The organism is Sessilibacter sp. MAH3, from assembly GCF_054658275.1.
The window spans coordinates 1-88,425 of the sequence record NZ_BAAGIE010000020.1; the positions used below are offsets into that span (position 1 = coordinate 1).

Genomic DNA, 88,425 nt, shown 5'->3' on the forward strand with positions numbered 1-88,425 from the left:
GTGAAGAAATTGGAAATCACATTTTCAATTTCTGCCCTCTGATTAAATCAAGGATGAGTTAATCAGAGGTTCCTTTATGTTAGTTGGTGATAAAGCCTTGATGGTAAACGCTCTGATCAATTCACATAGGACTTAATCAGAGCTTTCTGTGTTTAAACCAAGCAGATATGATCTTAACGAATGGTGTTTAAACAATTTTTCCCATATGTTTTTCAACAATTTGCAGTAATGGCTTGAATACGCGAGGGCCGCCACAAACAACGTGTCCGGTATTTAGGTGCGTTGCGCCACCTTTAAAATCACTGACAAGACCACCTGCTTCCTGCACTAACAAACATCCGGCGGCGATATCCCACTCTTTAAGATTCATCTCCCAAAAGCCATCGAAGCGACCCGCTGCTACATAAGCAAGATCAAGGGCTGCGGATCCAGCACGACGAATACCCGCTGTTTGACCAGCAATTTCTTCCAATGCTTTTAAATAGGGGCCAATATTTTCCAGCGCAAAGCCACTGAAGGGAATGCCTGTACCGATCAAAGCGCCTTCCATGCCACGTCTTTCGCTAACACGGATACGGCGGTCATTTAGCGTTGCACCTTTACCTCGACTTGCGGTGAATTCTTCGCGTTTTACGGGATCGAGAACCAAGCCATGTTGGACTTGCCCTTTATATTTGCACGCAATTGAAATCGCAAAGTGAGGAATTCCATGAATGAAGTTGGTCGTGCCGTCTAATGGATCAATAACCCATTCGTAATCTGGATTTTCACCTTTCAAATAACCGCTTTCTTCACCGACAAATGAATGATCAGGGTAGGCCTTTTTCAGGTGGTAGATAATTTCTTTTTCGCTCGCCCGGTCAACTTCGGTGACAAAGTCGTTGCGACTTTTTTCTTCAATATCGATAACGTCAACGCGTTCTAAGTAGCGTTCAATTTTTTCAGCGGCTTTTCGGGCAGCTCTCAACGCGATATTGAGCATTGGTTCCATAGGTGTTTCCCACTAGTTCAATTGGAATTGGACTTGAATTGTTGCAAAAGGGCGCGATTGTAACAGCCACTCTATGACTAAACTAGCACGGCTGTTAAAGTATCGCGCCTTAATTGGTGATTCGAACGCAAATTAATCAAATTAATATTTGCTAATATCATCAGTACACACTGTAGAAGGTAAATTTAAGAAGTTAACTATGAGTACCGTCAAGCCCAACAACGATCCAGATTGTTTCAACCGAGTTCGCATTGTTCTAGTCAATACTACGCATCCCGGCAACATTGGTGCCGCAGCTAGAGCTATGAAAAATATGGGGTTAAGCCAATTATATTTGGTTGAACCCAAAGAATTTCCTTCAGAAACAGCAGTATGGCGCGCTGCTGGTGCCGCCGAGCTACTCGATTCTGCGATTGTAGTAAATACTTTAGATGAAGCTATATCAGAATGTAGATTAGTTGTTGGCACCAGTGCACGTGAAAGACGTATTCCTTGGCCGCTGTTAACACCACGGGAATTTGGTGATAGAGCGTATTTCGAGAGCCAGCAACACGATGTGGCCGTTGTTTTTGGCCGAGAAGACAGGGGCTTAACCAATGAAGAGCTTCACAAGTGTAACTATCATGTCCACATTCCCGCTAATCCAGAATACAGCGCACTTAACATAGCGACCGCGGTTCAAGTGCTGTGTTATGAGTATCGAATGTCTGTTCTTGCCGCCGAACAGGGTGGGCCGGTACATTTTGACGATTGGGACCAACCACCAGCGGACAATAAAATGCTGGAGGCTTATTATCATCACCTACAAGAGACGCTAGAACGCCTTAGTTTTCTTGAGCCGGGCAACCCACGCCAAACCATGACTCGATTAAGACGCTTGTACAATCGCACTCGATTGGATGTGATGGAGCTGAATATTCTGCGCGGTGTCTTAACAGCCATGCAGAATTATATTTTTCACACTGAGAAGAAATTAGAAAATCTGGACAACTCGTCTGAAAAATAAGCAGATTTGTGTATAAAAGCGCGTAAAATTAGCAAAGTGTGTCAGAACAACAACTTATCAAACTTTCTGAGTTGTTATCTTGAGGTAACACTGGTATCTTACGCGCCTCTTCTGTGCATCCGTAGCTCAGCTGGATAGAGTAGGTGGCTTCGAACCACTTGGTCGGGGGTTCGAATCCCTCCGGATGCGCCAATAAAATCAATGACTTACGCTATTTTTCCAAAAACCTTAAATATTAACTCGTGAGTTTCGCGTGACTTCAACGGGCACGTATTTTGCGAAAACTATCCAGATCTCATTCTCTCGCGGCCTACAGCCAATCGCATTTTTTGGTCTGCCTCATAGATGTCGATTTGTCTCATAGCATTTCAAAAATTACCCATTTGCATTGATTTGCACACATATCAAAAACTACCATTTTTCGAAACTTCTATTGATTCGCAGAGCCGCCTATCATTACCTTAAAATAGGTTCTCGGGAAATCCTGCTATTATTTGCGCCAACGGAATAAAATTAAACATCTAGAAAAATGTAATTAAAAAATAAATACATATGAATCCAGAAAAATAATAAACAGCTGATTCTAAAATGTAGTTATTTATATGCTTGTGAATACAGTTTCTTGATTAAGTATTCGATAAATAACCTTTAAACATTTATCAATAATTCCTGAGTGATAAATACATCGGTATTTTTAAGTGTTTAGGGTTATCAACCCAGAAAAATAATACTCAGGTGAGTCTATAAATTACGATGTGTAATGTTCAGATTATTAACGCATGGGCCATTAATTTATTAAATTAATGCAGCGTTTTCTCTATTCTAGTGTGTCGGTCAAAATAAAACGACAACGCCGATAACGTCATTAAGTGATCAATACCATCGACCTGCTCAGACATTAAGAGCAATGTTGCGCCAATATCCCCATCGCTGTTGTATTCGCTTTTTTCGGCTTCTTGAATAATTTCTTGCATGAGTGGCTCAAATAAATCGCCAAGAGCGTCGTGGATTTTATTCTCTATCATTTTCAAGTTATCTGACATTTGCAGAGTTAAATCACGGTATTCTTTCATGGTCATTGTTCCTGGTATAAATTCTAGGCCGCTTGCTGTGGAAATGTTGGCCATATATAAACTCCAAATATTGTCTATTAAAAAAGTAACGCTTAGCACCTGTAAAGGTTGACTTTTATAGCGATAAATTGAGATTTAAATCGCAAAACTTGCATTCAATTTATTCGGTAAACATTAGCTTTTGCTAAGCAACTTGCTTTCAATACTTTAGTGCGAGAAGTCTCTGAAAAGTCCTGTAAAACTTTATTTTACAATTGGTATTCGTGCCCTAGCGGTGGAAAACAACCAAAACAAGTTGCTTATTAGAAAGGTTTACATTAGATGAAATAGCGAATCTCATTGAGCTAAAGATCAGTGAGTTATCAGTAAATAATTCAACAAGAATAAAAAATTAAATATTGAATTAAATAAACTATTTAAGGAAAAATATTTTAATAAGTTTTTAAAAATTTTTGGATTTAATTTTTTTAAATAGGTGATTTTTAGGTGTCGAAATTTAATCGTAAGAATTCGTCTTATATCGATATTTTACGAGATGATTACACTTGTATTAAATTTTACGGGTAATAAATTTTGAACGAAATCTAGCGCTGTTTCATGAATAAAATGAAATATACAAACATACTGTCAGTTTTATACGCAGTGGTCAAAATTTGATCCAAAACAAGATCTTTTCTTTTATAGCAAAAAAGAGTATCTTAGCCAGCCGGGAGTTCCTGCCGCATATATAAATAAAATAATTTTTCCAGGACTTTAGATGCACTTTTTTCTGTTTGCCGTTTAAAAACAGTTCCAACCTGGATTTGCAAAGATGTTACATTATTTTTTGATGGGCCTAGCAGTGCTTGCATTATTGAGCATTGTGTTTGAAGAAGTTATTCACGTTAATAAAGCCAAGACCACCTTATTCTTTGGTTGTATTTCGTGGGTTCTTTTATTTTTCTTTGCCGAGAGCGACCAGCAAAGAGAAAGCACCACTCATTTTTTAAATGAGAACCTGTTAGAAATTGCTACTTTGTGGCTGTTTTTAATGTCTACCATGACCTTCGTTGCTTATTTAAATGCTAAAGGTCTTATTCAAACTTTTGTTCAAAAGTTATTTCCCCATACTTTATCAAAGCGCTTACTGCTCATTCTCGTTGCATTGTTCGCACTTGTGCTTTCTGCCATTTGTGACAACGTTACAGCAACATTAGTGAGTATTGGCCTTGTCCAATCTTTCAATTTAGAGAAACCGGATAAATTGAAAATGGCTGCGCTAATTGTGTTTGCCGTAAACTCCGGCGGCGTTGCGTTAATTACTGGCGATGTAACCACTCTAATGATTTTCTTGGGTGGCCACGTTCATATGGGCGAGCTGTTAATCCTGTTAATTCCTTCAGCTGTGAGTGTTACTGCACTTGCATTGATGTTTAGTGCTGGAATGAAAGGTCAGGTTACAACTGAAATCGTTGAAAGAAAATTCAACGGAGTTGACTTAACAATCGCTGGAACGTTTTTCTCTACCATCCTGTGTACAATGCTTTTCAACGTGTTGTTCTCGGTTCCCCCAGTTCTTACATTTATGACGGGTCTGTCTATTATGTTCTTGGTTGGTCGTATGGCTCAGACCGATGACGAACAAACTCAAATTTTGGAATACATTCGAAAAATTGAGTACGACACCTTGTTGTTCTTTTTGGGAATCTTGTTGTTGGTGGGTATGCTGCAAGAGATTCATGTTCTGGCAAAAGTAGCGGAGTGGTATTCTGAAATTGCTCCAATCTACTCAAACTACATTGCTGGTGCTGTTTCCGCATTGCTTGACAACGTTCCGTTGACAGCTGCGTTATTGAAAGCTAACCCAGAATTAAGTACTACCGATTGGCTCGGCCTAACTTATTCTGTTGGTGTGGGTGGTTCTTTGTTGATTATTGGTTCTGCTGCGGGAATTATTACAATGAGCAAAGTTGAAGGGATGACCTTCGGTGCTTATTTGAAGTTTTTCCCAGCGCTGCTAATTTGTTACACCATCGGCTATTCACTATCTATTTATCTTCCATCGCTGTTTTTCTCTTAAGCAGTTAAAGTGATCTAAATTCCCTGTCCATGCATTCGGTAATTTTGAATGCATGGACTGTTTTATATTAGAACCATTTAAATATTTTAAATAGAATAATTTGGATCGCAACCAATACGCCTAGAATCATGGTGAAATTAAAAAACGCAGCCTGATTTTCTACACCTGGCATTCCACCAATATTAATTCCGAATAATCCGGTTAAAAATCCCAGCGGTAAAAATATTGCGGTAATAACCGAGAGAACATAAAGATTACGGTTGAGTTTTTCTGATAGAGCACTGGCCAATTCGTCCATGATGACCTGGGAACGTTCTCGTACTGAATCAAGATTTTCGATAGTACGTATCATTCCGTCTTGAATCTCTTGCAAACGCCGATTAATTTTACCGCCAGTCCAATCCATTTCGATCAGTCGCAATTGTGTTAAAGCTTCTCTCTGAGGTGCGACGTAGCGTCGTAGTAATACTGCGCTGATACGAACTTCAGAAATATTATGACGTAGGGATCGACCGGGATCTTCGAGAACCAATGATTCCAGTTCATCAAGGCGTTCATCGAGTTGATTGACACTTGTTTCAATAAACCGAATTAATAATTGGCTAATTTGTGTAACCACTTCACCGATATTTTTAGGCCCGGTTTTTGTGTCTAGACTTTCTGATACGGTCATTAATGCTTTGGATTTTCGATACCTCAAACTGATAATTCTGCTATTGGTAATCCATAGGCGAACGCCAATCATATCTTCCGGCTCTGCACCTTCGTTATGATTAATGCCACGTAAAATAATTAGAACTCCGTTTTCAAGTTTTAATACGCGTGGGCGGGCGTCAACGTCGAATAAGGCGCTTAAGGTATGTTCGTCCATGTCTGGAAATGCATTTTGCATTTCCTCGCGAGCTGTAGGTTGATTTGCGTCGAAATGCATCCATAGCGGTTTGGCACTTTTAGGAATCTCGCTTAAGCTCTTAAAGGCCGTGCAACCGCCAGCTTCATCGAGTTCTTTGGCAAAAATTAACGAGCTTGTCGAAATATCTGTATTCATAATTAGTAATCTTTTTTCCAAATAATTTCAGCACTGTCGATACCACTGGTGCCACCGGTAGAGCTTTGTAAATTAATTCTTGGGCTAAGTTCTATTTCGATAGTACCTTTCCAAGGTTGGGAAGGATTTGGCGTGCGCTCTAATTCTAGATAGACCTTATCGTTAATATATTTACCTATACCAACGTTTAATCCGTCTTCTCCGTCTGCGGTAGTTTCTGTGTCAACGGTTAGCGTATCTACGCCGAGAAGCTCGCGCGTAGTAGCGAGGGTATTAAACACGGCACCTTCACCTCCGCCACTGAGTGTTTGTACCGCAGAGGCAAGTTGCAAGGCTTTGATGGGCGTAATATCGGTTACTGATTCGCCGAAAATGATGAACGACAATATTTCGTCTTCAGGAAGACTTGGTATAGAGCTGAGTTTTAATTTGTAGTCACCGTTTTGGCCGCTCATGTCTGCCTGAATACGGAGATCATTTTTGTTATAAACCCCAGTAATAGCGATGGCCACCGCATTATTGACGAATCCAACGTTGCCTTGCTCCAATTGAAACGTTTTACCAAATACTTCGAATTGGCCGCGTACAGTTTTAAAATCGCCGTTATATTGAGGCTCGTCAACAGTGCCTGATAGCTTAATTTCGCCAGACAGCTCGGCTTCTACGCCACGGCCGCGTAAATAGGCTTGCCGATCCGCGGTTATAATTAAATCGAGATGAACTATTGGTGATTTATTTTCTAAATATTGTTGTGTTGAGTTTTCTTGCGTTTCATAAACTTCTTCAACCTCAATTTGAGCAACGCTGGTATTGGTGGTGTTTTTTAGAACCGCCTGAAGTGGCGAAACATTCAGTTTTCCTGCCGCAGTAAGTTCTTTAAATGACCCTTTAACTGAGATATTGCCAGTCGTCTCACTTTCAACTTCGGGTCGACGAATTATACTGGCAGCATTGGCAATTAATGTTATATCAATTTCGCCAGAGTCTTTTCCGTTTGTTAAGGGTAAAACAATACCACCGGTAATATCGTATTGACCTTTACCACCATCGTTTGCTGTACAGACGTCGAACTCAAACTGATAGTTTGTTGAATTAATTAGGCATTCAATTTTATCAATAACGGTTCCTGTTAATACGTTTTGATATCTACCGTTGGTTAACTCAATTGATCCCACAATTTTGGGTGCCGTTAATTCACCGCTAATATCTGTATTGGCTTTAAGCCTGCCATGAATACGATGAATGTCTGGGTCGATAAAAAACGATAGTGTTTGCAAGCCTATTTCGGCGTTTACGCTCGCATCAATCGGAATAGCGTTGCTGAGAGAGTTATTTAACGCTAAATCAATGTAGCGATAAAAGGGCGCTTTAATATTGATAAATCCAGGTGGATTATTATCTCTTTTAATGGTGGAGTTTATGATAATGTTTTCATCGTTGTTATGAAAATCAACTCCCAAACTTAGACCCACTTTTTGAGAATCTCCAGTTCGTGAATAGCCGTCAAACGTTGTTTTGTACAGTAGGTTTCCTATAACAACGGGTCTTTTAATGCTTCCATTCGCGTCGATTTTTGCTTGGAAGTTACCGGGTTTTATTGGAATAGCAAGAGCTTGCAGCAGTTGAGTAGGTAGTTGATCTGCTTCTACAGAAACCTGAAACTCTTCGCCTTGATATTGGCCATGTGCATTTAATACTTGTTGTTGATACGCAAATACCGTCAATTCATTTAATAGGTATTTTTGGGTATCTGAACTGCCTATTAAATTTGCTTTAAAGGGAATATCTTGAAATTGACCTTGTGTCTTAATATTGGCTTCTACGGTTGGATTTTTGAGATTGCCTGAAGCATTAAAGGTACCATTGAAAATAGCACTCAGACTTTCTGGTAACTCAATTCCCGCGGCACTTGCGAGATAAAGCGGTAATTCATTGATGCTACCTGTTAAGTTGCCTTCTAATGTATCGATATCGATAAAACCTTCAACATGACTTTTGCCTTCGGGCAAAATGACATCTAAAGACCGAATAGATACCTTGTTCTGTTGTTTGCTACCGCTTATGTGTGTGGTAAACGAGTTTACTTGGTATTTTCCTTGACCTTCTAAAACAATATTACCGTTAGGGTTCAGATAATTACCTAGCAAGCTACCCTGGGCATGGTTGATTTTATAATAGAGATCTTTAGGTAATTGGTCGTAAAATTTTGCGACTAAATATGTGTCGATGTTGTCGCCAATAAAATTAATATCCAAGTCTTTATCTTCAATATTTATGTTTCCATTGACTGCTAATTTACTGTTATTAGAGGTAACCTGAGCATCGTCTAACGATACTGCTTTCAGACTGCCAACACCTTGCAAACTTACTGCAACCGGTATTTGGTTGTAGTTAGAATTTGCGGCAAGTGTGCCTTTGAATTTAGGTTCTTTAAATGTGCCTGAAATATTAGACTCAGTATTGATGCTGCCACCTTGAATTTGAGGAACCCATGGTGACACTAATCGTATTGGGAATTCGTTTACATCAACGTCTAAATTGATAATTGGGTAGGTAATTGCGCCGCTAAAATGATGTTCGGTTCCACTTAAATTTAACGTAGAAGATTTTATATTCAACTGCCAGGTATGTTCAGGTGTACTTGCGGAGTTATTGCTGACAGGCACCTGCGGAACAAAATCAAGATTTGCCACCAGCGACAATTGCTCTTGAGCAATGGGTAATTTAAGTTGTGCAATATCAAAAGTGTAGGTTTTATCGTGCTTTTTCACACCTATATCTACGGTAACATCTATTTTTTGACTGCCAGGTACTTTTAATAACTTAGACGTTATGCCTCCCGCGGGTTCGGTTAAATTTCCTATTATTCGATGTTCATTTATAGATACCGAATCGGTTTTAACAGAAAGGCCCGGAAATTGTTCAAGCAACGGCTGTGCGTTTAATACAACTGCGAGAGTTTTATGACTATCGAATTCTACATTGGTCGAAAATTTATAATGGATTCGGTTTTCGATATCCAGCTCTGCACGGGTTGTTTCCGGTAATAGATTACGAATATCCAGAGCCTGAATGGTCAAGTCATCTAAAGAAACCATTGTTATGTATTGCTCAATATTAAAAGAGCTTTCTTTCGCGATTGAATCTGTATTGTTGGTCGTAGTTTGAGAAAGTTGGTGATCGTAAAATATGCGATCAGACGTAAGAGTTTTTATGTGCAGATGTTTGTTAAATATTTCGTCGAGCGACCAATGAAAAACAAAGTTATCAATCTCAATCCATATCTTTTCGTGCTTTTTTATGGAGAGTTTTTTAAACGTTAAAATATCCAAACTGGTAAAGGTTGGATCACTTAATTCAACAATGAGTTGTTGATTTTTAAACGTACTTGAACTGTTCAACCAATCAAGACCGGAGGTTAATGTCCATTCTCTACCGGCTTGTGTGAAAACCAGTGTGTACAACAAGCTACTTAAAAATAGTAGCAACGCGATTATGCCTATAAAAATATACAACAGGCTTTTTGCGATGCTTTTAGGAGTTACTGCTGAAAGCTTCATTAAAATGCTTGACCTAAACTGATATAAATTTGAAAGCTGTCATCAATTTCTTCTCGTCTGTCTAGAGGAAAGGCAACATCAAAACGAATGGGGGCAAAGCTGGTATAAAATCTTAACCCAACGCCCGTACCAAACCGTAAATCTTCTCCTAGGCGCGGTAATTCACCGTTGTAGGCGTTACCTCCATCTAGAAAAACGACGCCGCCCCAAGTATCACCCCAGTGCAATCGGGTTTCGAATGAGACTTCTGTGTAGGACAGTCCGCCTTCAGGATCATTGCCATCCAATGGACCTAATGTTTGGTAAGGATAGCCGCGCACAGAACCACCGCCGCCGACGTAAAATCGTTCTGTGGCAGGTACTTCGTCGCGAGTTGTGCCCGAAATAGAGCCAACGGCACCTCGAACAGCGAATGTGGGTTTCCAAAAGGTGTTATCGAACGTTTTATAATAGCTACCTGCGGCGGTAGTTTTTAAAAATCGAATATTGGTGTCGGTGATATTCAAGAAAGGTTGAAGACCGACACCAGCGACCCAGCCGGTTCTTGGATCAAGAGCTGCATTTCGTTTGTCGTATTCGGCATTAAAGGGCAACGAAACTAATGCGAAGTCATCTCGATCACCGTCACTTTCGGTGACTTGAGAAAGGTCGGTTTGTATACCCAGCGAAGCGCGCAGTGGATCGCTGATTTGGCGGCTCAGTTCAACACCAAAGCTGGCTGTATCAGAGTCAAAAGCATCGGTCTGTTCAGATTCGATCTCGGCAAACAATGTCAACGACTGCTCATCAAAACGATAATGTGGGATAGTGTAATTGGATGTTAATGCTTGCCGGTTTTGAGCTATGTAGGCATTTAGGTCTAAGTTTTCGGCTCGACCGAAGAGATTTCTGTGTTCCCATCCGGTAGATACACCAAAGCCTTCATCGGTTCGAAATCCGAAACCGGCGGATATCGTACGGTGATTTCGCTCGGTAACATCAATGGTAATAGGAACGCCGTCATCGGTAATCTCTCCCGTTGAAATCACCGCACTTGCTAAAAGATTACTCTGTAGCAACACCAGTCGAAACTCATCCAGTTGAGCACGGTTATAGCATTCGCCGCTGGTAAAATTCATTCGATCACGAAGGTAAGCTTCGTCGATACTTCTCAGTCCTGAAAAGGTAACCGGGCCAAAGGTGGTTGCTGGGCTGGGTGATGTGCTGTAAGTAAGCGTGGCATTGCCAGTCTCAGGAAAAATCTTGGCTTTGTACACAACCTTTACTTGATACAAACAACTGTTGCTTTTTACCCAGGTGGTTAGATTGTCTTGAATAATCAGCACTTTTTCGGCAACAAGAGGATCGCCTGTTTTTAATAACACATAATTATCGGGTATGGGTGGCACCCCTTCGGGTAATTCAATGTCGATCTTGTTGATCACATAGAGTTTGCCGGGTTGTATAACGTGGCTTATTTTTCCATCTATTTGTTGTGAAGATATTTTGGCGGAGTAATAGCCTTTAGAACGTAGAAACTCGTTAAGTAGTGTTCTTTCGTAATTGGCTATTTTATTTTGATTACTGTATAGCTTTAAAATCTCATTGTCTTTATGTTGCCTGCTAAGCTCTTCTTGCAACATTTTTTTTAAGAGCGTTGCGTCTTTTTCACCGCCAACGGTTTCAATTTTAATTTCACTGCGACTTGAATTATCGTCAAATAAAGCCAGCGCGCTGACTTGATACGCTGGGATAAAAGATGCAACTAATCCTAGGCAGGTGTAACCAATCGCGTATACCAAACCCTGTGTGTTTGATCGTAACTTTCTAAATAGCGGTTTATTATTAGAATAGGCCAAACTAATATGCATTCCAATTGTAGGGTTTATTCCATATGCGCAGATTTAGCGCAGCCAATATAAACATTATTGTAACGTGACCGCCTTAATAAGTAGATATAAGAAGCTCTGATTAACCTAGAGTTTCCGGTAACACAAGTATGTATCGCCAATTTCAAGAACGGTAAGTCATTGAAATTGGGAAGAAACTGGAAATCATGTTTTCAATTTCTATCCTTCGATTGAATCATGGATGCGTTAATCAGAGGTTTCTCTTGTTAATCAATACGAGTTTTCTAATGTACGGTAATTTTAACGAATCATCTTACGGTGCTAATAACATCGTCAATACGCTGAACAGACAATGAATAATTCCTCAGCAGAGACATTAGAAGTCTGAGATGCTCTCATCTGAAATTTAACCAATGAACGAAAATTAAAACCGGTGTATGTATTTTGTTCAATTCGTTGCCGGGCTTCATTTGTCTTAAAGTATGGAGAATTTGATACTCTTTATAATCATTAATTCCATGAATAATTGTCGTTCACGCGATTACCGAATCATAGAACCCGCAAATTCCTAAACGCTGAAAAAATAATAAAAATAATAGTGGTTGGGCAACATTCGGCGTTAAGTCGCTTATTTACCATGCAGAGTGTTGTTGAGTATGAAACGAAGCTAGAAGATTTTACTGAGAAGATCGGTGATAGAGGATTGTGTTGCTTAATATAACAACTTTTAATTAAGGGCTCGGTGATTTAATTAGAGGTCAGAAATTGGCAATACCATTTTCAACTTCTTTACAAGTTCAATCACTGATCATTTTTGAAGTTGGCGATATGCCCCTTTACCGCTGGAGATTCTAAGTAAATCTGAATTTTAGGTAAAAAAAACCGCACAAAATTGTGCGGTTTAAGATGCTGCTATTTAGGCTTTATCGTCTACTTTTTTCATGGTTTCCATGAACTCTCGTCCCCACGCTTGTATGTCATAGCGATCAACCACCCAAAAAGCTTCACGTATTCTTGAGGCGGCTTCGTCTTTGTCCATATTAAGCGCTTGAAAACAAGTTGCTGCCAGATCGTGCTTGTCGTGTGGATTGGTGAGTAGGGCACCTCGTAATTCCGCAGCCGCACCAGCAAATTCTGATAGCACTAGTACGCCTCGACCATCGGTTAGTCCCTGTGCGGCTATGAACTCTTTTGCGACCAAATTAAGTCCGTCACGCAAAGGTGTAATCCACATAACATCGGCCATGCTGTAATAAGCGACCAAATCATTAAACGGAAATGTTTGAAAGAAAAATTGCACGGGTGTCCAGCCAACTTTAGCAAAGCGGCCGTTAATTCTTCCCACCACTTGTTCAATCTGCGTCTGTAGGTCTTGGTAAATAGTCATCTCTTTTGCTGCTGGAACACAGATGGTTAAAAGAGTCACTTGACCTTTCAGTTCGGGATGTTGGGTCAGTAGCAGTTCAAAAGCTTCCAGTTTTTGCAAAATTCCTTTGGTGTAATCTAGCCTTTCAACCGATAAAATTAATCGGCTTTTACCTAAGGCATTTTCCAATGCTTTGGTTTTGTCTAAGAATTTGGGGTTATCCAAAGCTCTGTGGATACGTTTTAAGTCGAGTCCGACAGGCATTGCGCCCAAATGAATATCTCGACCATTAACCTCAATGAGCGTTGTCATTTCGTCAACACCCACAGCACAGCCGTAGGTTAAAAAACGAGGGGCACAGCTGTTGCGTTCTTTAACGGTCAACGGCGTTACACCTTGGGCGACATCTAAAAAGTTTTCTGACTGACGAGGAATGTGAAAACCAACAAAATCACATTGTAATAAACTGCCAACGATATCTCGTCGCCAAGGCAACACATTAAATACATCTGCCGACGGAAAATACGTATGATGGAAAAAAGCGATTTTTAAATCTGGTCGCAGTTCTCGTAAAAAAGCGGGAACCATCCAAAGATTGTAATCGTGAATCCAAACCAAGGCCCCATTGGCGGCTTCTTTGGCAGTTTGTTCGGCAAATTTTTTGTTTACCTTTAAAAATACTTTCCAGTGATCTTCCCGAAAAGTGGCTTGTTCCCAAAATGTGTGTAAAGTTGGCCAAAAAGCTTCTTTCGAAAATTGCTTATAGAAAATATCCACTTCGTTTTTACTGAGCGTGACCCTAGATGCAGTTAGGTTAGGGTAGAGCTCATCATCGACGGTGGTCTTTGCTTGATAATTCTCAACTTCATCTGCAAGCGTCGTCCAGGCAATCCACGAGCCTTTTTTGCCGTCACTAAAGAAACTTAACAACGTAGGAATAATACCGTTAGGTGATTTAGGGTTTCGCTGTTTAACCGCTCCGTCATCAATAAATTCTTCAAACGGCAAACGGTGATAAACAATAACTAACTCTGCTTCACCTAAAAAAGCAGATTGTTGATTTGATGAAATGGCTTTTTTTGCGTTCAAAAATCCAAAATGATCAATAGCTTCGATAATGCCTCCGCATCCAGATGCGGTTGCATGATAGACATTATCGTAGCCATCGGTCTGTTGGAGAAGTTCTTTTTCTGATTTACCCACACACACGCCCATAAATCCATGCTCATACATAGATAAATCGTTTAATGTGTCACCGGCTACTAAAATATCGTCTTTTGGTATTTCTAGGTGTTCAGCTAGGGCTGTTAGTGTTGCACCCTTGTTAACGTTTTTCGGTAAAAAATCCAAGTAACGACCGGCGGAGTAGAGTAGATCGCAATCAAAACTCTTAGCAATTTTCTCGAAATCTTCGTGCAACGCCGATGCTTCACAAAAATAAGAACAGCGACGTTCTTGAGGTACGTCTTGACGGACAGCATGAGGGAAATCACTCATAGCCTGTTCAATTTTCCACTCTCCAGGCCAGCGTGAATTTATATCGGATTGAATTGGTTGTATGGGTTGCAGTGTTTCACCGTTAACTACGGTCGCACCAACATCGCAAATAATATAGTCGGGCTGAGGTATGGTTGGATCGGATAACAAGGGTAAAACCGATTCAAGCCCACGACCGGTAACAAATGCCAAATCGATATCAGGGTGAAGAGAAATAAGTTGGTACAACTGGTGTCGTTTTTCTGAGTCTCCTGCTAAAAATGTACCGTCTAAATCAGTGGCAAGTAACATTTAAGCCTCCTACAGCTATTTGAGTATTTCTGTACTTCAGAAATATGAATACAAAATAGTATTCGATTTACGCAATAAAAATTTTTCTTTGGCTACTGCAGAATTTAAACAATCGCAGTATTTAAAAAGATCCTATCTTTTAAGTTAATAATGCTCTTAGTGATCTGAGATATGTTTTTGGTTGTTCCGTGTGTCGAGCTCATCGGATTCAAAATCAGTATTTAGCTCGGAATTATTTGGTTCTCTCAGTTCAGTTTGATCAATGTCTAGATTTTCATCGGTTTCAGTTGGGTTGTGACTTATATCATTGCCGCCCCATACCGAGGTTGAGTCTTCGATAATTTCTCCGTCTTCGTTTTGTTCTGGCGGCAACATCTCAAATGCCATGGGCGATGTACGAAGCATCGGAACAAAGTCAGCGTTATGATCTTCTGGATTTTCTTGTTTTGAGCGCGCGATAAACCAATAACTTGAAAGGGCCAATATCGCCAAGGCAACAGACCAAAATATCGGCAGGCTATTTACCCCGAAAATTTCCATAAGTTGGCCAGCTAAAGCAGGGCCCATCATTGAACCAATACCGTTGATTAACAGCAGTTGACTGCTGCCTCCAAGCATATCTTTTGCATCAAGGTGATCGACCAGATGCGCTACCGCAACAGGGTAAATTGCAAAAGCAAGGCCGCCGTAGACAGCAATTACCACAAACATTGCATAGGGCAAACTGGATATCACAGACAACAACAAAGCTACGACGGCAGCCGCAGCGCTGATGATAAAAATAACTTTTCGTCGATCTTGGCCGTCTGAGAATTTACCCAAAGGGAATTGGAAAACAGCACCACCAACAATGGCGCAAGTAACAAAAGTTGCAACAGAAGAACTTTGGAATCCTATTTTAGAAGCATATGCAGCAGCTAGACCCCAAAATGCTCCCATAGCTAACCCGGAAAAAGCAGAGCTCAACACAGCAACTGGAGCCGCTTTAAATACCTGCGATAATTTTATGCGTGAAATATCGGTAACTTCGGGTTGTTTCATTCGAGTCCACGTTATCGGTGTCAAACTCAAACAAATTAAAATACTTGAAATTGCAAACAGCAAAAAAGTAATGGATGGATCGATACGCAGCAACTGCTGGGCGACTGCAAGAGCGCCAAGGTTTACGGTCATATAAATGGCAAACACTTTGCCGCGTTGTTCACTGGGTGTTTGTCCGTTTAACCAACTTTCAATCACTGTATACAAAATAACGAGAGAAATACCGGTAAATACGCGTAATACCATCCATGCGATTGGGTTTACGAATATCTCATGAGCTAACACTGTTGCTGCGGCAATGGCAGCACAAAATGCAAAAGCTCTGATGTGGCCCATACGGCTGATGATTGGTAGGGCTAAGTAGGTACCAACAAAGAACCCCGCAAAATAGCTCGACATGATCAAACCTAGGGTTGTAGAGCTATAACCTTCAATGCTGCTTCTTAACGCTAGAATTGTATTTAATAAGCCTGTGCCAAGTAGTAATAACGCAACTCCGGCGAGAAGTGCGCCAATTGGAATAATTAGTGGAACCATAACAATGTGATTTTTGACAATTTGAGTGGTAAGACAATCAATTCAAAACATGAGTTGACTACGAGTTTTTCTATAGAATAGCTTGAAAAACGCTCTTTCATACTTGAGCACTCTTCAATCTACAACGAACAACTGTTTAGCTCTGCTCGTATACTGGACTGATTATACTTAACCTATAAATGCTTACTACGATTGTTATGAAACAATTACATAAAAAAATTCGTATGCATGTAATGACTAAAGCGATTAACGTGCCAATAAAAATTGTATTTTAATTTTATCTATTAAATGACGAAAAATAGAGTACGAAGTTCTAATTGTGGCGCAAATAGCACTTTAATTTTGTGTTGCAGAGGTTGGGGATGAAAATAAACCCGTCAATATTTGAGATGTTTTTATAGAATTAACCTTCGAGTTGTAAATTTTACAAAAATCATTCTAATTTGAATAAACTGTAATTTCGTCAAAGTAGGTATTCGATGTTTGTGCTTTTCTCAATACTTAATTCCACTTTCAATTGGTGTTGAATGTAAGTGACGTATTGAATTTTTTTAGATGGAGATTTTAAATATTATCATGCAATGCATTTAAAATTTAATATGTCTTATTTATGCTTGTAGCCTATTGTTCGTCATATACAGTAGGCTTATTGATGTTAATTCTCAAATGAACGATATTGCGTACAATTAGCGCTCATTTGGGTGTAAATTTAATCATTTGTCAGTTTTTATGTTTTCTTAGGTTTAGGTTTTCTTAGGTTTAGGTTTTCTTAGGTTTTCTTAGGTTTAGATTGGAGAGCACGTTGAGCGAGATAGAAAAAGTACTGGGTATTTATACCTTATCGAAAAAAAGTCCGACTTTGGCCAATCTAAAACAAGCGCTGCCAGAACCCAGTATCCACGGTTATCAAGTCTGGTCATCAAGTTTTTTAATTATGGATTACCTTAATCAAGATCCGTTAAACAAAGGGTCGAAAGTACTTGATATTGGCTGTGGTTGGGGCATGTTAAGCATATTTTGTGCAAAAACATTTAAAGCAAAAGTTACCTCAGTAGACGCAGACGAGTGGGTTTTCCCTTATTTACGAGTTCATGCTGCAATGAATTCGGTAAAAATAACTACCAAAACTTGTCGATATGAAGATATTGATTCAACTTTATTAAAAAAACAAAATTTCATGGCCGGCGGAGATATCTGCTTTTGGGACGACTTAGTAAATCCTTTGTTTACGGTGATTAGTAATGCCGTTGAAAATGGAGTTGAACGCATAATTATCGCAGATCCGGGAAGATCGCCCTTTATGAAGCTCTCAAAAAAATGTAAGAAAGCATTTGGCGGTAAGTTAATCTCTTGGTCGATTACTTCGCCTAAAAAATACAATGGCTATTTGCTAGAGATAGACAATAGGAAACTCTGATTAACCTAGAGTTTCCCGCGACACAAGGAAGTGTCGCCAATTTCAAGAACTGTAAGTGATTGAAATTGTGAAGAAATTGGAAATCACATTTTCAATTTCTGTCCTCTGATTAAATCATGGATGAGTTAATCAGAGGATCCAATAGAAAGAACAAATAAGTCGATGTAATTTAGTTTTATACTTAGACTTTAAAACAATTACGGAAATGCACTTTTACCGTGAGTTTCGGTAGGCGGGAATGCATCATCGGCCTCTAGAGTTGTAGATTATTGAGTTGTGAATTATTTAAATGGTGCAGAAACTGAAAATCCTATTTTCAATTTTTGCCCTTTATTTAAATCCTGTTAAATCAAGAATGAGTTAATCAAAGGTATTTATCCAGAGAGATACTTATCGTCTAGTCAAGGGTGGAGATAGATACTCATGGTTTGACCCGCTATTTCTGTAACTCAATAAGCTCAAAAAAACCAGAGTCGTTCTCGACAGTATTAAAACCACTGACTATGGTGATTTATCGGAGAATCCGTGTTAACCACTTGTTTTTTAGCAACCATTTTCTAGCAAATAGATCAAACTTACACATGTAAAGTATCACATTCATTTTTTTGTACATTCGAGACGAATTTATTCAGTTAGAGTGATCATTAAACGAGTTTAGTACGTAAATCCGTTTGTTAGATAACACCCTTTTATTTTTTTGATTATTTTTATTTCCGTCAATTTTAAAGTAATGCTTTTTCAAAAAGTATATACCTTAACCATTAAATTATTTTTAAACGTGTACTTTTACTGCAATTATTTTCGTGCCAAGAAATTAATTGTACCATTTTTTATTATAAACACTAAGTTGTGCAGTGGATAACTCTGAAGCAATTATAGAAAACTCTGATTAACCCGGAGTTTTCATCGGCACAACGCTGTGTCATCAATATCGAGAACGGTAAGTGATTGAAATTGTGAAGAAATTGGAAATCGCATTGTCAATTTCTATCTTATGATTAAATCAGAGATGAGTTAATCATAGGTTCTTATAGATTCTCATTCATTATTGTGGTTAGGTGTCTTAGCATCGTCGAATTAGAGGTATTTATTCAGAGCCAATCGTTTGACGACGATAAAATCAATTTTTTCTTTAATAAGCAAAATTTAGTCTAGACTGACGTTAACGACCTTAAGGAAGGTTTTATTTTCATGACCCATGAAATACTGATCATTGGTGGCGACGGTGATCTAGCTTTACGTAAGCTTTATCCGGCGTTATTTGCTTTAGAAGTAGCTGATCAGCTGATTGATGTGGGGAAGATTACTGGCGTGTCTCGGGCGCTGGCCAGTAGAGAAGATCTTCTGGAACGTATGTTGCCTTGGCTTAAGTCACAAGCAACGTTTTCTGAAACAGCTTGGCTGCGTTTTCAGGACCGGATCACCTGTTTACAAGGTGATGCTACTAATCCCAGCACGTTAGAAATATTCAAACAGAATTGTGATGAAACCAGTTCAGTCATTGTATATTTTGCCATTCCACCGAAAATCTTTGGTGCAGTCTGTAGATCTTTAAAAGAAGCAGGACTTGCTAAACCAAGTACACGGCTGGTAGTAGAAAAACCACTAGGTTCAAGTTTGGAGACGTTCCTTGGCGTAAACGCAGAGATGCGTAATGGATTTTCAGAAGATCAGATTTATCGCATAGATCACTATTTAGGTAAGGAGCCAGTACAGAATTTATTGGCATTGCGTTTTGCGAATATCATGTTTGGCGCGGTTTGGAGTAATAACTTCATTGATCATATTCAGATAACCGTTGCCGAACGCGTTGGATTGGAAGGAAGAAAAGACTTTTATAATGATATCGGTGCACTTCGCGACATGGTGCAAAATCATCTTCTACAGGTTGTTTGTTTGGTAGCGATGGAGCCACCAGCAAGTCGTGATCCGTTTATGATTCGCGCCGAAAAACTCAAAGTTTTGAAGTGTTTGCGGCCAATTACTGCCGATAATGTGAAAAAATCTACCGTACGCGGCCAGTATACAGAAGGCTCGGTCAAGGGTGAGGTTGTTCCTTCGTATAATGAGGAACTCAATTCAGCCGATAAATCGGACACTGAGACATTTGTGGCGCTGCGCGCCGAAATAGATAACTGGCGATGGGCGGGAGTACCGTTTTATTTGCGCACTGGCAAGCGTATGCAAACCCATAAGTCCGAAATTTTGATTCAGTTTAAACCACCAAAGCATGTAATTTTTGGAGCAATGCACGAAATGAGTCCAAATCAGTTGCGTATACAGTTGCAGCCTGACGAGGGTATTACGTTGCATTTTTTACGTAAACAACCAGGGCTTGAAGAGTTAACACTTGAAGAAGTGGAATTGAATCTAACAGTCCCTGAAGCAAGAAAAAAATACAGTTACGACGCTTATGCTCGATTAATGGTCGAAGTATTAAAGGGTGATCAAACCTTATTTGTAAGCGCAGAAGAAGTTGAAGCCTCTTGGCAATGGATTGATCAAATCATTGAACAATGGCAAAAAGCGGGCATGAAAGTTCAGTCATATGCAGCCGGCACGGCAGGCCCGGTCGATGCTGCTGTGATGATGGCCCATGACGACCGTCACTGGAGCACTTTAGAATCATGACTTTTGAATTTAACGAGTTTAACAGCCGCCACGAATTAGAAATAAATCTTACCGAAAAGGTCGTAGCGTCACTTACAGCTGCCATTGAAAGCAAAGGTGTAGCGACTTTGATTCTATCCGGTGGGAACACGCCACAGGCATTTTTACACAATCTATCCGAACAGGATTTAGATTGGTCCAGTGTGTATGTCACCTTGGCCGATGAGCGTTGTGTGATGGAGTCTCATCCCGACAGTAACGCTGGCATGGTCAAACGAACTCTAATGCAAAATCTCGCAAAAGAGGTAAATTTTGTACCCTTATACATTCAGGGCGAATCGCAACTCAATTGTCATCAACGCTTTATTAATCATCGAGTTTTATGTGAAACCTATGACGTCGTTATTTTAGGTCTTGGTGAAGATGGACATACAGCATCGATATTTCCGAAAGCCATTGAACGCGATCAAGCGCTTAACATTGATACCATGTTTAATGTACTTTTAACCAATCCAGTTACCGTTAAACCATTACGATTGACCCAAACCAGAAAACGTTTGTTAAACACTAAAAATCTACTGTTGCATTTTGTCGGTGAAACCAAGAAAAATATCTTTGATTTAGCAGCTCGAGAACTTAACCCTAATTTACCTATCAGTTATTTTATTCATCAAAAAATAACGCCTTTATCAGTTTATTATTCACAGTCGTAATAGGAAACTCTGGTTAACCTAGAGTTTCTCGCGACACAAGGATGTGTCGCCAATTTCAAGAACGGTAAATGATTGAAATTGTGAAGAAATTGGAAATCGCATTTTCAATTTCTGTCCTCTGATTAAATCATGGATGAGTTAATCAGAGGTTCCAATAGTTTTTTATTAGCAGTTGAATTAATTATTGATAAAAAATAGCGTAAGCCTAGCAGTCAGTCGCTCTGCAAATTTACGTATTGAATGGTGTGGTCAAAATACTAAATGAATTACGAGACTATTCAGCGAGTAACGTAATTCATTATTCAGAGAAGTCATCGATCTCGACAAGAATATCTTTGGCGAACGCAAAATGCATTGTAGAACACGCCGCCAAGAAAAACTGTAGTTCTGAGATTTAACCTATAATGCCGCGTCGAGTTCTGACTGTGGACAGTTTAAATTTGCTCTCAGTATTTTTCTGAATTATTTCCCAATATCAGTTTTGACCCAACAGGAGCAGTTTACCTACAAAAAACGTTGTTTGTGTGATCGATTATTGGATAGGAATTTCTGCCACCTGACTAATACATGGATGCGTTAATCAAAGGTTCCGATAATGTCAAAGATGGAATAGATATTTACGACGAGTTAAAAACTACTGAATTATCAAATGCCGCATGTGCCTTTAAAAGGCCACGACAAGTGTCTTTAAAAGGCGGTAAATAAATTGAGTTTATTTATTGCTATCGAATTCAAATGCCCAATATTTTTGCATTTCTAAGAACATAAACGAGGCCGACCAAGTAATTAATACCAATCCACAAAGTGCTTCGATGCCCGATAAAAATCGAATAGGACCAAAGGGTTCGATATCGCCCGTTCCTAAAGAAGTGAAATTGGTCAATGAATAGTATGCGCAATCGAGTAACGAACCATCAAAATTACCACGCAACTCGCCAATACCATCGTATTGCAATAGTCCATAATAAAACACAGCAAAAACCCAAACTTCTATGGTATGCGCTGTCATATTACCAAGTACACCTAGAACTATTTTTAAGCGAGGTCGAACGGCGAGTAGGGGTAATTTTTTAAATAAAAATCGTAAAATTTCGTAATGAATAATAACCGTAAGAGAAACAACAATACTATTGATCAGTAAAATTAACACGATTTAACGATATTTCTTCTAAATTAGTTTAAATGCCCATTTTTCCCAAAATATCCATAACTTCACGAATAAGTCGCGCTGCATCAGGATGATCGGTTTCTAGCTCGGCAGTCTTTTGATTCCAATGTTCAAGTAATCCTTCGTCGAGGTCCGTACTAAGAACGGGTTCGTTCATTTTTGTTAAAACTTCGTCGATGAGGTTTAAATGCTGATCAGTTTGAGCGTGTACTAATGCTTTTTTTTCCGCTTCTAAGGCTGCTTTCAACTCAATTAAACTATCGTTATTGTTGCTCATAAGTAAAACTCCGGTCTATCACTTATTTTAGCGGTAGATTATCAGAAATTACCACACCGTGCTTGGCTTTGGTTAAATGATTCTAAACCAAGCGACTCCGATTTTATGGTCACATTCACAGGTCTTGATAGAATTCAAAGCTTAGATAGAGAGATTCTTAAGAATAAAACTGAATTAGATGTGCGAGGATTGTTTGTCGGTTTTGAGGTTACGAATTATTGAAGTGCATTAACGAAAAAGGCCGCAGTTACGCGGCCTTGAAGAATACATTGGATTATTTCTGCAACAGGTTCTCAGAAGCATCTTGCCAAAGCTTTTCGGAATTTTGCGTATTGTGGTCAAGTTTATCCGGATTAAATGGCTCTGGATGATAACGCAGGTATTCAGATATTACATTTCCCCAAGATTGCTCAATGGTTCTGCGAATACGAATACTGCGGCGGCTACTTTGGAATAGCTTGGCTTGGATATCGGGAGTAGGGTAGATGGTAGGATCGTTTTTGATCTCGTCATCTACATACTGAAGTGAATTAGTAACGGCATTTGCATACCAAATGTAATTGGTATTTTTTGCAGCAATTTCGGGACGAAGCAAAAAGTCGATAAACTTAAGCGCGGCGTCTTCGTTACGAGTTAATTCGGGAATGGCCAGCATGTCTACCCAAAAAACTGTGCCTTCTTTTGGAATAACATATTTGATTTTGACACCGTTATCAGATTCTTCGGCATTAGCCATGGCTTGGAAAATATCACCACTCCAACCAATAGCAACGCAAATCTTACCGTTAGAAAGATTGTCCAGAAAATCTGCGGAATCGAATACGTTCACGTACTGAGACAATTGTTTGAAAAAGTCACCAGCAACATTTAGGTAGTCTGAAGTTTCTTCAGAATTGGGGTCTTTTTTCAGGTAATTTAAACCAATTGAAAGCATTTCTGTGGGTTCATCTAAGAACGATACACCGCAAGCACTCAATTTTTTTAGATTTTCGGGTTTAAAGATTAGGTCCCAGGAGTTTACCGGCGCATTAGGTCCAAGAATTTTACGGACCTGCTCTACGTTGTAGCCGAAACCGGTTGTGCCCCACATATAAGGTACGCCATGGGCGTTTTCGGTATCGAGTTTTGCAATATTTTTTAAAAACGTTGGATCAAGCTCGCTGTAATTTTTTAATTTACTTTTGTCGATCTGTCTAAATAATCCGCGCCGAAGTTGCTTGGCCATAAAATCAAGGGAAGGTACCACGACATCGTAATTGCCGCCGCCAAGGTTGATTTTTTCTTCAACTTCAAGATTACTGTCATAAGTATCATAGATGACATCGATACCAGTTTCTTCTTCAAACTGACTGACAACGCCTTCGCCGATGTAATCACTCCAGTTGTAGACTCTCAGAGTGTTGGAATCATCTTGAGCGATTGTGTTTAAACTTATCGAGGCTAAAAAAGTAGCGGTTAAAAAACCTAGCTTCCTCATGTCGTTAAATCTCCTTGCGCGCAATTTAAACCCTTTTATGCCTACTAGAGTAATATTTGCTCAAGTTAGCGGGAATATATGGATTTTTACGGTTTAATGTTTGACGGACTTCAAATAAATTCGCGAAAACGCGATACTCTAGCGTATATTTTTTAGGGTGCAATGATTCTTTAAAATGTTTTTGATTTTTTGATTGAATAATCAAAAAAATATAAATTTTTCAGAGTTAAATTCCACGATCAACGAAGAGATCCTTTACTCACACGACCGGAGCCTATTTGTACGTTATTTTTGTCTAGTGTGAATAATAATCTGGAACGTTTTCGATATCACGCAGAGATTAATCGATCAAAGAACTGGCTAATAAGCACTTTATGCAGTAGTTTTACGTATATATGCTAAGACTGACAGTATAGCTACTTTTAAATAACCACAAACAGCAACAATTACTTATTGTTATTTTGGTATTTTGCCCTAAACATCTAGAAAACCGCCAACGCTATAGCGTTTGGTTATGAACTGCTGGGAAACATTACCGCTCAAGTGTTCGTTTAATGTTCGACGAGAAAACAGCAGAAACACGTAAATGGAAAGAGAATTTTGCCCAGAAAAAAAACTGTAGATAAAAACAACAATTCTAATAGCACATCAATACCCGCGGTCGACCCTCACGCTACCCGCGAGGCCGAACGCTACGAAAATCCCGTCCCCAGTCGCGAATACCTACTTGAAGTAATAACTAATCATCAGGGCCCCATTACCCACGAGCAGATGTGTGAGGTTTTGGCGATTACCGATGAAGATTTAGTCGAAGGCGTTCGCCGGCGTTTAATTGCTATGAGCCGCGATGGACAAATAATCAGTAATCGACGCGGCGCGTTTGGCGCACTCAGTAAAATGGACTTGATTCGCGGACGCGTTCAAGGGCACAAAGATGGTTACGGTTTTGTTATCGACAATGAAGGCGGTGAAGACGTCTATTTAGCCAATCGCCAAATGCGCGCAGTATTTGATGGCGATGAAGTAGTAGTTCGTGCCGACCGACGCGATAGACGTGGCCGTAAAGAAGGTACCATTGTTGAAGTTATAACCCACAACACGACGCAAATTGTCGGTCGCGTTTTTAGCGAGTCTGGAATCCATTTTGTACGCCCAGACAATCCTCGACTGACCCACGACGTTATGGTAACCAAAGAAATGCTCTGCGGTGCTAAGCGCGGTGAGTATGTTGTCGTAAAAATTCTACAACAGCCCAGTAAAGACAGTTTGCCCACTGGTGAAATCACTGAAGTGCTAGGCGCCCATATGGCACCGGGCATGGAAATCGACGTAGCAATAAGAAGTCACGGTATTCCGAGCATCTGGCCTTCAGATGTATCTGCCGAAGCCGAATTGTTACCCGATGAGGTCGATGATCTTGATAAGCGTAAACGCGTTGATTTGAGGCATTTGCCTTTTATTACTATTGATGGCGAAGACGCTCGTGATTTCGATGATGCGGTGTACGCGGAGAAAAAACGCTCGGGCGGATGGCGATTGTTTGTTGCCATTGCCGATGTGTCTCACTATGTAAAACCTAACAGTGCCTTAGATCGAGAAGCCATCAACCGTGGTAATTCCGTTTACTTTCCCGATTTTGTAGTGCCGATGCTTCCCGAGGCATTATCAAACGGTTTGTGTTCGCTCAATCCTCACGTCGATCGCTTGTGTTTGGTTTGCGAAATGACGGTAAGTGCACAAGGCAAGGTCAGTGGTTTCCAATTCTACGAGAGCGTTATTCATTCTCACGAGCGCTTAACCTATACCAAGGTTGGGCAGATGATTGACCAGAAGAGTGATATCAATAGCGGTATCCGTAAACAGTATCATCACGTCGTTGGGGTAACCGACGAGCTTTATCAGCTCTATCTAAGTCTTCGTACAGAAAGAGATCAACGCGGCGCGATTAATTTTGAAACCGTTGAAACTCGAATCTTGTTTGATCAAAACCGAAAAATTGAAAAGATTGTTCCTGTTCAACGCAACGACGCACACAAACTCATTGAGGAGTGTATGCTCTGCGCGAATGTTTGTGCAGCAAAACTGCTTGAAAAAGTCGAGTTAGAATCATTATTTCGCGTTCATGAAGGGCCTTCTGACGAAAAGCTGGAAAATCTTCGAGAGTTTCTTGCCAGCAACGGTATTTCCATGCGTGGCCGAGGTAAGCCTAAACCTTCGGACTATCAAACCATTTTGGATTTGATCAGTGATCGACCCGATGCGCATCTAATTCAAACAGTAATGCTAAGAAGCATGTCGCAGGCGAAATACCAGCCCGATAATCAGGGCCACTTCGGTTTATCGTATGGTTCTTATACACATTTCACGTCTCCCATTCGTCGCTATCCAGACTTATTGGTGCACCGTGCGATTCGGTTCTTGTTGCGTAATAGTGCCGATGCAGCGGCATACGTCGAGTTAGCACCGAAAAATTTAAAGTCCATCAAAGGCGCCGCAAAACTCAAACGTGAGCAAATCTATCCTTATGACATGGCTGCTATGCTGCAATTGGGCGAACAATGCTCTCTTACAGAACGTCGTGCCGATGATGCAACGCGAGAAGTGGTAAGTTGGCTGAAGTGCGAGTATCTGCAAGATCGTGTCGGCCAGGAGTTCGAAGGTATTGTTAGTGCCGTAACCAATTTTGGCTTATTTGTTGAGCTTAAAGATCTGTACGTAGAAGGTTTGATTCATGTAACGGCGTTACCTGGCGACTATTATCACTACGAACCCGCACATCACCGTTTAATTGGCGAAAGAACGCGCAAAGTTTTTCGTTTGGGTGACGAGCTAGCGGTTAAAGTTGTTGCCGTTAACTTAGATGAGCGCAAGGTAGATTTCGAATTAGTGCGAGAAAAATCTACCGGTAAGAAGAGCACTAAAATCAGCCCCAAAGCGAAACTACTCGCTGGCATGAACTCGCAAGGGCGCCAGAGTAAATCTGGTGGAAAAAAGCCGGCAGCTGCGGCTAATGGTGCCCGAAAACGTACAGCCAGCCAGACGCCAACGAGCGATTCAAGAGCGCTGAAAAAGAACCTAATGGCCCAGGCGCGTCAAGAACAAAAGCAAGCTGCTGAGATCTCAAAAGACTCATCTTCAGAAAGTCGCACAAAGCCTAAGCGGGCAACCCTGCAATTGAGCAATTTTGTAGACACAGCTCCCGACGGTCGGAAATCTAAGTCGTCAAAACGGCCAGCCGTGGCCGCAAAGGCAGGCCAACCCAAAAAGTCCTCGGGTAAGAAAAAAACGTCAAATGCTAAAAGCACGGTTAAAACAGGTAGAAAACCAAAGTCGTGAATCCTTAAGTGGCTCAATATTGAGGTCGTCTACTCACTTTGGGAGCCACTTATTCCTGCAATTAACGGTCAATTTGCGGACTTGGATTAACAGATTCTAATCTGCCTACGTGGCCTTGTTTTAATACCGAATTGTTTCAGATACGAATTCAATTAACAGCTTGAGCAAAAAGTCTTTAAAATGCGCGCTTTACTGCATTGAGAAGAGAATTTGCTTTGTCTAATTTAGAATCCGTTTTTGGATTGCACGCTGTTCATTCGTTGCTCAAATCCGCTCCACATAGGGTGGTAGAACTTCGTGTTCTTAAAGATCGTAATGATCGTCGTATTCAGCAAATTTTAAGTCTTGCTGAGCAAAATGCCATTCCTGTTCAAACGCTTAAACGCGCTACTTTAGATCAGCAAATTGATGGTAATCATCAAGGCGTTGTTGCACTCGCCAAACCCGGTGAAACCTACGACGAATCACGTCTAGGCACCTTATTAACGGCTGTTGGTAGCAGAGCATTGTTCTTAGTGCTCGATGGCGTAACGGATCCTCATAATTTGGGCGCGTGTTTACGAAGTGCCGAAGCCGCGGGTGCTCATGCTGTAATTGCGCCTAAAGATAATTCTGCTTCACTAAACACCATTGCCCGAAAAGTCTCCAGCGGCGCTGCGGATACCATTCCGTACATCACGGTAACTAACCTAGCTCGTACTTTAAAATCTTTACAAGAACAGGGCGTTTGGGTGATTGGGGCGGCAGGCGAAGCAGAGACGGAATTATATTCCATGGATCTCTCAGGCTCCGTTGCCTTGGTAATGGGCGCAGAGGGCAAAGGGCTGCGTCGTCTAACGCGCGAGACCTGTGATTATTTAGCAAAACTGCCCATGGCCGGTGAAGTGTCTAGTTTGAATGTTTCAGTTGCCGCAGGAATTTTTCTGTTTGAGGCTGTGCGCCAACGTCGATAAGACTAAATTTTTTTATCTTGCGGTATTAGTCAATAATTCGTCTATTGATAACGCTAACCTTTAGAAAATATGCACGGTAGTCGAAGTAGCTTGTGATTTTGAATCAGCATATCAACATGAATAGCAACACATTAACGTTAAAATCGTATATCTGGGTAAACCCTTTTAGAAATTTAATCGTCTAGAGATAAAACCCAAAGTCATAAAACAAAATTGTTTTTTCGAATGTGCTTATATCACCAAAAATAAATACATTTGTCCTAAAACGATCACTGAAATTTGATTTTGGATTTTAGATGGGAGCGAGAGTTAGTTATTTGCACCGATAGCATAGGTTCAATCTAATAAACGCTCGTGATTAAGAGGAATCGTTTATGTTGATTTCTACGTTTAGATCTCGATAACGTCGATTTTTATTATCAAGTTATCAATACAAAACGATTTCGTCGATGGGGTACACAAGACCTTACTTGTACTCATAACTTACTCACTTAATTATCAAGCCTTACGACAAGGCTAAATGGAATCACCGTTCGTAGTATAACGTTTTGAACATTGGAGTTATAAACGCAGTGACTACAAAAATGGTTAGTTACTGCGTCTGTCTATAAATTGGGAATATTATGAAATCTTCGGGATTAAAAAAATTTTTTAAGATCGCAGTACCTGTTTTGATTATTGTGGGTGGTTGGGGTTTATCCAAAATAATCGTTGCTGTGGCAAGCCCAAATGAAGAATCTACGGTTATTGATTCAATACCCACCGTTAAAGTGGAAAACGCCGTCGGCGAAGACTATCAGATGGTACTTACCGCTCATGGCGAAGTTGAGCCCATAGAAATCACACAGCTTTCAGCCAAGGTTTCGGGTGAAGTAACTAGCTGGCACGAGAACTTCATTGAAGGTGGACTGATTCAACGTGGAGAGCTGCTTTTTACCATCGAAAAAGATCTGTATGAAGCCGCTGTTCTGCAAGCTGAGGCCGCTTTAATTTCCGCCGAGGCTGCTTTAATAGAAGAAGAAGCTATGGCCGATGTTGCTCGTGATGAAGCCAAGCGTAATCCAAATAAAAAATATACCGACCTGTTTCTGAGAAAACCGCAAATTTTAAGCGCAAAAGCCGCGGTTAAATCGGCAGAAGCGCAACTCAAAGCTGCCAAGCGCGACCTTGCCAATGCTGAAGTGTACGCACCCTTTGATGCATTGGTTGTTGCCCGTGATATCGGCGTTGGCCAGTTCTTGATTGCAGGCTCTTCGGTTGCAACAATTTACAACATTGAAAGCGCAAAAATTGTGGCACCAATCCCAGGATTCGACAGTGTCTTTTTACCAGAAAGCTTAAATGGCACACCTGTTTCGGTCTTTGATCAAGGATTAAAGGGTGTTGAACGTAACGGTTTTATCAAACACGATTTAGGCGTTGTCGACCAAGACACACGTATGTCGAGTTTGGTCATTGAAGTGAAAGATCCTTACAGTATTGATTCTGGTCTTCCGGTTTTAAAATTTGGCAGCTATGTTTCTGTGCGGTTTGCCGGTAAAACGCTGCCACATGTTTATAAGTTACCGCAAGATTTGGTCAACAATAAAACGGTATGGGTGGTAAACAGTGATCTTCAACTAGAGCCAAGAACCGTTCAAGTAATTCGTGAAGAAGATAAATATTTTATTATTAATTCTGGCCTTACCGATGATGATCGAATTGTCACTACACCACCGGAGTACCCACAAAAAGGAATGCCGGTAAAAATTCAGGATTCAACACCAGAAAGCCCAGAAACCGACTCGCAAACCAATCTGAGTTCCCTCTAAGTTAATCACGGGATTTTACAGACATGACTGATATTCAAGACAGTAATTACTTAAGTGATGTCGAAAGCGCCGCAGCCTTTGAGGACTCAAAAAAAGGTGTAATCGGTTATTTCGCTCACAACCCCGTCGCTGCAAATTTGCTAATGGTGACGGTCATTATTCTTGGCTTATTTAGCTATTTCACTCTGCAACGGCAGATGTTTCCTAACATCGAAACCAACAGAATCGAAATTCGGGCTACCTATCCGGGCGCTTCTCCGCGTGAAATCGAAGAAAGTATTCTGGTTAAAATAGAAGAATCTTTAAAAGACGTAACCGAAATTGAACGCAGTATTTCTAGAGCGTTTCGAAGCAGCGGTTCAGTTTCTTTAGAAATTGATAGCGAAGAAAGTCTGACAGACGTTCTAGACAAGGTAAAACTGCGAGTCGACGGAATTGCTACATTTCCTGCGGCAATGGAACCTTTAGTTGTTTACCAACGCGAATTCCAACAGCCTGTACTTGATTTATCGTTGGTGGGTGATTTACCTGTTTTCGAATTAAAACCTATTGCGCAAGAAATTCAAGACGAACTGCTGCAATTATCAAACGTAGCTTTAGTGGAATTAAACGCGCCAGAGTATGAAATTGGTATCGAAGTTCCGCCTGAAACTTTACGTAAATAATTGCAGATGTTGCGCAGGCTATTCGCGAATATTCCACCAATATTTCTGCCGGTGAATTACGAACCGGTTCGGGAATTATTTCGGTGCGGGTTGAAAATCAAGCCTACCACGGTGAAGACTTTTTGGATATTCCCGTAAAACTGGGTGCCAACGGTGCCAAAGTATTATTGGGCGATATCGCTGTTATTAAAGACGGATTTGAAGAAGGTGAAAATTACTTCAAATATTCCGGTCTTAACGCGGTACATATGAATGTAAATGCAACGAAAACACAAAGTGTTGAACACGTTGCCGACAGCGTTTACAAATACATTGAAAAGAAAAATGCCGAATTACCCGAAGGTATCGAGCTAAAAGTTTTGGTTGATGTAACCTATTATCTGGATGCCCGTTTAAACATGATGCTTGAGAATTTAGCACTGGGTGCTGTTCTCGTGATGATTATGTTGACCATCTTTTTGCGATTTAAACTCGCATTGTGGGTAATGGTAGGCTTGCCAATTTGTTTCCTTGGCGCATTACTGTTAATGCCATTGCTGGGCGTAACCATCAATATTGTGTCTTTGTTTGCCTTTATTATGGTGTTGGGTATTGTCGTTGACGATGCCATTGTAATTGGCGAAAGCGTATATACCGAAATTGAAAAAAATGGCGGCGGTGTAGTTAGTGTTGTAAGAGGTTCACGTAAGGTGGCAACACCTGCAACATTTGGTGTATTAACCACCATGGCTGTATTCGCGCCATTTACCTTGTCATCCGGCCCCGAAAGCGCGTTTTTCTTCGGTATTGCCGTGGTTTCAATGTTGTGTTTGTTCTTCAGCTTGGTCGAATCAAAACTGATTTTACCTGCACACTTGGCACACACTCATTTTACACCGCCTAATCCTAATGGTTGGCGAGCAAAATTTAATAATCGATTCAACCATTTTGTAAACGTTAAATATAGAAAAGTTGTTGAGTGGTGTACTCGTAATCGTTGGCCGGTTTTCGCAAGCCTGATTGCGTTTTTTATCATGAGTTTAGCGCTTGTTACTTCAAACCTCGTGCGTGTTATTCCCACACCTCAGGTGCCTCATGATTTTCCAAGTATTGTCGTAGAAATGAATGAAAACTCTTCCGACGAAGCTATCGTGGAAGCGCTACAAACCATCGAAAAAGTGGTTTGGAACGTAAACCAAGAAGTTATTGAGGAATATGGTCGTCCTGTTGTTCGAGATGTTTTAGCGTTCAATATCTCTCGTGACGAAGGTCGTTTGTTGATTCCTTTGGTTGACGAAGAAGTTCGAGATTTAAACGCATTTGATCTTTCTCGCAAATGGCGTGAACAAATGCCGGTTATTGCAGGTATGCGTTCGGTAAAAATTCTCGATGATGTTAACGATCAAGACGATGGCAACAACGAAATTGCTTATTTGTTCTACGGAGCGGATATCAATGAATTAAACGCTGCTGGTCGTGAATTTATGAGCATGCTAAGTCAACAAACCGGCGTGTTTGACCTAAGCTCAACTATCGATCCAGCATCAAAAGAAGTTCAACTAAGATTACTCCCGGTTGCTTACGATCTAGGTTTAGACCTAGCGGACATCGCGAATCAAGTCGGTGTGAGTTTTTACGGTGGTGAAGCGCAACGAGTTATCCGTAATGGCGACGAAATTCGCGTAATGGTGCGTTATCCAGAGCTCACCCGTGAAGCGTTTTCTTCATTAAAATACACGGTAATTAAAACGCCCGCTGGCCGAGAGGTAATGTTAGGTGATGTTGTCGAACTGATTGAAGTTCAGGGTATCAGCTACATTCGTCGTGAAGGTGGTTATAGAAGTGTATATATTGGCGCCTCTATCGACGAACAAGTAATTGAACCGAGCGAAGTGGGTAAAAATATTCGCGAAAACATTTTGCCCGAGCTATTTAAGAAGTTTCCCAATGTTAAATCTAAACTCAGCGGTGATTTAGAAGAGCAACAAGCGCAGCAAATTGAGCAAGTGGCGTTCTTTTTCACAGGGTTGTTGTTGGTATACATTCTTTTAGCGATTCCGTTAAAGAGCTACTCTCAGCCACTCATTATTATGTCGGTAATTCCGTTCAGTATTATCGGTGCACTATGGGGCCATTTCTTTATCGGCTTAGATTTAAGTACCATGTCAACCTTCGGTTTAATTGCCGCCGCTGGTGTTGTCGTTAACGATAGTTTGGTAATGACGGATTATGTCAATCAGTTAAGAAAAGAAGGCGTTAGTATTGCAGATGCTGTTATTGAAGCTGGTTGCGCGCGTTTCCGAGCGATTACGTTAACTTCGATTACAACGTTTGCTGGTGTAATGCCGATTATGTTTGAAACAAGTTTACAAGCAAGATTTGTTATTCCCATGGCCGTTGCTTTAGGCTCATCGGTTTTATTTGCGACTGTACTAACCTTGTTGATTGTTCCTTGTTTGTACTTAATCTTGGAAGATATCAAAGCTCTGTTTGGCAAAATATTCGGAGCAATATCTCGTTTGGTTCGAAAAGTACCGGTGAACAATACCAGCGATACACCTACAGAAAAGACCGCATAATCGGTCTTTTCTTAGACTAACTGCCTTTCAAGATAGTACCATTCCCTAGCTAGGAAACTTTACGATATTGGTAAGGTTTCCGAGCTCCTCCTCTTGTTTAATACAGCCTTTTATTCTGCGCAAACTGTATTTTTTATATCCCTAGCGATTTAATTAAGCAATCACCGAGTAGTGGAAACCCTGATTTTTCAGGATCTTGGGAAAACGTCACCTACTTAAAGAAGATATGTCATTAAAGTTGTAGGGTAGGTCATTAACGTTGCGAATGAATTGGAATTGTATAAACAATTTCTGCTCTCTGATTAAACTACTAATTCAATCAGAGACTTCTATATATTGAATAGCGATATCAGAAAAATTTAAGCGTCAATCTCACTTCTTATTGAGCTGCTTTAAATCTTGATTTACCTGTAAAAGTGCTTTCATCGTGTTAGATTGAAATTCTCGCTGATACAAAATCCAAACAACTATGGCTACAGAAATAACAAAAAATATCGGATGAATAAACCAAGATAACGCCGCCATCGAAAAATAATACGCACGTAAACCAAAATTATAGCTGTGTGACGCTTGGTCTATTATTTTAGCACCATGGCGAACCAAAACTTCGTATTCCGACTGATCAGCATCTTTAGAAAATAACGGTGAGGCGCCAATCATTACGCCACTAAAACCAAATTGTCTGAGTGACCAAGTGAACGTAAAAAAGGCATAAATAAAAATAAATGCTAGTAGAAGTAATTTAAATTGAACAAGTTCTGTAGAGTTATCTGCGGAGATATGCATACTCGATAACATATCACTAACCTGATCCGCAGAAGTAAGTGCCGTAACAATACCCGCCAGAACTAAAATGCTGGTACTGGCCATGAAAGCAACATTTTTTTCCAGATTTGATACGATAGATGCATCGGCTATGCGTTGCTCACGTTTAAGCATGGCTTCCATCCAACTCAATCTTAAACTGTGCATGGTTGAAGCAATACAGTGAGACTTTTTGGCCATGTGTCGAGCAAATCTCGCGTAGCCAATCCAACAGGTGAAAAACCAAATCAGACAGCCAAGATTTATCCAGTCGATGTTTTGTAAATTAACGGTGTAATTAGCGATAGTCATTTAATGTGAACAAGTTGTTTGTTGAGTTATAAATAGGCTGACTTTTCTTTATACCAGTCAGCACACAAAAAATTGAAAAAGTTGTCGTTAATTTTTAACAGTTTCAATTGCTTATGGTTATTGAAATTATCGTTATGTCTTTGTTTCGTAAAAATCTCAAGATTAATGAATGTTTCGAATATTTTATAACGAAATCAACTTTTATACCTAATCAACAAAACACCATTATTGCTCAAACACTTACTGTTTCAGTATGAATAATGATTCTCTAACATTGAATACTGACTAAACATCAGAATCGGATTTCTTATGTTTTTCGGCTTCATCACGTGAATCGAGCATGTCAGCGACTTGAGCCGGGTAGGGTTTTGCCCATAAAGGTGGGCGATGATAACGCCCAACGACCGAAGAGAGCGCAATGAATCCGATGATAGACCACAACACCTTTTCGAATTCGAGCACAAAACATCCAAAAAGCACCACTATGATATCCAAAACAAATGTGGTTTTACCCGGATGCCATTTAAAACGTTTTTCTAAAAACAACACCATAATATTGAATCCTCCTAGGGATGACCCGTGGCGAAATAAAATAATAATTCCAAAACCGACCAATAGGCCGCCAATTATTGCCGTCATAAAATCTTGTTCGGTATTGATGTGGAAATACAACCTCAAGATTTCACTGATGCCGCTTAACAATGTAACACTAATGATCGTTCTTAATGTAAACGCCAGCCCCATCTGCAAGAGTGCAAGAATGTAAAAAGGTATATTAATTAAAAAGAAAATTTGACCGAAAGATAACTCGGTAATATTAATTAATATAAGACCAAGCCCCGCGGTACCACTGATCATCAGCTGTGCGGAAGCTAATATGTGAATGCCTAAAGCAACTAAGAAGCAACCTTCAAGAATTGAAAGCCATCGATGAGATTCTTTTAAATAACGCTCTTTACGCGCAGGTGTCATTTTAATTCCTTGGTGCTTGTAGCACTGGTATTTTTGCATGCATCAACAGAACGGATAATTCTGAAGCGCTTATGATGAAGATCAAATCTTCGTCTAATCTATAGCCAATCCTGCCTTAGTTGGGTAGTCGCAGGCGTTGGATTTGACTGAGACGTACTTTTGGTACACCTCTTCATACATATTTGAGGAATCTAAATGCGAAAAATATATAACACTTTTCGAAACCAGAATTAGAATTAAAAGTGGCTATAGCTAAATACGCTAACTTATTAAACCTGTAAGTTTTTCGGCCGATAGACCATTAACTAGCTAAAGCTTCGCTTTACACGCATGTTAAGTAAGTAAGATTTGGATTGATCAATACAGTGAAAAATTTGTTATTGGCGATTATCAATAATAAAAGAGATGTACCGTCAACAATTCGAAGTCTTTAGAAGTATATGAAACTCTAATTAACCTAGAGTTTCTCGCGATACAACGATGTGTCGCCTGTTTCAAGAACGGTAAGCGATTGAAATTGTAAAGAAATTGGGAATTGCCTTTTCATTCTCTGTTCTCTGATTAAATCACGGATGAGTTAATCGGAGGTTTCTATACAACAGTGTGATTGTAAGCCTTTGATTGATAAAGAAAATTGTAAGTAACATTGAATTATTCAACGTGACAAGTAGATGAGCGAGAGAGAATAATGATAAGAAATTTATCTATTCAAAATAGAATGATACTGCAATCGGCGCTGGTAGCGCTTGGCCTTGTGGTATTAATGTTTGATGGGCTTTCTACTTTGAAAGAAACTCTCTACCACAGCCGCACAGCAAGTACAGAAAACGTGGTATCTACAGCGCACAGTATTTTAGAGCGCTATTACAAACTGGAACAACAAGGCACCTTATCTCGCCAGCAAGCACAAGAACAAGCGAAAGAGGCCGTAGGTGCATTGCGCTACCAAGATGGTAATTATTTTTGGATTCAAGACATGAATCTAAAGATGGTTATGCATCCCATTAAATCCGAGCTTATTGGCCAGAATTTATCCGAAATAAAAGATTCGGCTGGTAAAAATCTGTTCGTTGAAATGGATCGTGTGGTGAAAGAGCAAGGAGCTGGATCGGTGTCTTACATGTGGCCCGCCATTGGTTCTCAAGAAATTGTAGGTAAAATCGGTTATGTCATCGGATTTCAGCCATGGCAATGGATTGTAGGTTCTGGAGTTTACACCACCGATATCGAAACTGCATTTTGGAACGAGGCGCCAACCCAAATTGTAATCAGTGCGATAATAATTGTCATAGTTTTATCCTTTTCAATTTATATCAGTCGCTCCATTTCTCTACCTTTGCAATTAACCTCAAGAGCTCTTAAAGATATTGCCGAAGGCGACGGTGATCTAACAAGAAGATTAGATGTAAATGGTAATGACGAACTTGCCGAAATGGCTAAGAACTTCAATGCCATCGTAATAAAAATTGATAATACGCTCGCTGAAGTTGCCCATGCCACAGCCATGGTTGAGACCTCCTCGAAGGAGCTCGACTACAATATGCAAAACAGTAAAGAGGTGTTAGATAAACAACAGAAACAATCAGAGACCGCCGTGCAGGCTATAATGGAATTGGTGCAAACCGTCTCTGAAATTGCTCGAAATGCAGAAGGTGCAGCATCTTCTGCGCAGGAAGCCAATCGCGAAGCCGAGATGGGTCAAGGCGTTGTCGAGCAAGCAAAAGCATCGGTAAATAATCTCGCGGAAGAAGTTCAGCAAGCCGCGATGGTTATTAAAAACGTCAATACCGACAGCCAAGCTATCTCATCCGTATTGGAGGTCATTCGCGGAATTGCCGAACAGACCAACTTACTTGCGTTAAACGCAGCGATTGAAGCCGCTCGTGCGGGTGAGCAGGGCAGAGGATTTGCGGTTGTTGCCGATGAAGTTAGAACTTTAGCGGCAAGAACTCAAAGCTCAACTGAAGAAATTCGATCTATGATTGAATCCTTGCAAAATGGCAGTGAAAAAGCCGTAATCACCATGGACAACGGAGAAAAAACCACGGCCATTACAGTAGAAAAAGCTGCCGCTGCTGGGCAATCGTTATCATCCATAGTTGCGTCGATTAATTCTATTTCAGATTTAAATTTACAAATTGCCAGTGCCGCCGAAGAGCAATCAGCAGCGGTACAAGAAATTGATCAAAGTATTAGCTTGATGGCTAACTACTCTAATCAATCACATTTTGGTATAGAAAAAACCGCCGATACCACCCGTGAGTTGGCAGAGTTAAGCAGTCGCTTACGACAACTCGTAGGGCAATTTAAATTAAGTCGTTGATAGAAATAACCTCTTTCTGTGCCGGTGACAGCGTCACGATATAGCGTTTATCCGAAGGTAAAACTGTAGGTGTAAACGGATAACAGGTGATTAAAGATATTTCATTTTTCGAATCGGAAATTGGAATTCGGCCATCAACCGGTACAGAAACCTCGGTGTTACTAACCGTATACTCAGTCCAAGATCCCTGATCATTTTGTATTCGAACGATATCACCAATTATTAAATGTTCTAAAAATTTAAAATGCGTGTCTTTATGCCCTGCGATAATTCTACTGTGATTAGGTAATGGGATAGAGTGATTAACGCTTACATGGCTAGATACCACAGGTAGATTTTCACCAAATACCTCTTGGTTGGTTACTCGTCCTGGACCAAAGGCCAACGACTGTCCATGCATTCCTTCTAAAATAAGATAATCAATATTCAATTTCGGAACTGTCATTCGAGCGACGGGCCAAGTATCGGCCCAGGACCAAGGTTTAAAAAAATATTCCTTTCGATTTATTGCTGTATTTTCCAGAGTACGACTCCAGGCATTATTCAGTAATAATTGTGCGGTGTAAGCCTTAATCTGTATCCAACCCGCAGAGACAAACATAAAAATACTCGCAAAAAATACCAATAGAGAAAGACCTCTAATTATTCTGTTTCTCGATGACAACATGGTTAACATGAGAGAACCTCTGAATTTTTGCGATTAAAGTTTCGTAATAGTAAGCTTGTGATACTTAAAATAAGGCCGAGCAATATAAACAAATTAGTTCTAGTATCCGTTTGAGGTACCTGTGTCAATTTAAGACCAGCAGGTGTATCGAGTGGTACCGCAGATGTGTACAAAGGGGCTGCGACCGGGCGAGAAATTTCGGTCTCAATAGCAAGCAGACTGGTATAGGCGGTTACCAAATTATGTTTAAGACCTAACTCAATAACCTCAGGCTTTATGGTTGCCTCGGGTTTCCCGACAATTATTTGATCCATTAAGTCTTCAACTTTTTCTTTTGCCCAAAGTTTATCGATACCCGTACGCTTTGGCTTATTTCGGTTAAAGTCCAATATAATTTGTGATTGCCATAGAGTTCCATCTGAAAAATATCCGTGTACGTCTACATTCTCGGCACTTAAAACTCCTTGTTTAGTACTTTTAATTGCCACAACTAAAGGCTCATCTTTGTATAAATCGGTAATTTTTTGTGGCCAAACTTCAACATGATCTGGCCAGTTTATCTGAATGTTTTGTAAAGCCGCGCTTTCTAATTTTTTAAAAAGCTTCTGCATTTGCGTGTTAACCTGTGTAATATCTCCAATGTGAACGTAACTACCTCGACCAAATTTAGCGGATTTTTTCATAAAATAACCATTTGGAGCAGAACCAATGGCTACCGTAAATAAACGTGCTTGATCTAAGCGTTCGTAAATTAACTTTAATAACTCCTGCTCATTGGTTACCGCGCCATCGGTAATAAACACAATTTGCCGTAAATACTTTTCCTCACTGGTTGCGTTAAGAGCAACTTCTAAAGCCGGTCTCATTTCAGTACCGCCATTCGCATCTAAGGTAGAAACAAATTGAATCGATTGTTGAATGTTGCGCGAATCCGCAAATACAGGATGTGAATACAAGGCACGAGTGACAGAATTGAATTCAATTATATTAAATTTATCCGTAGGTTTAAGACGAGATAGTGCGAGATTGAGCGCATTTTTAGCTTGATTAATCGATGCTCCACCCATTGAGCCAGACGTATCAATTATAAAGCTTACCGATCTGGGAATTGTTTCGACTATTTCTGAAGGTGGAACTAGCATCAATAAACCAAAATTGAGGTCCGGCCGGTAAAAGTGTTGGAATTAGCCACTTCGAGTATAACTAACTGAATAATAAAGATTTAATCAACCAGCAACTCAAATGACATTGGTTTAACCTGCTTGGTCAAATCCAGCTCAAAGCTTCCCAATCTGCCCAAGTGCTCGGTATGGTACGGCGAGAATGCGGCCATGAGGTCGCGGGTGATATTGTGGCCCTCCGACTTCAACTGGTTAAACACTTCCGTCATCGCGTTCACGTTGTATAGGATTGTGAAGTTCGCCAGCAAATGATTGTATTTCACGATTTTGCTTTGCTCATGCTTTAGGTTAGCGGGAATTTTTCCGGCATTCGCAAAAAACAACCAACGTGCAAACTCGTTGAACTCCTCACTCTTACAGGTCGCTGCCTGGATCGTTTTGCGTAGATCAACATCGGTGATGTATTCCAAAAGGAACATAGTTCTGACCACTCGCCCGAGTTCGCGGAACGCAAAATACAGCTTGTTTTTCCGGTTCTTGGTGCCGAACCGGCGCAGGATTGTCGAGGCGGTAATTTTTCCTGCTTTAACGGACATAGCTGTTCGCATCATATCCGCATAGTGCTTTTCAATAAGGTCCCACTTGATAGGCTCTTTGAACAAGGACTGAATATGCTTAAGCACCATAGCGCGGTCAGGCTTGTAGAAGCTGAGATCTTTGATATTTCGGATACGCGGCATGAGCTTGATGCCCAGTAGGTACGCCAGGCCAAATACCGGTGTTGATTGCGCCTGCGTATCCCCGTGAACGGTGTCTGGATTAAAATCTGATTCGTCGTTGAGCAGACCGTCCAGGATATAAATCGCCTCGTAGACACCACAGGGGATAAACCGGCTGAACAACGCAATGTAGGTATCTGAGACGTGGTAATAGGCAATGCCGCCATAGCTGCCGTAACGAATATGGTATTCCGATAGTAAATTATCTTCGTAGAGATCCCAGAGCTTGCCATCAGCGGACACACTGTTGCCCGAACCCCAACACTCAATGAGCCGGTATTTCTTGTACTCGCTGTTGATCTTAGCAATCGCTTTATCGAGACGGGCTTCCGTAGTGCGCTTTAAGTTAAGCCATGCAACTTGCTTGCGCGACACACCCTGCACGGATCGCACGGTTTCGGTAGGGCCAATATTGGTGCCGTAACAAAACACCGTCAGAACAAAACGTAACACCGGGTCGCTGATACGTGACTCGAAACCCGACAACGGGCCAAAATGTTTGTTCAAGTTCAACCATTTTTCGACATTAATGATTACATCGAGCAGGTTGATCTTGTCCAAGCGATCGCGCAAGAGCGCTCCAATTTCTTCGACCTCTGGCGAAGGTTGATCCGGTTTTGGTTTACCGATAATCAGGTTCCCGTTTTCTATACGGACCAGTTCATCCTCTGGAAATTGGCTATCAGCTTTCTGGCAGCTCGCCTCCATGGACTCCTTCAGTGTTCTTGCAAATTCAGTATCACCGGCGATAAGTCCTACCTCCTCGCAATAGGTAGGCAGCTGCGCCTCGTATTCTTCCCAGGTGATCATTTGCTCCCGGTAATCATCGAAGGTTTCACTGTAGGGAATGAACAAGTCACCGGTACTCAGTTCTTCGGCGATCCGTTCAAACACACACAGCTCAAAACAGGTTTTATTGACCTCGGTGACTTGCGCTGATTTAGTCGATTTTCCTGTGACCAGTTTCCACCAGCTTTCGCGAATCCAGCGAATGTTGATGACATTTTTGGAGGATGGATCGTTTGGATCACTTTGAATGGACAGGAACTCGGCGCGCCGTTGTTTGTATTTCAAAATAAATTGAAATGCATTCAGCAGATCCTTGTCTTCCGTGGACGAAGCCAGATTGAGTATTTCAATCGTGCGAAACAACGTTGATCGCTGCTTTTTGTAGAGTTGAACCATGAACGGCAAGTAGTTGTTACCCGCGAACGCCATGTAGTGTTCACACATTTGCAGCAACTGATCGCTGTTCTTTCCCAGGACAGGATCAAAAGCTGACACCGATTCGGGTTTATCCAAATAAACCTTGACCGTTCCAGTCAGCACAGAAATCAAATGATCAGTTTGCTTTTGATGGTCTGCAAGGTATTTCTCCAACAGTTTCTGCGCCGAGCGATCCATTTTTAACAGCAGTTTGATAAAAATATCGGCGGCATTATCCAGGGTTCGTGCGTATTGGTGCCGGATTAAAACGATGACCAGAGCGAGTCGCTTGTTCAGCTTTAGCTTCATCAATTCGGCGTAATCCAGGGCCTTGGCCTCGTCGATAAACTGCTGGTGTTTCACCGGTGGCAACCCCAAATCCGCAGGCAGTAGTGTTTGCAGGGAGGTCAGCCATTCCAGGTAGTGGATGTACACATGGATATTGCGAGGAGTTGGGCGTTTCGGTTCATTTTTCAGCGTGCTCCAGCCAAAACCATTCGGCCCGGTGCTGGAACGGAGAATATCCGTGATGCACTGGCGACTTTCAGCCGTCAAAAATTCACACAGTTGACCGTAATACCGGGTGTTGACTTCCGCTCTGGCTGTTTGGCAGATTCGCTCAAGCACGCTGAACGCTGGCAACTCGTATCGCTCCTTGACCAAGTATTCCAACGTGACATTGATGATATCCGGCAGGGCTTCTTTAGTTGTTGCCGCCTCTTGCGCCCAACTCTTTGTTAATCCGGAGGTCTTGGCTGCATCGTAGGGTTTTATATCGAGACAACGTCGAATCAGTTTTACATGACGATCCTTTGCCCCTGACACGTAATAGGTTTGAAGATCCTTGAATGATGCTCTTGAACGACACTGGCTTTTGATGTGTGCGATGATGACGTTTGGAATTTCACCCAATGTGACAAATCTGCCTAATCGTTGGGTCGTCTTTAACTGGATTAGTAATCCCAGAAAGGAAGTGCTCGCCCGTTTGCAATGTTTCACAGCAAACTGCTGCTCTTCCGGTGTCGGTGTGTAGACATCCCCTAACTCGACATGCGTGATATCTGACTTGATCCGCGGATAGGCTGTCTGGTAAATGGCCGCCATCGATCCGCTACTTTGTTAATGGCAGTTTCAGTTGGGACAGTTTTCGCAGGTGGGCTAGTTGCAGGTTTCTGGTCGCCATTTGGTTTTCTCTTAATTTAGTCACACGTCACTCAGCGCCGGATCAATAACGTCCGTGTCCTTGATTGGTTGCGCCGAAGCGAATGGTATGCCCCCTAAGAGAAAGCATACCAATAGCGTTTTTAGGATGTTGTCTTCGTGTGAGTGGCTTGGAGCCGATGAGCAACCTCATCCCAATTAATATTATTGAAAAAAGCATCAATATATTTACCGGCAGCCGCGCCAAAGTCCATGTGATAAGAATGTTCATACATATCCATGACCAACAACGGAACTGTGCCTACCGGGAAATGTGCGTGATCACCCATCCAATAATTTTCCAGCTTATTGAAATGCGTGTTATACCCCAGAACAACCCACCCGGAACCACCGCCCAAGCCTTGAGCGATTTTGCGGAATTCGGTTTCCCAGCGATCAAAAGTACCAAATTGTTTGGCGAAAGCTGAGCGTAATTCACCATCGGCTTTGCCATTACCGCCCAGGTTATCAAAATATAATTCGTGCAAAATGACCGAGCCTGTGCGAATCAAATGCTCCCGCTTGAGATCATTGTAGAGAAACGCTGGCGTGTCGGGGTTTGCGAGTGCCTGACTCAACTGATCATTCACCGCATTCAATGTTTTTACCGAACCGCTGTAATTGTTAGTCCAATGCGACTCGATCAAATTGGCAGAAAGGCCTTTTAATTTTGCGGCATTGAAGGATAAAGGTTTTGGTTTTATTTCGGTGATCATCCAATTTGCTCCTTTAGGTGCTGCCTGAGACGACGATTCAGCTGCGCTAACATTTGATGCCGATGCAATAAGCAACCCTGCGGCAGCGGTCGCACTGGTAGCCAGGAAATCACGTTTGTTTTGGTTAAAATCATTCATTGGTTTTCCTCCGTTAAGTGTAAGCAATGAGTTCGAGCAGATCGAAAGATGACTTAATTAATCCCCATTAACGACACCGCAAGCCCAACAAGCGCCGACATGCCAATCACCTTCATCACATTCATTTTGTAACGAAATAATGCGATACCCGCTGCAACAGCAATTACCGCTGATATCCATTCAAACCGCCCATCAAAGCCTTCTGGCCACAAAATGTGGTAACAGAAAAACAGGGCGAGATTCAAGATCACACCTACCACCGCCGCCGTGATGGCCGTGAGTGGCGCAGTGAATTTCAAATCATTGTGCGTCGTTTCAATAAAGGGGGCACCCGCAAAAATAAAAATAAACGAGGGCAAGAAGGTAAACCAGGTGACAATGGTGGCGGCTACTGCGCCCGCGAGAAATACCATGTCGGTGCCAAATACGGCTTGTACATATCCCCCAATAAAACCGACAAAGGCCACCACCATAATCAGCGGCCCTGGTGTGGTTTCACCGAGCGCGAGGCCATCGATCATTTGCGTGGGCGTGAGCCAACCATAGTGGCCGACCGCACCCTGATAAACATAGGGCAATACCGCATAGGCACCACCGAAAGTGAGTAGTGCCGCTTTGGTAAAGAACCAGGCCATTTGTGTCAGTGTGTGATCCCAACCGAAATAACTCCAAAGTGCAAACAGCGGAACAGCCCAGAGTAATGCACCGGAGATCAAGATCATGCTGAAACGCGACCAGCGGAACATGGCGTGCGCGGGCGTGGGTGTGTGATCATCGAATAACGCGGTGCCGAAGGATTTATCAGCCTTGCCATGGCCACCGCCGCTGTTGAAGTAGTCAGGTAGAAACCGCCCACCCAAATAACCAATCAGTGCCGCTGCAATCACGATGTAAGGGAATGGGATATTGAGTGCAAAAATGGCCACAAACGCGGCGGCAGCAATCGCCCACATCACATTATTTTTCAACGCGCGTGAACCAATGCGATGGGCGGCATGCACGACGATGGCAGTCACCGCCGGTTTGATACCGTAGAACAAACCGGCTACCCAACTTACGTCGCCGTAAGCGATATATACCCACGAGAGTCCAATCAAAATGAAGAGTGATGGCAACAAAAACAGCACACCCGCCACTATACCGCCCCAGGTACGATGCATTAACCAGCCAATGTAAGTGGCAAGTTGTTGCGCCTCCGGACCAGGCAACACCATGCAGTAATTGAGCGCATGCAAAAACCGTTTTTCGCTGATCCAGCGCCGGCGCTCCACCAGCTCCTGGTGCATGATGGCTATTTGGCCTGCCGGGCCACCAAAGCTGACAAACCCGAGCTTTAACCAGAAACGGAAGGCTTCCCAAAAACTGACCGGCGCAGGCGCTTCAACCGGCTGGTGAGCTATTAATTCGGTGGTGTTACTCATGGTGTGTTTCCTTATCTGTAAAAGCAGCCAGTAAGGCATCGAAGACACCATTAGCCGTGGCGATGAGTTGATCGTCGTCATGAATACTGTTGCGCAATCCCCACAGGATTTGCTCCAGCCCACTGGCTTCACTGGGCTGGATACCCCCTACGTCCAGAAAATGCACCAAGGCCCCCAAGCGCGTTAAGCCGGGGTGATCGAGCCTAAAACTGTCAAGCAGAACCTCAAAAGTGACCTTGCCATTCAGGTGAGTGAAACTGGCTCCGTCAAAATCAAAGCCCAGCGCATCGGCGGGACAATCCTTCGGTGCTTGCAACCACACAAAGCGAGCCTCCGGATCGATAAAACGGCGGATTAGCCAGGCACAGGCAAGGCGATCCACCCAGGGACGTTGACGGGTTGCCCATAACCGCCCGCGATAGAGGCTGATATCCAACCGTGGGATTTCACCGGTGTGCTCATGGGGTTCGTTGGGCGATAACTGGCGATTGAGCTGAAGTTCAAGCTGTTGCAGCGCCTGCTGGGTTTGTGCCTGCGCTTCACCGGGGAAAAAATCCGTTGCGGCGATAGCGGTGAAGTTTTTGCGCAGTTTACGCAGCTGTCTGGTTGCTTCTTGCAGGGAACTACTGGCCAATTCTTTTATTGGGGGCAGCTCGTGTAAAAGATGGGCGTAATCATCCTGACGATCAAACAGGCCGCTGAATTGGCCAGCATCTTCGGTATCGACCAGGAGCACATAAGCTGAGCCTTCACTTGCCTCTACTTCTTGCAGCAAGCCATCGAACAATTGCTGATGTTCTGGTTGATGGGGAAGCAGATAAACGCCGTCACGCAATACTGCTGCACCGGAGGACTTGAGGGTTCGCCATACCCGCATACGCACTGTCGCGTTTTGGGTGGGCAGGGATAAGATCAGTAATACCCATTTCATATATTGTAGATCTAGTTACACAAAGGTAGGAAAATCTACAATATTTTATCGATGGTGTAAAGCGGCCAGAATGATCCATGATCGTGGCGGTAACATTACCAGCTTTGGTATTTGGGTTTGGCCCGATACATTGATTCTGCCCCGAATGTTGACCGAATCATTCAGCATCCATCAGGGTTGCCATCTTCTCCATTAAGATAATTGACGCATTATTGCTGAGCTGCTGGCCTTCCTCGATATACTCCCAGACGGTGGCATCGCTCTTCCAGCCGCCTTGTTTCTTGATCAACTCAAAATCCACTCGCTCACGCGCTGCCGATGTGGATAACCCTCTACGGAAACTGTGGCTACTGAGTTCAGGCACAAAATCAAACTCACAGGCTTGCCCCAGCGTTTTGAGCAAAGCATTGACCGCACCTGGAGCCAGCGCTTTTTCCTGAATGTGATCCCAGCGGTTGGTGGGACGAAACACCGGACCGTTGGTGATGCCCGCTGCATCTAACCAAGTTTTCACGGCGGTAGCCGGACAACAAGCGGCCTTTCCGTAAGGTAAAGCTCGCATTAAACCCATGCCTTGCTGGTCGGTCTTGGAGCGCGGCAACCGGATGAGTAGCCCCTCCGGCTCCCAAACCAGATCATTGACCTGAAGAGCAACCAGCTCACTGCGACGCAAGGCGCCGAAGAACCCGGTGAGTACCAAGGCAATATCCCGGTATTTCTTTTTGTTGTCCGGTAAGTGCCGCAAGTAATTTACTAGTTGGGCGATGTGCTCCAAGCGCAACGCCTTGGCCTTGCGCTTGGGCTGTCCATGGGTGCGGCGAATGCCCTCCATGGTTTTACATACCAGCGGATCACGAACCGGGTCAGTCAACCCTTGGTAGTGGTGCCATTGGCTAACGGCCGTGAGGTGAAGGGCGAGAGTCCGGCTATTCAGCACATCGGCCTTGGCCACCAGGTAACGCACCAGGGTATCCCGATCCGTGGGCAACCGCCCGCCCCATTTTTCGAACTGCCGAATCGCTGAACGGTAGGCTGTTCGCGTGTTATTGGAGGTCGCCGCTTGCAGATAGTGGCGCAGTGAGTCGGATTCTGCCAGCGACGGCAAAACTGATTGCTCACTACGCAATGGCGAATCCGATGTGAGTTTGGGTGTGTAGTTATCCATGGTTATCCCTTTTCTGTGGGTCGCTGGAAGGCACCAATGTACTGGTGTTACAAACATCAATTTTTCATTTCTCACTCATAACCAACGATAACATTCATTATCGAAGGTTACTATTTAATTTTTATTGGCTGCATAAAAGTCAATATATTATGTTATATTACGTGCTATGTAATACGTTACTAAATAATCACCGAGGGAAACTGTCATGGCTCGCGCCGGAATCACTTACTACGATGTCTCGAAAGCCGCAGAGGCTATCAAAATCCAGAACCAGGAGCCTACCGTAGATCGTGTCCGCGAGCATTTGGGAACCGGCAGCAAAAGCACCATTGCACCACTACTCAAGCGCTGGCGGTCAGATAATGGGGAGGTGGTCGATGTGAGCGGGTTGCCGAATGATCTCGTCGAGGTAGTAAAAGCCTTACATGAACGGGTTCAGCAGATGGCCGACCAGCGCATCGCGCAATCCCGCGACGAATTCAAGGCATCGAATGATCAACTCCGGAAAGAATTGACTGAGGCCCGTAACAGCATCGCGCAGCTTACCGACCGCCAACAGGATCTGAACGCCCAGCTATTGCAAATTACCGAAGCAAAAGCCCTGCAAAGCAAGTCCCTGGAAGATGTACGCATTAAGCTAGCAACGGCAGAGGCTCAACGCGACGAAGCCCTTTCACGAACTGCTGAATTAAAGGAAAGCGTTGCAGAACTCAAGCAGGAAAATAAGGATATTCGTGATCACTTTGAACACTACCAGCAACGCACCGCCGAAGATCGGCAGCAGGAACGCGAGCAATTCCACGTGGTTAACCAGGGCCTGAAAGACCAGATTCAAGACCTGCAACACCGGCTCATCCAAGCCGAGTCAAGCGCGTCCGAACTGATAGACACTAATGCGCACTTACAACGACAAACGCATGAGCTCGAACAGGCCAATGCGATGAACAAAAGCACCTTGGATAGACAAGTGGTCGATATCGAGAACTTGGAGAATCGACTTAACGACGCCTCGGCAAAAAGCCGGGAGCAGCAACATAAAAGTGAACAACTGGCGGATAATATTGCCGCACTTACCAGCCAGAAAGCAGATGCCGATAAGCAAGTGGCCGTACTATCCCAAGCATTGGAGGCCACTAAAACGGATCTGATAGTCTCTCAGAATAGAGTGGAAGCTCTGTCCGATGAGAACAGGTTGATTCTTCAGGAAAAAGCGGTGATTCAGGGACAGTTTAAGCAGCTTCAGGATTCGCTATCTCGGTAAGGATTTTATCCAGCCCTTGTCAGAAAAGCTAAATGAATCAATGTCTTATTTGCAAAGTGGCTAATTCCAACGCTTTTACCGGCCGGACCTCAAATTCTCGTTGTTTACAATATCGGTCACGAATGCCGCCTGTGGTGTATCGGTGATTTGCGGTTTCCACGTTAATACAAGATCTCGATTCATAGGAATCCATTCATCTTTTGCAGTGATTTTATAAATTGACTGCATACGCTCTATTTCGATTTCATGAAAAAGTGCTTCGATATCTGACAAATTTAAACCGGCTTCAATTTCAATACTAAACTTCATGGGATTTTCTAATTGAGTAGAAAATCTTGGGGTTGGAATAAAATCATGATTTTCGAAACTAAATACTTGCGGTAGATTCGCTCCTGCGCCTTTTTCTAAGTTTACCTTTGTATCAACCTCTAAATTAGTAGGCGTACCATTTTGCCGAGGACTGTAGCGAGGCGTCATGGTAGTAGGTAGTCGATATTCAAACTCGCCATTTCTAAAGGGTATAATTTGATAAAAAGTAATCTCAACATCAATGGTTTCATCGGGCGGAATATTACTTACAGCCTGCACAAATAGATTGGGTTTTTGTTGCTCCAATAAGGCCGCTTTTTTACCTTCTTTTTTGGCAACTTCATATTTGTGTCGTGCTTCAATTTTTTCATGTATCTCGGCGACGATTTTTCGATCGTTTGTGAATATGGCTAAATCTGTCACGGCTGAATCTTCTGGCAAGGGGAATACATACAATCCTTCTTGCCAGTTACTCGATTCGTTTTTAAACGTTTGTCGAACGGTTGTTGTGCCCACTAAACCGGTAATTCTGGTATTGACTTCGGTTTTTAGATGCACAGAAGTTTGAAATCCATTGCTGTCGTTTTTGAACAACAACTGAGGTGACTCTTGATATTGCTCTGGTATTGCCGCCCGAGCAACTTTCGCAAAAAATATCGACGTCAGTGTAATAAAAATAATTAGCAAAAATAATTTTAAGAATAAGTCACGCTTTCGTTTTCTCGGCTTGTGATCGAGCAGCATATGTTTCGGAAACTTTTTGGGCTTGTAACCAAGAGGAGGGTAGTCGTTCAAAGCCATATTAATAGCTATTAATTTTGATGATATCAGTGTTGCGCTTTTATGTTTTTGCAAGCAACGGTAGATAAACCAACAAATAAGACGAACAACGTTCAATAACAGAAAACTAATCATAAATACTCCCTCAATTTTTAGGTTGTATTTAAGCGATCTATTCTCTTAATGAAGGGCTGCAAAAATGACTTTATAGTGATCAAATATGGCAAATTGTGGCAATAACTTGTTAGCGCTTTTCAATTAAGAGCGAGTGGTTCTATTGCATCGAACTCACAATAAAATTGCACTCGAATAACCGTGACTTTGAGAAAGCTCTGTGGTTAGCAAAATACGCTATCCGTGATAGACTGCGCGGCGATAAAACCATCAAAATAATAGCTTTTATCAGTGTTTATTGGCTAATTAGCACATAGGGAGCATTTCATGGCACGTCATATCGCCATTGTTGAAGATGAAATCGCCATCGCCGAAAACTACCGCGATGCTTTAACACGTCAAGGTTATAAGGTTTCCCTTTATCATGATCGTCCCAGTGCACTGAACGCCTTTAATAGCCGCCTGCCTGATTTGGCGATAATCGATGTCGGCTTGGGTGATGAAATAGAAGGCGGTTTTGACCTTTGCCGTAGCTTAAGAACTATGGCACCAACCTTACCAATCATGTTTTTAAGCGCGCGCGACAGCGACTTTGATATAGTTTCAGGTTTACGCCTAGGAGCTGACGATTATTTAACCAAAGACATTTCCCAACCTCACATGCTGGCTAGAATCGTCGCTTTATTTCGCCGTCTTGACGCCATGAAAGAGTCTTCGGCTAATAGCTCTAACGCCATAATTCAACGCGGAAATCTTTCTATCGATATGGATAGATTAATTGCACGCTGGCAAGATCATCTGATTGATTTGACAATTACTGAATTATGGATAGTTCATAGTTTGGCAAAAAATCCGGGTCACGTTAAAAATCGACAACAATTGATGGATGCAGCAAACGTCGTGTTGGATGACAATACCATTACTTCCCACATCAAACGTATTCGCAAAAAATTTCAAAAATATGATCCAGAATTTTCTTCCATACAAACAGCTTATGGTATGGGTTATCGGTGGGAAGAGAAGTAATCTGCTTAAATAATGAAACTTAGAAAACAACTATTTTTAATTAGCTTATTTTTATTAATACTACCGCTGGCGGGTTTTTTGTACGTTCGAGAAATGGAAGCCATTATCAAGCTTTCTCAGCAACAATCCATACTGTCTACAGCTCAAGCTATTACGGATCGAGTTCACAATGATTTGGGATTGCAAGAGTTTATTAAAACTACCAATAATACCAACACCAATTTATTTGCCGGTGAACAAACCTATTTAGGTGGCAAAAACATATATTTTCATGATATTCAATCGGACTTAAATTTAGACGGCTATGAAGACGATTGGCAGGCTCTAAACGTCGATTATCACAATTTCATCAATGTAGAAACTCAGCAAAAAATTGGTGTTAAGTCAGTCAAATCTCAAAATTTTTATTATATTTTCGCTACCGTAAATACCACGCAGTTTAGTTATCACAATCCACAATTCAGCTTTCCTGCGTCGGGTGATTATTTTCGTTTAATATTAGGCTCTGAAGAAACGAACATCAGCTACGTATTAAGAACCAGCGCACCGGGTCAATTACAGGTCGTGTATGAACGCGACGGAAAAATTTTTCAAGAATTTAGAATCAAAGGTTTTTTACGAGAATATCAAAGTGATATTCAAGTTGAGTTGCAAATTCCTCAACAATTAATGGGTGATAACTTCGGTATAGCGTTTGTTCCGAAAACTGGCACCCCATTGGGGAATTTCATGCCTATATCTGACGCATCAAATCCAAAAAAACTTGAGATTCCAAAAATTCAGACACAAATAGTGTCTATGAACGCCTTTTTAAACGGTTTTACCCATGAAAATACTCGTGTGCTATTAACAAACCAACAAGGTTGGATTTTGGGAGATATAAATCGGTTAGACATCAGTGATGAGTCTTTAAATCAACAAACGCCACCATTTTTTTGGTTATTGCGTCTTGCATTGAATACTCGATCATATCCCGCCTATTATTCACGATACACTCAAGGATTTATAGATACTCCCGAGACTCAAGCGGCAATATTAAACGGTAACATGCTCGGAAATTGGTATCGGTACGACGCCAGCAATCAGCTTATTCGCATGGCTGTGCCACTGGCGGATGAGACACAACAGATATTTGGTGCCGTAGTCCTAGAACAGACCACAGCGTCTTGGTGGTTTCTCACCGCAAATGCCGTCTCAAGTTTATTTATTTATACATCTCTAGCCACGTTAATTTCCGGTTTTGCGTTATTAGTGTATGCCAGCTGGTTAAGCTACCGTATTCGCAAACTTAAACGCTACGTCGATCAATCTATCGATAGCGAAGGTTCGGTCCACACGTTAATACCTGTATCAAAAGCTAAAGATGAAATTGGTGAATTATACCGAAGTTACGCAGAAATCATTGGTAGAGTAGGTGAGTACACCCATTATTTAAAAACCTTATCCAGCAAGTTATCCCACGAATTGCGTACGCCAATTGCGGTGGTGAAAACCTCGTTAGATAATCTCGAGCTCACCGCGTTAGATAATGATCAAAGAAAATATCTTGAACGCTCGCAACAAGGTGTCGCACGATTATCTAATATACTGTCTTCTATGGCATCGGCCAAGCGACTTGAAGAGACCATAACACGAACAGAACTTGAGAGCTTTTCTATCACAGATTTATTAAAAGATGTGAGTAATGCCTATCAATCCCTGGCCGAAACAAAAAGCCTTAGATTTTCAAGAAATATTGACCACGCACTTTTAGATAGTGCTGTGTTTGTAAATGGAGCGCCAGATTTAATTGTACAAGCATTAGATAAGCTTATTGATAACGCTTTGGATTTTTGTGTAGCAGAAGGCGAAATCACGTTGAGCGCGATATACTTGCACCAACGTATAAAGATTGTAATTGCTAACGATGGGCCATTACTTCCAGAATCCATGAAAGAACAATTGTTCGACTCCTTGGTGTCACTACGCTCCAATAAGCAAACACAAACGGCTAAAAACAACGAAGAAACTCAGGTCCATTTAGGTTTGGGACTTTTTATTGTTAAATTAGTCGTAGACTTTCATAACGGTAGAGTCTACGCCACTAATAAATCGAATAATCGAGGTGTCGAGTTTGCAATTGAACTGCCTTGTAAAGGACGCTGATTTAATAAAACGATAGTTGCATATTATTCGAAAGCTTTGTAACTGGCTCGGTTTTAACTTAATCCGAAGAGCCAATCGGAGGCGCTCCTGTAGTTTCTCTTGTGGTACCTCTTGTGGTCTCTCGTGTAGTTTTTTTCTGTAGCTTCTACCATAATTTCTACCATCTCTCTGTCTTTTAATTATTGCTTAAAACTCCCAGTTAATTAATTTCATCCTAAATAATTTCCGTTTTTTTGTACCCTTTTTCTATCTGCTCTTGTCATAATCGTTGGAATTCTAAAAATCTTAAATGCAGCAATAAATTGTTTCCGTTAAAGCAATATTTTACTGATGTTTCTGCCAGTAGATACCAATAAAAAATGCATAAATTATTCACTGGTTTCGACGTCATTAATCATTAACGTCATTAGCCCATTATTTTTTTCATAAATCATCATTTCGTAATTTAGTTCTATATACTTTTAGCTTGTTTGAATATTCATATAACCACATCTTTATTAATTCGTTATTTATATATCAATACAGGTAGATGTATGAACAAGTTCGCTATTGCGTTACCCATTTTAATGGCCAGCCTATCAAGCCAGGCCAGTATGATTATTACTGGTGTCTTTGACGGACCTTTAGTTGGCGGTTTACCTAAAGGCGTTGAAATTTATGTCAATGAAGATATTCCCGATTTATCGATTTACGGCTTAGGTGCTGCCAATAACGGTGGCGGTACCGATGGACAAGAATTCACATTTAATTCCGGCTTTGTAAGTGCTGGAACTTATATTTATGTCACGTCCGATATTATTGGTTTTAATGATTATTTTGGATTTACGCCCAACATAATTTTTCAATCAAGTGTTGGAAACATTAACGGTGACGATGCAATTGAATTATTTCAAAACGGATCTGTGATTGATGTTTACGGCGATCCCTTAGTCGATGGTACTGGTCAACTATGGGACTATATGGATGGCTGGGCCTATAGAATTAGTGGTTCTAGCATTAATAATGGACAATTTAATTTAAACCAATGGACACTCAGCGGCGCCAATGCCTGGGATGGTGAACTCAGCAACCTAACCGCTGCCAGTCCAATGCCCGTTGGTACCTTCAGTGCTGATGGTGGTTTTACGCCACCACCAGTTGTTGATATTGGCGCATGTTTTGATCCTGCGACGTTTATAAGCAGTGTGCAAGGCGAGGGCACTACCGTAACAACAACCGACGAAGTCATTATTGAAGGTATTGTTACCGGAATTAGAGATAACGGTTACTTCCTGCAAGAAGAACCATCCGATAGCGATTTAAACAGCTTAACATCGGAAGCAATATTTATTGCCACAACTATTTTTGATGGAATATCGGTTGGTACCGTGGTGCGAGTGTCTGGAGCGCCGGGCGAATTTTTTGGTAATAGCCAAATCACACCTAATCAATATCTTACCTGCGGCGGCAGCACCGAAGTTATTTCGTCGGTGAATGTTCCGTTGCCTTTCGAAGGTATTATCAATCTCGAATCGCTAGAAGGCATGATTGTATCGGTTAACAACGCTACCATTTACAGCCTAGATAACTTTACGCGTTTTGGTGAAATATTTTTAAGCGATGCCATTAAACGCACACCAAGTGACGTGGCGATTCCCCTGAGTGCCGAATACCAACAAGCAGTAGCAAATACCACCGCAAATATCATTTATGTTGAAGACAACAACGGTCTTACATTTCCAGACACCATCAGTTATTACTCAACCCCAACATTCGATGGCTTGAATTACGATAACGCTCCGCGATTAGGCGACTCTGTGAATGCAACCGGACCATTAATGTTTGCCTTTGGCCAATATAGAATCAACCCTACTAAAGAAACATTCCAGATCAACTCTACGCGAACACCATCGCCTAACATCATTAATGGTGATGTATCTATCGCGAGCTTCAACGTACTTAATTACTTTAACGGTGAAGTTGTACGTGGAAATAGAATTACTTTTGATTATCCAGAAAATCGCGGTGCTGCAAATGCCGAGGAATTTGCACTCCAACAAGCTCGCATCGTAGAAGCTCTAGCAACTATTAATGCCGATGTAGTCGGTTTAATTGAAATCGAAAATGATGGTTTTGGTAATAACAGCGCTATTAAACATTTAGTCGATGAATTAAATAATCGTTTAGGCTCCAACGTATACGATTTCGCTAGTTCCAACGATACCAGTATTACCGGTACAGATGCGATCAGTAACGCCGTTATTTATAAACCCAGTATTGTTACACCCGTTGGCGATTTGGTTGGAATACAACTACCCACCCAACAAAACGGTGCATCAACGGTACGTCAGCGCAACAGTTTGGTTCAGGTTTTTGAGCACACTGCAACTAACGAGCAATTTGCAGTTGTTGTAAATCACTTTAAATCTAAAGGTTCTACTTGTTTTGAAGACAACAACACGCCAACTGAATTAGATACAATTCAAGGCAGTTGTGGCGCATTCAGAGTTTCAACAGCAGTTGCCCTAGGTAATGCATTAAATACCTTAGCCTTGCCAGCCAGACAAATTATTCTGGGCGACCTAAACACATATACTCATGAAGACGCCTTAGCAATATTAACGAGCTATGATCCACAAACACGTGGCTACACCATTCAAACCGCTGTGAATACCGAGTTGAACAACGGTAATTCAGTACCTGTAACAGATACCTTCGGATTTATATCCGTTGCAGAGACTTTTGATCCAAACAGTTTTTCGTTCTATTTCTCGGGAACGGATCAGGCCGGCTCATTAGATCACATATTAGCTTCGCCAAGTGCGTTTAATGATATTGTCGATCTAACTCATTGGACAATTAACAGCGTCGAACTGTTTGAATTAACCTACGATCGAGCCTTGGCGTTCTACAACCCAAATCTTGGTGATCTTATCGACTTTACCGCGGTAGGGCCTTATCGCAGCTCTGACCACGATCCAGTAATTGTTACCCTACAACTGCAACCATAACAATTACCAAAAGTAATACGGATTAATTCAGCGTTTATGGCGACACAAGGACGTGTTGCGAATTATAAAAAACTGCTTGCAATAAATGCTTTGGAGACATCACCGGTGTCTTCATCGAGTTCTATCTACCGGATAAATCGCTGAGATTTATTCGGTAGCCTTCCTTTTTACATCACTGATCCATTTTGGCTCACCTAAAACTCGCTCATCTAAGCATTTTAAAAACCACAAAAAAATAGTGTATTTATAAATACGGCTTTTTTCGGTAAAAATAGCCCTTAAAATCACTCAAACCCGAAAAAAATCAAAAAATTTATTTAGACTTTAGTCTATTTTTCCTGCACCAAAAATTTGCAGCGAGAGTTTACAATTGATTTACATCCAGTTTTAATCGATAAAGAATTAATTAGGTCGATATACTATTGTTATCAACACTGGTAATAATTGTAGGAAATAGCACACTTTATATTTCTTTATGGAATAATAAATTAATCTTAAAACATGAATAAGTAATTTATTAGAACATTAGTCAACTTTCTAAGTAGGCTTTTAATTACTCCCTAAAATAGTGCGCGAAAAAAGCGTTAACAGAGTAATTTTTTATTCATTGAAACAATATAAAAAATCATTTTGGAATGGATAAACCAAATATCGGCAATATTAACAAAAAATAAATTTCAATTTATAATCTCATCCGTTCCAACTAGCACGACCAACTAACAATTAAAAATTCGGGCGAAAAATATTTAAAGCGGTAGAACTCCAATTAATTGACCGCATGATTAAATATTTTTAAATCGGTTAATTAAAGATACCCAAAAGGATTTGGTTGGAGGATACATGAAACATCTTTGGATACTTTCCTTGATATTTTTGTGCTCGTGTAAGCCGAGCGAAACATTTAACTATAACGATAACGTTGTTTTTTCTTCTATAAATCAATCTGAAAGTAAAAATTACCAATCTCGATCGAAAGAAGTTCAAAGCCTTTGGATTGAGAAAAATGGAATCACAACCAAACGTATTGCATATTTGCCCAACTTTAACGCAAGCAATGAAGAAGATTGGAAAGCGTTAATTCATTACGGCAAAGAAAAATCGAAAGCAGCTGTTGAAAACGAAAACGCAGAAATAGTTTATTTTGTGTTATCTGAAAACATCAGTGAGCCTGCCGATTTTTCGGAATTCGAGCACAGTCTTAATAAAAAAATATTCGCACAATTTAATGGCTGGTGTGTGCAAAACGGCCTTAATTTTCAGGTGCACAATTACCACGGATTTGAAAAAAGCTTTTTTAACAATTACAGACAATCGTTTAGTTCAATTTCAGAAGAATTCCCAAGCGTACTATTATTCTAATCGTCAGATATTTATTTCTTATCTAATAAAACCAATCTCCAAGCTTATTTAAGGGCTTGGAGAGCAGGTGAGATCTACCTATTACTAAATCCGCCAGATTCCCATCCAAGCTGCCCACCATAAATTTTGGAATGCTCGGTAATATCTATTTTTAACCATCTAACTTGCTGATTCTTTTGGTTAATTTACATCTAGTTTGCTACCAATAAAGACAAAGTGATCAGTCATTAATCGGAAAATAAAGAAATACAAAATTTTCAAAATTTTTGCTTGACTCCGCAAACTCTATCCCTAAAATACGCACCTCGTTGCATGACTTGAGCCTTGTTTACTTACGTTATGTCTGGTTTGCAGACTCTAAAAAGTCGCTAAGCATCAGAAAAGACTAGGAATTTTCTCTTGCTTGGTTTAGAATTCGCAACCTCTGGCGCGATAGCAAAGCGGTTATGCCACGGATTGCAAATCCGTTGAGGCCGGTTCGACTCCGGCTCGCGCCTCCACAAAGCTCTGTGAGCTTTGGTTGAGCTACCACTCAACTAAAAAAACACTTCCCTTAGCCCGGGTGGTGGAATAGGTAGACACAGGAGACTTAAAATCTCCCGGCCTCACGGCCGTGCCGGTTCAAGTCCGGCCCCGGGCACCACATTGACCTTCGTTATTGTTCGTAGTTGTTCGCAAACCCTTATCACTTCTAGCTTTGACCCTAAATTAGTGTTCGTTATTGTCCGCTGAGATTCGTTGCTATCCGCAGCAAAGTGGTGCTACATTTGGTGCTACCTCGGTTCAATTTAGAAATGTAGCACCATGGCGCTCACAGACACCCAAGTTCGTAAGGCTTCAGCGGCTGATAAAGATCAGTGGCTATCCGACTCTAACGGCCTCCGCTTACTCGTTAAAACCAACGGTAGTAAGTATTGGCGTCTAAAATATCGATTCCTCGGCAAACAAAAAACACTCGCTATTGGTGTTTATCCTGATATTAGTTTAAAAGATGCTCGACAATTAACGTTAAAAGCTCGTGAGCAAATAAATAACGGTATTGATCCAAGCGATCTGCGTAAGTCCGATAAATTAAATACTGTGGAAAAATCCAGTAATTTATTTTCTAAAATTGCCAAAGATTGGTGGAATCATCAAAAGGGAACTTGGAAACCAGACCACGCAAACCGCGTATTTTTAAGGTTAGAACAAAACGTCTTTCCTTTAATTGGTAACAAACCAATTACCGAAATTAAACCACAAGAAATTATTCAAATTACACGTGCTGTAGAAAGCCGTGGTGCTCCTGACGTTGCTAGTAGAACTTTGCAAGATGTTCGTCGAGTATTTCGTTATGCAGTGCAAAATAATTTAATTGAAATTAATCCCGCCGCTGATTTAACCGGTATTTTAAAAGCTCGTAAAACTGAGCACAGAGCCTCTTTACCTAGAGAAGAATTACCCGAATTTTTAAAGGCATTAGCTAATTATAAAACTAAGGGTAGATCACTCACGCAGCTTTCTATTGAATTATTAATTTTAACGTTTGTGCGTCCGGGTGAACTACGTGGTGCTCGTTGGGAAGAGTTTGATCTTGAAGAACGTATTTGGCGAATACCTGCCGAACGCATGAAAATGGGCACAGAACATCTTGTTCCATTGGCAACTCAAACCATAACAATTCTCGAAAAAATACGCGAAATATCAGGTGGTTACCCGTTGTTGTTTCCGTCAGAAAGAAACCGCGAAGTGCCCATGTCTGATAACACAATGAGACGCGCAATTTTTAAATTGGGGTACGACGGTAATCACGAAGGTAAAACAAAAGCTAATCCGCATGGCTTTAGAGCCACTGCTTCATCAATATTAAATGAAACCGGTTTTAATCCAGATGCTATCGAAAGACAGCTATCACACATGGAAAGAAACGGAGTAAGAGCCGCTTATATTCACCATGCGCGATTTTTAGAAGAACGAATAAATTTAATGCAATGGTGGGCAAATTATTTGGACAGTTTAAAAAAGCCAGGTGTGGTTGTTCCTATTTTCTCACATCGTGGTTAACGAGTTTTCAAGCCTAGGGTAGCTCCTGAAAGGGCGGGTACCCACTCGCCTTGGCTTGAATCTAATTATGGGTTCCGTAGGGGTACGGATATGTCAGATTCTGACTTTGGTTTTTATAGAAACAGATTTAAATTTAATCTTACAGAGAAAGAGTTAAACGAACTTCCCTTAATTCCGAAAGGATACCCATTAAAAATCCGTGAAGCTTTGGAAGAATTATTTAACATTATTGATTTTAAGAGCGAAGCCGAAAAAGGGTATTGGGCAAAAGATGAATTAAAAGTAATTAAATTATTAACACAAACACCGACCTTGAAAAGCTTTTATGCACATCTGAATGAATTTGATCTAGAGTCATGGGAGATTCAACGAATATTGCTAGAGGTGTTTTTGGAAACCTTTCAAGAAGTGGAGGACGAAAGAGAGAAAGAAGAAGATCTTATTCTTGCTGAAGATAATTATCATCAATCTATTGCTGAAGCTGCTTATAGATTGTTTGGTCTTCTTCAACATAATGAAAATAACCCAGAAGATTCTAAACTATCTAAATTTTTAGGGTTTTCTTTTCTACAAACAGAATTAATGGGATTAATCAGTTCTTGTACTTCTGCCAAGTGGCCTGAGTTATATTGGCACCACTTATTATCAGATTCAGATCAATATATTAATGGACTAGACCGCTATAAAAATAAAGTCCTTGATATGGCATTGAGTGATGATTTGATAACTCCAGAAACTAACAAAACTCCAACTTGGGCTGATGTTGATATACGTAGGTTCGAAGAAATGCCAGAACTATATAAGGTAATTTCTGAATTCGAACCCGACAAACCAGAAGATTTAGAGCCTCTAAATCACTTGAGTATGCACAGTTACCATTATGATAACGTAAAATTTCCTCCACCAACCAAGGCGAATACTTCTCCTTACACTTCAAAAATAAATGGTTATCAATTTATCGAAATAGCTTTAAAAAAGCTTGATGATCTCTCTCATACGGTCGGACGATTTGCTGATCCAATTAAAAAAGAAAATGGGAAAGGTTTTGTTATCGATGGTAAATGCAGGCTCTTTCTACGTAACTCTGATTGGGTCGCTATAGGGAATTTATTATTTGGAATTGAACTACAAAGAAAGTCTGTAGAGGCGGTCTTGAGGCGACACAAAAAATACAATAACAATAATGCTTAAGATAATAGGAACTTGACCCTTTGATGGTCGTTTACTCAAGTTCCTATCATCTCGATCAACCTTTCCAAATAATTAACCAACTATCTACGTAACGTTTCGATACATTTCAAAGAGGTTGGTTATGCCCGATATTACCCGAATTAATATTCTCCGCCGTGCCGATGCACTAAAGCGTTTTGGTGCTAAAAGCACTTGGTTTCACGACCGTGTTAAAGCTGGTTTACTTCCTCCTCCTGTTTCGTTGGGTGCTCGCGCTAAGGGTTGGCCAGAGCATGAGTTAGATCAGGTACTTGCCTTTATGGTGGCGGGTAAGTCTGAAGATGATATTCGTGTTTTGGTTAATCACTTGGTCGAGAAGCGTCAACAACTCACCAAAGGGGCAGCCTAATGAATAACGATTTATTTGGTATGTCTCCAGCGCAAGTATCTGCACCAACCGTGTTTAAATCTGCCGCTGAATTTAAATTACACATGCCTAATTCGGTGCTCGAAAGTGATTCATTTAAAGACGCTTTTAATCACATGGAAGCTTTCAATAAGGCTCGTACTTTTGTTGTTGCCTTTGTTTGGAGTGATCACGCATGGATCGTCTGTTACGACGATACCACCAACGAAGATATTCAAATTCCGCCTGGCCGTGTTAATTCCTTCTACCACGCAGCTCATGTTGGTAACACTTTTGTTCATGTTGAAGGGCGACCAAGACGCACTTACTCGTGCTCAAATACAGGGATTTAAGCGACACCGCAGCGCGGCAAAAACTCAATGCAGTTACGCACCCCTTACTTTTTTCGTTGCTTACTTTGCTTAGATTGCTTTTTATCACTTAACTTGTTGATATTTATAGATAAAAGTCTAAGCAAAGTAGCTTGCTTACACAAAATCGCCATTGCTTTTAAGCAATTGCAGACCACAAAAATCACCGTAATCGATGCGTTTTTAAGCGCGCTCCAGCATTTTGGCGCAGTCGTTCTTGGTTTTTATGGGGATTGGGGCGACAGGTAAACACTATGTATAATTCAGTTTTAAACCAGCTTCGTTCGGCTGGCTTGCTAGTCGATTCTTTCGAATCAGATACACGTTCTATTGTTCGCGTTAAGGTAGAAGGCGATACCGGACAAAAGCGATCCGGTTGGTATCGTGTCTTCTCAGTAATCAGTAAATCGGGTAATACCTATTACGTGGGTTCTTATGGTAACTGGAAGAATCCAGCCTTTTCGGAAAAGGGCGCCTCTATCGAATACGAAGGTAGTACGCTCAGTGATGAAGACCTTGCTGCCATTAAAGAGAAGCAGCGACAAGCTCAACAATCGGCAGATCGTGAACGCAAAGCGAAGCAACAAAACGCAGCTAAACGCGCTGCTGATATTTGGCAAAAATTACCTAAACAAGGGCGTTCCGATTATCTTAATCGTAAAAAAGTCGCCGCCTTTGAATTAGGTTTTTCGCGCGGTTCTGTGGTTATTCCGGTAAGACAGGTTAGCGGTGATTTAGTAGGTTTGCAGTTTATTGAGTCAGACGGTACCAAGAAATTCTTAACCGGCACACCCAAAGGCGGTGCTATGCACGTACTAGGTGATATCGCCCTAAGCCCGACCGTAATCATTGCAGAAGGCTACGCCACCGCCGCAAGTTTGCACATGGCCACGCAATTACCGGTTGTTATTGCTTTTGATGCAGGCAACTTGCCCAAGGTCGCCACCGTGCTACGCAAAGCTTATTCGAAGGTAACGGTAATTATTGCCGCCGATGACGACACTACCGGCATTCAATACGCGCAGAAAGCAGCAAGCCTTGCCGCTGGTTTGGTCGTTATACCAAGCTTTACCCAGTGCCCACCGTCCAACACCCAAAAAGCCTATTCAGACTTCAACGATTTACACGTGCAACTTGGACTTGAAGCCGTGGCCACGCAAATTAATACCGCTATGCAGTCTTTGCAGCAATCCAATAAAGATCACCCCAATAAAGATCACCCCAATCAACAGCACCAACAACCGCAAAACGCGGTATCAAATGCACACATTGCAGACGACAACCCACCGCCGGATGATCAACAACCAAAAGCCGGTTACGTAATTCGTGATGGTGGTGTCTATTGGGTTAATCCCGACAGCGACGACGGCGAAAGTCTATTTTGGATTTGTGGCCATCTAGAAGTGCTCGCCCTTGCGCGTACCAGTGAGCGAACCGAGTGGAGTGTTATGCTGGTCTTTCACGACCGCGACAATCAACGCTGTGAGCTGTGCATACCTATGCGCTTATTTGCGTCTGATCGTGGTGCCAAGGTGCTTGAAGAACTCTACAACCGTGGTCTGGCCGTAGACAGTCACCGAAACAGCAAAAACCGTGTTCTCGATTACCTGCAAAAAGCCTCTCGTGTTACTACCAAACGAATGCGCCTTGTTAATCGTATGGGCTGGCACGGCAGCGCTTATATGTCGCCGGTTGGTGTTATTGGTGATAGTGATGAACCCATGCATTACTACAGCGAACGCACCTGTTTAAACCGCGCCCAAATCACCGGTAGCTTACAAGGCTGGCAAGACAATATTGCCCGTTATTGCTCGGGTAATCCGGTATTAATGTTTGCGGTATCCATTGCCTTTACTGGCCCACTGTTAGAGTGGGTGGGTTATAAAACTCTAGGCTTTCACATGCTGGGTAATTCTAGCCTAGGCAAAAGCTCGTTATCGGTGGTGGCGGGTTCTGTGTGTGGTGCGCCTAATTATGTGCACACGTGGAATACCACCTCAGCGGCGTTAGAATCCACGGCATCAGCACACAGTGATTCCATTTTAATTCTTGATGAAATCAACCAAGCCGACCCTTTTAGCGTGGGCCATACAGTTTATCAATTAGGGAACGAAGAAGGTAAAGCCCGTGCAACCGATACCGGTAGCAGTACGCGCGCTCAACACAAATGGCGCTTGGTGTGGTTAAGTAACGGTGAACGGTCTTTAAAAGAAATCCAAAACCGTGTGGGTAAAATTACCGAAGCAGGGCAAGAAATGCGTTTACTGCACATTCGCGCTGATTTACACACCAACGAAAAAGAACGTGCTCACAAAGGTATTTATCAAAACCTACACGCCTTTGCTCACGGTGCTGCCTTATCAGAACACCTAAAAGCCCAAGCCGCTAAAAACCACGGCCACGCCTTTCAAGCGTTTATTCAATGGTTAACCTCTGCAACACCGGAAGACCGTCGTAAGGTTGCTTCGTTTTTGCATCGCATGGTTACTGAGTTTCAAGAACAACACCTAAGTGCAGCCGCCAGTGGGCAAGCACGACGTGCTGCTATGGGTTTTGCATTGGTGGGTGAATGCGGTGAATTAGCCACCATGCAGGGCATTACCGGATGGCAAAAAGGTGAGGCCCGTGCAGCGGCGTCGATATTATTTAAAAACTTTTTGGCCGACCGTGGTGGTGAGGGCAATGCTGAAGACCGCGCCATACTCGAACAAATCACCTTGCTACTGCAAACCAAAGCAGAATCTAACTTTACCCGTTGGGACAAAGAAGAACCGTCTGTTGATACCCATCAACCGCGTAGCATGACTCGTTGGGGATTTCGGAAAATTGAAGAAAGCCACACCTATGGTGAGCAGTCTTACAGCGAAGAAGAGCTGTATATTTTTAAAGAAGTATTCCGCAAAGAAATTTGCAAAGACCTAGACTACAAACGCGCCTGTGAACTCTTAAAAAAACGTGGTGCGCTAATTACCAGTAAAGGCAAAGGGAATCTTTACCAAAAAGTGTTACCGGGTACCGGCAGCCGTCAAACCCAAGTGTATTTTATTAAAATGTCTGCCTTGCAAGACGTATTTAACGAGCCTGAAAACAACACAGACGATAACGCTAACAACAACACTAATAACAACGATAAACCCGATAACATAGAAGGCGTTGCCTAACGTTTAATGGCCACCACGTTATCAACGTCTTGCCAATTACGGGTAAGAGCTTGCGCCATACTGCCGTCAATAATTTGCGACGGGAACACAAACCGCTCTTTATTGCGATCGTTAAACGCTTGAATATAACCGGCCAAGTACAACTCAAATTCTTGCTCGGTTAAATAGGGTTTTAATAATTCCGGTTGCATTATCCGTTGGCCTTCGGGCGTTGATACATACACCATGTGATCGGTACCAACATGACTAAAACCAATAGCCGTTACCTCTACGCTACCTAACTGCATAACTTCACCTGTATTGGTCAATTAACCTTGTGCGCCAATGGCCACCACGTTCTTAACATCGTTCCAATTACACCGTAATAATCGAGCAGCGCTACCATCAAGAATTTGCGACGGAAAAACAAACCGCTCTTTATTGCGATCGTTAAACGCTTGAATATAACCGGCCAAATACAGCTCAAATTCTTGCTCGGTTAAATAGGGTTTTAATAACTCGGGTTGTAGTTTTTGGTTACCCTCAGCACTGGTAACCGCAATTAAATTCTCTGCACCCGCCAAATTAAAATGAAACGCCGTAACCTTCACACTACCCAATTGCATGGCATCACCTGCGTATTAAATGCGTTTAAACAATTCCAAATAAATCCTACACAACCAAGGTAACACCCGGCGTAAAACTCCAATCTTGTGGTTTGTTTTTATCGTTCATCGACTGCAAATAACCGATTAAAAAAATTTTACGTGAACGATCATCCATCGATTCCAAAAACTCAGCCGGTTCTTTTACTTCTTTACCATCACCAGACTCAACAATCACAGCGCCAATCTTATTGACCAAATCAAACTGAATACCGGTTAATGCAAATTCCTTCTTGTTCATGGCTGATAACCCTTGATGATTGATAGTCTTTTTGATTATCTTTAAAATCAAATAAATTTTATTTGTAATCATATTAGTTGCAATAAAATTAAAAAGCAACTCTTTTGATTGTCTTTATCGTCAATTGAGCTGTAAATGTAATTTAAAAAGTTGGGTTGGTATTGATGATAGCTACTGGATTGCAGATAAGAATGGCCCGCTCGGGGTTAAAGATGTCGGGGAAGGAGTTGGCCGAAGCCGTTGGTGTGGGTTTATCGACCATACGAAAAGTTGAAGCTACCGACGGTTTGCCCAGCGTTCATACGACCAATCTACAGCAGATTACTAGTTACCTACTGTCCACTGGAAGGGTGCGCTTTGAAGGCGAGTCTGGGGTTTTTGTAGATCCAAAAGATTAAGCACTAAAAGGATTTCCCATGAATGCTAAACAATGCCGGATGGCTAGAGCCGGTTTGAATTGGTCTGGTAAGTTTCTAGCCGAGCAAGCTGGAGTTAGGCATGCGACGGTCTCAGCCTTTGAGAAGGGCGGAGCTGCCTTAACAACTACGGTTGATAAAATGAAACACGCTTTATTGGAAACTGGCAGGGTACGCTTTGAAGGTGATGATGGCGTGTTCGTTGACGATAAAAAGCAAGATTAGTGGCTTTAAAGATACACGGAGGTAGTTTTGGTTAATCTTGTGAGTGGTGCACAAATAAGAGCCGCGCGAGGAATACTAAGGTGGTCGATTGCTGATCTAGAAAAGAAATCCGGTGTTAGCTCAATGACCTTAAAACGTATGGAAAATGTTGATGGCGTCCCAAGCTCAAGAATTGAAAACCTACAGGCGGTTCATGATGCGTTAACTGCTAGTGGTTTGGTGCGTTTTGAAGGCGAAAACACAATATTTATAGAGCCAGAATCTAAGATTTAATACTTTAGTTTAATGCGAAAGGGAATTCATATGATCGCCACAGGACTGCAAATTAGAATGGCCAGAGCTGGCTTAAGAATGTCTGGAAAAGAACTGGCCGAAGCCGTTGGTGTGGGTTTATCGACTATAAGAAAAGTTGAAGCTACCGATGGTTTGCCCAGCGTTCATACGACCAATCTACAGCAGATTACTAGTTACCTACTGTCCACTGGCAGAGTGCGCTTTGAAGGTGATGACGGTGTATTTGTCGACGATGAAAGATAGGCCTAGTACAAAATAAACGTTACTTATTGGAATGGTAATGACTCATATGATTATATAAATCGAACCTATCTGGGAAAATAGTTTCATTATCGAGTTTAATATTAAATAGGTCAGCTCCTTCGAGGTTAGCTCCTTTTAGATTAACTCCTTTTAGGTTAACTCTCCAGAGGGTAGCTCCGTTGAAGGTAGTTCCGTTGAGGGTAGTTCCGTTGAGGGTAGCTCCATTGAGGGTAGCTCCATTGAGGGTAGCTCCTTCGAGGTTAGCTTCATTGAGGTTAGCTTCATTGAGGTTAGCTCCTTTGAGGTTAGCTCCTTTGAGGTTGGCGCCTTTGAGGTTGGCGCCTTCGAGGTTAGCTCCTTTGAGGTTAGCTTTTTCTAAATCAGCTCCCCGAAAGTTCGAATTTTCCAAATTTTGGTATGACAAATTCTGGTATGACAAATTTAAATATGCCATTGAAGATAATATACGTTTTTTTGAATTGGTATTATTGATCCGATTAATTGTTTGTTTAATGAAACTGGGGTTTTCTCTGAAATTCGCAGGAGAGACGGTTTTTGTCGATAAACTGCAAGCGTGATGAGCCACAAATAACATCTCTAAAGCATTTACAGCTTGCTTGAGCATCTCTTTAAAAGAGATGCTTTCGAGTAACTCCATGGGTAGGTCATATTGAGAAACAGTACCTAACAAATGGCTTATAGTATCTTGCGGGTTTTTATTTTCTTCAAAAGAATCCTGCGTAAATTCACCATTGAAAAACTCCAAAATAAATGTGTCAATAGGTGCTGGGCCAGTAACTTCTATCCAACGTTTTAATAACGCTTTCTCGTTTACACCATCGCTCTTTAATTTAGCGAGTGATTTCAGTTTTCTTACTAATCTTTTAGCAATTAAATATTCACCGAATGTTTTATGAGTGAATTCAAAGGTGTCTTCACCAAGAATGTTTTCATGACTTCTTGAAAAATAAAATGCGGTTAGTAATTGGCTAATATCTTTTTTTGCTGAATCCACATAAATGTTTAAATACTTGGTAATTCCTTCGGCTCCACAACGTTTATCTATTTGCGATTCTTTTGCAGTTCTGGCGTCGCCACTATGCCAAGCAACAAGTGCTATTTCCTCTAACACATGTCTATATTGATCCTCCTCTAAATGCCTTGCGCCATGATGAGTGCGTTTTGTATCCCACCGGCGCTTATAGACCTCAGAAAATAATGTATCGTAAATTTTATTGATAGTTATATTTTTGAGGTTAAAGTCATCTGACTTATAAGTAAGTGCGACTAATAAATTAAGTAACGGTTCACGCGTGATTTCGAGTAAGTTATCAGTTTTAAAATTTTGGGGTATGCCTTCATATTTACGCCCTATGGCTGAGCCGTATTTACTCCACCATAAATCTCGTTGATCCACACGTAATAAGTTGTTGGGGTCTTTAAACTGTATTTTCTCATCATTAAATTTATCGTGATATTCATTAACAATAAATGGCAATAAATACAATGTTTGGTCAAGGTGTTTAAAGTTTCTGCTAGTTGATTGAATGGCAATGTCACGTCCAGTGATTAGCACTTGCCATTGGCATGAATGATCATTAGCGTTTTCTACGTTGTTGATAACATCGTCTACAAATGCGGTTGCGGCGGCGGCGGCTGTATCACCACGTTTTGAAAGCTCATCAAGGCCATCTAAAATAAGTAATAACCGATCTTTACTTACTCTAGTATCGAGAGGGTTAGAGCCTCGGGGGAAGTAATTCAGTTTACTGGTAAAGTCTGTCACAGCATTAAAATCGTAACCTTTAAGTTTATTGATCTGGACAAATATCACCGGAATATCGGGCATATTGCGTGCAACAGTTACAGCAAACATTTTACTGGCGGATGACTTACCAGAACCCGGCCCGCCACTAATCACTTTTATGGCGTTATTCCGGTCAAATTTTTTAACCCACACCGTAAGTTCAGACGCTAAATCTACCACCTGTGGTTTTGGAGTTTTGGTGGTCTCTTGTGGATTCTCATCTTCATCTACAGAATTATCTGGTTTATCTATGTAGTAAAAAGCGCGTAATGGAACGTAAATGTGTTCTAGCGTTATGGGTTGATCAAAAATACTTTTTTGTGTCTCAGCCGCTAACCAGCCTTTGTATTGCATCCAGCCTAGTTTTAATGCTTCAGCTTCTGCAAAAGGCCCTGAAAGTGCAGTTTGAATACATTCATAGTCTTTTGCGTTAGCAGCCCAAGTTCTGCCCAGCGGAAAACTAAAGTCTGACCTTAACCGTTGAAAGAATTCGTTAGCCTTATCTTGCGACAAACCTAAGTTTGTTAACCAATTTGTGAATGCTGGCTGTAAATCGTTAAATAAAGATAAATCTTCTGGGTTAATAAAAAAGTTATAGGGTATATAAATCTCTAGTTTTTCCAATTCATCGCTAAGCGTTTTCGAAAAATCGTCTTGCTGTTTATCGTCAATGTCTTTATCGAAATCATCTTTGTACTCTACAGATAAATCATTAATCGATAAAACCAACGCTCTAAATACTAATAACCAAGCTGCGTGCTCGGTATTACCCTTAAACGAAATCCCGAATAGCGCATCCATTACATTACCAGCCACACCGAGATAATCGTTTTTAACACCAGAGAGCAGCGCTTTGCCTAACGCTTTAAAGCTATCTTTAGGCGAAATCTTTAGTTCGCGAAACAGAAAACTAGCTTGCTTTTTAGCGATAATGTTGGCTGGTGTAGGCATAGATGAGCGGTTCCTTGATGTACTGAATTCCAATGGCAAAGCCAGTTTAAGAATAAGTGATCAAAGTCTATTCTGTATCCCTCCTGTGATGGTTGCAAGTAGTAAAAACCACCAGATAAACCCACCGAGCAATACGTTAAAACGACCGAGCATTTTCAAAATCTCGGTGATTTATTGATCAAATATCCACAAAAATTTAGCCCGCAATTGCTTAAAAGCAATGGGTAAATCTTGTAAGCAACACACATTGCTTAGAGTTTTTATTATAAATATCAATAAGTTAAGTACTAAAAAGCAACCTAAGCAAAATAAGCAATTAAAAAAGTAGGGGGTGCGAAACTACCCCAGCCCCGCGCTGTTTGCTCGCTACTTGCGATGCACAAAAAACAGTCAATAGTTCAAACTTCAGCAGCACAACAAATAGCCAATAAAACATAATTCTTAAAAGACGCTCATCACCGCTATTGGCTAAATACTAATCACCGGATCTTCCCACTAACTCATCTAGCGTTATCACTCACAACACAAACAAAATCAAACAACAGAAACCAAACTACCAACTCAAGTAGCGGGGGGTAGTAAAAACTCAACAACCTTTAAGCGGACACCGCGCGTGGAGTCATTTGCGTGAAATTTTTGGTTTTTTATAAGGGGGGGGTTAAAGATACAAACACACAATAAATAAACGTACAGCCTCGATAAGTTACAGCCACACATTTCAACAAGCTTTTTATTTAATCAGTGTACAGACAAGCAGAGAGCGCATTACAACCGTGTTAATACACAACCATTCATCGAGCAGGGTACCGCCGCATACCTCCAGCTATTTTCATAGGTTCTTCCCAGCAGCGTTTAACTACGGGGGCGCAAGTCCGCGAAATTTTTACAGATGAATGCGTTCTCTAGGGGGGTTCCGGTTCCGGTTTAAATAAAGAGCTAAATAATTAATTCAATAAATACTCAATACTTAAATAAAAAGAAGGGTTGAACAGAATAGAGCAGTGAAAGAACAACAGTAGGAGAGGTAGAAACAAGCGCCAAGTAAGACTCAACTTGTCCCGATTCAATTATAGCAAACCGAAAGTGGTGCTACTTTTGGTGCTACATTTTCAAAATTGAACCGAGTATGTTTATATAAAACAATAACTTAGAGTGATATTTCAAGTCCGGCCCCGGCACCACCTTAAATATTCTTTAAATACAATAGCTTAACTAGCTACACCGTAGTAATCTGCTTTTTGATATGTTGTTTTTGGCGTCAAAAATTGATGTTAGTTGAGCACCAGGTGAACACAGAAGTTTTAAACTGAGAGTTCCGGTTCACACAGGCTTTTGCCTTAGCGAGAAGAATCTATTCTCTAAACCACCTATGTGATATTACGTTCAAGCTCATGCTCAGCCGCTATACCTCAAGAGTAAGATAAATCACCTCTTTAAAAATACTCATGTCAAGCTAATACAACCGTGTTTAGTACCGCTCTAATTTGTTTCTTGAGTGAATTTTATCAGTGGCTAAAAAGATATTTTCGGTTTAAATCCTCGTCGTTCTTTGCTTTTCGAATTCTTAATCTCTTTTAGACTCAAAGTCGATTTTCAGTAATACCGCTAAATCTGTACCGGGCGTTTTAATACAAGATTAACTTTAAAAAAGAACATAAACTCTTTGATGTTATATTTTAAATTCCACGGATTTGTAAAAGATTACATATCAATTCAATTAATGGTTTTAAAAGACAGAAAGACGCAATAAGTGCCAAATAATTTCTCACAAATAAAATTGTAAGCCCTGAGTGTTTTAGAAGAAGAATTAAATTTTAATTTACACGTCAATACAGTGTCAGGACTGACAGTAATCTTAGAGAGTATTGTATTAAAACTCGAAAACACCTTGTAAACTTCTGAGTTCGAACAGGGCATTCATCCCCACTCAAATGTTAAGTTTTTTGGGAGTAGTTATTAATGGACTTTGTTAATCTAGTTAGTCAATTTAGAAATGCTTTATTAGTTTGTATTGATGCAGATCTCCATTATATGACTAATTTACGAGATTTTGATGATTTTCCTGAAGGATGTTGCGATTTAACTTCGCATCTACTCGGTAAATTTTTAATAGATAATGGCGTTAGTGGTGTGTATTTAAAATATGTAAATTTAGCCGAGCATATTAAGAGGCCAAACAGTTTTAGTGATGTATTCGGTCATGAATGGTGTTGTATAGGTAAACATAAAGGTAGGCGGTGGCATTTAGATCTTACAGCACATCAATTTGATTTTGTTACCGATGAGATTATAATTTCTAGCGAATCTAACTCATGGCATGAGCAGTTGCTGTCGTTGGTTGAAGACAATCAAGGGGAATTCGGGGATCGCGATCCATTGCTAAATATTGCGGGGCTCAGCCAATTTTATGATGAAATACTTAAAGTGTTTTATATGCAGAGGAGCACATAATAATTGTATGTTGTATGAATCTATCTTGCCTGAATTCTTGCTGCTTCGTTTATGAAAAATTCGGTAATTCAGCGAATTAAACTAATTTTCTAGTTATCGTTAAGTAACCTGAAGTGATCAATATAAGCCGCGAAAGCTGTGAGATTATCGGGAGTATAAGTTAGGGTGGTGAGAACTCGGGCCCACCGGAGGAGTATGACGGAGAAGCTCATTTGGCAGAGCTTAAGCACCGATTTTAAATCTTTTTAGTTTCTTATTGTGTTCGTTATTATCTTTTTAATTCTCTACGGTAGTTGTTTTCTTTTCGGTATATCCTGTATCAAACCCTTTTTCTCTAAGCGCTTCGGCTATTTTTTCGGGTGAATAAAAGTTTTGTGTTTCTACTCTTAAAAATGGATGTATACCTAAAAGTGCGTGATTGACATATTGATCTCGATGATATCGAGTTTGATTTTTATGGCTGCTATCGTCCAACTCTATAACGGCTTTTATTTCTGTTTTCCAATCAGTAATTACAAAATCAATAGGTTTGTTATAGGTTTTGTTGAAGTGTTCCTTTAGCAGTGGTTTAGTTAACGCTTTCAATGAGGTTTGGCAATGAATCATGTAGCGATCACCCAATACAACTCTTAATGCTTGAAATAGTTTTTGTTTATTTTTTGAGGTTAAGTAACCTTGCTTTAAGTGCTCAATATTTGTATAAGTACTGTTATCTTTTATAACTTTATTAGTGTTGCCGTTTTTACCGTATTTTATTGCGGCTACAATTAACGCAATTAAAAGTAATGCAATTACGTAATCCATATTTAATTTCTTCAATATTGAAGGTAGAGGCGAAGGCCTATTATATTTATTGACGGATAAATAAATAGTATTCCATAAACTTTTTACAGGTTGCGGTATTTGCGGTTAATTAATGGTGGTTAATTCTCAGAGTTTGTTTGTTGCTTATGCATTAACAAAAAACGCAGCCATATGGCTGCGTTTTTTCTAAGTTATTTAAGCGCTTTTGATTTTTATGTATACATCAGTTGGCCATAAATTGGCCGCCATTGATTGAAAGGGTAGCGCCGGTTATGAAGCTATTTTGTTCATCAGCCAAAAAGCGGGCGGCTCTTGCGATGTCACCGGTATTGCCTAAACGACCAACGGGAATACGTTTTACAATTTTTTCTAATACGTCTGCAGGTACAGCGCGTACCATTTCGGTATCAATATAGCCGGGAGCAATGGCGTTAACAGTAATACCGTATTTGGCGGTTTCTAGTGCTAGAGCTTTGGTAAAACCAAGAATACCTGCTTTAGCGGCAGTGTAGTTTACTTGACCGTATTGACCAGCCTGGCCGTTAACCGAGCTAATATTAATAATGCGACCAAAACCACGCTCACGCATACCCGGTACAAGTTTATGGCAGGTGTTGTAGCACGATTTTAGATTGGTATCTAATACAGCGTTCCAGTTGTCACACGTCATTTTGGCTAATACGCCGTCGCGCGTAATACCGGCATTGTTCACAATAATGTCGATAGGGCCGAAATCAGATTCAATTTGTTGTAAACCTGATTCAACCGCGTCGTAATCCGCTACATCAAACTTAAATGCAGGAATGCCGGTACGGTCAGTAAATTCTTTTGCAGCTTGATCATTACCACCATAATTGGCAACGACTTGATGGCCCATTGATTTTAATTCTAAACAAATTGCTTCGCCGATGCCTCTAGTTCCACCTGTAACTACAGCGACTCTTCCCATGGGATATATCCTCATAAATATATTGTTTACATTGTTGTGCAACTACAGCGAGGAAGCGCTTGCACCATAGTGTTATTGGTTACCACCTCAAATCGAGGCACAGTTGTATAAGGTTGTTATTATTTTTTTATTGTATTTTTGGAGCTAAATGAAAATTTTTTGAATGAAAGCGGGCAACAATACAAACTTAAGTGTATAAGCAGAGGTATTCTGGGATGTGCTTGTTGTTCACGCCTATAAAATTTTAATTATTGTCAAACAGTACTTTGCTGTTTAGATCGATATTAACTTGGTTAAAATAAACTCATGTATTGATTTAATGAGTTGTTGAACAGAAATTTAGTTTCGCTTCTGTCTATTTTTATTTCTAACGTATTTTTATTGTGAATTCAACTTTATTTATTATGGTGATATTTGTAAGCAGTGTGATATGCGAATGTACAGATTTTAAAATTTTTTAATATTGCAGAGCTATGCTTTTAAATACGATTTTGTTTTAAATCAAAAAAAATTCTCAATTTGATTTCTCGCGTTTGTACATATTTTGCCTTACTCGATTAATTCTGCAATGCAGCAAATTTTAATTTTTAGTGATCAAAAAAACTTGTGCAGATTTACGTATATTTTTTATTTTTACAACCTCAGATTAATTTTTACTAATATAATTTCAGCATAGGATTTCTAAAAAGCAAATTATTTAATGAAATATTTGTCGTTTAAAAAACTATCACCTTAGCTTGGTTAATATGTAAACCTGTTCGATTGTTACCGTAAACGATAATCACACAATATTTTTAAGGTTGGGTATCATTTAGATACAATACCCCAAATTTAAGGTGTTCGATTATTGGTTTTTAATTCAGCCTATGTTTAAGCGTGTTTAATCAATTCTGATGGTGTGTTATTTCTCAGAACAACAATCAGTATCACTGTTGTTTGCATGAAATAATGATAAAACCATTATTACTATTTCTAGTAAATGATTATTCGAAATAACAATCAGATTCTATGCAAGTTATCACCTCACGAAACGTTAAAGTTACCTTTCGAAACAGGCCCTATAGATTTTTTCATGTGTGAACGTGTTCAGAGTTGCCTCTAAACACTATTTGCTACGCAAACACCGTGCCTTGGGGTTGTAATGTTGGCGGCGAACCCCTATAAAACAACCAATGTTTATGGGGAGTACAGAATGACAAGTCATATCATCGAGATTGATCAAAATAACGCCCAGCAGGTGTTAGTGGATGAATCGTTTCAACGTATTGTATTGGCGGATTTTTGGGCAGACTGGTGCGAGCCCTGTAAATCTTTAATGCCGGTGTTAGAGAAACTGGCAAACGAGTACGCAGGTCGTTTTTTGTTGGCAAAAATCAATGCCGACGAACATCAAATGATTGCCTCACAGTTAGGTGTGCGTAGCTTACCGACGGTATTGGTCTTTAAAGAAGGTCAACCAGTTGATGGTTTTGCCGGCTTGCAACCGGAGTCTGCAATTCGCGAGATGTTAAATAAGTATTTACCCAAATCTTGGGATTTAGACTTAGAAAAAGCACAGCAATTGATCGCAGATAACGAGATTGATCAAGCCTTAGTTTTACTGCGTCAGGCGGTTTTAGACTCTAATCAGCAGGCAAATATTTGCCTAGCCCTTGCTGATGTTTTAATTGCAACGAATCGACTCTCTGAAGCAGAAGAAGTACTCGCGCAAATTAAAATGGTCGATCAAGATGAGATTTATAAATCGCTGTTGGCTAAGTTAGAACTTGCCAAAGAGTCGGCCGTTTCTCCTGAATTAACTGCACTTCAACAGCAAGCAGAAAATAATCCAGAAGATCATCATATTCAATTGCAGCTTGCGGTACAGTACAACCAAAGCAATATGCATGAGAAAGCATTAGAAATTTTATTGAATATTCTCCGCAAGGATATGAACTTCGAAGAAGGCGCCGCTAAAAAATTCTATTTAGATATTTTAGCGACACTCGGCAAAGGAGATCCATTGGCGGTTCAATATCAACGTAAGTTTTATACGTTACTTTATTAATTAACGGTAACTCATATCTAAAATTAATGCTTAACGTCGGTTTAGTAGGCGTTAATAACTCGTCAGTTAGTAAATAATGCAGAGACTCAACTCTTGTTGAATCTCTGCATTTAATTTTTTGCAGTTTTATTATTTGTGATTAAAACGCGTTAAACACTTTAGGAACGAAAGTTTTCTTGTGTATTAATTGCACATTTTCCATTCAAAATTTAGTAGTGTGTTTATTTTTAGTGCATGCATATCTACAGCAAATACCGGTAGTGGTTTGCACCGGATTTCTCTTTGCCAATAAATTAAGAAAAACTCCGATTAAACTGAGTCTTTAGCAACATGAAGATGAGTGTTCTGATTAAATCAAGAATGCGTTAATCGGAAATTCCTCAGATCCTTGAGCCGTCATCTGCAAATACTTGTTCCATTGTTTGCAAATAATAGCCGCTTGCTATTTTACTGATACCCTTTGGCTTGCAGTTTAAATAAATGTGCGTAGGTGTTGTTTTTTGCGAGCAGTTCTTCGTGGCTGCCTTGCTCGATGATTTCGCCATTATCAACGACCAAAATATGATCGGCTGTGCGCACGGTTGAAAAGCGGTGGGATATAAAAATCGCAATTCTATTTTCTGTGTGTGATTTAAATTGCGAAAATATTTCTGCTTCGGCTTTTGCATCCATAGCGGATGTCGGCTCGTCTAAGATTAAGATATCTGCCTCAGGTTTTATAAACACGCGTGATAGGGCAATTTTTTGCCATTGTCCACCGGAGAGTTCCTGTCCGTCTTTAAACCATTTACCCAGTTGGGTGTGATATCCGTTCTGAAGGTTATTAATGAACTTGTCGGCCAAACCTTTTTCGGCGGCTCGTACCCAGGCTTGTTCGTCATCAAATCGAGCAATATTACCTGCACCTAGATTTTCACCCACTAAAAACTGATAACGCATAAAATCTTGGAAAATTACGCTAAATCTTTGGTGCAGTGCCGAAGGTTCCCAACTTGAAAGCGGTGTACCGTCCAGCGTAATGACACCTTCGGTGGGTTGATAAAGGTTTGTTAATAATTTAATGAGTGTAGTTTTACCGGAACCATTTTCACCAACAATCGCAAGTTTTTGTCCGGGTTTAATATGTAGATTGATGTTTTTTAAGGTTGCAAATTTAGCGTTGGGATAGGTGAAGGAAACATTATTAAAGCGCACTCCGTCACCGGGAGTTTTGCCGAAGGTAGCGGTTCCATGGTCTGAATCAACCGGTTGATCTAGGTACTCAAATAGGTTTGACAGATATAAGTTATCTTCATACATGCCGCTGATGGCGGTTAAAGAAGCACTAACGGCAGATTGTCCTTGTTTAAAAACCAACAAGTACATGGTCATTTCACCCAAACTGATCGTTCCGTAAATTGCGGCTAGAGCAATCCAAATATAAACGGCATAAAAAGCAATAGAACCCAGCAAGCCGAGCAACCAACCCCAAGTATCTCGTCTGATGGTGAGCTTTTTGTCTTCTAAATAAATTTTGTCAAAAATAGCCTGGTAACGATTGAGTAATCTTGGCCCCAGGTTAAAAACCTTAACTTCTTTGGCACTGTCTTCTCGGCCAAGTAGCGTCTCTAGATACAAACGTTGGCGAGTCTCTGGGGCGCGCCAGCGAAATAGACGAAAGGCCTCACCAGAAAATTTGGCCTCTGAAATAAAAACCGGAAAAGAGCCAATGAATAAAACCAGCAACGCCCAAAAAGAAAATTGCCACAGTATTACCGCGTAGCTTACAAGCGAAATGGCGTTTTGCATTAAACCAAATAATTTATTAATTAAAGCTAGCGGCCTTACCGAGGCTTCTCTGCGTGCGCGGGTTAATTTGTCGTAAAACTCCGAGTCTTCAAATTGGGTTAATGACAGTGTTAATGCTTTTTCTAAAATCATGACATTAACTTTTTCGCCCAGCTGCGCGCGCAATAGTGATTGGCAAACTGAAATTCCACGCTGCACAGCGGCAAGAACAATCACCAGTATCGCCTCTAATACCACCCAAAAGAGCGCGGTATTCTGCGGCTCGGTAACATCGGTATTGCCTTGTTGGTGTAGATTAGCAGCAAGTACTACCGAATCGACAATGTATTGCCCAAGTATTGCAATAGCTGCCGGTAAAAATCCGGCGATAAGTGTCGCCACCGCAAAGGCTATCGTGAGCGGTTTTGAGGTTAACCAAACCAGTTTTAATGCTTGCGGGCTGTATTGGAATGCGCCGCTGAAATTTTTAAGATTTAAACTATGCGGCTGGGGCTCGTTTTGTGTCTTCACAGTAACTCGATGTTTTCTTGTAGGTTTCTAGCTTTTTAAAGCAGTTATCGCTAATTATACCTGTAAAAGTAAGGCTGGCTTGTGCAAATCGGAGAATACGTGGTTTTGGCGTTCAATCGCGGGTGATAATTTCCGTGCACCTTTCATCTAGTGTCACGTAGTGGTCATTGAGTTGCTTATTGACATAAATAACGAACACTGGAATTTGATTTCTTCAAATTGCGTTTATCTTGCAGGCTAGGGCACAAACTCCTATTATCGCTGGCCCAAAATGTACCTGTGTATTTATGAGGCAAGACAGCCATGCAAAAGCCTGATGTAAAACCGAATAACCCACATTTTAGTTCTGGTCCGTGCAGTAAACGACCTGGTTATTCTGTGTCCAACTTGGATTTGACCACGCTTGGGCGATCTCACCGTGGCTCGGTCGGCAAGCCTGCATTGGCGAAAGCTTGTTCTCAAACCGCGGAAATTTTGCGTTTACCGCCGGGCTACCGCGTAGGTGTTGTACCGGCTTCGGATACCGGCGCCGTTGAAATGGCACTGTGGAGTTTGTTAGGTGCCCGTGGCGTCGATGTTTTAGCGTGGGAATCTTTTGGTTCTACATGGGTTAGCGATATTACCAAGCAACTTAAGCTAGATGACGTTCGTGTTTTAGAAGCCGATTACGGCAAGTTACCCGATCTAGAATCGGTTAACTTTGATAATGATGTTGTCTTCACGTGGAATGGCACAACTTCAGGTGTTTGCGTTCCTAACGGCGACTGGATTGCCGATAATCGTGAAGGTTTAACCATTTGCGATGCGACCTCTGCGGTTTTTGCCATGGACTTACCCTGGGAAAAACTCGATGTCGTTACTTTTTCATGGCAGAAAGTGCTTGGCGGCGAGGGTGCCCACGGCATGCTAGTGCTTGGCCCAAGAGCGGTAGAGCGATTAGAAAGCTACACCCCGTCTTGGCCAATGCCGAAGATTTTCCGCTTAACCAAAGGCGGTAAATTAATGGAAGAGGTATTTGAGGGCTCTACAATTAATACACCTTCAATGCTGTGTGTTGCAGATTACCTAGATGCATTGAACTGGTCTGAGTCGATCGGTGGTATTGATGCATTAATTGCCAAAAGCCAAGAAAACCTGAGTGTTATTAAAGAGTTTGTTGCTGCCAACGAGTGGATAAACTTTTTGGCTGAAAAACCAGAGACTATTTCGAGTACCAGTATTTGTTTAACCTTAGATGCAACGGAAGCACAGTTAAAATCTATGGTGAAATTACTTGAAAACGAAGCCGTAGCTTACGACATTGCTTCTTATCGTGATGCACCTGCTGGTTTAAGAATATGGGGCGGGGCGACGGTTGAATCGTCAGATTTAAAAGCTTTGTTGCCTTGGTTGAGCTGGGCCTATCAAGAAGTCACCGGCAATTAAGGTAGATTTTTCAGTAAAAATAACTCAGTTTAAGTTATCTGGGTCGCTAGAAACTGGCTCAGATAACTTTCATTCAAAAAAGCTTCTACGTTGCACGTTAACACGCCTGTCTTTCTGTTATTGATTAACACATCTGTTTTCTTTTAATTGCAAACATTAAATAATTCTAAACATCATATCTCGATAACCATTTGTCTTTTCGTTTAATAAACACAATTGTGTTTTATTTTTAAAGACAAATGCTTGTATGCCGAATCTCTTTAGAAGTCTTTGATTAACTCTTCCATAATTTAATTAGAGGGCATAAATTAAAAAATGTGATTTCCAACCTTCTTACAATTTCAATTATTTGGGTATATTGAAGCTGGCGACAAATTCTTGTGCGCAAAAAAGCTCTGGATTCATCTGAGCTTTTTATAAATTGCCTATAAAGTGCCAGTAAATTGAGTTTGCGCACTTAAACGCAACCTAGAATTCATAAAGCTGCCATGATTCTGAAACTTTGTGCCATTAATTTGGTCATATAGCAGCCTTGTAGCCGCTTTTCGGCTACCGATAAATACAGACAGATAAATACAAGAGAATAAAAATGGAAGATTATATAGAAGAGTTATTAGAAGAAACTTTTTTTGACGAAGAAGAGTTTTCACTCGACAGTGACGAAATGTAAATTTACGCAACACAGCGAATTTGTTATTTTGCAGTTACGTCTCGACCACGTTTAAAATCCCTCCCAGTTTCAACATTAGCCTTTGGCAATGTTTGAATTCATAAGACGCTAGGGAAAGTATTAAAGGCTGTGCTAAATTCTCTTTTTGGCACATAGCTTTTTCTTTTCTTAGATCATGCAATTATAGAAGCCAATTTTGAGTAGACGTTATCAGTGCCTTTGAGCTTATTAAGTGTGGCTGGATCGAAATTTTTCACTACAATAGGTAGAGAAATCCGTTACATTACGTTTTGTAATATACCTAATGAAGTGTGAAGTACTCTAAAAAATCACCAATAACGGCCATTCATATCACCTAAAATCTCAGGATCTTTGCACCATCTCACAGATAGTCGATGTTTTTATTTAATCTTCAGTAATATAATTTTAACTAACGAGCCTATAAGTTAGGCGTATTACAGCATTTAGGTGACACATGGTTTCAAGCGACAGTGATCAAGCTCAAGCGGTTGTTTTTATAAACAACAATCACATCGAGCGCGAAATGCTGTATTCAGAGTTTGAAGCTGTTTTAGATTCGTTCATTCCATTGCCAGAATTGGCCGGCCGCAACGCTACTGCGGTTTATCTGCAAATTAACAAACAGTTGATGGTTGAGTCGGCGGTGTTTTTCCGAATCAACTTCAATTTGGACGGCTTTCCAGACAAGACTTGGAATGTCCCTCTTATGCAACTAGCGTCTATAGCGGCGAGAGGCCCTAACTTGGGTGCCGGTCCAATCAAACTGGCTTGCTATACCCAATGCCCAATCGCAAATGCTAAACACAAACTCTGGGACCCAGAAATGGCTCCTGGTGTTAATCATTTTGCCGCTATCAAGAAGGTAGTGGCACGCAATCGCCTGTCTTTACCTTACGAAGCACCACCAAGCCAGCACGATTACAACTCTGAAGACCATATTCCAACGCTGAATATCATCGAAGAACGACGTTTTGAAAAAGCGCGTATTCTTGAAATCGAAGACGAAGTTCGAGCAAAGTACCAACAGAGTTTTCGTAATCGTCTAGCCGACACCCTAAAGAAACAGCGTTTGCAATTGGCGACTTTACGCAACAAGCATCGACAAAAGCTTGATCAGGTTCAGTTAGAGCACAAATACGAAGTAGAGCGCTTAAACAACAAAGTAGCATTGTTAGAGCAATCTTTAGCCGACGAAAAGCTCATGGTTTCTGAGCTGCAAAACGAACTTGAACAGCAAATTCGAAAAATGGGGCACATTCGTGAATATTTTGAAGAAAAACTCAAAAGTTTGCGTAATGTCGGTGAGGAACAGTTCGCCATCTTGCATCAACGTCATGAAAACGAAGTTGAGTCACGCATCAGTGAGGCGACCGATGCCCTGAACGAACAGCTGCAAATGCGCGATATTGAATTGATGTACTTAACGGAACATCAAAAAAATCTTGCTGAAGAAGTCTCCCAACTTCAAGAAGAAAATAACCAATTAAAAGAAAACACCAGTGATAAGTTTCTTGCAAAGTTAAGTGCGGCCGGAATTAGCTTTGCGGCTTATCAATCGGGAATTGGTCATATTAATATCGATAAAAACGAGCTTTTAGATTACATACAAGACCCAGAATTATTTGCCGCGCAAAAGTCCGGCGTCTCTGTATCAACTTACAAGTCTTGGTTAGGTCATTTTAAAAGCCCAACCTGTCAGGCTTTAAAAAGAGACGGTAGTATTTGCGGTTGTCAAATTAATCGTGTGACATCACCCGTGGAATTCCACCCCGGTGAGAGTGATCGCTGTGAAGAACACAGCCAGTCTAATGTTATAAAGTTTAATCGAGCTTAGCTTTTGTAGCTCCTGCTCCCGAATCTAAAGAAATTTAAGTCCAGCGCAAAAAAAGCCATCTTAATAGATGGCTTTTTTGTTTTTAAGATTTATTTAAAACGGCGATATTTAATCGACATTTTTAACCAATAATCCTTTTTCTAAATTATTACCTTGAACAATTAAGCCGGGTATTTGTTGCCACTGAATTTTCACAGTATAACCGGTACCCAATGCAGCTTCTAAAGGCTTACCGTTTTTGGCATTAATCATTTCGGTTAAGGTAAATTCAAAATTACCAACCGGCGTTAAAAGCTCCAATTTTTGGCCAACCTCAAAGCGGTTTTTGACTTCAATAGTTAATGATTGATCGTCGGTGTTAACCGCTTGAATATCACCAACAAATAATTGCGTGTTAGCGGTTGAATTACCAGTTTCGTAATTTTGGTATTCGCTAGGTACGTGGCGGCGGTAAAAACCTTCGGTAAAACCACGGTTGGCCATACCTTCAAGATCATCCATCAATTGGAAGTCAAATTCTTTACCTTCAGCGGCATCAAGAATGGCGCGCTTATAAACTTGTGCAGTTCGAGCGGCGTAATAATAACTTTTGGTTCGGCCTTCAATTTTTAATGAATCTACACCAATCTCCATTAAGCGTTTTACGTGTTGTACCGCGCGTAAATCTTTGGAGTTCATAATGTAAGTGCCGTGCTCATCTTCGTAAGCCGGCATCAATTCACCGGGACGGCCTTGTTCCTCTAATAGATACATCGGCGATACACGGTCTAAACCATCGTCGCTTTCGGACTCTTTGGTCGGATCAAAAAGCTCAACGGGTTTTTCGGTGATCTCTTTTAACGGAATAATTTCTCCGCCTTCCGATTGCTCAGCTTTGTGGGTGTTGTATTTCCAGCGGCAGGAATTCGTACAGGCGCCTTGATTAGAATCGCGGTGAGTCATATAGCCAGACAGCAAGCAACGACCAGAGTAAGCGATACAAAGCGCACCGTGGACAAACACTTCCAATTCCATTTCAGGAACGCGTTGTTTAATTTCTGCGATTTCGTCCAAAGACAGTTCGCGCGATAAAATAACTCGGCTCAAACCTTGTTGATGCCAGAACTTCACCGTTGCCCAGTTAACCGCGTTTGCTTGTACAGAAAGGTGCACCGGCATATCGGGCCATTTCTCACGAACCATCATAATCAAGCCGGGATCAGACATGATCAAAGCATCGGGTTTCATAGCGATAACGTCTTCCATATCTTTAAGATAGGTTTTCACTTTATCGTTGTGAGGGCTGATATTGCTGGCAATGTAGATTTGCTTACCCAATTCGTGGGCGCGCGCTACACCTTTGGCAAGGTTTTCAATTTTATTGAATTCGTTTTCACGTACACGCAAGCTGTAACGTGGTTGTCCGGCGTATACCGCATCTGCACCATAGGCAAACGCGTATTCCATGTTTTTAAGGGAACCGGCAGGAGAGAGAAGTTCTGGTAATTTCATAGTGTTTTAAGTTCAGATCGTAAGTCTAAAAACCGCGTATTTTACTCGGATTAGGATTGAGCACAAACTGAATTTTAAAAATCGTAAATTTATAGAAGAAAAGCGTCGAAAATCGACGTTTATAAGAGAAATAACCCGAAACGGCCAGAATTTGAGGGAAGATTTTTGTTGTTAATTGAATATTAACCCAGAAAAATCTGGGTTAATAAGGTCTCACAAAGCTTACTTCGTCTTATTGAGAGCAATTAGGCATCATTCATAAAAGCCTTAGATTCGTTATCAAAGATTCGACATTAATAATAAACACTGCCTGCGATATATGCCGGGAGGATAATTAATACCTTTAGAAAGTTCTGATTAACTCAAGCCTGACTTAATCAGAGGTTCTAATTAGAGCCTTAAATTTTCCAGCTTAAACCTAAACGTACATCACGACCGGGTTCGGCAACACCAATAATTTCGCCAACACGACCAGAAAAGCCGAAGGTACCGTGATCGAGATAATACTGATCAAACAAATTGTTAATGGTTAAATTAACGGTCATAGTATCTTTACCCGTTGGTGACCATTCTAAATAAATATCTTGGGTATTGTAGCCAGGTTTTTTCGGCGAGCCATCAGGCACTTGATCAAGAGAGCGAACTAAGCGACCATTCCAACCAAGTTCTAGATTGGTTTTTTCAAAGTGGTAAGCCATATTTACCGAAAGAACATCGCCGTAAGAGGTACCAATACCGGTATCGCTATCGCCGAGTGGCTCACCGTTTAATTCTGGGTCAACGTGAGAATAGCTAAAACCTGTGGTGAAACGAGACCAATTTTGAGAAACCGAAACATTGTAACCACGGGTGACCAAATCGCCTGCGTTGTCTAACACAGTTCCTAAATTTGGATCGGCAACGGTATCAACCACATTGTTAATTTCACTGCGATACACTTCAGCGCTCGCCTTAAAACCGCCATAGTTGTAACTCAATACTAACTCAGCGTTGTCGGCTTCTTGGCTTTTAAGATCAGGCGAGTATGCACGCGAACCAATTAAAACGGCTTCTTTAACATTTTGCCCGCGCAGTGCTTCAGAGTAGCCTGCACGTAAAGACCAGTGAGAGGTAAATGCGTATTCGGCATTAATGTTAGAGCTAATACCGCTATCAGAAAAATGCTGATCGTCTTCGTCATCCAGCCCGTAGTGATCGAATCGAGAACCAAAGCTCAGCGATAATTTATCGGTTAGTGCGAAAAAATCTTGTACATAAACGCCATAAACATCGGCGGTTTCTTCAAAACGTTCAATCTCATCAAAAGATGCTCCTTCGTCTTCACGAAAATCCATTCCGTACACCAAACGGTGTGAACCCAATAAACTGGTGTTGCGAATATCTAAACCGTAACTCTCTACGGTTGCACCAAAATCAATATTGGCAGCGGATTCACGATTGGTAATTTCGGTTTCAGATTGGTACGCGGTAACTTTTAAATCCACCAAATCGCTTGGACTATTAAACGAATAACTGAACGTAGTGGTTTCGCGTTCACTGGTTTGGTTAGTTGCGGTGTTACCGTTAAAATCGATAAAATTCGCGCGCAAATTACGAACAGCGTTATCATCACGGGTATCGTAACTTAAGCGCAAGGTTTGGTTTTCGGTAATTCTGCTGGTTAATTTTAATAAACCAATATTTTGCTCGGCATCGGTATTGGGAATTTCATCACCATGACCATCATGAATTTCTTCGCCTTTGGTTTGGCCCAAAACCAATAAACCGCTAGTATTTTCCGTCAAGCGTCCGTATAAGTTTGCGCTAACACGATAACCACGATTATTACTATTGTAACCGGTTTTAAATAATGAACCGAAGTTTTCATTCGCATCTAAAAGATCTTCCGCATCTTTGGTTTCAAATTGAATCGCACCACCCAATGCACCTGGGCCATCAAGCGCAGTGCCAGCACCGGCTTTAATTTCTACGCGCTTTAGTAACTCAGGATCAACCGACACACGACCTTGGTGGTGGAATAGGTAACCGGCTTGGTTAGCACCATCAATGGTAATGTTAAGGTTGGTGTCTTCTAAACCACGCACATAAATCTTTTGTGCAACACCTAACGAACCACCTACAGAAATTCCGGGTTGATCGCGGAAAATGTCTTCCAAATCGTTTGCTTGTTTTTTTTGAAGTTCTTCAAAATCAACAACATTAACCCCGTTAACACGATGACCTTCAACCTCAACAACTTCTATCTCATTTTCAGCCCAGGCCAAGTGGCTCGATTGAGCTACCGCAAATGCTAATAAAGACAACTTAAACTGGTGTTTTAACATAATGAATGATCTCGAATACTTAGCCACTTGTAATGCGAAGCATTATCATTTGCGTTTGATAAAAGTTCCAGCTAATTAACAAATATTAACAAACAACTGTTGGATCTCGATTCAACACCTAGAATTTTCAAAAAATTGCGTAGCTGGTTTAATTTAAATCAATAAAAACAACCGGTTATGAGAAAATCGCGAGATTGGAAAATTTAAGGTCTTTCACAATATATGACTTTATTAAAGGAAACTCTGATTAACCCAGAGTTTCTCGCGACACAAGGATGTGTCGCCAATTTCATGAACGGTAAGTGATTGAAATTGTAAAGAAATTGGAAATCACATTTTCGATTTCTGTCCTCTGATTAAATCATGAATGAGTTAATCAGAGGTTCCTAAAGTAATTTAATATGAAAACTCGAATTAATTGGATAATTACCGCCGTGAAGACATGATCCTTATTCGAACGAAAAACACATCTATCTCATAGGTAATTCAGTAATAGAAAGATAATCAACTTTTGAATAAATTCTGGTAATAAATTTAATGAATAACAAACCAGAATAATTTTTCTAGTTTAATCATAATGAAACTCTGATTAACTAACGTTTCAGCAGTACAGAATGTGTTGTCAATTTCAAGCAATGTAAATGATAGAATTTCAAAAAAATTGACAATAAGACCTTCAACTTTTTGTCGTCTAATTTAATCAAAAATGCATTATTTAAAGAGGCTCCATGAATAGGTTATTTATAGCTTCTAAAAAATGTTAATTTTGTTATTTAAACACCGGCAAAAACACTGGAAATAAAGAACTTATACTTTACTCAATTCATATTTAAAAGTTTTATAAATTGCCAAATTGATCCACAAAGCACATAGATAATTAACGCATTCCGTGTATGATTCAATGTTATAACCATTGACACGAACGAATAGGGCAGGCTTTATGAAAATCAAGAAAATAATTAACACTTTAGTATTGTGTGTGGCAAGCTCTAGCGCAATTTCAGCTTGGGCAGAATCATCCGTTTGGAAGGTAACAAAAGGTGATAAATTCTTTTACATTGGCGGCACCGTACATTTATTAAGCTCAAGTGATTTACCACTACCTAAAGAGTTTTCTACCGCCTATAACAATTCTGACGAAATTATTTTCGAGACCGATACAGAAGTAGCCAATTCCTTGTCATCTCAACAAAAATTAATTGCCGCAATGACACTACCCGGTGACCAAACACTACGCACTCAGCTTTCTCCCAAAGCTTACCAAGCGTTAAATACTTTCTTTTCAGAACGTAACTTACCACTCGCAAGTTTTGAAAAATTTAAACCATGGGGCGTGTCGTTATTGGTTTCGGTTCTCGAATATCAACGATGGGGATTGCAAGCAGAGTTCGGCGTTGAAACCGTAATCTCAGAACTCGCGCAGCAAGATAATAAGCCGCTACAAGAACTCGAAAGCTTTGATGAACAACTTTCATTCTTTAAAAGCATGGAAGCAATAAACAATAATCAAGTTATCGAATACACATTAAGCGATTTAGAACAATTACCCGAATTTATTACCGACATGAGACAAAATTGGCGCAGCGGAAATTTAGAACAGTTTTTAGAAAACGCCTCCATTAAAGAAATGAAAACCAAATTTCCCAAAATGTATAACACACTCATATTGAATAGAAATAATCGCTGGATTAGCCAACTCGATGAGCTTAACAACGACAATAAAGTAGAATTTGTTTTGGTCGGCTCATTACATCTTCCCGGTGAAGACGGTGTACTGAATAAATTACAAAAAAAAGGTTACAAAGTAGAACAGCTTAACAACTAATGAGTTTTTGTGGTTGAGAATACATATGGAAGACAAAATGATGGGGGCCTTAGTTGGCCTAGCTTGTGGCGACGCGGTTGGTACAACCTTAGAATTTAAAGTCAAAGGAACATTTGAACCTATTAGCGACATGATTGGCGATGGTCCTTTTAATTTGGAAAAAGGGCAGTGGACTGATGACACCTCCATGGCTTTATGCTTAGCACACAGTTTGGTGTACAAAAAAGGGTTCGATCCTGTTGATCAAATGAATCGCTATTGTAATTGGTACCAACATGGTTACATGAGTAGTAATGGTCACTGTTTTGACATTGGCGCAACTGTATCGACCGCTCTCAGACGATATCTAACCGATAAAAACCCTTTTAGTGGCTCAACGGATCTTCGCTCTTCGGGAAATGGCTCAATCATGAGGTTGGCGCCAATTCCTATTTTTTATCATAAAGAATTGAATGCCTGTGTTCATTATGCCGGTGAAAGCTCAAAAACTACCCACGGTTCTGAGCTTTGTATTGAATCATGCCGTTTGTTCAGTTATTTAATTCACAAAGCATTCTCTGCAAACAATAAAGACGAAATATTCGAAAATATTCCGTTCAAAACCTGCGATGAATTACGCTTAATAATGGATACTTCTTTTAAAGATTTAGCGTATATACAACTAACCGGTAGCGGATTTGTTATCGAGAGTTTAATTTCTGCATTATGGTGTTTTTATCACGGAAAAGACTTTAGAGACGCAATCCTGCTTTCTGCCAACATTGGTAATGATGCCGATACAACCGCAGCTATCTGCGGCCAAATTGCAGGTGCTTACTATGGTTACTCGAATATTCCTGTCGATTGGCGGGAATCAATCACCATGGCAGATGAAATTAAAACATTAGCTCTGGACTTATATTCTATGGGTAATGACTTGCTACAATAAGAGTGTAAGAAACGTCGTTCCGGCTGAGGCACGTATTGATACAGGGAAGTGTCTACAATGGTTTTCCTTCAGTATTTATTCAATGCTTTCCGTGCGTTGTTCAGTTATAGATCTTTTTGATATTTTTTAGAATACGTCGCCGTTGCCTAAGACTAATAATTTTTTCTACAAGTCTATAGGAACCTTCTCGTATCTTCCCCAATGATTAATCCTGTTAACTTAATCAGTGTGTTATCAAGATTACGATTCATTACTCAATTATTCTTGCGATTTATTCCTATCTAGAGTTACGCGGTTTCAAGTAATAACTGCAATTTCATAACGCAGCGAGTAAATCAACTCGCTGTCCCATAAATAATTCATT

60 protein-coding genes and 3 tRNA genes are annotated in these 88,425 nt (G+C 40.9%); 34 read left to right on the forward strand and 29 right to left on the reverse strand.

The window, feature by feature from the left end; translation table 11 throughout:
• Positions 1 to 187: 187 nt before the first annotated feature.
• Complete coding sequence (locus tag ACYQ2C_RS12755) at positions 188 to 991, reverse strand: inositol monophosphatase family protein (RefSeq protein WP_460049415.1); 804 nt, start codon at positions 989 to 991, stop codon at positions 188 to 190.
• Positions 992 to 1,190: 199 nt separating this feature from the next.
• On the opposite strand from ACYQ2C_RS12755, the gene trmJ reads away from it, so the two are divergent.
• Positions 1,191 to 1,997 (forward strand): tRNA (cytosine(32)/uridine(32)-2'-O)-methyltransferase TrmJ, encoded by an 807-nt coding sequence (gene trmJ / locus ACYQ2C_RS12760; RefSeq protein ID WP_460103108.1) that lies wholly within the window; start codon positions 1,191 to 1,193, stop codon positions 1,995 to 1,997.
• 115 nt (positions 1,998 to 2,112) lie between these two features.
• Positions 2,113 to 2,189: transfer RNA gene (locus tag ACYQ2C_RS12765), tRNA-Arg, on the forward strand.
• A 608-nt stretch (positions 2,190 to 2,797) separates the two neighbouring features.
• Here ACYQ2C_RS12765 and ACYQ2C_RS12770 read toward each other — a convergent pair.
• Positions 2,798 to 3,124, reverse strand: a complete 327-nt coding sequence (locus ACYQ2C_RS12770) for a hypothetical protein (RefSeq protein ID WP_460103111.1) — start codon at positions 3,122 to 3,124, stop codon at positions 2,798 to 2,800.
• A 757-nt stretch (positions 3,125 to 3,881) separates the two neighbouring features.
• Here ACYQ2C_RS12770 and nhaD point away from each other — a divergent pair.
• Positions 3,882 to 5,129: a sodium:proton antiporter NhaD gene (gene nhaD, locus ACYQ2C_RS12775; RefSeq protein WP_460103113.1), complete on the forward strand. Its 1,248-nt coding sequence runs from the start codon at positions 3,882 to 3,884 to the stop codon at positions 5,127 to 5,129.
• 67 nt (positions 5,130 to 5,196) lie between these two features.
• Here the strand turns inward: nhaD and ACYQ2C_RS12780 are convergent, their stop codons facing one another.
• The 5 genes from ACYQ2C_RS12780 to ACYQ2C_RS12800 all read right to left on the reverse strand — a co-directional run bounded on the left by ACYQ2C_RS12780 (position 5,197) and on the right by ACYQ2C_RS12800 (position 16,298).
• The gene (locus ACYQ2C_RS12780; protein ID WP_460103115.1) at positions 5,197 to 6,177 is read right to left on the reverse strand and encodes a zinc transporter ZntB; all 981 of its coding nucleotides are present in this window, start codon (positions 6,175 to 6,177) and stop codon (positions 5,197 to 5,199) included.
• 2 nt (positions 6,178 to 6,179) lie between these two features.
• Positions 6,180 to 9,737, reverse strand: a complete 3,558-nt coding sequence (locus ACYQ2C_RS12785) for a translocation/assembly module TamB domain-containing protein (RefSeq protein ID WP_460103117.1) — start codon at positions 9,735 to 9,737, stop codon at positions 6,180 to 6,182.
• Positions 9,737 to 11,575 carry an autotransporter assembly complex protein TamA gene (locus ACYQ2C_RS12790; RefSeq protein ID WP_460103120.1) on the reverse strand — a complete coding sequence of 613 codons (1,839 nt, stop codon included), beginning with the start codon at positions 11,573 to 11,575 and terminating at the stop codon, positions 9,737 to 9,739. Before ACYQ2C_RS12790 ends, ACYQ2C_RS12785 begins: the two co-directional genes overlap by 1 nt.
• A 907-nt stretch (positions 11,576 to 12,482) precedes the next feature.
• A complete protein-coding gene (gene ggpS / locus ACYQ2C_RS12795) occupies positions 12,483 to 14,720 on the reverse strand; it encodes a glucosylglycerol-phosphate synthase (RefSeq protein WP_460103123.1) in 2,238 nt (745 codons plus the stop codon).
• A gap of 156 nt (positions 14,721 to 14,876) precedes the next feature.
• Positions 14,877 to 16,298, reverse strand: coding sequence for an MFS transporter (locus ACYQ2C_RS12800; protein WP_460103125.1), 1,422 nt, complete (start codon positions 16,296 to 16,298; stop codon positions 14,877 to 14,879).
• A gap of 802 nt (positions 16,299 to 17,100) precedes the next feature.
• Between ACYQ2C_RS12800 and ACYQ2C_RS12805 the strand changes: the two genes are divergently transcribed.
• The 3 genes from ACYQ2C_RS12805 (at position 17,101) to pgl (ending at position 21,038) form a co-directional block, all read left to right on the forward strand.
• Positions 17,101 to 17,715: a class I SAM-dependent methyltransferase gene (locus tag ACYQ2C_RS12805; RefSeq protein WP_460049406.1), complete on the forward strand. Its 615-nt coding sequence runs from the start codon at positions 17,101 to 17,103 to the stop codon at positions 17,713 to 17,715.
• Between the two features lie 1,191 nt (positions 17,716 to 18,906).
• Positions 18,907 to 20,346, forward strand: a complete 1,440-nt coding sequence (zwf, locus tag ACYQ2C_RS12810) for a glucose-6-phosphate dehydrogenase (RefSeq protein WP_460103128.1) — start codon at positions 18,907 to 18,909, stop codon at positions 20,344 to 20,346.
• Positions 20,343 to 21,038 carry a 6-phosphogluconolactonase gene (gene pgl, locus ACYQ2C_RS12815; protein ID WP_460049404.1) on the forward strand — a complete coding sequence of 232 codons (696 nt, stop codon included), beginning with the start codon at positions 20,343 to 20,345 and terminating at the stop codon, positions 21,036 to 21,038. The genes zwf and pgl overlap by 4 nt, the downstream gene beginning before the upstream one ends.
• Positions 21,039 to 21,750: 712 nt before the next feature.
• Here pgl and ACYQ2C_RS12820 read toward each other — a convergent pair.
• From ACYQ2C_RS12820 to ACYQ2C_RS12830, 3 genes are all read right to left on the reverse strand, one after another.
• The gene (locus tag ACYQ2C_RS12820; protein WP_460049403.1) at positions 21,751 to 22,188 is read right to left on the reverse strand and encodes an ion channel; all 438 of its coding nucleotides are present in this window, start codon (positions 22,186 to 22,188) and stop codon (positions 21,751 to 21,753) included.
• A gap of 28 nt (positions 22,189 to 22,216) precedes the next feature.
• Positions 22,217 to 22,483 carry a DUF4404 family protein gene (locus tag ACYQ2C_RS12825; RefSeq protein WP_460049402.1) on the reverse strand — a complete coding sequence of 89 codons (267 nt, stop codon included), beginning with the start codon at positions 22,481 to 22,483 and terminating at the stop codon, positions 22,217 to 22,219.
• A gap of 274 nt (positions 22,484 to 22,757) precedes the next feature.
• On the reverse strand, positions 22,758 to 23,960 hold the full coding sequence (locus ACYQ2C_RS12830; RefSeq protein WP_460103131.1) for an extracellular solute-binding protein: 1,203 nt from the start codon (positions 23,958 to 23,960) through the stop codon (positions 22,758 to 22,760).
• A 600-nt stretch (positions 23,961 to 24,560) separates the two neighbouring features.
• Here ACYQ2C_RS12830 and rnr point away from each other — a divergent pair.
• From rnr to ACYQ2C_RS12855, 5 genes are all read left to right on the forward strand, one after another.
• The gene (gene rnr / locus ACYQ2C_RS12835; protein ID WP_460103133.1) at positions 24,561 to 27,296 is read left to right on the forward strand and encodes a ribonuclease R; all 2,736 of its coding nucleotides are present in this window, start codon (positions 24,561 to 24,563) and stop codon (positions 27,294 to 27,296) included.
• 215 nt (positions 27,297 to 27,511) lie between these two features.
• The gene (gene rlmB / locus ACYQ2C_RS12840; protein ID WP_460103135.1) at positions 27,512 to 28,249 is read left to right on the forward strand and encodes a 23S rRNA (guanosine(2251)-2'-O)-methyltransferase RlmB; all 738 of its coding nucleotides are present in this window, start codon (positions 27,512 to 27,514) and stop codon (positions 28,247 to 28,249) included.
• Between the two features lie 623 nt (positions 28,250 to 28,872).
• Entirely contained in the window at positions 28,873 to 30,060 is a 1,188-nt protein-coding gene (locus ACYQ2C_RS12845) for an efflux RND transporter periplasmic adaptor subunit (protein WP_460103137.1), read from the forward strand.
• A 23-nt stretch (positions 30,061 to 30,083) separates the two neighbouring features.
• A complete protein-coding gene (locus ACYQ2C_RS12850; RefSeq protein WP_460115694.1) occupies positions 30,084 to 30,725 on the forward strand; it encodes an efflux RND transporter permease subunit in 642 nt (213 codons plus the stop codon).
• Positions 30,725 to 33,283, forward strand: a complete 2,559-nt coding sequence (locus ACYQ2C_RS12855; protein WP_460115696.1) for an efflux RND transporter permease subunit — start codon at positions 30,725 to 30,727, stop codon at positions 33,281 to 33,283. Before ACYQ2C_RS12850 ends, ACYQ2C_RS12855 begins: the two co-directional genes overlap by 1 nt.
• Positions 33,284 to 33,655: 372 nt before the next feature.
• Here the strand turns inward: ACYQ2C_RS12855 and ACYQ2C_RS12860 are convergent, their stop codons facing one another.
• Positions 33,656 to 34,399: a DUF599 domain-containing protein gene (locus tag ACYQ2C_RS12860; RefSeq protein ID WP_460103141.1), complete on the reverse strand. Its 744-nt coding sequence runs from the start codon at positions 34,397 to 34,399 to the stop codon at positions 33,656 to 33,658.
• Between the two features lie 285 nt (positions 34,400 to 34,684).
• Positions 34,685 to 35,371: a YitT family protein gene (locus tag ACYQ2C_RS12865; protein WP_460103143.1), complete on the reverse strand. Its 687-nt coding sequence runs from the start codon at positions 35,369 to 35,371 to the stop codon at positions 34,685 to 34,687.
• Between the two features lie 688 nt (positions 35,372 to 36,059).
• Between ACYQ2C_RS12865 and ACYQ2C_RS12870 the strand changes: the two genes are divergently transcribed.
• Entirely contained in the window at positions 36,060 to 37,694 is a 1,635-nt protein-coding gene (locus ACYQ2C_RS12870) for a methyl-accepting chemotaxis protein (RefSeq protein WP_460103145.1), read from the forward strand.
• On the opposite strand, the gene ACYQ2C_RS12875 is transcribed toward ACYQ2C_RS12870, so the two are convergent.
• The 7 genes from ACYQ2C_RS12875 to ACYQ2C_RS12905 form a co-directional block, all read right to left on the reverse strand.
• Complete coding sequence (locus ACYQ2C_RS12875) at positions 37,678 to 38,370, reverse strand: sortase domain-containing protein (protein ID WP_460049394.1); 693 nt, start codon at positions 38,368 to 38,370, stop codon at positions 37,678 to 37,680. The genes ACYQ2C_RS12870 and ACYQ2C_RS12875 overlap by 17 nt on opposite strands.
• Positions 38,364 to 39,503, reverse strand: a complete 1,140-nt coding sequence (locus ACYQ2C_RS12880; protein WP_460103149.1) for a VWA domain-containing protein — start codon at positions 39,501 to 39,503, stop codon at positions 38,364 to 38,366. Before ACYQ2C_RS12880 ends, ACYQ2C_RS12875 begins: the two co-directional genes overlap by 7 nt.
• A gap of 80 nt (positions 39,504 to 39,583) precedes the next feature.
• Positions 39,584 to 42,571 (reverse strand): Tn3 family transposase, encoded by a 2,988-nt coding sequence (locus tag ACYQ2C_RS12885; protein ID WP_460103151.1) that lies wholly within the window; start codon positions 42,569 to 42,571, stop codon positions 39,584 to 39,586.
• A gap of 200 nt (positions 42,572 to 42,771) precedes the next feature.
• Positions 42,772 to 43,521 (reverse strand): superoxide dismutase, encoded by a 750-nt coding sequence (locus tag ACYQ2C_RS12890; protein ID WP_007645336.1) that lies wholly within the window; start codon positions 43,519 to 43,521, stop codon positions 42,772 to 42,774.
• A gap of 53 nt (positions 43,522 to 43,574) precedes the next feature.
• Complete coding sequence (gene chrA, locus ACYQ2C_RS12895; RefSeq protein ID WP_007645338.1) at positions 43,575 to 44,942, reverse strand: chromate efflux transporter; 1,368 nt, start codon at positions 44,940 to 44,942, stop codon at positions 43,575 to 43,577.
• A complete protein-coding gene (locus ACYQ2C_RS12900) occupies positions 44,935 to 45,873 on the reverse strand; it encodes a chromate resistance protein ChrB domain-containing protein (protein ID WP_460103154.1) in 939 nt (312 codons plus the stop codon). The genes chrA and ACYQ2C_RS12900 overlap by 8 nt, the downstream gene beginning before the upstream one ends.
• A 157-nt stretch (positions 45,874 to 46,030) precedes the next feature.
• Complete coding sequence (locus tag ACYQ2C_RS12905; protein WP_007645343.1) at positions 46,031 to 47,038, reverse strand: site-specific integrase; 1,008 nt, start codon at positions 47,036 to 47,038, stop codon at positions 46,031 to 46,033.
• Between the two features lie 205 nt (positions 47,039 to 47,243).
• Here ACYQ2C_RS12905 and ACYQ2C_RS12910 point away from each other — a divergent pair, with 205 nt between their 5' ends.
• Complete coding sequence (locus ACYQ2C_RS12910) at positions 47,244 to 48,299, forward strand: DNA-binding protein (protein ID WP_460103157.1); 1,056 nt, start codon at positions 47,244 to 47,246, stop codon at positions 48,297 to 48,299.
• A 75-nt stretch (positions 48,300 to 48,374) separates the two neighbouring features.
• Here ACYQ2C_RS12910 and ACYQ2C_RS12915 read toward each other — a convergent pair whose 3' ends face one another.
• Complete coding sequence (locus tag ACYQ2C_RS12915) at positions 48,375 to 49,523, reverse strand: VIT domain-containing protein (RefSeq protein WP_460103159.1); 1,149 nt, start codon at positions 49,521 to 49,523, stop codon at positions 48,375 to 48,377.
• A 306-nt stretch (positions 49,524 to 49,829) separates the two neighbouring features.
• Here ACYQ2C_RS12915 and pdsR point away from each other — a divergent pair, with 306 nt between their 5' ends.
• The 11 genes from pdsR (at position 49,830) to ACYQ2C_RS12970 (ending at position 64,173) form a co-directional block, all read left to right on the forward strand.
• The gene (pdsR, locus tag ACYQ2C_RS12920; RefSeq protein ID WP_460049392.1) at positions 49,830 to 50,528 is read left to right on the forward strand and encodes a proteobacterial dedicated sortase system response regulator; all 699 of its coding nucleotides are present in this window, start codon (positions 49,830 to 49,832) and stop codon (positions 50,526 to 50,528) included.
• Between the two features lie 12 nt (positions 50,529 to 50,540).
• On the forward strand, positions 50,541 to 52,673 hold the full coding sequence (locus tag ACYQ2C_RS12925) for an ATP-binding protein (protein WP_460103162.1): 2,133 nt from the start codon (positions 50,541 to 50,543) through the stop codon (positions 52,671 to 52,673).
• A gap of 533 nt (positions 52,674 to 53,206) precedes the next feature.
• The gene (locus ACYQ2C_RS12930) at positions 53,207 to 55,663 is read left to right on the forward strand and encodes an ExeM/NucH family extracellular endonuclease (RefSeq protein ID WP_460103164.1); all 2,457 of its coding nucleotides are present in this window, start codon (positions 53,207 to 53,209) and stop codon (positions 55,661 to 55,663) included.
• An 840-nt stretch (positions 55,664 to 56,503) separates the two neighbouring features.
• The gene (locus tag ACYQ2C_RS12935; RefSeq protein ID WP_460049389.1) at positions 56,504 to 57,022 is read left to right on the forward strand and encodes a hypothetical protein; all 519 of its coding nucleotides are present in this window, start codon (positions 56,504 to 56,506) and stop codon (positions 57,020 to 57,022) included.
• 426 nt (positions 57,023 to 57,448) lie between these two features.
• A tRNA-Cys gene (locus tag ACYQ2C_RS12940) sits at positions 57,449 to 57,522 on the forward strand.
• A gap of 56 nt (positions 57,523 to 57,578) precedes the next feature.
• A tRNA-Leu gene (locus tag ACYQ2C_RS12945) sits at positions 57,579 to 57,665 on the forward strand.
• A gap of 161 nt (positions 57,666 to 57,826) precedes the next feature.
• Entirely contained in the window at positions 57,827 to 59,065 is a 1,239-nt protein-coding gene (locus ACYQ2C_RS12950) for a tyrosine-type recombinase/integrase (protein ID WP_460103166.1), read from the forward strand.
• A gap of 90 nt (positions 59,066 to 59,155) precedes the next feature.
• Positions 59,156 to 60,256 (forward strand): hypothetical protein, encoded by a 1,101-nt coding sequence (locus ACYQ2C_RS12955; RefSeq protein WP_460103168.1) that lies wholly within the window; start codon positions 59,156 to 59,158, stop codon positions 60,254 to 60,256.
• Between the two features lie 121 nt (positions 60,257 to 60,377).
• On the forward strand, positions 60,378 to 60,644 hold the full coding sequence (locus tag ACYQ2C_RS12960) for a helix-turn-helix transcriptional regulator (protein ID WP_460103170.1): 267 nt from the start codon (positions 60,378 to 60,380) through the stop codon (positions 60,642 to 60,644).
• Entirely contained in the window at positions 60,644 to 60,994 is a 351-nt protein-coding gene (locus tag ACYQ2C_RS12965) for a hypothetical protein (protein ID WP_460103172.1), read from the forward strand. The genes ACYQ2C_RS12960 and ACYQ2C_RS12965 overlap by 1 nt, the downstream gene beginning before the upstream one ends.
• Positions 60,995 to 61,266: 272 nt before the next feature.
• Positions 61,267 to 64,173, forward strand: coding sequence for a DUF927 domain-containing protein (locus tag ACYQ2C_RS12970; protein ID WP_460103174.1), 2,907 nt, complete (start codon positions 61,267 to 61,269; stop codon positions 64,171 to 64,173).
• On the opposite strand, the gene ACYQ2C_RS12975 is transcribed toward ACYQ2C_RS12970, so the two are convergent.
• From ACYQ2C_RS12975 to ACYQ2C_RS12985, 3 genes are read right to left on the reverse strand one after another with little or no spacing between them, the layout of a single operon-like run.
• The gene (locus ACYQ2C_RS12975; protein WP_460103176.1) at positions 64,170 to 64,460 is read right to left on the reverse strand and encodes a hypothetical protein; all 291 of its coding nucleotides are present in this window, start codon (positions 64,458 to 64,460) and stop codon (positions 64,170 to 64,172) included. The two genes, ACYQ2C_RS12970 and ACYQ2C_RS12975, sit on opposite strands and share 4 nt — an antisense overlap.
• Before the next feature lie 21 nt (positions 64,461 to 64,481).
• Positions 64,482 to 64,778: a hypothetical protein gene (locus tag ACYQ2C_RS12980; RefSeq protein ID WP_460103178.1), complete on the reverse strand. Its 297-nt coding sequence runs from the start codon at positions 64,776 to 64,778 to the stop codon at positions 64,482 to 64,484.
• Between the two features lie 46 nt (positions 64,779 to 64,824).
• Complete coding sequence (locus ACYQ2C_RS12985; protein WP_460103180.1) at positions 64,825 to 65,058, reverse strand: hypothetical protein; 234 nt, start codon at positions 65,056 to 65,058, stop codon at positions 64,825 to 64,827.
• 212 nt (positions 65,059 to 65,270) lie between these two features.
• Between ACYQ2C_RS12985 and ACYQ2C_RS12990 the strand changes: the two genes are divergently transcribed.
• From ACYQ2C_RS12990 to ACYQ2C_RS13005, 4 genes are read left to right on the forward strand one after another with little or no spacing between them, the layout of a single operon-like run.
• Positions 65,271 to 65,456, forward strand: a complete 186-nt coding sequence (locus ACYQ2C_RS12990; protein ID WP_460103182.1) for a helix-turn-helix domain-containing protein — start codon at positions 65,271 to 65,273, stop codon at positions 65,454 to 65,456.
• Positions 65,457 to 65,474: 18 nt separating this feature from the next.
• Complete coding sequence (locus ACYQ2C_RS12995; RefSeq protein ID WP_460103184.1) at positions 65,475 to 65,699, forward strand: helix-turn-helix domain-containing protein; 225 nt, start codon at positions 65,475 to 65,477, stop codon at positions 65,697 to 65,699.
• 27 nt (positions 65,700 to 65,726) lie between these two features.
• Positions 65,727 to 65,972, forward strand: a complete 246-nt coding sequence (locus ACYQ2C_RS13000; RefSeq protein WP_460103186.1) for a helix-turn-helix domain-containing protein — start codon at positions 65,727 to 65,729, stop codon at positions 65,970 to 65,972.
• A 30-nt stretch (positions 65,973 to 66,002) separates the two neighbouring features.
• Complete coding sequence (locus ACYQ2C_RS13005) at positions 66,003 to 66,236, forward strand: helix-turn-helix domain-containing protein (RefSeq protein WP_460103189.1); 234 nt, start codon at positions 66,003 to 66,005, stop codon at positions 66,234 to 66,236.
• A gap of 19 nt (positions 66,237 to 66,255) precedes the next feature.
• On the opposite strand, the gene ACYQ2C_RS13010 is transcribed toward ACYQ2C_RS13005, so the two are convergent.
• Positions 66,256 to 68,994, reverse strand: coding sequence for a pentapeptide repeat-containing protein (locus ACYQ2C_RS13010; RefSeq protein ID WP_460103192.1), 2,739 nt, complete (start codon positions 68,992 to 68,994; stop codon positions 66,256 to 66,258).
• Positions 68,995 to 70,953: 1,959 nt separating this feature from the next.
• Here ACYQ2C_RS13010 and ACYQ2C_RS13015 point away from each other — a divergent pair.
• Complete coding sequence (locus ACYQ2C_RS13015; protein WP_460103195.1) at positions 70,954 to 71,445, forward strand: hypothetical protein; 492 nt, start codon at positions 70,954 to 70,956, stop codon at positions 71,443 to 71,445.
• A 276-nt stretch (positions 71,446 to 71,721) separates the two neighbouring features.
• On the opposite strand, the gene ACYQ2C_RS13020 is transcribed toward ACYQ2C_RS13015, so the two are convergent.
• Together ACYQ2C_RS13020 and phbB are read right to left on the reverse strand one after the other, a co-directional pair.
• Positions 71,722 to 72,249, reverse strand: coding sequence for a DUF2726 domain-containing protein (locus ACYQ2C_RS13020; RefSeq protein ID WP_460103198.1), 528 nt, complete (start codon positions 72,247 to 72,249; stop codon positions 71,722 to 71,724).
• A 223-nt stretch (positions 72,250 to 72,472) separates the two neighbouring features.
• Complete coding sequence (phbB, locus tag ACYQ2C_RS13025; RefSeq protein ID WP_460049386.1) at positions 72,473 to 73,198, reverse strand: acetoacetyl-CoA reductase; 726 nt, start codon at positions 73,196 to 73,198, stop codon at positions 72,473 to 72,475.
• 1,192 nt (positions 73,199 to 74,390) lie between these two features.
• Here phbB and trxA point away from each other — a divergent pair.
• The gene (gene trxA / locus ACYQ2C_RS13030; RefSeq protein WP_460103200.1) at positions 74,391 to 75,245 is read left to right on the forward strand and encodes a thioredoxin; all 855 of its coding nucleotides are present in this window, start codon (positions 74,391 to 74,393) and stop codon (positions 75,243 to 75,245) included.
• Between the two features lie 447 nt (positions 75,246 to 75,692).
• Here the strand turns inward: trxA and ACYQ2C_RS13035 are convergent, their stop codons facing one another.
• A complete protein-coding gene (locus ACYQ2C_RS13035) occupies positions 75,693 to 77,543 on the reverse strand; it encodes an ABC transporter ATP-binding protein (RefSeq protein WP_460103202.1) in 1,851 nt (616 codons plus the stop codon).
• Positions 77,544 to 77,846: 303 nt separating this feature from the next.
• Here ACYQ2C_RS13035 and ACYQ2C_RS13040 point away from each other — a divergent pair, with 303 nt between their 5' ends.
• Together ACYQ2C_RS13040 and ACYQ2C_RS13045 are read left to right on the forward strand one after the other, a co-directional pair.
• A complete protein-coding gene (locus ACYQ2C_RS13040; RefSeq protein ID WP_460103205.1) occupies positions 77,847 to 78,968 on the forward strand; it encodes a phosphoserine transaminase in 1,122 nt (373 codons plus the stop codon).
• Between the two features lie 1,145 nt (positions 78,969 to 80,113).
• Entirely contained in the window at positions 80,114 to 81,493 is a 1,380-nt protein-coding gene (locus ACYQ2C_RS13045; RefSeq protein ID WP_460103208.1) for a hypothetical protein, read from the forward strand.
• A gap of 108 nt (positions 81,494 to 81,601) precedes the next feature.
• Here the strand turns inward: ACYQ2C_RS13045 and trhP are convergent, their stop codons facing one another.
• Together trhP and ACYQ2C_RS13055 are read right to left on the reverse strand one after the other, a co-directional pair.
• On the reverse strand, positions 81,602 to 82,984 hold the full coding sequence (gene trhP / locus ACYQ2C_RS13050) for a prephenate-dependent tRNA uridine(34) hydroxylase TrhP (RefSeq protein WP_460103210.1): 1,383 nt from the start codon (positions 82,982 to 82,984) through the stop codon (positions 81,602 to 81,604).
• A gap of 398 nt (positions 82,985 to 83,382) precedes the next feature.
• Positions 83,383 to 85,308: a TonB-dependent receptor domain-containing protein gene (locus ACYQ2C_RS13055; protein WP_460103212.1), complete on the reverse strand. Its 1,926-nt coding sequence runs from the start codon at positions 85,306 to 85,308 to the stop codon at positions 83,383 to 83,385.
• A 940-nt stretch (positions 85,309 to 86,248) separates the two neighbouring features.
• Between ACYQ2C_RS13055 and ACYQ2C_RS13060 the strand changes: the two genes are divergently transcribed.
• Both ACYQ2C_RS13060 and ACYQ2C_RS13065 read left to right on the forward strand, forming a co-directional pair.
• Positions 86,249 to 87,133, forward strand: a complete 885-nt coding sequence (locus ACYQ2C_RS13060; RefSeq protein ID WP_460103214.1) for a TraB/GumN family protein — start codon at positions 86,249 to 86,251, stop codon at positions 87,131 to 87,133.
• 25 nt (positions 87,134 to 87,158) lie between these two features.
• Positions 87,159 to 88,061: an ADP-ribosylglycohydrolase family protein gene (locus ACYQ2C_RS13065; protein WP_460103216.1), complete on the forward strand. Its 903-nt coding sequence runs from the start codon at positions 87,159 to 87,161 to the stop codon at positions 88,059 to 88,061.
• Positions 88,062 to 88,425: the final 364 nt, after the last annotated feature.

What these genes read in the sequence shown, in the direction of transcription:
- ACYQ2C_RS12755 (WP_460049415.1), bottom strand. Translation starts at nt 991, where the DNA reads ATGGAACCAATGCTCAATATCGCGTTGAGAGCTGCCCGAAAAGCCGCT.
- trmJ (WP_460103108.1), top strand. Translation starts at nt 1,191, where the DNA reads ATGAGTACCGTCAAGCCCAACAACGATCCAGATTGTTTCAACCGAGTT.
- ACYQ2C_RS12770 (WP_460103111.1), bottom strand. Translation starts at nt 3,124, where the DNA reads ATGGCCAACATTTCCACAGCAAGCGGCCTAGAATTTATACCAGGAACA.
- nhaD (WP_460103113.1), top strand. Translation starts at nt 3,882, where the DNA reads ATGTTACATTATTTTTTGATGGGCCTAGCAGTGCTTGCATTATTGAGC.
- ACYQ2C_RS12780 (WP_460103115.1), bottom strand. Translation starts at nt 6,177, where the DNA reads ATGAATACAGATATTTCGACAAGCTCGTTAATTTTTGCCAAAGAACTC.
- ACYQ2C_RS12785 (WP_460103117.1), bottom strand. Translation starts at nt 9,737, where the DNA reads ATGAAGCTTTCAGCAGTAACTCCTAAAAGCATCGCAAAAAGCCTGTTG.
- ggpS (WP_460103123.1), bottom strand. Translation starts at nt 14,720, where the DNA reads ATGTTACTTGCCACTGATTTAGACGGTACATTTTTAGCAGGAGACTCA.
- ACYQ2C_RS12800 (WP_460103125.1), bottom strand. Translation starts at nt 16,298, where the DNA reads ATGGTTCCACTAATTATTCCAATTGGCGCACTTCTCGCCGGAGTTGCG.
- zwf (WP_460103128.1), top strand. Translation starts at nt 18,907, where the DNA reads ATGACCCATGAAATACTGATCATTGGTGGCGACGGTGATCTAGCTTTA.
- pgl (WP_460049404.1), top strand. Translation starts at nt 20,343, where the DNA reads ATGACTTTTGAATTTAACGAGTTTAACAGCCGCCACGAATTAGAAATA.
- ACYQ2C_RS12825 (WP_460049402.1), bottom strand. Translation starts at nt 22,483, where the DNA reads ATGAGCAACAATAACGATAGTTTAATTGAGTTGAAAGCAGCCTTAGAA.
- ACYQ2C_RS12830 (WP_460103131.1), bottom strand. Translation starts at nt 23,960, where the DNA reads ATGAGGAAGCTAGGTTTTTTAACCGCTACTTTTTTAGCCTCGATAAGT.
- ACYQ2C_RS12845 (WP_460103137.1), top strand. Translation starts at nt 28,873, where the DNA reads ATGAAATCTTCGGGATTAAAAAAATTTTTTAAGATCGCAGTACCTGTT.
- ACYQ2C_RS12850 (WP_460115694.1), top strand. Translation starts at nt 30,084, where the DNA reads ATGACTGATATTCAAGACAGTAATTACTTAAGTGATGTCGAAAGCGCC.
- ACYQ2C_RS12860 (WP_460103141.1), bottom strand. Translation starts at nt 34,399, where the DNA reads ATGACTATCGCTAATTACACCGTTAATTTACAAAACATCGACTGGATA.
- ACYQ2C_RS12865 (WP_460103143.1), bottom strand. Translation starts at nt 35,371, where the DNA reads ATGACACCTGCGCGTAAAGAGCGTTATTTAAAAGAATCTCATCGATGG.
- ACYQ2C_RS12870 (WP_460103145.1), top strand. Translation starts at nt 36,060, where the DNA reads ATGATAAGAAATTTATCTATTCAAAATAGAATGATACTGCAATCGGCG.
- ACYQ2C_RS12875 (WP_460049394.1), bottom strand. Translation starts at nt 38,370, where the DNA reads ATGTTAACCATGTTGTCATCGAGAAACAGAATAATTAGAGGTCTTTCT.
- ACYQ2C_RS12880 (WP_460103149.1), bottom strand. Translation starts at nt 39,503, where the DNA reads ATGCTAGTTCCACCTTCAGAAATAGTCGAAACAATTCCCAGATCGGTA.
- ACYQ2C_RS12885 (WP_460103151.1), bottom strand. Translation starts at nt 42,571, where the DNA reads ATGGCGGCCATTTACCAGACAGCCTATCCGCGGATCAAGTCAGATATC.
- ACYQ2C_RS12890 (WP_007645336.1), bottom strand. Translation starts at nt 43,521, where the DNA reads ATGAATGATTTTAACCAAAACAAACGTGATTTCCTGGCTACCAGTGCG.
- chrA (WP_007645338.1), bottom strand. Translation starts at nt 44,942, where the DNA reads ATGAGTAACACCACCGAATTAATAGCTCACCAGCCGGTTGAAGCGCCT.
- ACYQ2C_RS12900 (WP_460103154.1), bottom strand. Translation starts at nt 45,873, where the DNA reads ATGAAATGGGTATTACTGATCTTATCCCTGCCCACCCAAAACGCGACA.
- ACYQ2C_RS12905 (WP_007645343.1), bottom strand. Translation starts at nt 47,038, where the DNA reads ATGGATAACTACACACCCAAACTCACATCGGATTCGCCATTGCGTAGT.
- ACYQ2C_RS12910 (WP_460103157.1), top strand. Translation starts at nt 47,244, where the DNA reads ATGGCTCGCGCCGGAATCACTTACTACGATGTCTCGAAAGCCGCAGAG.
- ACYQ2C_RS12915 (WP_460103159.1), bottom strand. Translation starts at nt 49,523, where the DNA reads ATGATTAGTTTTCTGTTATTGAACGTTGTTCGTCTTATTTGTTGGTTT.
- pdsR (WP_460049392.1), top strand. Translation starts at nt 49,830, where the DNA reads ATGGCACGTCATATCGCCATTGTTGAAGATGAAATCGCCATCGCCGAA.
- ACYQ2C_RS12925 (WP_460103162.1), top strand. Translation starts at nt 50,541, where the DNA reads ATGAAACTTAGAAAACAACTATTTTTAATTAGCTTATTTTTATTAATA.
- ACYQ2C_RS12930 (WP_460103164.1), top strand. Translation starts at nt 53,207, where the DNA reads ATGAACAAGTTCGCTATTGCGTTACCCATTTTAATGGCCAGCCTATCA.
- ACYQ2C_RS12935 (WP_460049389.1), top strand. Translation starts at nt 56,504, where the DNA reads ATGAAACATCTTTGGATACTTTCCTTGATATTTTTGTGCTCGTGTAAG.
- ACYQ2C_RS12950 (WP_460103166.1), top strand. Translation starts at nt 57,827, where the DNA reads ATGGCGCTCACAGACACCCAAGTTCGTAAGGCTTCAGCGGCTGATAAA.
- ACYQ2C_RS12955 (WP_460103168.1), top strand. Translation starts at nt 59,156, where the DNA reads ATGTCAGATTCTGACTTTGGTTTTTATAGAAACAGATTTAAATTTAAT.
- ACYQ2C_RS12960 (WP_460103170.1), top strand. Translation starts at nt 60,378, where the DNA reads ATGCCCGATATTACCCGAATTAATATTCTCCGCCGTGCCGATGCACTA.
- ACYQ2C_RS12965 (WP_460103172.1), top strand. Translation starts at nt 60,644, where the DNA reads ATGAATAACGATTTATTTGGTATGTCTCCAGCGCAAGTATCTGCACCA.
- ACYQ2C_RS12970 (WP_460103174.1), top strand. Translation starts at nt 61,267, where the DNA reads ATGTATAATTCAGTTTTAAACCAGCTTCGTTCGGCTGGCTTGCTAGTC.
- ACYQ2C_RS12975 (WP_460103176.1), bottom strand. Translation starts at nt 64,460, where the DNA reads ATGCAGTTAGGTAGCGTAGAGGTAACGGCTATTGGTTTTAGTCATGTT.
- ACYQ2C_RS12980 (WP_460103178.1), bottom strand. Translation starts at nt 64,778, where the DNA reads ATGCAATTGGGTAGTGTGAAGGTTACGGCGTTTCATTTTAATTTGGCG.
- ACYQ2C_RS12985 (WP_460103180.1), bottom strand. Translation starts at nt 65,058, where the DNA reads ATGAACAAGAAGGAATTTGCATTAACCGGTATTCAGTTTGATTTGGTC.
- ACYQ2C_RS12990 (WP_460103182.1), top strand. Translation starts at nt 65,271, where the DNA reads ATGTCGGGGAAGGAGTTGGCCGAAGCCGTTGGTGTGGGTTTATCGACC.
- ACYQ2C_RS12995 (WP_460103184.1), top strand. Translation starts at nt 65,475, where the DNA reads ATGAATGCTAAACAATGCCGGATGGCTAGAGCCGGTTTGAATTGGTCT.
- ACYQ2C_RS13005 (WP_460103189.1), top strand. Translation starts at nt 66,003, where the DNA reads ATGATCGCCACAGGACTGCAAATTAGAATGGCCAGAGCTGGCTTAAGA.
- ACYQ2C_RS13010 (WP_460103192.1), bottom strand. Translation starts at nt 68,994, where the DNA reads ATGCCTACACCAGCCAACATTATCGCTAAAAAGCAAGCTAGTTTTCTG.
- ACYQ2C_RS13015 (WP_460103195.1), top strand. Translation starts at nt 70,954, where the DNA reads ATGGACTTTGTTAATCTAGTTAGTCAATTTAGAAATGCTTTATTAGTT.
- ACYQ2C_RS13020 (WP_460103198.1), bottom strand. Translation starts at nt 72,249, where the DNA reads ATGGATTACGTAATTGCATTACTTTTAATTGCGTTAATTGTAGCCGCA.
- phbB (WP_460049386.1), bottom strand. Translation starts at nt 73,198, where the DNA reads ATGGGAAGAGTCGCTGTAGTTACAGGTGGAACTAGAGGCATCGGCGAA.
- trxA (WP_460103200.1), top strand. Translation starts at nt 74,391, where the DNA reads ATGACAAGTCATATCATCGAGATTGATCAAAATAACGCCCAGCAGGTG.
- ACYQ2C_RS13040 (WP_460103205.1), top strand. Translation starts at nt 77,847, where the DNA reads ATGCAAAAGCCTGATGTAAAACCGAATAACCCACATTTTAGTTCTGGT.
- ACYQ2C_RS13045 (WP_460103208.1), top strand. Translation starts at nt 80,114, where the DNA reads ATGGTTTCAAGCGACAGTGATCAAGCTCAAGCGGTTGTTTTTATAAAC.
- trhP (WP_460103210.1), bottom strand. Translation starts at nt 82,984, where the DNA reads ATGAAATTACCAGAACTTCTCTCTCCTGCCGGTTCCCTTAAAAACATG.
- ACYQ2C_RS13055 (WP_460103212.1), bottom strand. Translation starts at nt 85,308, where the DNA reads ATGTTAAAACACCAGTTTAAGTTGTCTTTATTAGCATTTGCGGTAGCT.
- ACYQ2C_RS13060 (WP_460103214.1), top strand. Translation starts at nt 86,249, where the DNA reads ATGAAAATCAAGAAAATAATTAACACTTTAGTATTGTGTGTGGCAAGC.
- ACYQ2C_RS13065 (WP_460103216.1), top strand. Translation starts at nt 87,159, where the DNA reads ATGGAAGACAAAATGATGGGGGCCTTAGTTGGCCTAGCTTGTGGCGAC.